Here is a 112,173-nt window from a genome sequence, read left to right as displayed (position 1 = left end):
GAAGATCGAGACGACGATCGTGGAGGTGCCGGCGGCGGTACGCACCGGGCGCTGGCGCATGCGGTAGGCGAGGACGTCGCCCATCGTGTAGCGGCCGGAGTTCCTGAGCGGCTCGGCGACCAGGAGCAGGGCCACCAGCCAGGCGACCAGGAAGCCGATGGAGTACAGGAAGCCGTCGTAGCCGAAGAGGGCGATGGCCCCGGCGATGCCGAGGAAGGACGCGGCCGACATGTAGTCGCCGGAGACGGCGAGGCCGTTCTGGAAGGCGCTGAACTGGCGGCCGCCCGCGTAGAAGTCGGCGGCGTCCTTGGTCTGGCGGCCCGCCCAGACGGTGATGAACAGCGTCGCGGCGACGAAGACCGCGAAGAGCGTGATGATCAGCGGCCGGTGCTCGCTGGCCTCGTTGGCGGCCAGCTCGGCGGCGAAAACGGACTGTGCGGGGCTCATGCGCCGCCCTCCATCCGGGACTTGATGGCCTCGGCCTTGGGGTCGAGCTTCGCGGCGGCGTGCCGCGAGTACCACCAGGCGATGAGGAACGTGGTGACGAACTGGGCGATGCCGAAGACGAACGCGACGTTGATGTTGCCGAAGAGCTTGGTGCCCATGAAGCCGCCTGCGTAGTTCGACAGCAGCACGTAGAGCAGGTACCAGGCGACGAAGGCGACGGTCAGCGGGAACGCGAAGGAGCGGAAGGAGCGGCGCAGTTCGGCGAACTCAGCGCTCTGCTGCACTTCGGAGAACTCCTCGGCGGAGGGAAGTGGGCGTTCCTCTTTCGAGGGGGGCGGTGCGTCGGTGGCCACGGAGTCTCCTCGTACGACGGACATGACGGCTTGGACCTCGGTGTTCTCGCGGGAGCCTGATCGGCTCGGACTCCCTGTCCAACGACACGGCGCCCCGTCGGGCCCGGTTCAACAGGCGCCGCACTTTCCCAAGTCACTTGTGGGAAGTCATTGCTGGCCAGCGACTTCGGGGGATAGCTTCGCCCTGCACCACTGCGTCATGTACCTGCCCGAACACCACCTGTGGCTCGGGCCGGTCTCATTTCCGGATGATGTGGAGACCCCATGACTCATCTGCGTTCCAGACGGCGGCTCGCCCCTGCCGCACCGGTCGTGCTGTCGCTGACCGCGTCGGGCTTGCCGCCGGTGGCCGCGGGGGCCGGGGACGCACTGCGCGCGGTGAAGTGACCCGCTCCGCTCGTCCCTCCCCTCTCTCTCACGAACTGGAGACCTCGCACATGTCAGTGCCCCACTCCCGTCGCCGTCGCGCCGTCGCGATCCCGGCCGGCATGGCCCTGGCCACGGCCCTCGCCTTCCTGCCCAACATCCAGGCCACCGCAGCCGAGGCCGCCCCCGCCGCCCCCGCCACCGAGGCCGCCGAGGCCGGCTCGTTCAGCTACGTCGTCAACGTCCAGCCCGGGCACGGCCCCTCGGCGCAGGTGAAGCGCGCGATATCCAAGGCCGGCGGCACGATCGTGACGTCGTACGACCGGATCGGCGTGGTCGTCGTCCACTCGGCGAACCCGGACTTCGCGAAGACCGTGCGCAAGGTGCGCGGCGTGCAGTCGGCCGGTGCCACCCGTACGGCACCGCTGCCGTCGGCCGCGACGACCGACGAGGGCGCCCCGCAGGTGCTCAGCGCGCAGGAGGTCGCCGCCGCCGAGGCCGCCGCGGGCCAGGACCCGCTGGAGTCGCTGCAGTGGGACCTGCCCGCCATCAAGGCGGACAAGGCGCACGAGAAGTCGCTGGGCAGCAAGAAGGTGACCGTCGCCGTCATCGACACCGGCGTCGACGACACCCACCCGGACATCGCCCCGAACTTCGACCGCGAGGCCTCCGTCAACTGCGTCGCGGGCAAGCCGGACACCTCCGACGGCGCCTGGCGCCCGAGCGCGTCCGAGAGCCCGCACGGCACCCACGTGGCCGGGGAGATAGCCGCCGCCAAGAACGGCGTCGGCATGACCGGCGTGGCGCCCGGCGTGAAGGTGTCCGGCATCAAGGTCGGCAACCCCGACGGCTTCTTCTACACCGAGGCCGTGGTCTGCGGCTTCATGTGGGCGGCCGAGCACGGCGTCGACGTGACCAACAACAGCTATTACACCGACCCGTGGTACTTCAACTGCAAGGACGACCCGGACCAGAAGGCGCTCGTCGAGGCCGTCTCCCGGGCCACGCGGTACGCGGAGAAGAAGGGCGCGGTCAACGTCGCCGCGGCCGGCAACGAGAACTACGACCTCTCCTCCGACGAGATCACCGACCCGTCCTCGCCGAACGACACCACGCCCGGTGACCGGACGGTCGACCCGTCGAAGTGCCTGGACATCCCGACCCAGCTGCCGGGTGTCGTGACGGTCGCGGCGACCGGTGCGAAGGGCCTCAAGTCGTCCTTCTCCAACCACGGTCTGGGCGTCATCGACATCGCCGCGCCCGGCGGCGACTCGACGGCCTACCAGACGCCGGAGCCGCCCGCCACCAGCGGACTGATCCTGGGCACGCTGCCGGGCGGCAAGTGGGGCTACATGGCCGGTACGTCGATGGCCTCGCCGCACGTCGCGGGTGTCGCCGCCCTCATCAAGTCGACGCACCCGCACGCCTCCCCGGCCATGGTCAAGGCCCTGCTGTACGCCGAGGCCGACGCCACGGCGTGCAACGACCCCTACGACATCGACGGCGACGGCAAGGTCGACGCGGTGTGCGAGGGCCCGAAGAACCGCAACGGCTTCTACGGCTGGGGCATGGCCGACGCGCTGGACGCGGTGACCTGGTAGCCGGTGCCGCGCTGACGAGCACGCGCGTGATCGGCACGCGCGCGTGAGGCGGGCCGGGCAGCCGCCCGGCCCGCTGCGGAACTTGCCCGGATCTGACGACTTGGTGAAGATCCTGGGGTGACCTCGATACGGCCCCCGTCCCGGACCACCGACACCGGACGCCACTCACGGCCCTCCGGCACCGGCCGGACGGTGGCCGTACTCGTGCTGGTGGCACTCGGCGCGCTGATACCCGTGCTCGGCCCGTCCCCCGCGCTGCACGGCACCGGGGAGGCCGAGGCACCCGGCACCGGCGGCATCGCCCTGCTGCGTACGGTGCTCTTCGCCGCGCTGAGCGTGCCGCTCGGCGAACTCTTCGTGAACCGGCTGACCCGGTCGCTGCCCGGCGCTCCCCCGGCCCGGCCGCGCAGCTGGTCGCCGTACGCGGCCGCCGCCGGTTTCGTCGCCGCGCTGGGGCTGGCCTCGGTGGTGGCCACGGGCAACCTGGTGCCGGGCTCCGCCGCCGACATCGACGTCGGCGGCCTCTACGCGACCCGCGACGGCAAGCTCGCGCTCCTGGAGGTCAACGGGTTCCTCGCGGCCTGGCTGTGCGCGACCTCGCGCCGCCCCGGACTCCAGGTCTGGCCACTGGCCGCCGTGATCGTCGCGGACGCGCTGCGCGCGCACCCCACGACCGAGTACAGCCCGCTGCTCGGCTCCGCTCTGACCCTCGTCCATCTGACGTGCGCCTCGCTGTGGGCGGGCGGCCTGCTGTACGCGCTGCGGGTGCTGCGGCGTTGGCGGGGCGCGGCGGCGGGGCCCGCCCTGCTGGGGCTCTACGCGCGCGTGGCGGCCGTTCTGCTGGCCGCCCTCACGGCGACCGGGGTGTGCAGTTCGCTGCGCCGGATGCCGGCGGGCACGATCCTGGACCAGCTCACGGACACGGCGTACGGGCGGGTCCTGCTCGCCAAGGTGCTGCTGGTGGCCGCCGTCGCCGTCCTCGCGCTGTGGGCCAGGATCCGGCTGAGCCGCGCGGCCGACCCGCTGGCCGCCTGCTCCCCCGCGCGCGCGGAGGTCGTCGGGCTGGGCGTGGTGGTCGCGGTGTCGGGGCTCCTGACGGCGCTTCCGGTGCCGATCCGCTGGTGACCTCCCGGCCGTACGGCGCGCCGGCCCGACGGCGGGTGCGCGACGGGTGCGCGACGGGTGCCGCAACGCTCCCCGGCCGCCCGGAACTTGACGGCACGGGGCACCTGCGGGACCGGAGTGTCGGTCCCGGCCCGTATCCTCATTGACCATGCTCGAAGACCGCACGACCGCAGCGCCGTCCGCCACGGCGTGGCCGGCCGCGTATCCGCAGGGGTACGCGGTCGTCGACGTGGAGACCACCGGCCTGGCCCGCGACGACCGCATCATCTCGGCGGCCGTCTACCGGCTGGACGCCCGCGGCGAGGTCGAGGACCACTGGTACACCCTGGTCAATCCGCAGCGCGATCCGGGGCCGGTGTGGATACACGGTCTGACCAACGACGTGCTCCGGGACGCGCCGCTCTTCCCGGACGTCGCCGAGGAGTTCGCGGCCCGGCTGGACGGGCGGGTCCTCGTCGCGCACAACGCGGTGTTCGACTGGCAGATGATCGCCCGCGAGTACGCGCGCGCGAAGCGCGAGGCGCCGGTGCGGCAACGGCTGTGCACCATCGCCCTGTCCAAGGCGCTGGACCTGCCGCTGCCCAATCACAAGCTGGAGTCGCTGGCCGCGCACTTCGGCGTCGTACAGCAGCGGGCGCACCACGCGCTGGACGACGCCCGGGTACTGGCGGAGGCGTTCCGGCCGAGCCTGCTGGCCGCGGCGGCGGGGGAGCTGCGGCTGCCGCTGCACGAGTGCCGGCCGCTGACCGAGTGGTCGGACCGGCCCGCGCCCCGGATCGGACAGCAGGCGGGCTACGGGAGCTACCGGCCGAACAGTTGGCGCCCTTCCCGCAAAAGGCCCGCATGCCCTTATTCCAACCCGGGCCGGTACGAAGAGGGCAAAAGACTCAAGCAGGGCATGCGGGTCGCCTTCTCGGGTGACACCTCCGTCGAGCGGGACCTGCTGGAGGACCGTGCCGTCGAGGCGGGGCTGCACATCGCGACCAGCCTGTCCCGGCTGACCAGCCTGCTGGTCACCAACGACCCGGACTCGGGCACCTCCAAGGTGGTCAAGGCCCGGCAGTTCGGCACGCCGGTGGTGGACGAGGCGGCGTTCGGGCAGCTGCTCGCGGACGTCGAGCCCGCGGACGCCGAGTCCTGAGGTGCGCGGTCCCGCCGAGCCGTACGGACGGGTGATTCCGGGCGACTCGCCCGGCGCCCGCTCGCCCGCGTTCGCGGGGACGGCCCACCCTGTGGCGCATGGCGACATGTGAAGTCTGCGGCAACAACTACGGAATGACCTTCGAGGTCCACGCCCAGGGAGCGGTGCACGTCTTCGACTGCTTCTCCTGCGCGATCCACCGGATGGCCCCCATCTGCGAGCACTGCCGGGTGCAGATCATCGGCCAGGGCGTCGAGGCCGAGGGCCACTGGTTCTGCGGCGCCCACTGCGCCCGCGCGGAGGGGAGGGCGGGGATCGTCGACAAGGTCTGAGTGCTGGGCGTGACCGCCGGGCGAAGCCGTCGTTATACCCGCGCCGCGGCATTGACGTCGGACGTGCTCCCCGCCCATGCGGGGCTGTGGCCCTCGTGGGGACCTCCCCGCGAGGGCCGATCCCGGCCAAGGTACCGTCGATGCGTGTACCGCTTCCTGTTGTCCCGCCAGTGGGTGATCCTCACGCTGGTCGCCGTGCTGCTCATCCCCACGATGATCCGGCTGGGCTTCTGGCAGATGCACCGCTACGAGGAACGCACCGCCCGGAACGACCTGGTCGCGCGCGCGCTCGGGGCGTCACCGGTCCCCGCGGAGTCGCTGACGGCACCCGGCAAGAAGATCACCACGCGTGAGCGGTACCGGACCGTCACCGCGAAGGGCCGCTTCGACACGGACCACGAGGTCGTCGTCCGCCGCCGCACCGACGCCGACGACAACATCGGCTACCACGTGCTGACCCCGTTCGTACTGGACGACGGCAAGGTCATGCTGGTCAACCGGGGCTGGATCCCTTCGGACGGCCCGAGCCAGACGGAGTTCCCCGAGATCCCCGCACCGCCTCGGGGAGAGATCACCGTCACCGGGCGGCTGATGCCCGACGAGACGACCGAGGCGAGCGGTATCAAGGATCTCGAGGGCCTGCCCGACCGGCAGGTCATGCTCATCAACAGTGAGCAGCAGGCAGAGCGCCTGGACGCCCGGGTGCTCGGCGGGTACGTCGTCCTCAAGACGCCGGAGCCGAAGAACGACACACCGGAGCCGATCGGCAAGCCCGGCGACGAGAACGCCGCGCTGAACTTCGCGTACGCGATCCAGTGGTGGCTGTTCGCCGCGGCCGTACCGGTCGGCTGGTGGTTCCTGTTGCGCCGCGAGAAGCGCGAGCGCGAGGCCGCCGAGGAGGCGGACCCGGCCCAGCCGGAACCCGCGACGGTGTAGCCGCCACGGGCGGTCCCGCAGCGCGCGCGGGCGGATCCGATTGCTCCGTCCTCCGGTCGGGAAGACGAAACCCCGTGCACCCCCACATCGAGGACTACGCGCTCATCGGCGACCAGCAGACCGCGGCCCTGGTCGGCACGGACGGCTCCGTGGACTGGCTCTGCCTGCCCCGCTTCGACTCGGCCGCCTGCTTCGCCAAACTGCTCGGCGACGAGGACAACGGCCACTGGCGCATCGCCCCGAAGGGCGCGGGACGCTGCACGCGCCGTGCCTACCGTCCGGACACCCTCGTCCTGGACACCGAGTGGGAGACCGAGGACGGTGCGGTCCGCGTCACCGACCTGATGCCCCAGCGCGACCGCGCCCCCGACCTCGTGCGCATCGTGGAGGGAGTGAGCGGCGAGGTCACCGTGCACAGCGTGCTCCGGCTGCGCTTCGACCACGGCTCGATCGTCCCGTGGGTGCGCAGGGCCGACGGGCACCGGGTGGCCGTCGCCGGGCCGGACTCGGCGTGGCTGCGCAGCGAGCCCGAGGTGCACAGCTGGGGCCAGGATTTCGGGACCCACGCGGAGTTCACCGTCGGCGCGGGCGAGAAGGTCGCCTTCGTGCTGACCTGGCATCCCTCGCACGAACCCCGGCCGCCGCTGATCGACCCGTACATCTCGCTGGAGCACAGCGTCGAGGACTGGCGCGAGTGGGCGGCGCGGTGCCGCTACGAGGGACCGCACCGGGACGCCGTGGTCCGCTCCCTGATCACGCTGAAGGCGCTCACCTACCAGCCCACCGGCGGCATCGTGGCGGCCCCGACCACCTCGCTGCCCGAGGAGCCGGGCGGGGTGCGCAACTGGGACTACCGCTTCTGCTGGCTGCGCGACTCCACGCTCACCCTGGGCGCCCTGCTGTCGGCCGGGTACCTGGAGGAGGCCGAGGCCTGGCGCGACTGGCTGCTGCGCGCGGTCGCGGGCAATCCGGAGGACCTGCAGATCATGTACGGCGTCGCGGGCGAGCGGCGGCTGCCCGAGTTCGAGCTGCCGTGGCTGTCCGGCTTCGCCGAGTCCACGCCCGTGCGCATCGGCAACGACGCGGTGAACCAGCTCCAGCTGGACGTGTACGGCGAGGTCATGGACTCCCTGTCGCTGGCCCGGCTGGCGGGGATGCGTCCCCGGCCGCAGATGTGGGAGCTGCAGTGCGCCCTGATGGAGTTCCTGGCGACGGCGTGGCGCGAGCCCGACGAGGGGCTGTGGGAGGTGCGGGGCGGGCGCCGGCAGTTCGTGCACTCGAAGGTGATGACGTGGGTGGCCCTGGACCGGGCGGTGCGCACGCTGGAGGCCCACCCCGAGCTGCGCGGAGGCGACCTCGACGGGTGGCGCGCGCTGCGCGACGAGGTGCACCGCGAGGTGTGCGAGAAGGGCTACGACCCGGTCCGCGACACCTTCACCCAGTACTACGGCTCGCGGGAGCTGGACGCCTCCCTGCTGCTCGTCCCGCGCGTGGGTTTCCTGCCGCCGGACGACCCGCGCGTCGTCGGTACGGTCGACGCGATCGGCGCGGAGCTGACCCGGGACGGCCTGGTGCGCCGTTACAGCACCGAGGGCCGCCAGGTCGACGGGCTGCCGGGTGGTGAGGGGACGTTCCTGGTGTGCTCGTTCTGGTACGCGGACGCGCTGCACGCGACCGGCCGGACGAAGGAGGCCCGGGAGCTGTTCGAGCGGCTGGTGGGGCTCGCCAACGACGTGGGGCTGCTGGCCGAGGAGTACGACCCGGTGGCCGGGCACCAGCTGGGCAACTTCCCGCAGGCCTTCAGCCACGTCGGCCTGGTGAACACGGCCCTCGCCCTCTTCGGGGACGAGGGGGCAGGATAGGGCCATGGATCTTGGACTGAAGGACCGGGTGTACGTCGTCACGGGAGCCACCCGGGGGCTGGGCAACGCCGCCGCGCGCGAGCTGGTCGCCGACGGGGCGAAGGTGGTCGTCACGGGGCGGGACGAGAAGAGCGTCGCGGAGGCGGCCTCGGCCCTGGGACCGGACGCGGTCGGGGTGGCCGCGGACAACGCCGACCCGGAGGCCGCCGGGCGGCTGATCGCGACCGCCCGTGAGCGCTTCGGCCGTTTCGACGGCGTACTGATCAGCGTGGGCGGGCCGCCGCCCGGGTTCGTCGCCGACAACACGGACGAGCAGTGGCAGGCGGCGTTCGAGTCGGTGTTCCTCGGTGCGGTGCGCCTCGCCCGGACGGCGGCGGCCGAGCTGGAGGACGGCGGGGTGATCGGCTTCGTGCTGTCGGGCTCGGTGCACGAGCCGATCCCGGGCCTGACCATCTCCAACGGCCTGCGCCCGGGCCTTGCTGGCTTCGCCAAGTCCCTCGCCGACGAGCTGGGCCCGCGCGGCATCCGCGTCGTCGGTCTGCTGCCCGGCCGTATCGACACCGACCGGGTGCGCGAGCTGGACGGCCTGTCGGCCGACCCGGAGGCGACCAGGGCGGCCGCGGAGTCCCGCATCCCGCTGCGCCGCTACGGCGCCCCGGAGGAGTTCGGCCGCGTGTCCGCGTTCCTGCTCTCCCCCGCGGCGTCGTACGTCGCGGGCGTCATGCTCCCGGTGGACGGCGGCGTGCGGCACGGGTTCTAGGGACGCCTCGCGCAGGCCGCCCTGGGCCACCCGGGGCCCCGAAACCGCGGGGGCGCCCGGGTCGGCGGTCCCGTGCGGCGTCGCGGGCGTCCGGCCGGGTCGCGGGCATCGGGCGTCGTCGCCCACCGTGAGCGGGGCGTGCGGTCGGCGGCCTCGCCGTCCGTACCCTCAGCTGACCCGCTCGGCCCCGTGCTTGACGCCCCGGAGCTGCACCTCCGCCGGGAGGGACGGCAGGTTCGCCGAGTCGCGGGCGTGGGTCAGGGCCCGGGTGGTGAGGTCGTGCAGGGCGGTGCCGGGGTCCACGTGGGGGGCCAGGAGCAGCCGGACGCGGGCCGCCGGGGCGTCACGGCGGCCGGTGAGCCGGACGCCGGTCCGTTCGACCCCGTCCACCCGGTCCGCCTCGCCGGCGAGGACGTCCTCGAGCGCCCTGCCGCGCAAGGTGGCGCCCTCGCCGTCCCCGGTGTCGACGAGGACCTCGGTGAGCCTGCGGCGGCGTACCACCGCGACCAGCCACCACAGGGCGAGCAGCAGCAGGACCGCGAGGGCGGCGATGACGACCGGCCACCACCAGCCCGCGTCCCGCCAGCGGGTTCGTTCGGCGTCGCTGAGCAGCGCGTCGTGCGGCCCCTGGTGCACCCACCAGGAGGGCGCGGGCGCGTCGAATCCCACCGCCAGTACCGCGCCGCCGAGCGCGAGCAGGACCAGGCCCGCCAGTCCGGTCAGTACACGGTTCACGGTCCTGAGCACCACGCTCACCCCTTCCGTCCGGGGCGCGCCACCCGTAGCGACACGGCGGGCGGCCGGGCCAGGCCGAGGCCGCGCACCGCGTCGTCGAGCACGCCGTCCAGATCGGCCCGTACGTCGTCCAGTTCACGGAAGTGCGACAGCGCCCGTACGCGGGCCCTGCGGCGGCGCAGCCGTACCCGCGCCGACTGCACCCCGGAGACCTCCATGGCCCGGTCGCGCAGCACCGTCGCGGCGGCGTCCCGGTGCAGCCCGGCGCGTACGTCGGGGTGCGTGCGCCGCATCGGCAGCACCCGGCGCAGGCCGGGGGTGAGCGCCAGCACGAACAGCCAGAGCCCGAGGGCCGCGGCGACTCCCGCGCCGACCAGCACCCACGTGTCGTCGACGGGCCGTTCGGCGAGCTGCCGGGCCAGGTCGCGGCGCCAGCCGAGGGCGGACCGGCCGGCGCGCACGGCGACGACGTCGTAGAGGAAGGCCCCGGCGAGGAGCAGGAGCAGGAGCGCGACGATCCCGGCGGGGACGCGGCGCGAGGACCAGAAGCGGCCGGCCCGGCCGCCGCCGGACGCGTCCGGGACGCCGGGCCCGTGCTTCTCCGGCGCCGGTGCCGCGCCCGGCTCCTCGTCGCGTTCCACGACGGGCAGGCGCTGGGTGCTGCCCTCTCCTGTCCCGGCGCCCTGCGGCTCGCTCATCGCGTCCTCCCGTGCCTCGCGCCGTACTCCGCCGCCAGGTGCAGCCGCTCCACCTGGACGGCGACCTCCGGCACCGCCATGCCCACCAACGCGCGTACCCGCTGGACGACTTGGTGACGCACCCGGCCGCAGCGGGCGCCGATGTCGCACGGGTAGTCGAGTTCCAGGTGGACGCTGACGCGGGCGGTGTCGTGGTGGACGACGACGGTGGCGTACGGGCGCGCCGCGTCCGGGTGGAGCCGGCCCAGAGCCTCGCGCGCCGCCCGGGCGGCGACCTTGGCGACGACCCGGTCGGCGATCCGGGTGGCACCGCGCTCGCCCGGCGCCACCCGGGCCAGGGGTTCGAGGAACTCGCCGGCCCCGTCGCTCACGCCGGTCACCGTCGCCGGTCGTCGCGGGTGCGGAAGAAGTCGCCGAGGTCCATGTCCCCCTCCAGGAAGCGGCCGACGACGAACCCGACGGCCCCCAGGGCCGCCACCAGCAGGAAGGCGCCGAACCCGCCGAAGTATCCGGCGAAGCCCAGTGCCATGCCGGCGATCATGCCGACCACGGCCATGCTCATGGTGCGCTCCCGTCGTTCACCGCTCGGTCCTCTTCCCGCCACGGTTCGCGTCACTTGATCCGGGGCTCCGGTTCCTCGTCCTCCTCGTCGGGCAGCTTCACGTCGCTCACCGCGATGTTGACCTCGACGACCTCGAGACCGGTCATCCGCTCCACCGCCGCGACCACGTTCTCCCGTACGTCCCGGGCCACGTCCGCGATCGACACGCCGTACTCGACGACGATCTCCAGGTCGAGGGCGGTCTGCTTCTCGCCGACCTCGGCCTTCACCCCGCGTGTCACCCCGGACTTGGTCCCGCCGGGGACCCGGTCGCGCACGGCGCCGAAGGTACGGGACATTCCGCTGCCCATCGCGTGCACACCGGCGACGTCGCGTGCCGCCATTCCGGTGATCTTCTCCACGACGCCGTCGGCGATGGTGGTCCGTCCCCGGGTGCCGGGGGCTCCGCCGCCGCGCCGAACCGTCTGGGGCTTGACCGTTCCGGGGGTGTCGATCGAGTCCTGTCCGCTCCGGTGGCTCTCCATGTCACTCATGTCCGTACGTCCCTTCCGGTCGTAGTCCTGTGACCACGTTAGGCGGGGATGCGCAGGTGCGCGCCACGGACGCGGCAGACCGGAGGAACGACGCCGGCGAACGGCTCCGGGCCTTCGCCGGGGGCACGGCTCGTGCCGTACGCGCGGCGATCCGGGCACCGTCCCGTCCGGTGGGCGCGCTGCGCGTGGCCGAGGGGCGCCCGGCGATCTGCGGATCGGGCTCGCGGACCCGGACGACGTGCACGGACCCGCCGCCACGGGCCGGGGAACCGCACCCCCTCGGGAGCGCCCCTACTCCCCGAGCCCCGCCAGGTCGCGCAGCCGGCGGCCCTGTGCGGCCCGTTCGGCGGTGCGCTGGGTCTCGTAGTCCCGCGTCCGGGCGCCCTGGAGCAGCGCCTTGGTCTCGACGACCGCGTCGCGCGGTGCGGCCAGGATCGCGGACACCAGGTCGTGCACCGTGCCGTCGAGCTGGTCCGCCGGCACGGCGAGGTTGGCCAGGCCGGTGCTCACGGCCTCCTCGGCCGCGACGAAGCGCCCGGTCGCGCAGATCTCCAGCGCGCGGGCGTATCCGACCAGGGACACCAGGGGATGCGTGCCCGTCAGGTCCGGCACCAGGCCCAGGCTGGTCTCGCGCATGGCGAACTGCACGTCGTCCGCGACGACCCGCAGGTCACAGGCGAGGGCCAGCTGGAAGCCCGCACCGATGGCGTGTCCCTGGACGGCGGCGACCGACACGAGGTCGCTGCGCCGCCACCAGGTGAACGCCTCCTGGTACTCGGCGATGGTCGCGTCCAGCTCGGCGTCGCCGCCGCGCGCGAGGTCGATGAACGACGGTTCGCCGTCGAAGCCCTCAGGCGTGAACGCCTGCCGGTCGAGCCCGGCCGAGAAGGACTTGCCCTCGGCACGCAGCACCACGGCCCGGACGGAGCCCGGCAGCAACCGGCCGGCCTCGGTCAGCGCCCGCCACAGAGCGGGGCTCTGCGCGTTGCGCTTGGCCGGGTTGGTCAGCGTCACCGTGGCGATCGCGTCGTCGACGGTGAGCCGCACGCCGTCCTGGTCGAGTGCGGGACCGGGGTCGTGGGCGGGCGAAGCCATGGGGCGCCTCCGAAAGGTGCGGTCGTCGTCCCCGCCACGCGCCGGACGCTGCGCCGTGCGACGGCAGGGCTAAGTGACTGCACAGTAACCACCCGGACGGTCGGACGACCGACCGGGTGGCCACCGTCACTTTCGAAACACCTTCGAAGTCGGGGGCCGCCCGGGACGTCAGGCCGATGTGGCCTTTTTGCCCCGGGTAGCCCCGCCACGCCCTCGGAGCGTGACGCCCGACTCGCTGAGCATGCGGTGCACAAAGCCATACGAGCGGCCGGTTTCCTCGGCCAACGCCCGGATGCTCGCACCGGCGTCGTACTTCTTCTTCAGGTCTGCCGCGAGCTTGTCGCGCGCGGCGCCGGTAACCCGGCTGCCCTTCTTCAGAGTCTCGGCCACCCGTGCCTCCTCATGGGAAGTGCGCTCTGGTCTTCTCATGATCACCCCTCCAGGCGCTCATGGCCACCCATTCGGCAAGGTCGATGAGACAAGGTTGTGACGACAGGAGCGAGTCCCCACATGCGGAATCTGCGATTCCAGAGAATCGGGCCCGTTCGGCCGAACGGGTTTTCCCGCGAAATTCCAGGTCAGAAAGGCGCCGCGGCCGGGCCCCCGGCGATGGAGGGCCCGGCCGCGAAATCGATGTAGGACACACCTCTTGATGAGGAGATCTCACGCAGATGGTGGATCACGCATCGGCCGAATGATCCATCACCAGTGGATCATCCATTCGATCAAGCCAGGGCGACGGTCACGCGAGGGCGACGGTCAGGCGAGAGCGACAAGGTCCGCGTAGTCGGCGCCCCACAGGTCCTCGACGCCGTCCGGAAGCAGAATGATCCGTTCCGGCTGGAGCGCCTCGACGGCGCCCTCGTCGTGGGTGACCAGGACGACCGCACCCTTGTAGGTGCGCAGCGCGCCGAGGATCTCCTCGCGGCTGGCCGGGTCGAGGTTGTTGGTGGGCTCGTCGAGGAGCAGCACGTTCGCCGAGGACACCACGAGGGTGGCCAGGGCGAGACGGGTCTTCTCGCCGCCGGAGAGGACACCGGCGGGCTTGTCCACGTCGTCGCCGGAGAACAGGAACGAGCCCAGCGTCTTGCGGACCTCGACCAGATCCAGGTCGGGGTTGGCCGAGCGCATGTTCTCCAGGACGGTGCGCTCGGGGTCGAGGGTCTCGTGCTCCTGCGCGTAGTAGCCGAGCTTGAGGCCGTGGCCCTCGATCACCTGGCCGGTGTCGGGCTTCTCGACGCCGCCGAGGAGGCGGAGCAGGGTGGTCTTGCCGGCGCCGTTGAGGCCGAGGATGACGACCCGGGAGCCCTTGTCGATGGCCAGGTCGACGTCGGTGAAGATCTCCAGGGAGCCGTACGACTTGGACAGGCCCTCGGCGGTCAGCGGGGTCTTGCCGCAGGGCGCGGGCTCCGGGAAGCGGAGCTTGGCGACCTTGTCGGACTGGCGGACCGCCTCCAGGCCGCTGAGCAGCTTGTCGGCGCGGCGGGCCATGTTCTGCGCGGCGACCGTCTTGGTGGCCTTGGCGCGCATCTTGTCGGCCTGCGAGTGCAGGGCGGCGGCCTTCTTCTCCGCGTTCTGGCGCTCGCGCTTGCGGCGCTTCTCGTCGGCCTCGCGCTGCTGCTGGTAGAGCTTCCAGCCCATGTTGTAGACGTCGATCTGGGAGCGGTTGGCGTCCAGGTAGAACACCTTGTTGACGACCGTCTCGACCAGGTCGGCGTCGTGGGAGATCACGAGGAAGCCGCCGCGGTAGGTCTTCAGGTAGTCGCGCAGCCAGACGATGGAGTCGGCGTCGAGGTGGTTGGTCGGCTCGTCGAGCAGCAGGGTGTCGGCGTCCGAGAACAGGATCCTGGCCAGCTCGATACGGCGGCGCTGACCGCCGGAGAGCGTGTGCAGGGGCTGGCCGAGCACCCGGTCGGGCAGGTTGAGCGCGGCGGCGATGGTGGCGGCCTCGGCCTCGGCGGAGTATCCGCCCTTGGTGAGGAACTCGGTCTCCTGGCGCTCGTACTGCCTGAGCGCCTTGTCGCGGGTGGCGCCCTGGCCGTTGGCGATGCGCTGTTCGTTCTCGCGCATCTTGCGGATCAGGACGTCCAGGCCGCGGGCGGAGAGGATGCGGTCGCGGGCGAGCACGTCGAGGTCGCCGGTGCGCGGGTCCTGCGGGAGGTAGCCGACCTCGCCGGAGCGCGTGACGGCGCCGGCGGCGGGCTGGCCCTCGCCGGCCAGGACCTTGGTGAGGGTGGTCTTGCCGGCGCCGTTGCGGCCGACCAGGCCGATGCGGTCGCCCTTGGCGACGCGGAAGGTGGCGCTCTCGATGAGGACACGGGCACCGGCGCGCAGCTCGATGCCGGAGGCGGAGATCACGGTCAGACTCCTGGGCGGGTGGTTGGCGGGGATGGGCGGCTGTGGAGGTTCCCGCCGCTCTAATGCACGAGGAGAATGGCCATGAGGGCCAGTCTAACGGGGCCGTGCAACCGCTTTTCCCCGCGAGTGGCGCCCGAGCACCGCCGGGCGTCGGCCGAGCGTCGGCCGAGCGTTGTCAGTGGCCGGTGCAAGACTGGTCGAACGAGTCAAAGCGGTCCTCGGGCCGCGGGCTCGGTCAGTCAGAACGGACCACCGGCTCACAAGGAAGTGATCGGCATGGCAGGCAACGAGGGCGCGCGCCCGAGCATCTACCCGACGCTCCGGTACACGGACGCCAAGGCGGCGATCCGGCAGCTCACCGAGGCCTTCGGCTTCACCGAACTCGCGGTGTACGAGGGCGAGGACGGCTCGGTGGCCCACGCGGAGCTGGCCCAGGGCAACGGCGCGGTCATGCTCGGCTCGAAGGGCGGGGGCGGCCGCTTCGACGAGGCGATGAAGAACGGCGGTGTCACAGGGGTGTACGTCGTGGTGGCGGACGTCGACGCCCATCACCGGCGGGCCGTGGAGCACGGCGCGGAGATCCTGATGCCCCCGACCGACCAGGACTACGGCTCGCGGGACTACATGGCCCGCGATCTGGAGGGCAACGTCTGGAGCTTCGGGACGTACGCGCCGGAGGTACGCGGGTAGCCTCCGGCGGTGCGCCCGTAGGGGACCTCCGGCTCAGCTGCCCCCGGTGTGGACCTGGAAGGCCGCCCGGCGGACGGCCTTGGCCAGCGCGGGGTCGGGATGCGCGGCGGCGAGGGCGACCAGGACCTGCACGGTGCGGGGGTGGCCGACCGCGCGGACCTCGTCGAGCAGGGCCGGGACGGTGGCCTGCACCGCCGACTCCAGGTGCCGCACGAGCAGCGGGGCCTCCCCGTGGTCGGCGACGGCCGCCGCGGTGTCGACCCACAGCCAGGTGGCCTCCGGGCGGGTGAGGACCTCGTGGGCGTCCTCGGGGTCGGCGCCGTCGTGCTCGGCCAGCCACAGCAGGGCGTACGGGCGCAGCGTCGGCTCGTCGAGGACGCCGCGCACGTCGGGCTCGGCGGGGGCGCCGACGACCCGGAGCGCGTCGAAGGCGAGGCCGCGCAGCAGGGCGTCCTCGCCGCGGGCGGCGTCGAGCAGTTCGGCGACGGCGCTGCCGACGGGGCGGGCGGCGAGCCAGGCGCGGTACTCGTCGCGGGCGGCGTTGGGGCGGAGCCGGCCGCAGCCGCGGAGCATGCCCTCGGCCGACTGCTCGATGTTGCCGGCGGGGCTCTGCGCGGCCACGCAGATCTGCTCCAGCTTGACCCAGACCGCCCAGCTGCCGAGCGGGGTGAGCGTGGCGTGTCCGTCGCCGCAGGTGAGGGCGCCGACGGAGGCGAGGGCGTGCAGGGCCCAGTCCAGGAGCGGGGCGAGCGGGGTGTCGGCGGCGGTGGCCGGGGCGGGCGGGACCGCTCCCGCGGCGCCGGGCTCCAGCTGGGGACCGTAGGGCACCTCGCAGCGTTCGGTGCGCAGTTCGGTGACGCGCTGCTCCAGCAGGTCCAGGAGCTGCGCCACGGGGACGGGGCCGGCGGACAGCTGGAGGAAGGAGAGCACCTGGGGCATCGCGGAGACGACCTCGGCGACGACCGCGGGCTCCTCCGCGGGCTCGGGGTGGGCGAGCGACCAGGCGTCGAAGAGGGCGACCCAGCCGCGCAGCACGGCGCTGTCGTCGCGGTTCCAGGCGCGCAGCCGCCAGCCGGGACGGGCGGTGTCGCCGTGCACCTCGATCAGTCCGGCGAGGCGGGCGGTGTCCCAGTCGGCGCGGACCTTGGCCACGGTGAGGCCCAGTTCGCGGGCCGCGTGGTCGGCGGTGGCGTCGGACAGGGTGGCCTTGCCGTCGGCGGTCGCGCTGCCGCGGCCGGGGCCGAGGGCGGAGTCGGCCCAGCGGGCGACGCGGGCCGCGTCGGCAAGACCGGAGCGTGCCATTCTGGCCAGCTCCGACCGGGCCGGTGTGCCTTCCGGCGGGCGCGGCGCGGGGCGGCGCGGACGCCGCTGATTCATCGCTTGGGGGGCGGCGGCCAGGGGTCGCGGGCGGACGAGTCGAAGCCTGGAGTCGCGCGGGATACGGGACGTCACGGGTGCAGTCTTCCGGTTGACGGTCCGAAAACCCAAACGGAATGCCTCGGCGGCCTCCTGGGAGGGCGGGTGCGAGGCCCGGGCACGGTGTCCGGGCACCGGATCAGGCCAGTGGTACGGCGCTAAACGGAACCGGAGCGACGCGTGCTGGGAGGGGCGCGTGACAGGGGCGTGGCGGGGTCGCGCCAGCAAGGTCGCGCCAGCGGGGTCACACCAGCGGGGTCACACCAGTGGGGTCACACCAGTGGGGTCATGAAGCGGCGCAGGGTCTCCTCGTAGTCCGCGGGGTCGGCGTTCCACATGGCGCCGTGCGGGGCGTCGCGGACGGTGTGGAGGGCCACCAGACGCGAGTGGGTGTCGGCGAGGCGGCGGGAGAAACGCCAGGGGGCCACCGTGTCGCCGGGGCCGTGGAAGATCAGGGTGGGCACGGCCGGGCGGTGCAGGCCGGCCGTGCCGGTGTCCCGGTCGGCGTGCAGCCCGGCGCGGCCCTGTGCGGCACGGACGGCGAGCGGCAGCAGCGCGCCGGGGGTGCGGCGGGCGGCGGCCAGGGCACGCAGGGTGGTCTCCCAGCTGAGCACCGGGGAGTCCAGGACGAGCCCCGCGATGCGCTCGCGCACGCCGGAGAGCGCGGCGGTGCGCAGCGCCATGGTGGCGCCGGTGGACCAGCCGAGCAGGACGACCTGGCGGGCGCCGTGGTCGAGGGCGTAGCGGACGGCCGCGTCCACGTCGCGCCACTCGGTCTCGCCGAAGTGGTGCAGGCCGTCGGGCGAGGGCGGCGCGCCGACGTCGCCGCGGTAGGCGAGGGCGAGCACCGGGACGTTCCTGCGGTGCAGGGGAGCCATCAGGTTCAGGGCGTGCTCGCGGGTGGCGGCCAGGCCGTGCACGGCGACGATCCAGGTCGGGCGGGCCCCGGGCAGGAACCAGGCCGGGAGCGGGCCGAGTTCCCCCGGGACCTCGACGTCGGCGTACTCGAGGCCGAGGGCCGTGCCCGGGTTCCCGACGTACAGGTTCGGGGTGAACCATGCCCGGTCACCGGCCTCGAGGGTGCCGTGCGTGACGCGTTCGAGGCGGCGTACGACGGTGTCGGCGCCGTGCTCGACGGTGCCGAGGACCGGGCCGAGAACCGCGTGCGACCCGTCGCCGGCGAGCCCGTACCGGCCGGGGCGCAGCGCGGCCAGGTCCCGGGTGAGGGTGATCTGCCCGGCGGCGGTGCCGTGCACGGTGAGCCGGGGCTCGGTGGGCAGGGGCCGGCCGGGGGGCGCCTTGAGCGCTGCGTCGCTGGCGAGCCGGCCGACGGCGACGCTCGCCGCTCCGGTCGCCAGAGCTGCGGTGACGGCGGCTGCCGTTGCGGTGACAGTGCGCATGGGGCCAGTCTCCTGGTGGAGTCCTCGGGCGGCCAGTGGACGCGTGACAGTGGGTGACGAGGGTGCTCGTGTCCCGTAGCCGGTACCCCCTGAGCCGCCCGGCACGCACCCTGGGCCTGTCCGGAGTTGCCGGACGGCTCAGGGGCAGGCGGGCGAGCCCGGACAGGCCCTGGCGTCAGCTTCGCTGCCCGTATCCCCGGAGGCGCTCCGTCACCTCCGCCAGCTGGTCCGGCGTCAGCAGCGACGGCGAGTGGCCCGGCACGGAGGAGGCCGTCAGCCAGAGACGGCACATCCACTCGAGCTGGGCGGTGCGGTCGTAGGCCTGGTCGAGGCAGGTGCCGTAGGTGATCGTGCCGTGGTTCCGGAGCAGGCAGCCGGTGCGGTCGGTGAGGGCGTCGAGCATGGCGCGGGCCAGTTCGTCGGTGCCGTAGGCGGCGTACGGGGCGACCCGGACGGGACCGCCGAGCGCGGCGGTCATGTAGTGCACCGGCGGGAGTTCGGGGACGAGCAGCGAGACGGCCGTCGCGTGCACGGCGTGGGTGTGGACGACGGCCCGGGCGCCGGGGTCGGCGCGGTACACGGCCAGGTGCATGGGGAGTTCGCTGGTGGGGACCAGGGTGCCGAGCACCTGGCGTCCGTCCAGGTCGACGCCGGTCACGTCGGCCGGGGTCAGCCGGTCGTAGGGCACGCCCGACGGGGTGACCAGGACCGTGTCGCCGACGCGCACCGAGACGTTGCCGGAGGTGCCGACCACCAGCCCGTCCGCCACCGTGCGCCGGGCCGTGGCGACGAGTTCCTGCCAGGCCGACTCGCAGGCCGCCTCACCGGTCGTCTTCCTGACCGGCTCACCGGCCGCGTCCGCCCGCCCGGCCCGCGAATACGTCACAGTCACCGTCTCCTTCCGGGCCGCCCGCGCGCCCCTCATGCCCGTCGTCGAACGGCCTCGCGGTGATCCTGCCAGGGACGTCTCCGGAGAGCACCGGAGCGGGCACGCAGAGGGAGGCACGGACACCGCTTCCGGTCACCGTGACGCCCTGCCCAGTTCATCTTCCGTTCACTCTGGTTACCTACGTTCGTCGCGCCAACGACCTCGAACGATTGCCTGGGTAAATGGAAAGCTTCTCGCTGATCCTCGCGATTGTGGTGGTAACCGCACTCGCGTTTGATTTCACGAACGGTTTCCACGACACCGCGAACGCGATGGCAACGACCATTTCGACCGGTGCGCTCAAGCCCAAGGTGGCGGTGGCGATGTCCGCCGTCCTCAACCTTGTAGGCGCCTTCCTCTCGGTGGAGGTCGCCAACACGATCTCCAAGGGTCTCGTCGACGAGACCGGCATCCGTCCCGAGGTCATCTTCGCCGCACTGGTCGGCGCGATCCTCTGGAACCTGCTGACCTGGCTGGTCGGGCTCCCGTCCAGTTCCTCGCACGCCCTGATGGGCGGCCTGATCGGTGCCGCCGTCGCCTCGGCCGGCATCGGCGCGGTCAACGGCGACGTGCTCGTCACCAAGGTGCTCCTGCCCGCGATCGCCGCCCCGATCGTGGCCGGCGTCGCGGCGATGCTCGCGTCCCGGATGACGTACTCGCTGGGCCGCAAGGCCGACGGCAAGGCCGCCGCGAAGGGCTACCGCGCCGGCCAGATCGCCTCCGCCGGTCTGGTCTCGCTGGCCCACGGCACCAACGACGCCCAGAAGACCATGGGCATCATCACCCTCGCCCTGATCGCCGGCGGCTCGCTCGCCCCCGACTCCGACCCGCCCGTGTGGGTCATCCTGGGTGCGGGTCTGGCCATCGCGCTCGGCACCTACCTGGGCGGCTGGCGCATCATCCGCACCATGGGCAAGGGCCTGACCGACCTCCAGCCGCAGCAGGGCTTCGCCGCCCAGACCAGCGCCGCCACGGTCATCCTGGCCTCCTCCCACCTCGGCTTCTCCCTCTCCACCACGCACTCGGTCTCCGGCGCGGTGATGGGCGCGGGCCTCGGCCGCAAGGGCGGCGTGGTCCGCTGGTCCACGGCCACCCGGATGTTCGTCGCCTGGGGCCTGACGCTGCCGGCCGCGGCCCTGGTCGCCGCGCTCGCCGAGTGGGTCTGCCGCCTCGGCGACTGGGGCACGGCCCTCGTCGCGGTGTTCCTGATCGCGTCCAGCTTCGCGATCTGGCGGATCTCCCGCCGCGAGGTCGTCGACCACACCAACGTCGTCGACGGCGACACGGTGGGCGCCGGGGAGCCCGGGTCCGTCGAGCCGTCCGAGCCGGCCGGTGTGGTCACCACGGCCATGGCCGCCGTGTCCCCGCCCCCGGCGGGCCTGACCGAGGACCTGGCGGCCACCGTCCCGGCCCCGGCCGCCACCGCCGATCCCAAGGCCCCGTCGGCCGCCACCACCGTCTGAGCCCGCGACCCGGGTACGAAGGAAGCGAACCTCCATGAGCATCGACTGGGCAGCCCTCGGCTCCGTCTTCGGCGTCAGCCTCGTGGTCACGGTGGCCCTGGTGGGCCTGTTCACCCTCGGCATCGTCGGCCTCTCCCGCCAGGAGCGGGCCGCCGCCGAGGGCGGCTCCGCGGCCCTCGCGGTCACCGGCGCGTACGCGTGCTTCGCGGCCTGCACGGCGGCGGTGGCGTACGGGATCTATCTGATCGTCGCCTGAGCGCTCTCCGAAACACCGCGCACGCCCCGGGGCGGGGCGCGGGACGGGCTCGAACCGTTCCGCGCCCCGCCTCTTCGCGTGCCGGCGCACACCCTTCGGGTGTGGGCCTTCGCACACTCCCCCGTCGCAGGTCAACGCCAGGTTGACGGGTGTTCGCGGGCCGTGGTGGACTTCCGGGGCCATCTACGGCGGCAGGAGAGGAAGCCCGGTGCGAATCCGGCGCGGTCCCGCCACTGTGACCGGGGATCAGGACCCCCGGGAGCCAGGAACTCTCACCGCCGGACTCTTCGAACCAGGGCGTGGACACCCTGAGTGAGGACATGACGCGATGCCCGGCTGCCGCCACCGCTCGACGCCCAGTACCAGGTGCTTCCCTGCCCGTGTGACCGGCTGAGCCCATGCGTGCCGGACGCGTCTTCGCGTACGGCGCCGCCGCCGGCCTCCTCGGTGACCTCCTCCTCGGCGACCCGCGCCGCGGACACCCGGTCGCCGCGTTCGGCCGTGCCGCGGGCGCCGTGGAACAGCTGCTGTGGCGGGACCACCGGGGCTGGGGCGCCCTGCACACCGTCGTGTGCGCCGGTGGCGCCGCCGCCCTCGGGCTGGCCGCCTCCCGGCTCGTGCGCCGCTCCCCCGCCGCCTCCGTCGCGCTGACCGGTGCGGCCACCTGGGCCGTGGTCGGCGGCACTTCGCTCGCCCGCGAGGCCGGTGCGATCGGCCGGGCCCTGGAGGCCGGGGACGTCGAGGCGGCACGTGCGCGGCTGCCGCACCTGTGCGGGCGGGACCCGCGGGCGCTGGACGCCGACGGGATCGCCCGGGCCGTCGTGGAGTCCGTCGCCGAGAACACCTCGGACGCGGTGGTGGGCGCGCTGGTGTGGGGCGCCGTGGCCGGAGTGCCCGGGCTGCTCGGCTTCCGGGCCGTCAACACCCTGGACGCCATGGTCGGCCACAAGTCGCCCAGGTACCGCCGCTACGGCTGGGCCTCCGCCCGCCTCGACGACCTCGCGGGCTGGCCGGGCGCCCGCCTGACCGCCGTCCTGACCACCGTGGCCGGCGGCGATCCCCGGGGCGCCGTACGGGCCTGGCGTGCGGACGCCGCACAGCACCCGAGCCCCAACGCCGGGCCCGTGGAGGCCTCCTTCGCGGGCGCCCTGGGCGTACGGCTCGGCGGGACGCTCTCCTACGGCGGGCGGGTGGAGCACCGGCCCGTCCTCAACGGCACCGCGGGACGCGCCGTACGGGCCGGTGCCGGCGACATCGACCGGGCGGTACGGCTGTCCCGGCGCGTGGGCTGGCTGGCGCTGGGCGTGTGCGCGGGCGCACGGCTGCTCGCGCGCGGGGCCGCCGGGAGCGCGCACCGGGCCGCCCGGAACAACCGGGGCGTCAGGAAGGGACGTACGTCATGAACGGTGGCCTGCTCGTCGCCGGCACCACCTCCGACGCCGGCAAGAGCGTCGTCACCGCCGGTATCTGCCGCTGGCTGGTGCGCCAGGGCGTCAACGTCGCGCCCTTCAAGGCGCAGAACATGTCGCTCAACTCCTTCGTGACCCGCGAGGGCGCCGAGATCGGGCGGGCGCAGGCCATGCAGGCCCAGGCCTGCCGCGTGGAGCCGACCGCGCACATGAACCCAGTGCTGCTCAAGCCCGGCGGGGAGCGCAGCAGCCAGGTCGTGCTGCTCGGCAGACCCGTCGGCGAGATGAGCGCCCGCGGCTACCACGGCGGGCGCCAGGAGCGGCTGCTCGGCACGGTGCTCGACTCGCTCGCCCAACTCCGTGCCTCCTACGACGCGGTGATCTGCGAGGGGGCCGGCAGCCCGGCCGAGATCAATCTGCGCCGCACCGACATCGTCAACATGGGGATCGCCCGGGGCGCCGGACTGCCCGTCCTCGTCGTCGGCGACATCGACCGCGGGGGCGTCTTCGCCTCCTTCTTCGGCACGGTGGCGCTGCTGGCACCCGAGGACCAGGCGCTGGTCGCCGGGTTCCTCGTCAACAAGTTCCGCGGCGACGTGTCGCTGCTGGAGCCCGGGTTGGACATGCTGCACGGCCTCACCGGCCGGCGGACGTACGGCGTGCTGCCCTTCCGGCACGGGCTCGGCATCGACGAGGAGGACGGGCTGAGGGTGTCGTTGCGCGGGACGGTGCGGGAGTCCGTCGTCGCCCCGCCCGTCGGTGAGGACGTGCTGCGGGTCGCCGTCTGCGCGGTCCCGCTGATGTCCAACTTCACGGACGTGGACGCGCTGGCAGCCGAGCCGGGCGTCGTGGTGCGCTTCGTGGACCGGCCGGAGGAACTGGCCGACGCCGACCTGGTGATCGTGCCGGGGACGCGCGGGACGGTCCGGGCGCTGGAGTGGCTGCGGGAGCGGGGGCTCTCGGACGCCATCGCGCGCAGGGCGGCCGAACAGCGGCCCGTGCTCGGCATCTGCGGCGGCTTCCAGCTCCTCGGCGAGCACATCGAGGACGAGGTCGAGTCGCGTGCCGGTCACGTGGACGGCCTCGGACTGCTGCCCGTGCGGGTACGGTTCGCCCGCGAGAAGACCCTCACGCGGCCGGTGGGCGAGGCCCTCGGCGAGCGCGTCGAGGGGTACGAGATCCACCACGGGGTCGCCGACGTGACCGGCGGGGACGCGTTCATCTCTGATGACGACGGACACAGCCTGGACGGCTGCCGGGTCGGCCAGACCTGGGGCACGCACTGGCACGGCTCGCTGGAGTCGGACGGATTCCGGCGGGCGTTCCTGCGCGAGGTGGCCGCCGCCGCGGGCCGCCGCTTCGTGCCGGCCCCCGGCACCTCGTTCGCCGCGCTGCGCGAGGAGCAGCTCGACCGGCTCGGCGACCTGATCGAACACCACGCGGACACCGACGCGCTGTGGCGGCTCATCGAGTCCGGCGCGCCGCAAGGACTGCCCTTCATTCCACCGGGAGCGCCCGCATGAGCACAGTGTTGTTGTTGTCGACCGCCGACACGGACCTGCTGGCGGCCCGCGCGTCGGACGCCGCCTACCGGATCGGCAACCCGACCCGGGTCGACGTCCGGGAGGAGCTGCCGGACCTGGTCGAGGGCGCGGACCTCGCCGTCGTGCGCCTGCTCGGCGGCAAGCGCGCCTGGGAGGACGGGCTCGCCGCGCTGAGGGCCGCCGGCATCCCGACCGTCCTGCTGGGCGGCGAGAGCGTGCCGGACGCGGAGCTGATGGCCGAGTCGTCGGTCCCGGCCGGGGTGGTGGCCGAGGCGCTGCGCTACCTGGTCGAGGGCGGCCCGGGCAACCTCGCCCAGCTCGCCCGGTTCCTGTCGGACACGGTGCTGCTGACCGGCGAGGGCTTCGACGAGCCGGAGAAGATGCCGGAGTACGGCGTCCACGGCTCCCGGGACGTCGTGGCCGGCCGCCCGACGGTCGGCGTGCTCTTCTACCGCGCCCACCAGCTGAGCGGCAACACCGCCTTCGTCGACACGCTGTGCGACGCGATCGAGGCGCGCGGCGCCAACGCGCTGCCGGTGTACTGCGGTTCGCTGCGCGGTGCGGACGCCGGGCTGTACGAGCTGCTGGGCCGGGCCGACGCCCTGGTCGCCACGGTCCTCGCGGCCGGCGGCACGCACGCCTCGCAGGCGTCGGCGGGCGGCGACGAGGAGGCCTGGGACATCGGCGCGCTGGCCGACCTGGACATCCCGGTGCTGCAGGGGCTCTGCCTCACCTCCTCCCGGTCCGCCTGGGAGGCCTCGGACGCCGCGCTCTCCCCCATGGACGCGGCGATGCAGGTCGCGATCCCGGAGTTCGACGGGCGCCTGGTCACCGTGCCGTTCTCCTTCAAGGAGCAGGGTCCGGACGACGTGCCGGTCTACGTCGCCGACCCCGAGCGGGCCGGGCGGGTCGCGGGGATCGCCGTACGGCACGCGGCGCTCGGGCACAAGGCGAACGCCGACAAGAAGCTCGCGCTGGTCTTCACGGCGTACCCGACCAAGCACTCCCGCGTCGGCAACGCGGTCGGCTTGGACACCCCGGCGTCGGCGGTGCGCGTCCTGGACGCGCTGCGCGAGGCGGGGTACGGGGTCAGCGGGTACCCCTCCGAGGGTGACGAGTTGATCCACCGGCTGATCGCGGCCGGCGGCCACGACGTGGAGTGGCTGACGGAGGACCAGTTGGCCGCGGCGCCCACGCGGGTGCCACTGGCCGACTACCGGGCCTGGTTCGAGAAGCTCGACCCCGAGCTGCGGGACGGCATGCGGGAGGCGTGGGGCGAGCCGCCGGGCTCGCTGTACGTGGACGGCGACGACATCGTGCTGGCCTCTCTCCAGTTCGGGAACGTCGTGGTGATGATCCAGCCGCCGCGCGGCTTCGGGGAGAACCCGATCGCGATCTACCACGACCCGGACATGCCGCCGTCGCACCACTACATGGCCGCCTACCGCTGGCTGGACAACACCTTCGGCGCCGACGCGATCGTGCACATGGGCAAGCACGGCACGATGGAGTGGCTGCCGGGCAAGGGCCTCGGCCTGAGCGCGGGCTGCGCGCCCGACGCCGTAATGGGCGAACTGCCCCTGATCTACCCGTTCATCGTCAACGACCCCGGCGAGGGCACCCAGGCCAAGCGGCGCGGCCACGCCACCGTCGTCGACCACCTCGTGCCGCCGATGGCGCGCGCGGACACCTACGGCGACCTGGCCAAGCTGGAGCAGCTGCTCGACGAGTACGCCCTCGTCTCCGACCTGGACCCGGCGAAGGCGCCGGCGGTCCGCGCGCAGATCTGGACGCTGGTCAAGGCCGCCGAGCTCCACCACGACCTCCACGTGGACGACCAGCCGGACGACGACGACTTCGACGAGTTCGTCATGCACATCGACGGCTACCTGTGCGAGATCAAGGACGTGCAGATCCGCGACGGCCTGCACATCCTCGGCGGCGGCCCGGTCGGCGAGCCGCGCGTCAACCTCGTACTGGCGGTGCTGCGCGCCTCGCAGGTGTGGGGCGGGCAGGCGAACGCGCTGCCGGGGCTGCGGGCCTCGCTGGCCGAGCACTTCGGGCTGGTGGAGAAGGAGCTGCTGGCCGAGCCGGGCGCCCCGGTGAAGGTGCCCGTGGAGCTGACGGACCTGGTGGACGGTCCGGCCCGTTCGGCGGCCGACGCGATCGACCTGCTGGAGCAGCTGTGCCGGCGGATCGCGGAGGGGATGGAGCTGCGGGCGTGGGACCCGGCGGCCGTTCCGGTGCTGGTGCGCGAGGTGCTGGGCGCCGAACTCCCCGACGCGGTCGCGGTGCTGGAATTCGCCTGCACCGAGGTCGTACCGCGGCTGGCCCGGACGACGGACGAGATCGGGCACATCCTGCGCGCCCTGGACGGCGGTTACGTCCCGGCCGGGCCCTCCGGCTCCCCGACCCGCGGCCTGGTCAACGTCCTGCCGACCGGCCGGAACTTCTACTCCGTCGACCCGAAGGCGATCCCGTCCCGGCTGAGCTGGGAGGTCGGGCAGTCGCTGGCGGACTCGCTGATCCAGCGGTACCTGAACGACACGGGTGAGTACCCGAAGTCCGTCGGCCTCACGGTGTGGGGCACGTCCGCGATGCGCACCCAGGGCGACGACATCGCGGAGATCCTGGCGCTGCTGGGGTGCCGTCCGGTGTGGGACGACGCCTCGCGCCGGGTGACGGGCTTCGAGGTGGTCCCGGTCGCGGAACTGGGCCGGCCCCGCGTCGACGTCACGGTGCGCATCTCGGGGTTCTTCCGGGACGCGTTCCCGCACGTGGTGGGGCTGATCGACGACGCGGTGCGGGCGGTGGCGGAGCTGGACGAGCCCGCCGAGTCCAACTACGTGAAGGCGCACGCCGACGAGGACACCGCCGAGCACGGCGACCGGCGCCGGGCGACCTCCCGCATCTTCGGCTCCAAGCCGGGCGCGTACGGCGCCGGTCTGCTGCCGCTGATCGACGCGCGGAACTGGCGCAGCGACGCGGACCTCGCCGAGGTGTACGCGGTGTGGGGCGGCTACGCCTACGGTCGCGGGCTGGACGGGCGGGCGGCGCGCGGGGACATGGAGACGGCGTTCCGGCGGATCGCGGTGGCGGCGAAGAACGTGGACACACGTGAGCACGACCTCGTGGACGCCGACGACTACTTCCAGTACCACGGCGGCATGGTCGCCATGGTGCGGCACCTGACGGGCGCGAGCCCCGAGGCGTACGTCGGCGACTCCGCCACCCCGGACCAGGTGAGGACGCGGACGCTGGGCGAGGAGACGCACCGGGTCTTCCGCGCGCGGGTGGTCAACCCACGCTGGATGGCGGCGATGCGGCGGCACGGCTACAAGGGCGCCTTCGAGATGGCGGCCACCGTGGACTACCTCTTCGGCTACGACGCCACGGCCGGGGTCGTGGACGACTGGATGTACGAGCGGCTCAGCGCCGAGTACGTCTTCGCCCCGGAGAACCGGGACTTCATGAAGAAGTCCAACCCCTGGGCGCTGCGCGGCATCACGGAAAGACTGCTGGAGGCCGCGGACCGGGGGCTGTGGGCGGAGCCGGACCAGGAGACCCTGGACCGGCTCCGGGCGACCTACCTCGAACTTGAGGGAGACCTGGAGGGAGACGAGTGATCGCTCCGCATATCCCCGCGGGGGCGGGGAGCACAAGAACTGCGGCCGCAGCTCCCCTTCGTCGGGCGGACCATCCCCACTTCTTCGGGGAGCAGGCATACACCATCACTGAGCGACATGTAAGTCGCACGCTCTTCCCGACTGAGTCATCCGAAGGAGTGATCACCCCGTGAGCAGGCCCTTTCCCTTCACTGCAGTCGTCGGACAAGACGACTTGCGATTGGCTCTACTCCTCAACGCAGTGAGCCCAGCGGTCGGTGGCGTCCTTGTGCGCGGCGAGAAGGGGACTGCGAAGAGCACGGCCGTGCGGGCGCTGTCGACGCTGATGCCGGAGGTGGACGTCGTCTCGGGGTGCCGCTTCTCCTGTGCACCGGCCTCTCCCGACCCCGCCTGCCCGGACGGGCCTCACGAGTCGGAGGCCTCGGGCGTCCGGCCGTCCCGGATGGTCGAGCTGCCTGTCGGTGCCTCTGAGGACCGGCTCGTCGGAGCCCTCGACATCGAACGTGCTCTTTCCCAGGGCGTGAAGAGCTTCGATCCGGGTCTTCTGGCTGAAGCACACCGCGGGATCCTGTACGTCGACGAAGTCAACCTCTTGCACGACCACTTGGTCGACCTCTTGCTCGATGCCGCTGCCATGGGCGCCTCCTACGTTGAGCGCGAAGGCGTCTCCGTGCGCCATGCCTCGAGGTTCTTGCTCGTCGGCACCATGAATCCTGAAGAGGGGGAATTGAGGCCGCAGTTGTTGGACCGGTTCGGCCTCACCGTCGAGGTCGCCGCCTCGCGCGAGCCCGACCAGCGGGTCGAGGTCGTGCGGCGCCGGCTGGCCTACGACGACGACCCGGCCGCCTTCGCCGCGCGCTGGGCCGACGAGGAGGCCGCCGTACGGGCGCGGATCGTGGCGGCGCGGCAGTTGTTGCCGTCTGTATCGCTCGGCGACAGGGCATTGCGGCAGATCGCTGCCACATGCAGTGCCTTCGAGGTGGACGGCATGCGGGCCGACATCGTGATGGCCCGGACGGCGACCGCGCTGGCGGCATGGGCCGGGCGGACGGAGGTGCTGGCGGAGGACGTACGTCAGGCTGCGTTGCTTGCCCTGCCGCATCGCCGTCGTCGTGCGCCGTTCGACGCCCCCGGGCTGGACGAGGACAAGCTCGACGAGACGCTGGAGGAGTTCGGCGGGCAGGACGAGCAGGACGGGGACGGGGGCGACGACCCGGACCCGGGGCCCGGCGGCGGTCCCGGTGGGCAGCCCGAGCCCGATGACGCGCCTCAGGGCGACGGGGACGCGGCCGCGCGGCCCGAGGCCGGGGAGGGTGGCGAGCCGCAGCCGTCCGGTTCCGGTGCCGGGGAGCAGCAGTCGGCGCGGGCCGCCGAGCCGTTCCCCACCAAGGTGCTGAGCGTGCCGGGGCTGGGCCAGGGTGCCGCAGGGCGGCGTTCGCGGGCGCGGACCGAGCACGGGCGGACCACGGGCGCCCGGCGGCCACAGGGTGCCCTGACCAAGCTGCATCTGGCCGCCACCGTACAGGCCGCCGCCCCGCACCAGCGGGTGCGGGGCCGCAGCGGGCCGGGGTTGGTGGTGCGCCGGGACGATCTGAGGCAAGCGGTGCGCGAGGGGCACGAATCCAACCTCGTGCTCTTCGTCGTCGACGCCTCCGGGTCGATGGCCGCGCGGCAGCGGATGAGCGCCGTCAAGGGTGCCGTGCTGTCGCTGCTGTTGGACGCCTACCAGCGTCGGGACAAGGTGGGGCTGGTGACCTTCCGGGGGTCGGCCGCCGATGTCGCGCTGCCGCCGACGTCGTCGGTGGACGCGGCGGCGGTCCGGCTGGAGTCGCTGCCGACCGGGGGGCGTACGCCGCTCGCGGCCGGGCTGCTACGCGCGCACGAGGTGCTGCGGGTGGAGCGGCTGCGGGATCCGGCCCGGCGGGCGCTGGTCGTGGTGGTGACGGACGGGCGGGCCACCGGTGGTCCGGAGCCCGTCGCGCTGGCGGGGCGTGCGGCGCGGCTGTTCGCCGCCGAGGGGACCGCCTCGGTCGTCGTGGACTGCGAGTCGGGGCCGGTGCGGCTCGGGCTCGCCGGGCTGCTCGCGGGTGAGCTGGGTGGTACGGCGGTGACGTTGGACGAGCTGCGGGCGGACTCGATCGCCGGCCTGGTGAAGGACGTTCGGGGCAGGAGGGCCGCGTAATGCCGCAGGGGAAGCCGAGTGTCGTACCGGACGACGGGCTGACGACCCGTCAGCGGCGCAACCGTCCGCTGGTGGTGGTGCACACGGGCATCGGGAAGGGCAAGTCCACCGCCGCCTTCGGGCTGGCGCTGCGCGCCTGGAACCAGGGGTGGCCGATCGGGGTGTTCCAGTTCGTCAAGTCGGCCAAGTGGAAGGTCGGCGAGGAGAACGCGCTGCGGGTGCTGGGGGCCAGCGGCGAAGGCGGGTCCGTCGACTGGCACAAGATGGGCGAGGGCTGGTCCTGGGTCCAGCGCGACGCCCAGATGGACAACGAGGAGAAGGCCCGCGAGGGCTGGGAGCAGGTCAAGCGGGACCTGGCCGCCGAGACGTACAAGCTGTACGTGCTGGACGAGTTCGCCTATCCGATGCACTGGGGGTGGGTCGACACCGACGAGGTGGTGTCGGTGCTGCGGGAGCGGCCGGGGACGCAGCACGTCGTGATCACCGGGCGGAACGCGCCCGGCGCCCTCGTGGACTTCGCCGATCTCGTCACCGACATGTCCAAGGTCAAGCATCCGATGGACGCGGGGCAGAAGGGGCAGAGGGGCATCGAGTGGTGAGCTCCTCCGACTCCGCCGTTCCCCGGCTGGTCGTCGCCGCGCCCTCGTCCGGGAGCGGCAAGACCACCGTCGCGACCGGGCTGATGGCCGCGCTCACGGGGCGCGGGCTCGCCGTGTCCCCGCACAAGGTCGGGCCCGACTACATCGACCCCGGCTACCACGCGCTCGCCACCGGGCGGGTGGGCCGCAACCTCGACGCGTACCTGTGCGGGCCCGAGCTGGTCGGGCCGCTGTTCCTGCACGGGGCGCGGGGGTGCGACATCGCCGTGGTCGAGGGTGTCATGGGGCTGTACGACGGGGCGGCGGGCGAGGGGGAGCTCGCGTCGACCGCGCAGGCCGCGAAGCTGTTGCGGGCGCCGGTGGTGCTGGTCGTGGACGCGTCGTCGCAGTCGCGGTCGGTGGCGGCGCTGGTGCACGGGTTCGTGTCCTGGGACCCGGAGGTGCGGATCGGGGGCGTGATCCTGAACAAGGTCGCGTCGGACCGGCACGAGGCGTTGGTGCGGGAGGCGGTGGACTCCGTCGGGGTGCCGGTCCTTGGGGTGTTGCGGCGGGCGCCGCGGGTCGACGTGCCGTCGCGGCATCTGGGGTTGGTTCCTGTTGCCGAGCGGCGTTCGCAGGCGGTGGAGGCCGTGGCGGCCATGGCGGCGCAGGTTGCCGACGGGTGTGATCTGGAGGCGTTGGTCGGGCTGGCGCGCGGGGCCGGGGCATTGGGTTGTGCGGCTTGGGACGCGGGCGAGGCCTTGGTTTCCTCGCCCCCGCCGCCCCTTCCCGTCCCGTCCCTGGGGGCTGCGCCCCCAGAGCCCCGCTTTCGGCCTGAACGGCCTCGTCCTCGAACGCCGGACGGGCTGAAGAAGCGCGTCGCCGTCGCCGGTGGAGCGGCCTTCACGTTCTCCTATGCCGAGCACTCCGAGCTGCTCGCCGCCGCCGGCGCCGAGGTCGTCACCTTCGATCCGTTGCGGGACGGGGAACTGCCCGAGGGAACCGCCGGGCTGGTGATCGGGGGCGGGTTCCCGGAGGTCTATGCCTCCGAGCTGTCCGCCAACGAGCCGCTGCGCAAGTCCGTCGCCGAGCTGGCGCTGAGCGGTGCTCCCGTCGCCGCCGAGTGTGCGGGGCTGCTGTATCTGTGCCGGGAGCTGGACGGGTTGCCGATGTGCGGGGTGCTGGACGCCGCCGCGCGGATGTCGGAGCGGTTGACCCTGGGCTACCGGGACGCCGTGGCCGTGTCCGACAGCGCGCTGGCCGGGGCGGGGACGCGGATGCGGGGGCACGAGTTCCACCGGACGGTGGTGGAGCCGGGGGCCGGGGCGGCGCCGGCGTGGGGGATGCGGACGCCCGAGCGGCGCGTCGAGGGATTCGTGGAGCGCGGTGTGCACGCGAGCTATCTGCACACGCACTGGGCGGCCGAGCCCGGTGTCGCCCGTCGGTTCGTGGAGAGGTGCCGGACGTCATGAGCAGCAGGCTGATCGGTGTGGGGGTCGGGCCCGGGGACCCCGAGCTGGTGACCGTGAAGGGGGTCAACGCGCTGCGGGACGCCGATGTCGTCGTCGTACCGGTGATGGCTGCATCCGATGGAAGAGATGGCGGGGAGCGCGGCCGCGCCGAGGCGACCGTGCTGCACTACGTGGGCGCCGAGAAGGTCGTGCGGGTCGTGTTCGCGCTGAACGAGCGCACCGACCGGGCGCGGCGCGAGGCGGCCTGGGACGCGGCCGGGGAGCGCGTGGCCGGGCTGCTGCGGGAGCATGCCGCCGTCGCCTTCGCGACCATCGGTGATCCCAACGTGTACTCGACCTTCACCTACCTCGCGCAGACCGTCGGCGCGCTCGTGCCGGGGACGGTCGTGGAGACCGTGCCCGGGATCACCGCCATGCAGGACCTCGCGGCCCGGTCGGGTGCGGTGCTGACCGAGGGGACCGAGCCGTTGACGCTGGTGCCGGTCACGGCGGGGGCCACCGTGCTGAAGGAGGCGTTGCGGGGGCCCGGCACGGTCGTCGCCTACAAGTTCGGCCGGCAGGCGGCCGAGGTGGCCGAGGCGCTGCGGGAGAACGGGCGGCTCGACGACGCCGTGTGGGGGTCGGCGCTGGGGCTGCCGGAGGAGTCCGTACGGCCTGCCGGTGAGCTGGACGGGGCGCCGTTGCCGTATCTGTCGACGCTCATCGCGCCCGCCCGGCGCGAGGGTGGGCGGGGCGGGAAGCTGTGAGCGTCCTGGGGCGCTCACTCGGCGATGCCCACCACCAGCCAGATGAACGCCGCGCCCGCGACCGTGCACAGCAGGGTCGAGCGGGCGGGGTGCTCGTGGTGGGCCTCGGGGAGGATCTCGGCCGCGGCGAGGTAGAGGAGTACGCCGCCGAAGAGGCCGAGATAGGCGCCGAGCGCGCCCTCCGGGATGGTGAAGAGGAGGGTGGAGGACGCGCCGAGCACGGGGGCGATCGCGTCGGCGACCAGCATCGCGATGGCGCGGCGGCGGGCGTTGCCGTACAGGCTGGTCAGTGTGTAGGTGTTGAAGCCGTCCGCGAAGTCGTGGGCGATCACGGCCATCGCGACCGCCGCGCCCATGCCGCCGCCGACCTGGAAGGCGGCGCCGATCGCCACGCCGTCCATCGCGCTGTGCCCGACCATCGCGGCCGCGGCCGTCAGGCCCACCTCGGGCGCGCGGTGGCCGTGCTCGTCGCCGCCGTGTGCGGCGCGGCGGGCCGCCAGCAGGCGTTCCACGAGGTGCGCGAGCAGGAATCCGGCGACGAAGAGCAGCAGGGCCGCGGGCACGCCGAACACCTCCTCGCCCGCCGCCTCCAGGGCCTCCGGCAGCAGGTCGAGGCCGACCACGCCCAGCATGAGGCCGCCGGCCAGGCCCAGGACCAGGTGGCGCCGGTCGGTCACGCGCTGTGCCGTCCAGCCGCCGGCCAGCGTCATCAGGAACGCGCCGAGCGCGACGAAGACCGCCATGGGCCCTTGGTATCCGATCACACCGCGTTCACGCGCGTGCGACAGCAGCAACCGCAGTAAATATGCGCAGGATGCACAGGAGAGGACCGAAAACGATGGATTCCGAGGCTTCCGTGGCTTCCGTGGCGTCCGTGGGTTCCACGGGTCCCGACGCCGGGGCGCGGGCCGGCAGGGTGACCTTCGTCGGTGCCGGTCCCGGCGCCGCCGACCTGCTGACGTTCCGTGCGGCGCGTGCCATCGCCGAGGCGGACGTGGTGATCTGGGCGGCGAGCCTCGTCCAGGCGGAGGTGCTCCAGCACGCGCGGGAGGGCGCCGAGGTGCTGGACTCGGCGACGATGTCCCTGGAGGACGTCGTCGCCGTCTACCGGCGGGCGCGGGAGGAAGGGCTGCGGGTGGCTCGCATCCACTCGGGCGACCCGGCGCTGTGGGGCGGCACGCAGGAGCAGCTCGACCGGTGCGCGGAGATCGGCATCGCGACCGAGGTGGTGCCCGGCGTCTCCGCGTTCTCCGCCGTCGCCGCGCTCGCGCAGCGCGAGCTGACCATCCCGGAGGTCGCGCAGTCCGTGGTCCTCACCCGGCTCGGCGGGGGCAAGACGCCGATGCCGCCCGGGGAGGAGGTCCGCGAGTTCGCGAAGCACGGCACGACCATGGCGGTCTTCCTGTCGGCGGCGCGCAGCGGCCAGCTGGTGCGGGAGCTGCTGGAGGGCGGTTATCCGACCGACACGCCGGTCGTCGTCGCCTACCAGGCCACCTGGCCGGAGGAGCTGGTCGTGCGGTGCACGATCGGGACGCTGGAGGAGACGGTCAAGGAGCACAAGCTCTGGAAGCACACCCTGTTCCTGGTCGGCCCGGCCCTCGACGCGCACGGCACCCGCTCGCACCTCTACCACCCGGGGCACTTCCACGGCTATCGCAGGGCCGACCCCGAGGCGCGCCGCGAACTGCGCTCGCGGGGTGCGAGCACGTGATCACCGTCGTCGGGATGGGCGCCTCCGGCGCGGCGCCCGCCGGGGACGTCGCCGCGGGCGCGGAACTGGTCGTCGGCGGACGGCGGCACCTGGACGCCGTACGGCTGCCGGAGGGGGCCGACACGGTCGTCCTCGGGGCGTTGGCGCCCGCCCTGGACGCGGTCGCGGAGTACGTCGCCGAGCAGCGGCCGGTGACCGTGCTGGCCTCCGGTGATCCGGGGTTCTTCGGGATCGTGCGGGCGCTGGCCGAGCGGTTCGGGCCGGAGCGGCTGGACGTGCGGCCCGGGGTCTCCTCCGTCGCCGCGGCCTTCGCGCAGGTGGGGCTGCCGTGGGACGACGCCGTGGTGGCGAGCGCGCACGGGCGGGACCTGCGGACGGCGGTGCACCTGTGCCGGGCGCACCCGAAGGTCGCCGTGCTGACCGGCCCCGGGGCGGGTCCGGCGGAGCTGGGGGCCGCGCTCGGGTCCGACGGGCGGGTGTTCGTCGTCGCCTCCGCGCTGGGCTCGGCCGGGGAGCGCGTGGAACGCGTGACGCCCGCCGAGGCCGCCGCCCGGGACTGGGGGGCGGCGGTGAGCGTGGTGCTGTGCCTGGACGAGGCGCGGGCGCTGGGGCCGGTGCGGGCGGTCGCGGGGACGCGGCCGGGGCCCGCGGGATGGGCGCTGGACGAGGCGGAGTTCGCCCACCGCGACTCCATGATCACCAAGTTCGAGGTGCGGGCGCTGGCGCTCGCCCGCCTCGGGCCGCGCCCCGGTGACCTGGTGTGGGACGTCGGCGCGGGCTCCGGGTCCGTGGCCGTGGAGTGCGCGCGGCTGGGCGCCGCCGTCACCGCCGTCGAGAAGACGCCGGACGGTGTCGGACGGGTCCGCGCCAACGCCGCCGCGCACGGCGTCGACGTGCGGGTGGTGCACGGGGCGGCGCCCGCGGTGCTGTCGGATCTGGGCGAAGACCCCGACGCCGTGTTCGTGGGCGGCGGCGGGCGCGAACTGCCCGCGATCGTCGCCGAGTGCGCGCGTCGGGCCCGGCGCGCCGTGGTCGTCGCCGTGGCCGCGCTCGACCGGGTGCCGGAGGCCCGCGAGGCGCTGCTCGGCGCCGGTCTCGAGTGCGACGGGGTGCTGCTGCAGTCGTCGCGGCTCGCGCCGCTGCCGGGGGACGTGACCCGGCTCGCGGCCACCAATCCCGTCTTCCTGCTGTGGGGCGTGAGGCCGCACAGCCGTACCGAAGGAGTTGCCCCTTGATCGGGCTCATTTCCGCCACGGCGGCGGGAGCGGCGGCGCGGGACCGGCTGGCCGCGGCGTGGCCGGAGCGCACGCGGGTGTACGAGGGTCCCGTCGCGGACGCCGTGCGGGCCGCGTTCGCCGAGTGCGAGCGGCTGGTGTGCTTCCTGGCCACGGGCGCCGTGGTCCGGCTCGTGGCGCCGTTGCTGGACGACAAGCGGACCGACCCGGGGGTGGTGTGCGTCGACGAGGGCGGGCGGTTCGCCGTGTCGTTGGTCGGCGGGCACGGCGGCGGCGCGAACGAACTGGCCCGCGCGGTGGGCGAGGTGCTGGGCGCGGAGCCGGTGGTGACGACGGCGACCGACGCCGTGGGGCTGGCCGGTCTGGACACGCTCGGGCTGCCCGCCGAGGGCGACGTCGCCGGGGTCTCGCGGGCCCTGCTGGACGGCGAGCCGGTGGCTCTGCGGGCGGCGGTGGCCTGGCCGCTGCCGCCGCTGCCGGTCGCGGCCGACGAGGCGGAGGTGGCGTACACGATCCGGGTGACGGACCGTGCGGTGGAACCGGCCGAGCGTGAGGTGGTCCTGCGTCCGCCGTCCCTGGTCGTCGGTGTCGGCGCGTCCAGGGGTGCGCCGGTGGACGAGGTGCTCGGGCTGGTGGAGGCCGCCCTGCGCGAGGCGGGGCTGTCCGCCGCGTCGGTCGCCGAGCTGGCCACCGTGGACGCCAAGGCCGGGGAGCCCGGGATCGTCGGGGCCGCCGAGCGGCTGGGCGTGCCCCTGGTGACGTATCCGGCCGGCGAGCTGGCGGGCGTCGAGGTGCCCAACCCCTCCGACGCGCCGCTCGCGGCCGTGGGCACCCCGTCGGTCGCGGAGGCGGCGGCGCTGGTGCGCGGGGGCGAACTCCTCGTGCCCAAGCGGAAGTCGGCGGCGGTGCCCGCGATGGCGACGTGCGCGGTCGTACGGCGTCCCGGGCGGGGGCGGCTCGCGGTGGTCGGGCTCGGTCCCGGCGCCCGGGACCTGATGACGCCGCGGGCGCGGGCGGAGCTGCGGCGGGCGTCGGTGCTGGTGGGGCTCGACCAGTACGTCGACCAGATCCGTGATCTGCTGCGGCCCGGCACCCGGGTGCTGGAGTCGGGGCTCGGCGCGGAGGAGGAGCGGGCCCGGACGGCGGTCGAGGAGGCGCGGCGCGGGCACGCCGTCGCGCTGATCGGCAGCGGGGACGCCGGGGTCTACGCCATGGCCTCGCCCGCGCTGGCCGAGGCGTCCGACCACATCGACGTGGTCGGCGTCCCGGGCGTGACGGCGGCACTGGCGGCCGGGGCGATCCTGGGCGCGCCGCTGGGCCACGACCACGTGTCGATCAGCCTGTCCGACCTGCACACGCCGTGGGAGGTCATCGAGCGCCGGGTGCGGGCGGCGGCCCAGGCGGACCTCGTCGTGACGTTCTACAACCCGCGCAGCCGGGGCCGCGACTGGCAGCTGCCGAAGGCGCTCGCGATCCTCGCCGAGCACCGGGAGCCGACGACTCCGGTGGGTGTCGTGCGCAACGCGTCGCGCGCCGACGAGTCGAGCCGCCTGTCCACGCTCGCCGCTCTCGACCCGGCGACCGTCGACATGATGACGGTCGTGACGGTGGGCAACACCGCGACCCGGGAGATCGCCGGGCGCATGGTGACGCCGCGCGGCTACCGCTGGCAGGAGGACCCGGCCACCCGCCGCTCCCCTGCCCCTTCTTCCCGGACCTCCGCGTCCGGGACGGCCGAATCCGAGAAACCCGAGGAGAACCTGTGACGACCCCGCCCGCCCTGCTCATCGCCGGACACGGCACCCGGGACGAGGCCGGAGCCGAGGCGTTCCGCGACTTCGTGCGCGAGCTGGGCCGACGCCACCCCGAACTGCCCGTCGCGGGCGGCTTCATCGAGCTGTCCCCGCCGCCGCTGGGCGAGGCGGTCGCCGAGCTGGTCGAGCGCGGTGTGCGCCGCTTCGCGGCGGTGCCGCTGATGCTGGTGTCCGCCGGGCACGCCAAGGGCGACATCCCCGCGGCCCTGTCCCGCGAGCAGGAGCGCCACCCCGGCATCTCCTACACGTACGGGCGCCCGCTGGGCCCGCACCCCGCGCTGCTGCGGGTGCTGGAGCGGCGGCTGGCGGCGGCCGTCGATCCCTCCTGGGACCCCGCCGAGGTGACCGTGCTGCTGGTCGGGCGCGGGTCGACCGATCCGGACGCCAACGCCGAGGTGTTCAAGGCGGCGCGGCTGCTGTGGGAGGGGCGCGGTTACGCGGCCGTGGAGACGGCGTTCGTGTCGCTGGCGAAGCCCGACGTGCCGGGCGGCCTGGACCGGTGTGCGCGGCTGGGGGCGCGGCGGGTCGTCGTGCTGCCGTACTTCCTGTTCACCGGCATCCTCCCGGACCGGGTCCGGCGGCAGACCGAGGAGTGGGCCGCCGCGCACCCGGAGACCGAGGTGCGGTCGGCGGACGTCATCGGCCCCGAGCCGGAGCTGCTCGACCTGGTGTGGGAGCGGTACGAGGAGGCGGTGAAGGGCGATCTGCGGATGAACTGCGACAGCTGCGTGTACCGGATCGCGCTGCCGGGGTTCGAGGACAAGGTGGGGCTGCCGCAGCAGCCGCACTTCCACCCCGACGACGACGGGGATCACCACCACGGGCACCATCACGGGCATGGACACGCACACTCCCACGCACACTGAGACCGGTTCCGCCGCCGGGACCGCTCCCGGCGGCCCGGACCTGCGGCACCACGGGGACGCCGAGGTGCGCGACGACGGTTCGACGCTGGTGGACCTCGCGGTGAACGTCCGCACCGGCACTCCCCCGGCCTGGCTGCGTGAGCACGTCGCCGCCTCGCTCGGCTCGCTCGCCGCCTACCCGGACGGGCGGGCCGCTCGGGCGGCGGTGGCGGCGCGGCACGGGCTGCCGGTGGAGCGGGCGCTGCTGACGGCGGGCGCGGCGGAGGCGTTCGTGCTGCTGGCGCGGGCGCTCAAGGTGCGCCGGCCGGTCGTGGTGCACCCCCAGTTCACCGAGCCCGAGGCGGCGCTGCGGGACGCGGGGCACACGGTCGACCGGGTGCTGCTGCGGGCGTCGGACGGCTTCCGGCTCGATCCTGCGGCCGTACCGGAGGACGCCGACCTGGTGGTGGTCGGCAACCCGACGAACCCGACCTCGGTGCTGCACCCGGCGGACGTGCTGGCGTCGCTGGCCCGGCCCGGGCGGACGCTGGTCGTGGACGAGGCGTTCATGGACGCGGTGCCGGGTGAGCGGGAGGCGCTGGCCGGGCGGACGGACGTGCCCGGCCTTGTCGTGCTGCGCAGCCTCACCAAGACGTGGGGGCTGGCGGGGCTGCGCATCGGGTACGTCCTGGCGGACCCGGAGACGGTCGGCGCGCTGGAGCGCGCCCAGCCGCTGTGGCCGGTGTCCACGCCCGCGCTGGCGGCGGCCGAGGCGTGTGTGGCGCCGCGGGCGCTGGCGGAGGCCGCCCACGCCGCCCACCGCATCGCCGCCGACCGGGCCCGTCTCGTCGCCGGGCTGGCGGAGTTCGCCGGTGCCGGGCTTCGGGTCGTCGGACCGGCCGAGGGCCCCTTCGTCCTGGTCCGTGTCCCGGGCGGCGCCGGCGTACGGCACCGGTTGCGCGGCCTGGGGTACGCGGTGCGGCGCGGGGACACGTTCCCGGGGCTGGGCGAGGAGTGGCTGCGTCTGGCGGTACGGGACGGGGCTACGACGGACGGCTTCCTGGGGGCGTTGGAGCGGGCGGTGACGGAACCGGCCTGAGGCGTACGTCGTACGGCCCCGGCCGGTCCCGTCGCGGTCAGCCTCGCTTGCGCCGGGCCAGCACCAGTGCTCCGCCGCCCGCCAGGACCAGGGCCGCGGCGCCGGCCGCGAGGTACGGGGTCGACGAGCTGCCGCCGGTCTCGGCCAGGTCGGCCTCGGTGCGGGCGCCCTGGGCCTTCACGTCGGCGGCCGGTTCGGCGGCGGGGTCGGCGTCCTGGCCCGCGTCCTGCTCGGCCGGGGGCTCGTCGGCCTTCGCCGGGGGCTGCCCGGCCTCGTCCGCCGGGGCGGCCGGGGACTCGCAGGTCGCCTCGGCCAGGGTGACGGTGCCGTCGACCTCGGCGACGTTCAGGTCGAGGGGGTTGACGGAGACCTTGAGTTCGAGCGCGGTGGCGGCGGCCGTGCGCGAGGTGGTCTCCTCCTTCGAGAGGTCGAGCCGTACCTCGCCGACGCCGGGCACCTTCACCTCGGTCGTGCCGCCGGTGGTCAGCGTGACCTTCTTGCCGAGGACCGTCACCGGGCCCAGCAGGTCGGCGTCGGCGACCGGCTTCTTCCCGGCCTCGCAGGTCGCCGTGGAGGTGACCTCCTGGACCTCGATCACCGACAGCAGCGGCAGGCCGGGGACGTGGAGCCTGGCGCGGGCCAGCGTGGTGGAGCCCTCGCTCTTGTCGGCGGTGGCCGTCGCCTTGGCCTCGGCGACGTCGGCGCGCAGGACGCTGAAGGGCTTTCCGCCGTCGACGCCGTCCAGCCGGGCGGTGAGCGCGGTCTTCTCGGCGCTCTCGGGTGCCTGCACCTCGTTGAGGGTGACCGCGAGCGGGACGTTCACGGTCTTGTCGAGCAGGGAGACGTCGAGCCCGGTGCGCAGGACGGTGGCGCTCGCGCGGCCGTGGTCGCCGGTCGCGTGGGCGGATCCCGCCCCGGCCAGGGTCGCGGGACCCGCGGCCAGGGCCGTGGCCGCCGCGACGGTGGCGAGACGGCGTGCGGGCATGCGGAAGGTGTTGCCGTTCAAGGTGGTGGGACCCCCAGTGAGACATGCGTGCGGGGCACGCATGAGCGACGTGCTTGGGACCCGGACAGAATCTCCCCGCGTCCGCCGAACCGTCAGCGAACCCGGGGCACTTCACCCCTTCGTGGGGTTTTGGCGAATCTATTCGAATCTTCTTCGCGTCTCCCTGCACGGGTGTTCCCCGGCATCACTCCCGTCGGCTAACCGACGACCCGCCCGTTGAGCACCACCCGGCGCGGAGCGCCCAGCACGCGCACATCCGCGCGCGGGTCCTGTTCGTACACCACCAGGTCCGCGGGTGCGCCCTCGTCCAGGCCGGGGCGGCCGAGCCAGCGCCGGGCGGCCCAGGTCGCCGCGGCGAGCGCCTCGACGGGCGGGATGCCCGCGGTGACCAGCTCCGCCACCTCGGCCCCGGCCAGTCCGTGGGCGAGGGCGCCGCCCGCGTCGGTGCCGACGAAGACCGGGATGCCGGCGTCGTAGGCGCCCCGCACCGTGTCGTAGCGGCGTTCGTGGAGCCGGCGCATGTGGGCCGACCAGCGCGGGAACCGGGTCTCGCCGCCGGCGGCCAGCGCGGGGAAGGTGGCGATGTTGACGAGCGTGGGCACGATGGCGACGCCGCGCTCGGCGAAGAGGGGGATGGTGTCGTCGGTCAGCCCCGTGGCGTGCTCGACGCAGTCGATGCCGGCCTCGACCAGGTCCCGCAGGGAGTCCTCGGCGAAGCAGTGCGCGGTGACGCGGGCGCCCAGGCGGTGGGCCTGAGCGATGGCCGCCTCGACCGCGCCGCGCGGCCAGCAGGCCGACAGGTCGCCGAGGTCGCGGTCGATCCAGTCGCCGACCAGCTTCACCCAGCCGTCACCGCGCCGGGCCTCCTGGGCGACGTAGGCGACGAGGTCCTCGGGTTCGACCTCCCAGGCGTAGTTGCGGATGTAGCGGCGGGTGCGGGCGATGTGCCGGCCGGCCCGGATGATCTTCGGGAGGTCCTCGCGGTCGTCGATCCAGCGGGTGTCGGAGGGCGAGCCCGCGTCACGGATGAGGAGGGTGCCCGCCTCCCGGTCGGTCAGCGCCTGCTTCTCGGCGACGTCCGCCGGGACGGCCCCGTGCTGGTCGAGGCCGACGTGGCAGTGCGCGTCGACCAGGCCGGGCAGCGCCCACCCCTCGACGGTGCGGACGTCGGCGGCGCCCGTGGGGCGGTCGTACGAGATCCGTCCGTCGATCACCCACAACTCGTCCCGGACCTCTTCCGGTCCGACGAGCACCCGACCCTTCACGTGCAGCACCGTGCGATCGCTCATGCCCCGCACCTTAAATGGTGCCCGCACGGGTGTCCGGGGCCGGTCACGGGCCACCGCTCCGCGCCGCCGCGCGGGCGCGCCGCTCGGTCGCGTACCCGGCCGCCACGGCGCTCGCGACGGCGGTGAGGGCGAGGACGGCGGTGGCGGGGTTGACGTAGCCGGGGACGTCGTCGCTGGTGTACTCGCCGCCGTCGGTGGTCTCGCAGACGAAGCCCAGGGGCAGGAAGGAGACCGACTGGTCGATGACGTGGAGGGCGCGCTGCTCGTACCCGGGCATGCGGCAGGGTGGCGCCGGTGCGGAGCCCGCGCCGCCGTTCGACGCCATGACGGCGCCGGTCACGTGCAGGAGCCCCCAGGCGTACGCCGCGACGGCCGCCGCACCGGCGAACGCGGCGAGGGCGTGCAGCGTCGGCCCGGCGCCCGGCCCCCGGGCGCGGCGGGCGGCGAGGACGCTCGCGCCGTGGCCGGTCAGACCGACGGCCGACACCACGGCGACCACGACGACCAGCAGGAGTACGAGGAACACGGGGCCAGTCCATCAGGTGGTGACCGCCTCGGCTGTGACGGAACCCACAATTCCGGGCGTGGGGGTGTCGCAACGGAAGCCCTCCGGCGCGAGTGCCGGCGGGTGCCATGGTTACTCTCGACTCCGTACGCGACGTACGCGCGTCCGTACGCGAGCGACGTGCCCGCGTCGCACACCTGTCATGACTGAAGAGAGCACCGCCGTGACCCATCCCTTCCTGGACCTGCCCCCGCTGACCGCCGGCCGTTTCGCCGCGATCGAGGACCGGGTCGCGCGCCTGCTCGGCACCGGGCAGGACGTGGTGGTCATGCAGGGCGAGGCGCTGCTGCCGCTGGAGGGCGCGATCCGCGCCGCCGCGGGTCCCGGCACCGTCGCGTTGAACGTCATCACGGGGCCGTACGGGCAGACCTTCGGGAACTGGCTGCGGGACTGCGGCGCGACCGTGCACGACCTCGCCGTGCCGTTCCGCACGGCCGTCTCCGCCGAGCAGGTCGGCCGCGCCCTCGCCGAGCACCCGGAGACCGACTTCGTGTCCCTGGTGCACGCCGAGGCGGCGACCGGCAACACCAACCCGGTCGCGGAGATCGGCGAGGTGGTGCGGGCCCACGGCGCGCTGTTCTACCTGGACGCGGTGGCCTCCGTGGGTGCCGAGCCGGTGCTGCCGGACGCGTGGGGCGTGGACCTGTGCGTCGTCGGCGCGCAGAAGGCGATGGGCGGCCCGGCCGGCGTGTCGGCGGTGTCGGTGAGCGAGCGGGCGTGGGCGCGGATGGCCGCGAACCCGAACGCTCCGCGGCGGTCGTACCTGTCCCTCCTCGACTGGAAGGAGCGCTGGATCGACGGCGGGCGCAAGGCGCTGCTGCACGCGCCGGCGCAGTTGGAGATGCTCGCGCTCGAGGCGTGCGTCGAGCGCATCGAGGCGGAGTGCCCCGAGACGGTGATGGCGCGGCACGCGTCCGCCGCGGCGGCCACCCGGGCCGGCGCGCTCGCGCTGGGCGGCCTGGAGCCGTACGTGCACGAGGCGAGGGACGCGGCGCCGGTCGCGACGACGCTGCGGACGCCGTCGGACGTCGACGCGTCCGCGCTGGTGGCCCGCGCCCTGGAGTCCGACCCGGCGCTGCCGCTGGCCGCGGGCGGGGGCGCGCTGGCGGGCGAGATGGTCCGGGTCAACCACTACGGCCCGGACGCGACGCGCGGGGCCGTGCAGGGCTGCCTGGCGGCACTGGGTGCCGCGCTGGCCGAGCGGGGCCTGAAGGCCGACCTGGAGGCGGCCCGGCGGGCCGTCGAGGAGGCGTGGGAGCGGCCGGCCGGAACCGGCCCTTCGGAAGGATGAATTCGAGGGAATTCCCGATGCTCACACAAGCAGAATTAAGGAATTCCACTCAGCGCAGCTTCCCGTATTCTTCTGCCCGCTTTCCTCGGGCCTAAACACAACAATTTCACGAGCCCCGATCTTCACATTTCGGGCACGTCTTGCACGGGTTACGCGATTGTGACCCGATCCACACGCCGCCCGTTTTGCGGCTTGCATCCCCTCCAAACCCCCACATAACGCCGCCGCCTCGCGCGGAAGCACGCGCCCGCGTGATAACACACTGGGCGCCCATTTGTAACCCCATCCGGCGATGCAATTTCGAATTTCCCTGGGTAAATTCAATTTGCATGACTGCCGCGCAAGCAGACCTGCAAATCGATCGTCCGAGAGTGGCCGACGGAGCCGCCCTGTGGCGGATAGCGAAGGATTCCAAGGTCCTCGACCTCAACTCCTCCTACAGCTATCTGCTCTGGTGCCGGGACTTCGCCGCCACGTCGGCCGTCGCCCGCGACGAGCGCGGTGAGCCGGTCGGCTTCGTCACCGGATACGTACGTCCGGACCGGCCGGACACCCTGCTCGTGTGGCAGGTGGCGGTGGACGAGGCGTACCGCGGGCGCCGGCTCGCCGCCTCCCTGCTCGACGGGCTGGCCGAGCGGACCGTCGCGGAACGCGGGCTGACCACCCTGGAGACCACCATCTCCCCCGACAACACCGCATCCCAGCGGCTGTTCACCTCGTTCGCCGAGCGCCGTGGCGCCCGGGTGGAGCGCGAGGTGCTGTTCGACACGGACGTGTTCCCCGACGGACCGCACGAGCCCGAGGTCCTGTACCGCATAGGCCCCCTGTCCGCCACCGGCTGACCGAACGGCCGTCCGGACGGCCCGGCACCCCGTGCCAGTCCGGCCCCACAGACTTCCCGGCGGACCGCACCGGTCCCCGGATCCGTACGACCTTCCTCTCCCACCCTCACCCCACGAGGAGCGATTCGTCGTGACCATCACCCAGCCCGACCTCAGCGTCTTCGAGACCGTCGAGTCCGAGGTGCGCAGCTACTGCCGCGGCTGGCCCACCGTCTTCGACCGTGCGGTCGGCAGCCGCATGTACGACGAGGACGGCCACGAGTACCTCGACTTCTTCGCCGGAGCGGGCTCGCTCAACTACGGGCACAACAACGCCGTCCTGAAACGCGCGCTGATCGACTACCTGGAGCGGGACGGCGTCACGCACGGGCTCGACATGTCGACGACCGCCAAGCGCCGCTTCCTGGAGACGTTCCAGAACACCATCCTGCGGCCCCGCGACCTGCCGTACAAGGTCATGTTCCCGGGTCCGACGGGCACCAACGCCGTCGAGTCCGCGCTCAAGCTGGCGCGCAAGGTGAAGGGGCGCGAGTCGATCGTGTCCTTCACCAACGCCTTCCACGGCATGTCGCTGGGCTCCCTCGCGGTGACCGGCAACGCGTTCAAGCGGGCCGGCGCCGGCGTACCGCTGGTGCACGGCACGCCCATGCCGTTCGACAACTACTTCGACGGGACCGTCGAGGACTTCATCTGGTTCGAGCGCCTGCTCGAGGACCAGGGCTCCGGCCTGAACAAGCCGGCCGCCGTGATCGTCGAGACCGTGCAGGGCGAGGGCGGCATCAACGTCGCCCGGGCCGAGTGGCTGCGCGCCCTGGCCGACCTGTGCAAGCGCCAGGACATGCTGCTCATCGTCGACGACATCCAGATGGGCTGCGGCCGTACCGGCGCCTTCTTCTCCTTCGAGGAGGCGGGCATCACGCCGGACATCGTCACCGTCTCCAAGTCGATCAGCGGCTACGGCCTGCCGATGGCGCTGACCCTGTTCAAGCCCGAGCTGGACGTGTGGGAGCCGGGCGAGCACAACGGCACCTTCCGCGGCAACAACCCGGCCTTCGTCACGGCGACCGCCACGCTGGAGGCGTACTGGGCCGACGGGTCGGCGATGGAGAAGCAGACCCGCAAGCGCGGCGAGCAGGTCGAGCAGCACATGATCGCCATCACCGAGGAGAACCTCGCCGACATCAAGGAGTACCGGGGCCGCGGCCTGGTCTGGGGCCTGGAGTTCCACGACAAGGGCCGCGCCGGCCGGGTCGCCAAGCGCGCCTTCGAGCTCGGGCTGCTCATCGAGACGTCCGGCCCCGAGAGCGAGGTCGTCAAGCTGCTGCCGGCGCTCACCATCACGCCCGACGAGCTGGACGAGGGCATGAAGACGCTCGCCCGCGCCGTGCGCGAGACGGCCTGACCGCCCGGCACCACCACTGCTTCCGGCGCCTTCGGCCCGCGCGGCCGAAGGCGCCGGGGACCATTGCACACCCTTCACCTAGGAGGCATCGCAACACCGTGATCGTCCGTTCGTTCAAGGAGTTCGAAGGCACCGACCGGCACGTCAAGAGCGCGTCCGGCACCTGGGAAAGCACCCGGATCGTCCTCGCCAAGGAGAAGGTCGGCTTCTCCGTGCACGAGACGATCCTGTACGCGGGTACGGAGACGTCGATGTGGTACGCCAACCACATCGAGGCCGTCGTCTGCACCAAGGGCGACGCCGAGTTGACCGACCGCGAGACGGGGAAGACGTACCACATCACGCCGGGCACGATGTATCTCCTCGACGGCCACGAGCGGCACACGCTCAAGGTCAAGGAGGACTTCCACTGCATCTGTGTCTTCAACCCGCCCGTCACCGGACGGGAGGATCACGACGAGAACGGCGTCTACCCGCTGCTCACCGAGGAGGTGTGAGTCACCGTGACCACGACCACGAACGTCACTGATCTCTATCCCACCCGCGGCGCCACCGAGGTGGCAACCCCCCGGCAGGACCCGGTGGTCTGGGGCTCCCCGGACACGCCCGGCCCCGTCTCGGCGGGTGACCTCCAGTCCCTGGACCGCGACGGCTTCCTCGCCATCGACCAGCTCATCGCGCCGGACGAGGTCGCCGAGTACCAGCGCGAGCTGGAGCGGCTCACCAACGACCCGGCCATCCGCGCGGACGAACGCTCGATCGTGGAGCCGCAGTCCAAGGAGATCCGGTCGGTCTTCGAGGTGCACAAGATCAGCGAGGTCTTCGCCAAGCTGGTGCGCGACGAGCGCGTGGTCGGGCGGGCCCGGCAGATCCTCGGCTCGGACGTCTACGTCCACCAGTCGCGGATCAACGTCAAGCCGGGCTTCGGGGCCAGCGGCTTCTACTGGCACTCGGACTTCGAGACCTGGCACGCCGAGGACGGCCTGCCCAACATGCGCACGATCTCGGTCTCGATCGCGCTCACCGAGAACTACGACACCAACGGCGGTCTGATGATCATGCCGGGGTCGCACAAGACGTTCCTCGGGTGCGCGGGGGCCACGCCGAAGGACAACTACAAGAAGTCCCTGCAGATGCAGGACGCGGGGACGCCGTCCGACGAGGCGCTGACGAAGATGGCCTCCGAGTACGGCATCAAGCTGTTCACCGGCAAGGCCGGCTCGGCGACCTGGTTCGACTGCAACTGCATGCACGGGTCGGGCGACAACATCACGCCGTTCCCGCGCAGCAACGTGTTCATCGTGTTCAACAGCGTGGAGAACACGGCGGTCGAGCCGTTCGCGGCACCGATCCGACGGCCGGACTTCATTGGGGCGCGGGACTTCACGCCGGTGAAGTGACCCGCATCTGATCTCGGGCAGGGGCCTTTTCGTGTGGGACGGGAGGCCCCTGCCCGATGCTGTTCCGGCCCTGGTCCGATGCCGGTGACGCCGGCTCAGCCCGCCAGCACGTCCAGCAGCCGGTCCACGTCGGCCGCGGTGTTGTACACGTGGAAGGCGGCCCGCAGGTTGCCCGCCCGGTCGGAGACCTGGACGCCGGCCTCGCCCAGCTCGCCCTGCCGGTGGCCGAGACCCGGAACGGACACGATCGCGGAGCCCGGCGCGGGCACCGGCTCGTGACCGAGCGAGCGCACCCCCGCGCGGAACCGGTCGGCGAGCCCGGTGTCGTGGGCGTGCACGGCGTCGACGCCCAGTTCCTCGATCAGGGCCAGGGAGTGCCGGGCGGCGGTGTAGGAGAACAGGGCGGGCGACTCGTCGAACCGCCGGGCGGAGTGCGCGTATTCCTCGACGGGGCCGTAGCAGCTGTCCCAGGGGCGCTCCCCGGTCGCCCACCCGGCGAACAACGGCGTCAGCCCGGCCGCCGCGCCCAGGTCCTCCGGTACGACGAGGAAGGCGACGCCGCGCGGGCAGAGCACCCACTTGTAGCCGACGGCGGTCACGAAGTCGAAGTCGTCCGCGGCCGTCGGCAGCCAGCCGGTCGCCTGGGAGACGTCGATCAGCGTCCGCGTCCCGTGCGCCCGGGCGGCGTCCCGCAGCGAGGCGAGGTCGGCGAGGCGCCCGTCGGCGGACTGCACGGAGCTGACCGCCACGAGCGCGGTGTCCGGGCCCACGGACTCGGCGAGCCGCTCCAGCGGCACGCTGCGCACCTTGAGGTCGCCGCGCCCGTACAGCGGGTTCACCAGGGAGCTGAAGTCGGCCTCAGCGGTGAGGACTTCGGCCCCCCGAGGCAGCGACGCGGCGACGAGCCCGCTGAACGTGGCGACCGACGCGCCGGTCGCGACCCGGGCGGCGGGCACCCCCATGAGGCGGGCGCAGGCGGCCCGGGACGCCTCGACGTCGGCGAACATGTCGAGCGGCTGCCCCTTTGCCGCGGACGCCGCCGCGTCCCGCATGGCGGCGAGGCTCCGGGCGGGGAGCAGTCCGGTGCTGGCGGTGTTCAGGTACGTGGTCTTCGGCGCGAACTCGGTACGGACGAGATTCTCGAAGCTCTCCATGGCACCACTGTGCGGCCCGGTGACATCCCCGTCCATTGCGTATTTCTACGCGGTTCCTCCAAGCACCGCTTATGCACGGCCCCTCACCTGGGGTTACGGCCGACCCTTCACTCCTGAGGCACCGCGCACCCGTCCGGACCGCAGGCCTCCGCGCCCCCGTCGTCGATCAGCTTCAGCGGCGCGCGCTCGCCCCACGCCTGGGTCAGTGCCTGGCTGAAGACCTCGGCGGGCTGGGCGCCCGAGACGCCGTAGGCGCGGTCGAGCACGAAGAACGGCACCCCGGTGGCCCCGAGCCGGGCGGCCTCGCGCTCGTCGGCGCGCACCTCGTCGGCGTAGGCGCCGGGGTCGGCGAGCACCGCGCGGACCTCCCCGGCGTCGAGCCCGGCACCGACGGCCAGTTCCACGAGCCGCTCGTCGTCGTCGAACACGGAGCGCTCGTCGGCGAAGTTGCCCCGGTAGAAGGCGTCGAGGAGCGCCTCGTGCCGTCCCCGTTCCTTGGCGAGGTGCAGCAGCCGGTGCATGTCGAAGGTACTGCCGTGGTCGCGGTCCCGGGTGCGGTAGTCCAGGCCCTCGGCGGCGGCCTGCGCGCCGAGGTTGTCCTCACCGGCCTGCGCCTGCGCCTCGCTCATGCCGTACTTGGCGGTGAGCATCGTGAGCACCGGCTGCACGTCGTCCTTGGCCCGCCCGGGGTCCAGTTCGAACGAGCGGTGGACCACCTCGACCCCGTCCCGGTGCGGGAAGGCCGCGAGCGCCTTCTCGAAGCGGGCCTTGCCCACGTAGCACCAGGGGCAGGCGATGTCGCTCCAGATCTCGACGCGCATGTCTCGGCTCTTCTCCAGGTCGTACGGCGGCGGAGGCCCTCTCCGCCTCGTACGTGAACGTTCAAGGAGCGGGGCGCATTCCCCCGTCAGCTGCCGTCCCGCAGGTCCGCCGGCCAGGTCGGCCGGAACTCCAGGTGGTCGTACGTCACCGTGCAGCCCTCCCCCGTCGGCGCCTGGGCCAGGAAGCCGACCAGGGCCACGCCGGTCTCCTTCTCGTCGCCCAGCGTGAAGAGCCGGACGAAGGTCCAGCGCTCCCCGTCGAGGGAGGCGTGGAAGGCGAAGGCCCGTCCGGTGCGGCTGACCCGGAACCAGACGGAGTTCCCCTCCACGGTGAAGGAGTTGCAGTCGTCGGAGTGCCCCCGGGTGACCACCGTGCAGACGGTGGCCACGTCCGGGGAGTACTCCAGGCACAGCTTGGCCCAGGCCCGCTCCCCGACGTGCACGTAGAGCACCCCGGCGTCGAAGGCACCGTTGAACCCCACGGTCACCCGGGCGATCAGCTGGAAGTCCCCGTCGGGCGCCCCCAGCAGCCGCGGCGCGTCCGACACGGACTCCAGCGACTCCCCGGTGGGCGGCACGAACCGATCCTGCCGGGGCCCGGCGACCCCGGTGAGCACGCCGTCCGCGTAGGTCCAGTCGCCTTCGGGCCCATAAGGACGGAGGGTGAAGGGCAGTTCGGGGAGTTCGGGATTCATGGCCTGATCATCGCAGGCACGGTGAACGTCTTTGAGGGGCGCGGGGCTGTACCGATGTGCGGCTCCGCCGCGTGGGTGCGGCACGACGGTGCCGCACCCCGCGAACAACCCCCACCCTCCCCGGCGTTACCGCTCGAGAACTCCGTTGAACCTCCGAGGCAGCCCCGACGGATTGCCGTCCCGCAACTCCACCGGCAGCAACGCCTCAGGCACCCCCTGATAGGCCACCGGCCGCAGCCACCGCTCGATAGCGGTACCGCCCACCGACGTGGACGTCGACGTGGTCGCCGGATAAGGCCCCCCGTGCTGCTGAGCCGCCGCCACGGCGACCCCCGTGGGCCAGCCGTTGACCAGCACCCGCCCCGCCAGCGGCGTCACCTCGGCGAGGAGCGCCGCCCCGGCACCCTCCCCCGCCACCTCCTCGACGGAGAGCTGCACGGTCGCCGTGAGGTTCCCCGGCAGCCGGGACAGCACGCCCCGCACCTCGCCCTCGTCCTGGTAGCGGGCCACCACGGTGACCGGCCCGAAGCACTCCTCCAGGAGCAGGTCGTGCTCGCCCTCCGCCGCCAGCCGCGCCGCCGGCACGGTGAGGAACCCGGCGCTGACGGTGTGCTCGCCGCCCGCGCCCGGCGTCACCGGGGAGTCCACGTCGGGCAGCGCGGCGCGCTCGGCGACGCCCGCGACGAAGTTGTCCCGCATGCGGTGGTCGAGCAGCACACCGGCGTCGGTGGCGCTGACCGCGTCGGTGAGGGACTTGACCAGGCCGTCACCGGCGTCGCCCGACGGCACGAGCACCAGGCCGGGCTTGACGCAGAACTGCCCGACGCCCAGCGTCATGGAACCGGCCAGCCCCGCGCCGATCGCCTCCGCCCGCTCCACGGCCGCCGCCTCCGTGACGACGACCGGGTTCAGCGAGCCCAGCTCGCCGTGGAAGGGGATCGGCACCGGACGCGCCGCCGCCGCGTCGAAGAGCGCGCGGCCACCGCGGACCGACCCCGTGAAGCCCGCCGCGGCGACCAGCGGGTGCTTGATCAGCTCGACGCCCGCCTCGAAGCCGTGCACCAGGCCGAGGACCCCGTCCGGGATGTCGTGGCGGGCCGCTGCCCGGCGCAGCACCTTGGCGACCAGCTCGGACAGGGCCGGGTGGTCGGGGTGGGCCTTGACGACGACCGGGCAGCCAGCCGCGAGGGCGCTGGCGGTGTCGCCGCCGGGGACGGAGAAGGCGAAGGGGAAGTTGGAGGCCGAGTAGACGGCGACGACGCCGAGCGGCACCTTGTAGCGGCGCAGGTCGGGGATGGGCGGGGCGGCCGTGTCGTCGGGGTGGTTGATGACGACGCCGAGGAACTCGCCCTCGTCGACGATGTCGGCGAAGGCCCGCAGTTGGTAGCAGGTGCGGGCGAGTTCGCCGGTGAGCCGGACCGGGCCGAGCGCGGTCTCCGCGTCGGCGACCTCGACGAGGGTGCTCTCGGCCGCCTTCAGCTCGTCGGCGGCGCTCCGCAGGAAGGCCGCGCGGACGGTGCGGTCGGCGAGGGCCTCCCGGGCGGCGTGCGCGGCGCGGACGGTGGTGTCCACCTCCTGGGCCGTGGCCTCCACGGCGACCTGTTCACGCTGCTTCCCGGTACGGGGGTCGACACTCCAGACTGCTGCTGCTGCCACCGCGGGTCCCTCCACGTGCTCTGCACAGAAGTCGTTCGATATACTGAACGCTGTCTCTACTGATGAATATGCTGTTCGAGACTATTTCCCGTCGAACGAAGGGGTCAAGGGCGATGTCGGCTGTCGAGACGGGGGGCGGAGCGCAGGTCAAGTCCGCGGTGCGGACGGTTGAGCTGCTCGAATACTTCGCCGGACGCCCCGGTATGCACTCGCTCGCGTCGGTCCAGGAGGCCGTCGGCTATCCCAAGTCCAGCCTCTACATGCTGCTGCGCACGCTGGTGGAGCTGGGCTGGGTGGAGACGGACGCCACGGGCACGCGGTACGGCATCGGCGTACGGGCGCTGCTGGTCGGCACCTCGTACATCGACGGCGACGAGGTGGTCGCGGCGGCCCGGCCGACGCTGGACCGGCTCTCGGACGACACGACGGAGACCATCCACCTCGCCCGCCTGGACGGCACGAACGTCGTCTACCTGGCCACCCGCCAGTCGCAGCACTACCTGCGGCCGTTCACCCGGGTCGGCCGTCGGCTGCCCGCGCACTCGACCTCCCTGGGCAAGGCACTGCTGAGCACGTACAGCGACGAGCAGGTGCGCAAGATGCTGCCGGAGACGCTGCCCGCGCTCACCGAGCACACCATCACCGACCGGGAGAAGCTCATCGAGGAGCTGCACCAGGTGCGCGAGCAGGGCTTCGCCGTGGACCGCGAGGAGAACACGCTGGGGCTGCGCTGCTTCGGCGTGGCGGTCCCCTACCGCACCCCCGCGCGGGACGCGATCAGCTGCTCGGTGCCGGTGGCGCGGCTGACGCCCGCGCACGAACAGATGGTGAAGGACGCGCTGTTCGACGCGCGGGACCGGCTGACACTGGCCACGCGTAGGCTCTGATCCATGCACATCGCACTGCGCGAGGTTCACGACAGCGATCTGCCCGTCTTCTTCCGGCAGATGAACGATCCGGAGGCCCTGCGCATGGCGGCCTTCACCCCGAAGGACCCGGCCGACTGGGACGCGTTCACGACCCACTGGAGGAAGATCCGCGCCTCCCGGGACGTCGTGCGGACCATCCTCGGCGACGGTGACGTCATCGGCAGCACGGCGGTGTACGGAGAGCCGGGCGAGCGCGAGGTGACGTACTGGGTCGACCGGGCGTACTGGGGACGGGGCGTGGCCACGGCCGCGTTGCGGACCTTGCTCGCCGAGGTGACGGACCGCCCGCTGTACGCGCGTGCGGCGGCCGACAACGCGGGGTCGCGGCGCGTCCTGGAGAAGTGCGGCTTCGTGACCAGCGCGCGGGCGCGGGGGTTCGCGACCGCCCGGGGCGAGGAGATCGACGAGGTCGTCCTGCACCTCGCGGAATGAGGCGTTGAGGGCGCCGTCTCCGCCGCGCGGCGGAGGCGGATCGTCGGTCCGCAGGACGCGTCGGGGGCCTGCGCGCGGGAGCGTGGACGCATGACACCGACGCCCGCCACCGCCACCGCCCGATCGGTCCCGGCCCTCCCAGCTCCGCCCACGGGCCCGGGGCCCGCCCGGGGCCGTCGGCTGCTGCGGGCGGTCGCCGTCGCGGCCTGCCTCCCGTACCTCGTGCTCAAGGCCGCCTGGATCGGCGGGAGTCGGGTCGGCATCCCGGAGGGCAGCACGCTGCTCGACCACCGGGTCGCGATGATCGTCGCCAACGGGGTCTCCGTCCTGCTGGACAGCTGTGTGATCGTGCTCGCCCTGGTGCTGACCCGGCCCTGCGGGCGCCGGGTGCCCGCGTGGTCGTTGGCGTTCCCGGTGTGGGTCGCCACCGGGCTGCTCGCGCCGATCATGGCGGGCTTCCCGCTGCAGCTCCTCGCGCGGGCGTTCACCGGCGGGGTCGCCACCGCCTCCGACCCCCGGCGGGACCCCTTCCTGCACGAGTGGGTGTTCGGGGTCGTGTACGGCGGGTTCATCGTGCAGGGTCTGGCCCTGGGCGCCCTGTTCGTGCTCTACGCCCGGGACCGCTGGGGGCGGTTGTGGCGCGGGCGGATGCGGGACCTGCCGTCCGCCGTCACCGGGAGGATCCCGAGGGCTGCCGTCGCCGTGGCCGCCGTGCTCGCGCTGTTCCCGTTCACCGTCCGGCTGGTGTGGGCCTGCGGCGGCACCGCCGGGCTCGGCGCGGGCCGGGCGGCGGACCGCACCAGTGACTTCTACGTCCTCGAGGGCCTGTACGTCGCCTTCCTCGTCCTGGCCGTCGCCGGCGGGGTGGTGCTGGCGTTCCGCCGCGCACGTGTCCTGCCGGTCGCCGTGCCGCTCGCCACGGCCTGGGTCTGCTCCGGTGCCGTGGCCTGCTGGGGCGGCTGGATGCTCCTCGCCTCGCTGCTCGGTCCCGGCGAACCCGCCGACCGCCCGACACGGTTGGTGATCCTCACCTACGCTGCCCAGATGACCGTCGGCCTCCTGCTCGCCTCAGTCGGCGCCCACTTGCTCACCCGGCGGTCGGCCGCCGACCGCACCCGGCCGTGACCGCGCTCGCCCTGTTGCTGTTCGGGCGGCGGGCGCGCCTCAGGTGGATCCACCTGGTCCTCGGCGGCGCGCTCGCCATGCCGTACGTCCTCGTCGGCTCGGTCGTCGTCGGCCCGGTCGCCGGGGGCGCGAACGTCTTCGGCTCGCTCCAGCTCCAACTTGCCTCGTTCGCCCTCGGGTTGCCGCTGGCCGCCGTAACCTCGCTCTTCCCCTTGACCCGTCCCCTGGAGTCCGGGGTGGTGCGGTGGCTGTGCGGCGTCGAGGCCGACCGGCTCGCGTACGATCCCGCCCGGACGAAGGGCGAGAAGGGGCGCACGGCGGCCTGGTTCACGCTGCACCTGGGGGCCGGCGGGATCGTCGCGGGGATGTCGCTGGCGGTGCCGCCGTTCGCGGCCGTGCTGATCGCCCTGCCCTTCGTGTCTGCGCTGCGCGACGATCGGATGGGGCTGCCCGGCCTCTTCCACCACGCCTGGGCGCTCGTCCTCTCGCCGCTCGCGGGCGCCGCCATGCTCGTCGCGCTCGCCGGCTGCGCCGCCGCCTGCGGCACGCTGCTGGCCCGCTGGGCGCCCGCCCTGCTCGGCCCCTCCGCCGAGGACCGGGTCGCGGCGGCCGAGGCACGCGCCGCCGACCTCGCCGTCCGCAACCGGCTCGCGCGCGAACTGCACGACTCCGTCGGCCACGCCCTGAGCGCGGTCACCCTCCAGGCGAGCGCCGCCCGCCGACTGCTGGACACCGACCCGGACTTCGTCCGCGAGGCGCTCGCCGCGATCGAGGACACCACGCGTCGTACGGTCGGTGAACTCGACGCCGTACTGGGCGTGCTGCGCGACGGCGACGCGACCGGTGACGCCTGGGGCACCGCGCCCGCGCCCACGCTCGCCACCGACCTCGACGACCTGCTGCGCCGCACCCGCGCGGGCGGACTGCGGGTGGACGCCACCGTCGCCGCCGACCCGCGGGCGCTCCCGGCACCGGTCTCCCGCGAGGCGTACCGCATCGTGCAGGAGGGGCTGAGCAACGCGCTCAGACACGCGGGTGAGAAGGTCACCGTGGCGCTGCGCGTCGAGGTGCTGGACGGTCACCTGCGGATCACCGTCGAGAACCCGTTCGGTACGGCGGCCCCCGCACCGCGCCCCGGCGGCGGCCACGGCCTGCGCGGCATCGCCGACCGGGCCCGGCTGCTGGGCGGCTCGGCCGAGGCGGGCCCCGAGGGGCCGGTGTGGCGCCTCCGCGTCCGACTGCCACTGGAGGCGACCGCGTGACCCACCCGCCGATCCGGATCGTCGTCGCCGACGACGAGCGCATGGTCCGTACCGCCCTGCGGGCCATCCTTGCCGCCGAACCGGATCTGGAGGTCGCCGGTGAGGCGGCCACCGGTGCCGAGGCCGTCTCCGTCGTGCGCGAGGTCCGGCCGGACGTGGTGCTGATGGACGTCCGCATGCCCGGGGTCGACGGCATCCGCGCCACCGAGCAGATCCTCGCCACGCTCCCCGAGCCGCCCCGGGTCGTCGTCGTGACCACCTTCGAGAACGACTCGTACGTCTACGACGCCCTGCGCGCCGGCGCCGCCGGTTTCCTGCTCAAGCGCGCCGACGCCGACACCCTCGTCGGGGCGGTACGGCTGGTGGCGCACAGCGACACGCTGCTGTTCCCGGCGGCGGTGCGGACGCTGGCGGCCGAGCACGCGCGCGCGAACCCCGCCCCGCCGGCCTGGGTGGCGCGGCTCACCGAACGCGAGGGCGAGGTGCTGCGCCTGATGGCGACCGGGCTGACCAACGCGGAGATCGCGGGGCGGCTGGGGGTGGGTCCGGCCACGGCGAAGACCCATGTGGCGTCGGTGCTGGCGAAGACCGGCGCCCGGGACCGCACCCAGGCGGTGATCCGGGCCTACGAGGCGGGCTTCATGAACGGGCGATGAGAAGCATGAGAAAGATGAGAAATCGGGGCACACGGGAACGACCGCCGCCCGCCCGTTCGTCCTGTCAGCGGGATGAACGGGATGAACAAGACGATCAGGCGCGCCTCGGTCTTCACGCTGCTCCTGGTGTTCGCTCTGCTGGTCAGGGTGACCTGGGTGCAGTTCTACGAGGGCCGGGCGCTCGCGGACAGCAAGGACAACCGGCGGAACGCGATTCAGACGTACGCGGAGCCGCTCGGGAACATCATCGTGGCCGGCCGGTCGGTCACCGGCTCGGCGCCGACGGAGGGCGGCGACCTCGCCTACAAACGCACGTACGAGGACGGGAAGCTGTACGCGGCGGTGACGGGCTATGCCTCGCAGGCGTACGCGCCGACCCAGCTGGAGGGCATCTACCAGGACGTGCTCAACGGCACCGACCCGCGGCTGAAGACCGTGATGGACACGGTCACCGGCACCCGGGCCGAGCCGGGCAACGTGGTGACGACGATCGACCCGGACGTGCAGAAGGCCGGGCTCGATGCGCTGGGCGACAAGAAGGGCGCCGCCGTCGCGATCGACCCGAAGACGGGCAGGATCCTGTCCGTCGTGTCGACCCCCTCGTACGACCCGACGTCGCTGACCGACGCCAACACCGCCGGTGAGGCCTGGGAGAAGCTCACCAGCGACCCGGACAAGCCGCTGACCAACCGCGCGCTGCGCCAGCCGCTGCCCCCGGGCTCGACGTTCAAGCTGGTCGTGGCGGCCGCCGCGCTGGAGAACGGGCTGTACGGCTCGGTGGACGAGAAGACCGACAGCCCGGACCCGTACACCCTGCCGGACACCACGACGGACCTGACCAACGAGAACCCGAACGCCCCCTGCGAGAACGCCACCATCCGGACCGCGCTGCAGTACTCGTGCAACAACGTCTTCGCGAAGATGGCCGTCGACCTCGGCCAGGACGAGCTGCGCGCCACGGCCGAGAAGTTCGGCTTCAACGACGAGACGCAGGACGTGCCGGTACGGGCCTACACCAGCGCCTATCCGAAGGACATGAACCGGTCGTCGACGGCCCTGACGGGCATCGGCCAGTTCGACGTGACGGCGACCCCGCTGCAGATGGCGATGGTCTCCGCGGCCCTGGCCAACGGCGGCGAGCTGGTCTCCCCGCACATGGTGTCGCAGGTCACCGACAGCGGCGGCGACGTCCTGGAGGACCACACCGACGCGGACTCGAAGCGGATCGTCAGCTCCTCCACCGCCGAGCAGCTGCAGTCGGCCATGCGGACCGTCGTCGAGGAGGGCACGGGCTCGAACGCGCAGATCTCCGGAGCGACGGTGGGCGGCAAGACGGGCACGGCCCAGCACGGCGAGAACAACAGCAAGACGCCGTACGCCTGGTTCACCTCGTACGCCAAGTCCGACACGTCGGACAAGGAGGTCGCGGTGGCGGTCATCGTCGAGCAGTCCGACGCGGCCCGCAGCGAGGTCAGCGGCAACGGCCTGGCGGCCCCGGTGGCCAGGGCGATGATGGAGGCGGCGCTCAAGGGCTGACCTTCCGGGGGCCGTTCGGGTTCGGTCTGCCGTACGGTGTTCGACACCCGGGAAGCCGCTGCGAGGAGAGTCCGCCCGTGAGGACAGTCGTCGACGACGCCGCCTCCGCGGAGTTCCACGCCTTCTTCGAGCGCCACTACGCCGAACTGGCCCGGCTCGCATACCTGCTGACGGGCGAGCCGGACGCCGCCGACGACCTCGCGGCGGACGCCCTGCTGGCCCTGTGGCACCGCTGGGACCGGGTCCGCGCGGCCGACCACCCGGTGGCGTACGCGCGCGGGGTCGTCGCCAACCTCGCCCGCACCCGCGTCCGGGCCGCCGTGCGCGAGCGCCGACGCGTCGCCCTGTTCTGGTCGCAGCGCGAAGAGCGGACGGAGAACCCCGACGTCGCGGGCGTGGTGGACGTGCAGGAGGCGCTGCGCCGGCTGCCGTTCCGCAAGCGGGCGTGCGTGGTGCTCCGGCACGCGTTCGACCTCTCGGAGAAGGACACGGCGCTCGCCCTGGGCGTCTCGGTGGGTACGGTCAACAGCCAGACGTCGAAGGCGGTGGCCGAACTCCAGCGGCTGCTCGGCACCCGGGCCGCTCCCCGTGCTCCCCAGCAGGTGCGCGCGGCGATCGCGCACAGCGGTGAGGCCGCGGGAGGAACCCGATGACCGGACCGCGGCGGGACGTGGACGACGGACTGCGCGCCCGGCTGCACGAGGCGGCCGGGGCGCACCGGCCCGACCGGGCCCGGATGCTGGCCCGGGTCGAACGCGGCATGACGGCCGGGGGCCGCGGGCCGGCCCGCCCGCCGCTGCCGGGCTGGGTACGGGTGGCCGGTGCGACGGCGGCCGTGGCGGGCGTCCTGGTGGCCGGCGGCTACACCGTCGCCCCGGCGGTGCGCGACGACGCTCCCGCGCAGCGCTCGGTCGCCACCTCGCCCGGGCCGCGTGAGCCCGGCCCGCTGCGGTCGAGCGGCGTGGTGGACCCGCACAGCAACGAGTTCTGGGCGCAGAGCAACATCACTCTGGAAACGAGCGCTCCCCTGACCGCGCTCACCGTGGAACTGCGGGTCGCGCAGACGGGCTCGGTGACCTCCACCGGGGCCTGGCGGTCGCTTCCGGAGGAGGACTTCACGTTCGCGGTCGACGAGCGGGACGGCTTCCTGCGCTACCGGTGGAGGCTCAAGCCGGGCCGCACGGTGCCGGCGGGCGAGTGGGTCTTCGCCGGCCAGTACAACCACGAGCGGGGCGGCCGGGACGCGGGCGGCGACCGCTACTCGGCGACGGCCACCGCCGCGTCCGGCCGCGTCTCGGTGGAGGGCGGCTTCGCCGCCAGCGGCTGAGTGGGCGGCCCGCTACTCGACGAAGTACGTCGGGTTGGGCAGCTTGTACGTGCGGTCCGCGTAGCCGCCCTGGAGGTCGGAGTACTGGTCGCCGAAGTTGGCGACGATGTCGTACCCGAGGTCCCGCTCGATGTGCCGGCGGGTGCCCGCCTTGTACTGCACGGTGGTGCACGTCCAGGTGCCCGGGGTGGCGCAGTGGGCCAGGTAGGACGGCGGGTTCGCCTTGTCCTTCAGGAAGATGTGCGCGGTGTCGAGGTTCACGTCGGCGCCGACCTTCTTCAGGTTCTCGACGGCGGCGGCGCGCTGCGCCTCGCTCAGACCGGAGTTGTAGAAGACCTCGACGCCGCGCTTCTCGGCGTACCGGGCGAGCTGGGGGCTGCCGGGGACGGCCGGGCGGTCGGCGCGGTCGACGTAGGCGGCCCAGGTGGCGCCGTCGTAGCCGTAGTTGTTCTTCTTCTCGTAGTCGAGGCTGAGCAGCAGCGTGTCGTCGATGTCGAAGACGACGGCGGGCTTGGTGTGCTTGTGGTGCGCCGCGCGGGCCGCCCGGTCGATCTGCTTCTTGGCGGAGGCGTCGACGCGGGCCAGGTCGGCGGCGTAGGGGCTGTCCGGGGAGGCCTGGTAGACGCCGTCGGCGTCGAGCGTGGTGCCGTAGTAGGCGTCGATGTCCTTGGCCAGTACCCCGATGTTGTACGGCTCGTGGGTGGAGTTGGCCGTCGACTGGTCGGCGGTGGCGGCGCCCGTGCCGTACAGGACGGCACCGGCGACGGCACAGGCGGCGGTGACGCTCGCGATGCGCAGTGGTTTATGCATGACACAGGTTTCTACGCGCGTCACCCGGGTGAGCGCGAGACCCGTGGCCGGATTCGCGCCCCCGTATCTGGCAAAGATCGCGTCAAGCAGGTCAAGTACCGGCCGTGGCGGCTCGGTCGGCCCGCTCAACGCCGCCCGTCGTACGGCTGCCTGTCGTTCGGCCGCCTGTCGTACGGCCGCCAGTCGTACGGCCGCCAGTCGCCGAGGTACGCCTCCCGGGTGTGTGCCGCAGCTTCGGCCCGGGTGAGCTGGGGCCGGTTCTCCGGGACGCCGATCGCGGCGCCGGGACCGCTGTTGCGGTACTCGCGGAACCTCTGCTCCTGCCAGGGGTGGGCGTCCCGCATGTCGGCGTACGGCGCCACCGCGTCGACGCCCGCGCCGAGGTGGGTCTCGCGCACGGTGAGCATCGGGCGGGCGGTGGTGTCGGAGCTGGGCACCCAGGGGCGGGCCAGCTTGTAGTAGCCGTCGGGGGCCTCGCTGCTGACGCGGCCGCGGATCACCAGGTAGCCGCGCGGGTTGGCGCCCGCCGTGGACGGCGCGAACACGAAGCCGTACGGGGCGGCGTCGAGGTCGGTGCGGACCAGGGTGCGGAAGTGGCAGTGCTCGTACACGGCGGTCGCCCGGCCGAAGACGAAGTCGACGTCGCCCTCGACGTAGCAGCGCTCGTAGTACTGGCGGGCGAAGAGGCCGAGGTCGCGGGAATCGGCGTAGAGGGTGTCCTGGTGGCCGAGGAAGCGGCAGTCGTGGAAGGCGGACCGGTCCCCCATGACCTTGACGGCGACCGCCTGGGTGCCGGTCCAGTCGGGCTGGTCGGCGCGCAGCCAGTCGTTGGCGAAGGTGAGGGCGTGGGCGGTGAAGCCGTCGGCGCGCACGGTGGTGGTGGCCGAACCGCTGGTGCCGTAGGTGCCGGAGCCGTCCGGCTTGGGGGTGCCGGCCGCGTTGTCGTGGACGATGACGACGTCGCGCGGGTCCCCGGAGGCACCGATCCAGGTCGCCCCGGTGCGCCCGGCGTCGACGGCGACCGTCTCGCGGTAGGTGCCGGGGGCGAGGACCAGCGTCCAGCCGTCACCCTCGGCGGCGTCGACGGCTGCCTGGACGGAGGTGAAGTCGCCGCGGCCGTGCGGGTCGACGTACAGGGTCTTGGGGGTACGGCGGGCGGCCGGTGAGCCGTACCGGCCGAAGGGGCGCGGGCGCGGGTGCGGCCGGGTGCCGGCGACGGCGGGGCCGGCCGCCACGAGCCCGGGGCCGAGGCCGAGGGCGGCGCCCGCGCCGGCGGTCGTCAGGAGGAAGCCTCTGCGGGACGGGGCGGGTCGGTGCATGCGGGTGCTCCTTCGGGGACGGACGGGACGGGCGGGGTGGGCCGGGGCGGTGCGGGCGCCCCGGCCCGGTTCGTGGACGGCTGTCAGCGCAGGCGGCCGGCGCCCGCGCCGTGGTCGACGACGGAGGGGACCGCCCGGGACGGGAGGACCTTGGTGCGCAGCGAGGGCGTCCAGCCCGCGCCGGAGCGGAGGGTGGCGTCCGGGTTCTCTGCGTTGTGCGCGGCGATCAGGTCGACGGTGCGGCCGTTGACGCGGTTGTGCGCGGCGCTGAGCGGCGAGTCGTTCCAGCGCTTGAGCACCTTGGCGGGGCTGACGCCGCGCGGCAGGGTGAAGGCGTTGTGCTCGGCGACGAGGGCGGACTCCTTGCCGACGCCGAAGCTGTAGGCGTAGTCGTCCGAGGCCACGAAGTGGTTGTTGTAGACGTCGACCTGGCCGAAGCGGACGCGGGGCGCGCGCTCGACGAGGTTCTTGAACAGGTTGTGGTGGAAGGTCGCCTTCAGGTGGCCGCGGTCCACGGCGGCGGTGGACTCGCTGTCGCTGTTGCCGATCAGGACGGTCTTGTCGTGCTCGGTGAAGACGTTCCAGGACGCGGTGACGTAGTCGGCGCCCTTCACGATGTCCAGCTGGCCGTCGTGCTGCTGGTAGAGCATGCCGAAGTAGGTGGGCGCCGCGCTGTCGGGGTGCTCGCCGTCGGTGAAGGTGTTGTGGTCCAGCCACACGTGCGTCGACCCGTACACGACGGCGCTGTCGTACTCGGAGTTCCAGTTGCCCTGGTCCCCGTCGGTCGGGTCCCACTGCGGGAAGCAGTCGACGGGGCTCTCGAAGGTGAGGTTGCGGACGATGACGTTGTCCACGTCCTTGATCTGGAGGCTGGCGCCCTTGAGCGCGGCGCCCCGGCCGACGCCGATGATGGTGGTGTCGGAGGGGACGTTCGCCTTGATGGACCGGTCCTGCTGTGCGGCGGAGGCGCGGCGCAGGCCCTCGGGGCTGTCGTCGGGCTCGGCGCTCAGGTCGGTCTCCATGCCCCAGTTCTCGGGGGAGTACTTCTCCAGGTAGGCGTCGAAGTCGTAGCCGGGCGCGGCGAAGGCCTCACAGCCCTCCGATACGGCGTCGACGGTGCCCTTGACCTTGATGATCCTGGGCGCGGTGCCGTCGGCGGCGAGGGCGGCCTTGAACTCGGCCCAGGTGGAGACGGTGTACACGTGCTCCGCGTCGGCGGCGGCCCCGCCGGTGGTGCCGGCGCCGTGGGAGGCCCAGCCGTCGTTCGCGGGCAGCGTCTGCCGGGCGGTGTCCGCGGGGTGGTGGCGGCCGGGGCGGGCCTCGGCCGTGGCGGCGGTCAGGCTCAGCACGAGGGCGGTGCAGCCGACGAGTGCGGCGGTTCTGCTCATGGCATGCCCATGCCATCCATAGGTGCTCATGGTGCTGTTCTCCCTGGTTCTCGGGATGGTGTGGAGTGTTGTGCGGTGGCCGGTTCCGGCCAGTTGATCCAGGACGCGGGGATCTCCTCGTCCAACGGGCGGCCCGCAGCCCGCGACGAGCCACGGACCACCCGCGGCGAAACCCGGAGCCGACCGCCTAACCCATCTGCTCCGTCCACTCGGCCTGCGCCTCATTCAGCTTCTCGGCCAGCCCGTCCAGAAAGTCCTTCGCGCTCATGTCACCCAGCAGCACCTTCTGGAACCCCGGCTCACTCTCCGACTTGGACACCGTGTTCCAGTCCGGCAGGTAGTACGGCAGCTGGACGATGGTCGTCGACCCGTCGTTCAGCGCCTGCGCCGCCAGCTTCGTCGGCTCGGCCTTCTGGATCCACGCGTCGTTCGCCGCCTCGGTGTTGGACGGCACCTGCCCGGCGGACTCGTTGAACTTCGAGTTCTGCTCCTTCGAGGTGGCGAACTCGATGAACTTCCAGGCGGCCTCCTTGTTCTTCGAGCTCTTGAACATGCCGAGCCCGTCGACCGGGTTGGACACCTGGACCCGCCTGCCCGAGGCGCCGACCGGCTGCGGGATGCCGCGGAACTTGTCGACGCCGAGCGCCTTCACGTGGTCCTGGTAGGAGCCCAGGTTGTGGTTGAGCATGCCGATGGTGCCGGTGTCCCACTGGGCAACCATCTTGGCGAAGTCGTTGTTGACGTCGGCGGCCGGCGTGACCTTCTTGTACAGCGCCGCGTACTTCTCCAGCGCCTCGACGTTCTTCGGGTCGTTGACGGTGGTCTTCTTCTTGTCGGCGTCCCAGAACGAGGTGATCCCGGACTGCCCGTACATCGCGTCGAACGCCTGGGCGATGGAGCCGGAGCCGCCGCGGATGGTGTACCCGAACTCGTTCTTGCCCGCGTCGGTCAGCTTCTCGGCGGCGGCATAGAACTTGTCCCACGTCGTCGGCGCGTCCAGCCCGGCCTTCTCGAACAGGTCGGTGCGGTAGTAGAGGACGCCGTTGTTGGCGGAGGTCGGCATCGAGTACAGGGTGCCGTCGCCGCCGCCGGCGGCCTTCAGGGACTCGACCATGTCCTTGTTGAGCTTGTCGCTCAGGGAGGACTTGGTGAGCCGGTCGTCCAGCGGCTCCAGGGCGCCCTGGGCCGAGAAGCCCGCGAGCATCGACGCCGTCACGCCGCCGACGTCCGGCAGGCCGCCGCCCTGGATGGCGGTGTCGACCTTGGACTGGTACTCGGTGGCGGCGATGCCGACGTACTCCACGTCGATGTCCGGGTTCGCCTTCTCGAAGTCGGCGATGATCTCCTTCCAGACGGCCGTACGGATACCGCCGTTGTTGTCCCAGAAGACGATCTTCCCCTTGCCGCTGCCCTCGGCACCCTTGTCGCCGCCCGCTCCGCTGCCGTCGTCACCGCAGGCGGTGACGGTCAGCGCGAGCACGGCCCCCAGGGCGACGGCGGCGGACGTGCGGCGCCTGGCTGTGCCTCTGTCTCTGCTGCTGAGCATGCTGATCCTCATCGGTCGGCTCTCTTCTTCTGGATCCAACAAAGCGGTGGAACGACAACGTGGGGGTTCAGGACGGGGTTGGGGTACGTCCCGACGGGCCGGCGAGTGGTCCCGGGGGTCACGGGCTCACCGCCTTGCGTACGAGGGCCGCGGCGCCGTCGGCGTCGAGGCGGCCGTCGGCGACGAGGGTGACGATCCGGCGGACCAGGGTGTCGCCGGGGGCGACGGTCACCCGGTCGTCGTGGGCCAGCGAGGAACCGACGCCCGGGTACTCCTCGGTGCGCACGAACCACGGGTCGCGCCGGGTGCGTTCGGTGGCGCCGGCGAACACCAGCGACCAGGACTCCCCGCTCAGGGCGAGCCAGTCGGCGCTCCTGCCGTGCACCTCGCGCTCGCCCTCGCGGTCGGCGGTGAAGACCCTGGGCGCCGCACCCTCCTTGCGGGCGCGCCAGAAGAAGCCGCCGTAGGCCGCGCCGGGACGCCCGTTGGTGGCGGGGCTGCCGATGGTGAGCGGGTCCGGGGTGGTGTTGGTGAGGGAGAAGGTGAAGTCCAGCGCCCAGGCGGTGGCGGTGAGTTCGGTGGCCGCGACCGTGCGGCGCTCGCGCAGCAGCTCGGTGCCGGCGGCGACCCAGCGCAGCTCCTCGACGAAACCGTCGGGGTCGCGGAGCTGGAAGGAGGTGTGCCGCTGGGTGCCGTGGTTGTCCAGCTCGGTCGGTCCCCGGTCGCGGACGTAGGTGCGCCCGCCCCAGAAGTTGTGGCCCTCGACGTCGGGAACGGCGACACCGACGCCGAGGTGATGGAGGTGGTCGGCAGGGCTGAACTCGGTCACGGCCGTGCCGGCCAGGGTGGTGACGGGGTGCAGGTAGGGGCGCGGGGAGAGCCGGTACGGCAGCTCGGGCCGGGTGACGTACCGGGCGACGGGACGGCCCGCCACGCGCAGCACCGGGGAGTCGTTGCCGGTCATCGCGTACTCACCCCGTATCGCGGGTGCTCGGTGCGCGGCGCCCAGGGCGCGCCCAGTTCTGAGTAGAGGGAGAGGGTGTCGGCGGCGGCGGCCACGAGGCTGTCGATGCCGGGGACCACGCGGCGCCTCTCACCGGGGAGGCGGCGCCAGGCGGCGGCGGGCAGCGGTTCCGGGTCGGGCGCCCGGCGGATCGCCTCGACGACCCGCATGAAGGCGCCCGTCTCGTCCGGGGGCACCAGCAGGGGGGCGCCGGTGGTGAGGTGGTCGACCAGGTTCTCCAGCAGGTCGGTGCGGCCGTGCTGGAACTCCTCGGGGCCGTGTCCGCCGCGCTGGAGCAGGACGCGGTCCTGCTTGTACCAGAAGGTGATGCGGCCGCTGGAGCCGTGCACCAGGACGTACGGCTCGTCGGCCCGCTCCGCGCACAGGGTGGCGGCGACGGTGACGCGGTGCCCGCGTGCGGTGCCGATCCGTACGCAGGAGGTGTCGTCGGCCTCGATGTCGTTGGCGTGACTCAGCTCGGTCTCGATGCCGGTGACGTCCTCGGCGCGGGCCGTGCCGCCGAGCGCGAGGGCGGTGGCGACGGCGTGCGCCAGCGGGTTGGTCAGCGCGCCGTCGATGACGTCGGCGCCGTTCAGCCGCCGCTTGCCCGACCAGGGCGCCCGGCGGAAGTAGGCCTCGTCGCGCACCCACGCGCCGGCCCCGCCGATGCCCACGACCTCACCGATGGCACCCTCGGCGACCAGCTCCCGTATGGCGGGCACCGCGTGCGAGCCCAGCGACTGGAACCCGATCTGGCAGGCGACCCCGGCCTCGGCGACCCCGTCGGCCATCCGGCGGAACTCGGCGTACGACGGCGCCGGGGGTTTCTCCAGGAGCAGGTGCACCCCCCGCCGGGCTGCGGCCAGGGCAAGATCGGTGTGGGTGGGGATCGGCGTGCAGATCACGGCGATCCGGGCGCCGGTGGAGTCGAGCAGCGCACCGAAGTCGGCGGACTGCTCGGGGAGTTCTCCCCCGGCCTCCTCCTCGGTCAGCGGTGTCAGCTCACAGAGGCCGGCCAGCCGGACCAGTCCCGCCCGCTCCAGGCGGCGGATGTTGGCGACGTGCCAGCGGCCGTGGCCTCGGGCGCCGGCGAGGACGACGGGAACCCGGTTCATCCCTTCACCGCCCCCGCGCTGAAGCCGGTGATCAGCCACTTCTGGATGAAGGCGAAGACGATCACGACGGGGACGGCGGCGACGATGCCGCCGGCGGCGAGCGCGCCGAGGTCGACGCTGTCCGCGCTCATCAGGGAGTTGAGGCCGACCGGGATGGTCTGCTTGCTCTGGTTGTTGAGGAACATCAGGGCGAACAGGAAGTGGTTCCAGGAGTGCACGAAGGCGAAGGAACCCACCGCGATCAGACCCGGCCGCAGCAGCGGCAGCACCACGATCCGGAAGGCCCGGAAGCGTCCGCAGCCGTCGACCCAGGCGGCCTCCTCCAGGGAGTACGGCACGTTCTTGATGAAGTTGCTGATCAGGATGATCGACAGCGGCAGCTGGAAGACCGTCTCGGCGATGATGACGCTGCCCAGCGAGTTGATCATCTGCAGTTCGGCGAAGATCTCGAACAGCGGCACCAGGAGCAGCGCGCCGGGCACGAACTGGGAGCAGAGCAGGGCGAGCATGAAGCCCCGCTTGATCCTGAAGTCGAACCGGGCGAGGGCGTAGCCGCCGGCCAGGGCGACGAGCGTGGTCATCACCAGGGTCGCGAGACCGACGTACACGCTGTTGGTGAAGTAGGTGCCGAAGCCGCGGTCGGTCCACACCTTCTCGAAGTGCTCGGTGGTCATCGGCCAGGGCACGAGCGAGGTCGAGCCGGCCGGGCGCACCGCGAAGAGCAGGATCCAGTAGAACGGGATCAGCGTGAAGACCAGGTAGATCCCGAGCGGCAGGTAGATCTGCCGGCGGGGCACCTCGTCCCAGGCGGGTCGGCGCTTCTTCGCCGGCCGCGGCGGTTCGAGGTCGGTCCGCGCGGGGGCGGGGGCGGGCGCGGTGGCCTCCTTGGTGATCACTTGTTCTCGCCTCCGAACTTGCTCAGCCGCAGGTAGACGATCGAGCAGAAGAGCAGGATCACGAACGCGACCGTGGTGAGGGCCGACGCGTAGCCGAAGTCGTGGGCGTCGACGCTGGTGTTGGCGATGTACAGGGGCAACGTCGTGGTCTCGCCCGCGGGTCCGCCGCCGGTCAGGGTGTAGAGCAGGTCGACGTTGTTGAACTCCCACACCGCGCGCAGCAGCGTGGACAGGATGATGGCGTCCTTCAGGTGCGGCAGCGTGATGTGCCAGAACTGCTTGAGCCTGCTCGCCCCGTCCACCTCGGCGGCCTCGTACAGGTCCTTGGAGACGGACTGGAGGTCGGCGAGGATGAGGATCGCGAAGAAGGGCACGCCGCGCCAGAGGTCGGCGACCACCGCCGCGGAGAAGACGGTCGAGGTGTCCGACAGCCAGCTGGTGCCGTAGGTGCCGATGCCCATGTCGGCGAGGTAACGGGTGACGCCGGTCTGGGAGTTGTAGAGCAGCACCCAGATCGCGGAGGTCAGCACGCCGGAGACGGCCCACGGGGAGAAGACCAGGGCCCGCCCGACGCCCCGGCCCACGAAGGTCTGGTTGACGATGAGCGCCAGCGCCAGACCGAAGAGCAGCTGCAGTCCGACCTCGACGAAGACCCACTTGGCGCTGAAGACGAGGGTGTCCCGAAAGACCGGGTCCTCGGTGAAGATCTTGACGAAGTTGTCGAAGCCCGCGAAGCCGTTCCGCCACGGCTTGGTGGGGTTGTACTCCTGGAGGCTGTAGTAGAAGACGCTGATGACCGGGTAGGCGATGAAGCCCAGCATCAGCAGGGCGGCCGGTCCGATCAGCAGGTACGGGAGCCTGCGCGGCGTGGCCGAGGCACGGCGCCGCCGGGGTGGCGCGGGCGGTTTCGCCACGGCTGCGGCTTGGGCCATGACAGTTCTCCGTTCTAGTACGTCTACTGCGGCTGCGTCGTGCGGGCGTTCGCGGAGCGCGAGGGGAAGGGCGGGAAGGGCGGGAAGGGCGGGAAGCGCTTTCTCCATGGGCAGGGGTGTGCGGGGGTCCCGCCGTCGGCGGGCTCAGCCTGCGTAGGGGTCCCGCACCTTGCCGGGGCGAGCCAGGAACTCGAAGTCGCAGCCGGTGTCGGCCTGGGTGATCTGTTCGTTGTAGAGCGCGCCGTAGCCCCGTTCGTAGCGGGCGGGCGGTGGTGTCCAGGCGGCCCTGCGGCGCGCCAGCTCCTCGTCGTCCACGCCCAGGTGCAGGGTGCGGGCTTCGACGTCGAGAGTGATCGGGTCGCCGGTGCGCACCAGGGCGAGCGGTCCGCCGACGTACGACTCGGGGGCCACGTGCAGCACGCACGCGCCGTAACTGGTGCCGCTCATCCGGGCGTCGGAGATCCGGACCATGTCCCGCACGCCCTGCTTGAGCAGGTGGTCGGGGATGGGCAGCATGCCGTACTCGGGCATGCCCGGCCCGCCCTTGGGCCCGGCGTTGCGGAGCACCAGCACGCTGTCGGCGGTGATGCCCAGGTCCGGGTCGTTGATGGTGCGCTGCATGGTCCGGTAGTCGTCGAAGACGACGGCGGGACCGGTGTGCTTGAGCAGGTGCGGCTCGGCGGCGATGTGCTTGATGACCGCCCCGTCCGGGCAGAGGTTGCCGCGGAGCACGGCGACACCTCCCTCGCTCGCGACGGGGTTGTCGCGGGTCCTGATGACGTCGTCGTGGTGGACGAGGGCGCCGGCCAGCTGCTCGCGCAGGGTGTCGTGCGAGACCGTGGGCCGGTCCAGGTGGAGCAGGTCGGTGATACGGGAGAGGAAGCCGGGCAGGCCGCCGGCGAAGTGGAAGTCCTCCATCAGGTGGGTCTGTCCGCCGGGGCGGACGTTGGCCAGCACCGGGACGGTGCGGGCGATGCGGTCGAAGTCGTCGAGGGTGAGGGTGACGCCCGCCCGGCCCGCCATGGCGATCAGGTGGATCACGGCGTTGGTGGAGCCGCCGAGGCCGAGCACGGTGGTGACGGCGTCCGCGAAGGCGTCGGCGGTGAGGATGTCGCTCAGCTTCCGGTCCCGGTGGACCAGTTCGACGATCCGCAGCCCTGCCGCGGCGGCCATCCGGTCGTGCCCGGAGTCGACGGCCGGGATGCTGGAGGCGCCCGGGACGGTGACGCCGAGGGCCTCGGCGGCGGCGGTCAGCGTGGAGGCGGTGCCCATGGTCATGCAGTGGCCCGGCGAACGGGCCAGGCCGCTCTCCAGCTCCTGCATCTCGCAGTCGCCGATGAGACCGGCCCGCTTGTCGTCCCAGTACTTCCACATGTCGGTGCCGGAGCCGAGGGTCTCGCCGCGCCAGTGCCCGGGGAGCATGGGCCCGGCGGGCACGAAGACGGCGGGCAGGTCGACGCTGGCGGCGCCCATGAGCAGCGCGGGCGTGGACTTGTCGCAGCCGCCCATCAGCACGGCGCCGTCGACCGGGTAGGAGCGCAGCAGCTCCTCGGTCTCCATGGCGAGGAGGTTGCGGTAGAGCATCGGGGTCGGCTTCTGGAAGGTCTCGCTCAGCGTGGAGACCGGGAATTCGAGGGGGAAGCCGCCCGCCTGCCACACGCCCCGCTTGACCGCCTGGGCGCGGTCGCGCAGGTGGACGTGGCAGGGGTTGATGTCGGACCAGGTGTTGAGGATGGCGATGACGGGCTTGCCGAGGTGCTCCTCGGGCAGGTAGCCGAGCTGGCGGGTGCGGGCGCGGTGGCTGAAGGAGCGCAGCCCCGACGAGACGCCGCTGCCGTACCACTGGTGGCTGCGGAGCTGGTCGGGCGACTTCCGGTCGGTCATATCGACCACCCCGCGGCGATGGCGGCGACCTCGGCGCGCTCGCTCTCGGGCAGCGGCTTGCTCGGCGGGCGGACCTCCCGGCGGCACAGGCCCAGCGAGGCGAGGGCCTCCTTGACCACCGTGACGTTGTTGGCGGAGCCGTTGGCGGCGCGCAGTTCCTCGAAGCGGCGGATCTGCTCCCAGACCTTCATGGCGCCCGGATAGTCGCCGGATCGAAGCGCTTCGATCATGTTCAGCGAAACGGCCGGGGCGACGTTCACGAGCCCCGAGGTGAAGCCGGTGGCGCCCGCGGAGAAGTACGAGGGGGCGTACGGCTCGGCGAGCCCGGCGACCCAGACGAAGCGGTCGAGGCCGGCGTCGCGGGCGAACGCGGCGAACTTGGCGGCGTCGGGGACGGCGTACTTCACGCCGATCACGTTGGGGCAGGCGTCGGCGAGGTCGGCGAGGCGGGCGCCGGTGAGCCGGTCGTTGCGGATGTAGGGCACGACGCCCAGTTCCGGCACGGCCTCGGCGATGGCGCGGTGGTAGTCGACCCAGCCGCCCTGGGAGACGTAGGGGTGGACGGGCTGGTGGACCATCACCATGGAGGCGCCCAGCTCGCGGGCGTGCCGGGCGGAGGCGACCGCGGTCGGCACGTCGTGGCCGACGCCGACCAGGATGTCGGCGCGCTCGCCGGCCTCCTCGATCGTCAGCTCGGTGACGAGGCGGCGTTCGGCGGGATCGAGGGCGTAGAACTCGCCGGTGTTGCCGTTGGGGGTGAGGGTCGTGATGTCACCGTCGAGGAGACGACGCAGCAGGGCCCGGTAGGTGGCGGGGTCGACGGAGCCGTCCGCGGCGAACGGGGTCACCGGGATCGCCACCACGTCGGCCAGGGCCGTCCGCTGGGTCTCGAACGTCGCTGTCATGCCTGACCGTCCTCTTCCTGGGCCGCGGTCCCCGCTTCGGGGAAGGCCCGCTCGACGAACGACGCGATGTGCGCGTGCAGGGCGCGGGCCGCGCCGTCCGCGTCACCGGCGAGGGCGAGGCGCAGGATCTCCTGGTGCTCGCCGGCCTCCCGTTCCCAGGAGGGGTCGGCGGCCCAGGCGACCGCGGAGACGAGGGCCGCCTGGTCGCGGACCTCGTCGAGCATCCGGCCGAGCAGCGGGTTGCCGCACGGCACGTACAGGGCGCGGTGGAACTCACGGTTGGCCAGCGACCGTTCGGCCGTGTCCGTGGCCCGGTCGGCCTGGGTGAGCGCGTCCCGGGCGGCGTCCAGGGAGGCTCCGCGGCGCACGGCGCGCCTGAGGGCCTCGGGTTCCAGGAGGAGCCGGACGTCGTAGACCTCGCGCGCCATGTCCGCGTCCACCATGCGCACCGTGACGCCCTTGTACTGGCTCATCACGACCAGTCCGGTACCGGCCAGCGTCTTGAGCGCCTCGCGCACCGGTGTCTTGGACACTCCGAACTGTGCGGCGAGGTCGGTCTCGACCAGGGCCTGGCCGGGCGTCAGCCGGCCGGTGAGGATGCGGCGTTTGATCTCTTCCAGCACGTACTGCGTGCGGGAGGGGATCGGCGTGGGCACAGAGGTCATGCGCGCCTCTCGGGATCTCGCGTCGGATGCGCGGACCTCGGACGTCCGCTCTCTGAACCGAGCTCGGACATCAGATCTCGCGTATCGCGTCTCATATATGACGTACGGAGTACGACGCGTTGAAGGTAGGAGGGGCGCTGGGGCGCGTCAATGCTTCTGACGAAGAAAGGTTGGCGGGTTGCCGCTCGGGGCGGCCGCCGTGTCGCTCGGGTGCGCGTTCGCCTTCGCGATGCGGAGTGAGGGCCGGACCTGCCGGGCGCCTGGCTACGCCTCACGGACGGCGATGGGCGGCGCCACGGACCTGGTGCGGGCGCGCGGCCCGGCTCGGGCTCGGTCGTCCCAAGCCACGGCCGGCTTCTGCTTCTCCTTCGCGTGCGACTGCAACGCGGTGAACACCGGTGCGGGGGAACGCGACTGCCGTTCCCCCGCACCAGCCGCACTGTGTGAGGGCCGCGGCCCGCGTCAGCGCAGGGCGACGATCAGGGCGTCGCTGGGCGAGCACCAGGCCTGGCGGGCCTCGGCGAAGCCGACGGCGCGGAGGGTGTCCGTGTGCCACACGGAGGTGGTCGGCCGGTCGCGCCGTACCGCGGCGGCGTCGGAGGTCCTGCGCGGGTCGCCGAGCCGGGCGAAGCGCTCGGCCGCCGCTTCCGCGAGGGCGGGGGACTCCGCGGCCTCGGTCCACCAGCCCGCCCAGTCCTGGGCCCCGGCCGCCTGCTCGCGCTCCTTGCGGGCGACCTGGAAGGCGTGCGCCGCGGCGTTGATGCGGGGTGCGGACTCGTCGACCATGTGGTCGGCGTTGAGGAAGACGCCACCCTCGCGGACCACCCCGGCCAGGTCGCCGTACAGCTTCCGCAGCGGCTCGGTGTCCAGCCAGTGCAGCGCCGTCGCGGTCACCACGGCGTCGTAGGAGCGGTGCGGGAGCGCCTCGGTCCACGCCGGGTCCGTCAGGTCCGCCGTGACGAACGCGGCGCGGTCCTCCCCGGCGAAGTGGCCGCGGGCGATCGTCAGCAGCACCGGGTCGATGTCCACTCCGGTGGTCCGGGCGCCGGGGAAGCGCTTCAGTACCCGGTCGCTGATGCTTCCGGTGCCGCACGCGAGGTCCAGCACCACCGGCTCGGGTCCGGCGACGGCTTCCACCATGTCCAGCATCACCCGGAAGCGCTCCTCGCGGTCGGGCATGTACCACTCCTGCTGACGGTCCCAGCTGGTCTGCCAGGACTGCCAGTCGGTAGTGGGGACAGGGGGGTTCGGGGTGGTCCTCGTGGTCGGGGTGGTCGGGGTGGTCGTCGTGGTTTCCGGCATGGGTGCCTCTCGTGACGCTGGTCGGTTCGCTGGTGTCGGTCGGGTCGGGGGCGGGGTACGGCGGGTCATACGGCGCCGGGTGCGGCGGGGGCGGCCGTGGCGGGGGCGAGGTGTTCGGCGCGCAGGAGCAGGCGGGTGGCCTCGGCGCGCGGTGCGGTGAGTACGTCGGCGCAGGCGCCCTTCTCCACGACCCGGCCGCCGTCCAGGACCAGCAGCCGGTCCGCGACCGCCCGCAACAGGCTCAGGTCGTGGCCGATCCACACCACCGCGGTGCCCGACTCGTGGCGCAGCCGGTCCACTTCGGCCACCACCAGTTCCGTGGCGGTGGCGTCCAGGGCGGTGGTGATCTCGTCACAGACCAGGACGTCTGGTCCGGCCAGTACGGCGCGGGCGACGGCGGCGCGCTGCAGTTCGCCCCCGGACAGCGCCTCGGGGCGACGGCGTGCGGTCTCCTCGGCGACGCCGAGCCGCGCGAGCAGCTCGGCCGCGCCGGCGATCGCCTCGGCGGGGGCCAGGGCGCGCAGGCGTACGGCGGTGCGGGCGACCTGGTCGAGCACGGTGCGGTGCTCGTCGAAGGAGCCGCGCACCTCCTGCCACACGTACTGCACCCGGCGCTTGGACGTGCGGTCGCGGTGGCGCAGCACCGGCAGGGGGACGCCGTCCAGGAGCAACCGCCCGTCGTGGCGCTCGTGGAGCCCGGCCAGGCATCGGGCCAGCGTCGTCTTGCCGCTGCCCGAACGCCCGGCGACGGCCAGGCAGTCACCCGGGCCGACGGCCAGCGACACGCCGCTCAGCACCTCACCGCGCCGTCCCGGCCGCAACCAGGCGGACAATTCCTCCGCGACCAGGAGACCGGGCCGGCCGGCCGGGGCGGCGGGCGCCACGGAGGGCCCGGTGGCGGCGGGCCGGGCCGGCACGACCTGCCCGGCGCTGACACCGCCACCGCCCACCGCCGCCGACCGGCCGGGAGCCCCGGGCCGACCGAACGCCGCCCCCTCGGCATCCGCCCCCTCGGCACCCGCGCCCGGACCGGCGCCCACCGCAGGCGTGCCAGGGCCGACGCGCACGACGGACCGGCCCGCCACCATGCCTTCGGCACCCGATTCGGGAACACCGGGCGCCACGGACCCGCCGGGGAGCGCGGGCACGGACGACGGCGTCCTCCCGGCATCGGCGAGCCCCTTGGCATCCGCGAGTCCTGCGGCTTCGGCGGGCCCTTCGGCTTCGGCGGGCCCTTCGGCATCCGCAAGCCCTGCGGCACCAGCGAGCCCCTCGGCATCCGCAAGCCCTGCGGGGTCCGCAGACCCCGCGGGGTCCGGGGCCTCCCGGTGGCCCCGGACCCGAGCGGTACCAGGGTCCGGGACCGTACCGGATTCCGGTGCCGTCGCCGTCGCCGTGGGGCGGGACAGCACCTCGTCGGCGGACCCGACGGCCGTGACGCGGCCCGACTCCAGCACGACCACGTGGTCGGCCAGGGCGCGCACCATGGCGTGGTCGTGGCTGAGGAGCAGGATCGCGATGCCGGTCCCCGCGAGGTCGGCGAGTTCGCGGGTGAGGCCCATCCGGGTCACCGTGTCCAGGCCGGTGCCGGGCTCGTCGAGCACCAGGGCACGCGGGCCGCAGGCCAGCACCTGCGCGAGGGCGACCCGTTGCCGCTGCCCGCCGGAGAACTGGTGCGGGAAGCGCCGCAGTACGTCCCGGGTGTCCGGGAGCTGCGCCAGCCGCAGCGCTTCGGCGGCGCCCGCCCGTGCCTCCGCCCGTCGGCTCCCGCCGCCCGGCGTCCGGCGGCCGCCGTCGGTCCCCGCCCGGCCGTGCAGCCGGGACAGCTCCCGCAGGACCGCGCCCGTCCGGCGGGCCGGGTTCAGGGCGCTGCCCGGATGCTGCGGCATGTAGGCGACGGTCGAGCCGCGCACCGCCGCCGCCCGCGCGGTGACACCCCGCTCGTCCACCACTGCGGTGCCCGCGACCCGTACCGAGCCCCGCAGCCGTACACCCGGCTGGGCCTCCCCGAGGAGCGCCAGCGCGGTGGTGGTCTTGCCGCTCCCGGACGGTCCGACCAGCGCGGTGATGTGGCCCGGAAGAACCTCCAGGTCCACTCCGTGCAGCAGGACGGCGGAGTCCGTGACCGCCGTCAGCCCGTTCACCTCGATCACCGGCTTCACCGCGCGGCCTCCGTCCCCGTCCCCGTCCCCGTACGCACTCCGGCGGGCTCCCTCCCCTTCCCGGCCACCCGCGCCGGGGCCGCCGGGGCGCTCGGCGTGCCGCCGTGACCCCTGCGTTTGATCAGGCCGTCCGAGAGCAGGTTCAGGCCGACGGTGAACATGACGAGCATCGCCGCGGGGGCGCACACCGCCCACGGCTGGACCAGCAGCGCCTCGCGGCTGCCCGCGATGGTCACGCCCCAGTCCGGGGAGGTCGGTTCGAGGCCGAGGCCGAGGAAGTTCGCCGCGGCGACCGTGAAGACCGCGGTGCCGACCCGGGTGCCGGCGTCCGCGGCGGCGACCGGCAGGACCGCGCGGCCGACGTACCCGAAGACGATCCGGGGCCAGGACTCGCCCTGCAGCCGCATCGCCTCGACGACCGGCCCGCTGGCGGCGTCGAGGGCGGCGGCGCGGACGAGGCGGGCGACGGCCGGGACGCCGATCGCGGCAACCGCGAGCGTGATCGCGACCGCGCTGCCGTGCCTGACCATGCCGACCACGCTGATGACCAGCAGCGACGGTACCGGCAGGACGACTTCGACCGGCCGCAGCAGGAGTTCGTCGGCCCAGCGGTGCCGGGTGACGGCCGCGGCGAGGCCGAGGGTGCCGCCGACGACGTAGGCGAGTGCCACCGCGCAGCAGGCGACACCGAGCGCGCTGGGTCCGCCGCGCAGCAGCAGGGTGAGCACGTCCCGGCCCATGCCGTCGGTGCCGAGCGGGTGGCCGTCTCCGAGGACGTAGGGCGCGCCGTCGGGCGAGGCGATCGCGGGCGCGAAGAACGGCCCGGCGACGGCGACGGCCACCGGGACGGTGAACAGCAGGACCGCGAGGACCGTCAGGAGCGAGGGGCGGCGGCGCGGGGCCGTCATCGCAGCACCTCCGTGCGGGGCGCGAGCCGGTGGGAGACGAGGTCGGCGGCGAGGTTGAGGGCCAGGCCGATGGTGGCGAGCAGGAGGGTGAGGGCCTGCACGGTGGGGATGTCGCGGCTCTGCACGGCGTCGATCAGCGCGGTGGCGGTGCCGGGGACGGCGAAGACGGCCTCCACGACCAGGACGCCGCCGAGCAACTGGTCGCCGGTGCGGGCCAGTTCCTGGGCGCCGGGCACGGCGGCGCCCGGCAGCACATGGCGCAGTACGAGCCGGCCGCGCGGCACGCCGAGCCGTCTGGCCTGGACGGTGTACCCGGCGTGCACTGCGGTGACGGTGCCGGCGCGTATCTGCCGGGAGAGCAGGCACACGGTGCGGGCCAGCAGCACGGCCACCGGCAGGACGAGGAGCGTGGGCCGCTCCAGCAGGTCCCCGGCGTCCGTGCCCAGCCAGGTGGACGGCAGCCAGCCGAGTCGCAGTGACACCACGGCGACGAGGGTGAGCGCGAGGACGAAGTCCGGTACGGAGTTCAGGGCGAGGGTGAGCCCGGACAGCGCCCGGTCCGTGCGACTGCCCTCGCGCAGCCCCATGAGCAGTCCGAGGCCGACCGCGAGCGGCACGAGGATCACGATGGTGACCGCGGCGAGCGTCAGCGTGGCGCCCAGCGAGCCCGACACGATGGAGCCGACCGGTTCGCCCCCGACGAGCGAGGTGCCCGGGTCGCCGGTGAGCATGGCCCCGGCCCAGGTGGCGAAGCGCTCGGCGATCGGCCGGTCGAGGCCCATCCGGTGGCGCAGCTCCGTCACCTGGGCCGGGTCGATGGCCAGTTCGTTGAACTGGACCTCGGCCGCGTCGCCGGGCAGGACCGAGGTCAGGACGAAGACGAGGACGGCGAGCACCGCGAGTTGACACAGGGCGAGCAGCAGCCGCCTGGTGGCGTATCGGAGCATGTCAGGCCAGCCAGACGGTGTCGAAGCGGGCCCAGTCGACCGTGTTGGGCGGCGCGGACGCCACCCCGTGCAGCCTGCCGGACACGGCGTTCAGCCAGTCGGGGTGCCCCCACAGCAGGAGCCCGCCCTTGTCGTGCACGGTGCGCTGGAGTTCGCCGTACAGGCGGGTGCGTTCGGCGGTGTCGACGACGGCCTGCGCGCGGTGGAACTCCGCGTCGAACTCGGGGCGCTTCCAGGCGCTGGCGTTCTTGGGGCCGGTGGCGGTCAGCCGGTCGCCGATGTAGCTGGGGATGGGCATGGCGCCGCACCGGTGGCTGCCGAGCAGCCCGGTGGTGAGCTGGTCGGTGTAGTAGCTCTCGGGCGGCCCGGTGCTGACGTCGATCCGCAGCCCCGCCTCGGCGGCCTGCTCGGCGAACAGGTGCGCGGCGTCGGTGAATCCGTCGGCGGCGGTGGAGGTGTAGAAGGAGATCCGTTTGTTGAGGGTGCCGGTGGCGCGCAGCAGGCGGCGGGCCTCGTCCACGTCGCGTTCGCGCTGCGGGACGTGCTCGGGGTAGTACGTGTAGCCCTTGCCGTACATGTCGTTGCCGAGGGTGCCGCGCGCGCCGAGGACGACCTCGACGAGCCGTTCGCGGTCGGCGAGGAGTTTGAGGGCCAGCGCGGCCCGCGGATCGTCGAAGGGCGGGCGGTCGGTCTTCATGGCGATGCCCTCGGCGCCGCTGCGTGGCGTGGACACGATCCGCACCCGCGGGTTGGCCTCGACGACGCGCGCGAAGGTGGGCGACATCTCGTGCGCGTAGTCCACTTCGCCCGCCTGTACGGCGCTGGCCCGTGCCTCGGTCTCCGCGGACAGGATCCGTATCTCGTCCGGGTAGGGCGCGCCGTCCCAGTGGTCGTCGAACCTGCGGGCGGTGAAGGAGCGGCCGGCGTGGAAGGAGGCGAACCGGAACGGTCCGGTGCCCACCGGCCGGGACGGGTCGCGGTAGCCGTGCCGGACGACGGAGGTGCCGCTGGTCGCGAGCAGCGTGGGGAGTTCGGCGTGCGGCCGCTTCAGTACCAGTTCCACCGTGTCGGAGCCGATGCCGCGCGACTTCTTCAGGTCGACGACCGAGAGCGAGCCGCGCGCCACCCGGTCCGCCGCGCCGGGATCGAGAATGCGGGCCAGCGTGTACAGCACGTCGTCGGCGTCGAGCCGGTGACCGTCGTGGAAGACGGCGCGCCGCAGCCGGAACCGCCACACCGTGCCGTTCTCGCGGGACTCCCAGCCGCGCGCGAGCCTCGGTACGGGGCGCAGCCTGGCGTCCAGGTCGAGGAGCCGGTCGAAGACCTGCTTGTGCCGGGCGATGTCCACGAACTGCCGCTGCGCGTGCGGGTCCATGGTCTCCTTCGCCCCCGCTCCCGGGAACACCGCCCGTACGGTGCCGCCGCGCCGGGGAGGGGCGTCGTCGTCCCCGGCGGACGCGGCGGCCCGGCACGAGGTCAGCAGCGCCGCACCGGCGGCCCCGCCCAGGCCGAGGACGGCCCGCCGGGAGAGGGGGGCGGGCAGCGCTGAGGACAACTCGGGGGCTCCTCTTCGTCTTCGTCTCGAGTATTGCACCGATCATGCTATTGCAAACAATGCGCGAAAGGGAGACGGGTCCCGCCCGCCGGACCCGAGCGCGAAACGAGGCACATGCCCGATGCCGACCCCACCCCCTTAGATCCACGATGGCCAGGCATGACGACGCTTCCGACGAAACGAACCGGGTCCGTCCCCCCGGTGCTCCGGGACCGCGACGCGGCCCTGTACCTCGCCGGGGTGGTGGTGTCCGGCTTCGGCACCTCGGCCCTGTGGCTGGCGTCCGGCGTGTGGGTGAAGGACCTCACCGGCTCGGACGGACTCGCGGCCCTGTGCATGCTCGCGATGTGGGCGCCGACGCTCGTGGGCCCGGCCCTGGGCACCCTGGCGGACCGCGTCCGCCGCAAGCCGCTCCTGATCGCCACCAGCCTGCTGATGTCCTGCCTGCTGCTCGCGCTCTTCGCCGTCGACTCACGGGGCACGCTGTGGCTGCTCTTCGCGGTGCTCTTCGTGTACGGCGCGGCGGGCGTCGTCCACGACGCGGCCGAGTCGGCGCTCGTCGCCGCGGCCGTCGACCCGAGGCTGCTCGGCGACTTCAACGGCCTGCGGATGACCGCGAACGAGGGCATGAAGCTGGTGGCACCGCTCGCCGGGGCGGGCCTGTACGCGGCGTACGGCGGACCGAGCGTGGCGCTGCTGGACGCGGTGACGTTCGTGCTGGCCACTGCCGTCTACGCCGCTTTGCGCGTACGGGAGACACCACCGGAGCGCCCTGCGACGAACTGGCGCCGGCAGACGTCCGAGGGCGCCCGGTACCTGTGGGGCCACCCCGGGCTGCGCCCGCTCGTCCTCGCGGGCGGCGTCACGATGCTGTGCGCGGGCGTGAACGGCGCCACGGCCTACGCCGTCGTCGACGCCCTCGGCCACTCCCCCGCGTACGCCGGTGCGCTGTACGCCGTCCAGGGCGCCGGGTCGGTGGTCGTGGGCCTGCTCGCCGGCCCGGCCCTCCGCCGCCTGGGCGGACGCCGCTTCGCGGCCACCGGAATCGCCCTGCTCGCGGTGGCGGTGACGGTGCGGGCGGCACCGTACGACGCGGTGGCCCTGACCTCGAGCGCGGCGATCGGCGCGGGACTGCCCACGGTGCTGATCGCCGCCCTGACCGCCGTCCAGCACGAGACGCCGGGGCCGCTCATCGGCCGGGTCACGGCGACGGCCAACTCCCTGGTCTTCACCCCGAACGTGCTCGGCCTGGCCGCGGGCGCGGCCCTGGTGGAACTGACCGACCTGCGCCTGCTGCTCCCGGCCGTTGGCGCGGTACTGCTGGCGACGGCAACGGCGACGGCATCGCGGGCGCCGTAGCACTTCGCGCCCCTACGCCGTACGGGCCGACCACGCCGCCGGCGACAGGTATCCGAGGCACGCTCCGGTATCGGCGCCCGGTCGTACGGGTGGTCGGTACTCTCACGGGCATGGGGCTGGACATCACCGTGATGATTGCCGACTGGTCATGGCTGGGTGAGATTCCGCCCGGGGAGAGACTCTTGCGGTTGCGGGAGGCTTGGTACGCCGACGAGAGCGGGCTGTGGGACCACGACGCGCCGGTGGTCGAAGGCGACTGGATACGGCCACGAGGGCCCGGCAACTCCATCTTCGCCGTTTACGAGTTCCGGGGAACCCTCGGTTCGTTCAAGGCGCACTTCTGGGCCGGAGAGGTGTGGGAGTCCGTACGCGACCATGCCGGCCCGCTGGTGCGGGCCAGGTTGGACACCTTGCTGCTCGCGCTGATCCGGGGAGGGCTGGACGGTGCTGCGGACCACGTGGATCAGGGCTTCTTCGGCGACGACCCCGCCGTCACCCATGGCGTGCTGCTCGCGAGGTTGCCGGACAGCGTGCGGGAACTGGCGGCGACGTGGGAGGAGGTACGGCCCTGGCTCGACGGGTTGCGCGGGGCGTTCGACGAGCATGCCGCCGTGTCCGAGGGCTGGGTCCGCGACTTCGACGAGTTCACCGACCTGCTGGAGGACTGGGGACGCGTCCTTTCCGAAGCCGCCCGGCGGGGCTGGGGACTCGTGGGGCTGAGCGGGTAGGGCGCGACCGGTCGCCTCGCGCGACGTGGTCACGCCGGATCGCCGCGTACGGCTCGCCCTTCGACAGCGCGGCCCACCCGAACCGCTCCGCACCGACGATGCCCGACCGCCCCGCCGACGCTCACCCCGCCCAGAGCCCCGCCCGCACCGCCTCCAGGTCCCCGTCCGACGCCAACCCCGCGTGGTACAGCCGCAGTTCCGTCGCGCCCAGGTCGCGGGCGCGGGCGGCGTCGGTGGCGAGGGTGTGCGGGCTGCCGCCCATGCCGGAGACGATGGTGAGGTTGGCGGCGAGCACGGCACCGGCCCGGTCCTGCTCGGCGAACGGCGTCAGCGGGCCCGCGCCGCCCGTGCAGGGAACGACGACGCCGTCCGCGACGGAGAGGATGTGCGCGGGGTCGACGCCGGCGTTGGCGCCGCAGTGGTAGGAGACCGGGTCGGCGTGCAGCAGGATCCGGAAGCCGTCGGGCGCGGCGGCGCGGACCTCCGAGACCGCCGCCTCCTGGAGCGTGCGGGCCCGGTCGTCCCGCCACGCGCGCGTGGCGTTCGCCGCCGCCGCGCCGAGGAGCTTCTCGATGCCCGACCAGCCCCCGTCCGAGGGCACCGTCCCCCGCCACACCGGCTCCAGCGCGGTGCGTACGGCGGCGGCGAGTTCGTCGGCGTCGAGGCCCTGACCGCCGTATCCCGCGCGGCAGTCGGGGCAGAAGCACAGCGACATCAGGTACTGCCCGGCGTCCCCGAGTGCCACTCCGCCGGTCTTGTCGTGGGCGTGCAGGTGGGCGAGGCCGTACCAGCCGAGGGACTCCAGCTCCGTGCCGCGTGCCCCGGGCCGTACCGCAGCCTCGGCGGCCAGGTCGGTGAGGTACGCGCGCGTGGCCGGCTGCGCGATGCAGGGTGCCCAGGGGTAGCGGTCGCCGTAGGCGTTGACGACGGAGGTGTGCGGGTGCTCCGCGCCGAGGCGGGAGTTGTGGGCGAGGACGACCCAGGTGTGCACCTCCAGGCCCGCGTCCGCGAGGGCGGTGGCGGCCTCGCCGTACGCGTCACCGGGCGCCCAGTCGCCCGACTCGTACGGGTGCAGGTCGCGGCCCTCCCAGCGGGCGGTGTCCGGCGGGTAGAGGACGGCGGCGTGCTCGGCGGTGACGACGCGGTGGCGCGGGTGGCGCGGGGTGAGGGCGCGGGTGGAGTGGTAGGCGGCGGCCAGCGTCACCTGCGCCACGCCGAGGTCCGCGACGCGCGCGGGGGCTTCCGGGTCGCCGTTGACGTCCCAGGGGTAGACGAACGCCGACGCCTTCACCGGGCCTCCTCCGCGTCGGCCTGCGCGTCTGTCTTCGTGTCGGCCTGCGCGTCTGTCTCCGCGTCTGTCGGCGCGTCCAGCAGCGCCTGACCCCGCTCGATGATCTGCGCGAGCTGCTTCACGTGGTCCTCGGACGGCTCCTGCAGCGGCGTCCGCACCTCCCCCACGTCCAGGCCGCGCAGCCGTACGCCCGCCTTGACCAGGGCGACGGCGTATCCGCGGCCCTGGGCGCGCAGTTCGACGAACGGCCGGTAGAAGCCGTCCAGCAGACGGTGCGCCGTGGCCTCGTCCCCGGTGCGCAGCGCCCGGTGGAAGGCGAGGGCGATCTCGGGGGCGAAGCAGAACACGGCGGACGAGTAGAGGGTGACGCCGAGCGCGCGGTAGGCGAGCTGGGTCTGCTCGGCGGTCGGCAGTCCGTTGAAGTACAGGAACTCCTCGCCGGGCAGCTCCGTGCGCACCGCGCTGACGGTCCGCTGCACGAGGTCGAGGTCGCCGAGCCCGTCCTTGAGGCCGACGATGCCGTCCGTGCGGGCCAGTTCGACGACGCTCGAAGGGGTGAACACGGCGTTGTCGCGCTGGTAGACGATCACGGGCAGCGAGGTCGCGGCGGCCACCTCCCGGTAGTGCCGCACCAGTCCCTCCTGCCCGGCGAGCACCAGGTAGGGCGGCATGGCGAGCAGCCCGTCGGCCCCGGCCTCCTCGGCGAGGCGGGCGTAGCGCACGGCGAGGGCGGTGCCGTAGCCCGCGCCCGCCAGCACGGGCACCCGGCCCGCGCTCTCCTCGACGGCCGCGCGGACACAGGCCGCGAACTCCTCGGGCGTCAGGGCGTGGAACTCGCCGGTGCCGCAGCAGGCGAACACGGCGGCGGCACCCGCCTCGACCCCGCGGCGCACATGGGTGCGGTAGACGTCGAGGTCGAGTCCGCCGTCGGGTCCGTACGCCGTGACGGGGAAGAACAGCGGCCCGCTGGGCGCGGTGAGCCGGACGGCGAGAGGGGCTGAGGTCACGGGAGCTCCCCATTCCATGTCTATGACCTGCGTCTACATTTCTGAACACGGCCACGCTAAGCCGCCCCGCGAACACCGTCAAGCAGGAGCCCTCTTGACGCGTGACCACCCGTTCCTTAGCGTGTCCACGCATATGAACACCAGGCACGCACTCGTACAACCGCCCGCCGTACGACTGCCCGCCGTACGACTGCCGCCGCTTCAGGAGACCTAGGAGTCCCGGGATGCCCGCTCCCCGCACCGTCCTGCTCACCGGCGCCGCCGGCGGCCTCGGCACCCTGATGCGGGAACTGCTCCCCGACCACGGCTACGAACTGCGCCTGCTCGACCTGCGCCCGATCGAGGGCGAGCCGGACGCCATCGTCGCCGACCTCGCCGACCGGGACGCGCTGCGCGAGGCGGTCCGGGGCGTCGACGCGATCATCCACCTCGCGGGCATCTCCCTGGAAGCCTCTTTCGAGAAGATCCTCGCGGCGAACATCGAGGGCACCTACAACCTGTACGAGGCAGCCCGCGAGGAGGGCGTCCGCCGCATCGTCTTCGCCTCCTCCAACCACGCCGTCGGCTACACCCCGCGCCCGCAGGGCGACGACCCCCTCATCCCCGTCGACACGCCCCGCCGCCCGGACACCTTCTACGGCCTGTCCAAGTGCTTCGGCGAGGACCTCGCCCAGCTCTACTGGGACAAGCACGGCATCGAGACCGTCTCCGTCCGCATCGGCTCCTGCTTCCCGGAGCCGACCAGCGTGCGCATGCTCTCGGTGTGGATGAGCCCCGCGGACGGCGCCCGCCTCTTCCACGCGGCCCTCACCGCCGAGAACGTCGGGCACACCGTCGTCCACGGCTCCTCCGCCAACACCCGCCTGTGGTGGGACCTGACCTCCGCGCGGGCGCTCGGTTACGAACCGCAGGACGACTCCGAGCCGTACGCCGAGAAGCTCGTCGCCGAGCAGGGCGAACTCGACCCGGACGATCCCGCGCACGCGCGCCTGGGCGGCCACTTCGTGACCGACCCCCCGATCTGGCCGTACTGACCGGAAGACGACCCCACAAGAAGCGGACGGGCACCGAACGGGCCCGTCCGCTTCCGCATACGGGCATCCGCGCTGCCCGTTCTCACCCCGCCCCGCGCTGCGCCCCAGGTCCGCGACGGGCACCCGGCAACGCAAACGGGCACACCCGGGCAGTATCGGATCCGCAACAGGCCTGGTCAGTGCCGCGCGGCCGCTGTAGAACTTCCCCCAAGGGCCACACGGGCCCGAACGGGCAACCACACGGCGACGAGGCGGTGAGGCAGGTGTTCGGCATGAACACACGGACGACGGAAGAACGTCGGCACGAGATCGTGCGGGTCGCCCGCGCCACCGGCTCGGTCGACGTCACCGCGCTCGCCGCCGAACTGGGCGTCGCCAAGGAGACCGTACGACGGGACCTGCGCGCCCTGGAGGACCACGGCCTGGTCCGCCGCACCCACGGCGGCGCCTACCCGGTGGAGAGCGCCGGGTTCGAGACGACTCTCGCCTTCCGCGCCACCAGCCACGTGCCCGAGAAGCGCCGGATCGCGTCCGCCTCCGTCGAACTGCTCGGCGACGCGGAGACGGTCTTCATCGACGAGGGCTTCACCCCCCAGCTCATCGCCGAGGCCCTCCCCCGCGACCGGCCGCTGACCGTGGTCACCGCGTCCCTGCCGGTGGCCGGCGCGCTGGCCGAGGCCGGCGACACCTCCGTCCTGCTGCTCGGCGGCCGGGTCCGCTCGGGCACCCTGGCCACCGTCGACCACTGGACGACGAAGATGCTGGCCGGCTTCGTCATCGACCTGGCGTACATCGGCGCCAACGGCATCTCCCGCGAGCACGGCCTCACCACCCCCGACCCCGCGGTCAGCGAGGTCAAGGCGCAGGCCATCCGGGCCGCCCGCCGCACGGTGTTCGCCGGCGCGCACACCAAGTTCGGGGCGGTGAGCTTCTGCCGGTTCGCGGAGGTCGGCGCCCTGGAGGCCATCGTCACCAGCACGCTGCTGCCCTCGGCCGAGGCCCACCGCTACTCACTCCTCGGCCCACAGGTCATCCGCGTCTGAGAACAGTCACATCCAGTCCCCGCACGGCACACCCGCACCTCCCACTGTCCCTTACTTCCCTGTACCTCCCCATACGTTCAGGAGCGATCCATGCGAACCCAGAGCCGACGGAGGCCGCGAGCCACGCTCGCCATGGCCGCCGCAGGGACGCTGCTCGCCCCGCTGCTCACCGGCTGCTGGGTCGGGGCGGGCGGCGCCGGATCCGGCGGCAACGCCATCAACGTCCTGATGGTGAACAACCCGCAGATGGTCGAGCTGCAGAAGCTCACCGCGGACCACTTCACGAAGGACACCGGCATCAAGGTGAACTTCACCGTCCTGCCGGAGAACGACGTCCGCGACAAGATCAGCCAGGACTTCGCCAACCAGGCCGGCCAGTACGACGTCGCCACCCTCTCCAACTACGAGATACCGATCTACGCCCGCAACGACTGGCTGCACGAGATGGACACCTACGTCGCGAAGGACCCGGGCTACGGCGAGGAGGACATCCTCGGCCCGATGCGCGAGTCCCTGACCGGCGACGACGGCAAGCTCTACGGGCAGCCCTTCTACGGCGAGTCGTCGTTCCTGATGTACCGCAAGGACCTGTTCGCCGAGGCGGGCCTGACCATGCCCGAGCACCCCACCTGGTCCCAGGTGGCCGGCTTCGCCGAGAAGCTCGACGGGGCCGAGCCCGGAATGAAGGGCATCTGCCTGCGGGGACTGCCCGGCTGGGGCGAGATCATGGCGCCGCTGACGACGGTCGTGAACACCTTCGGCGGCACCTGGTTCGACAAGGACTGGCAGGCCCGGCTCGACTCCCCGGAGTGGAAGAAGGCGACGAAGTTCTATGTCGACCTCGTCCGCGAGCACGGCGAGTCCGGCGCCGCGCAGTCCGGTTTCGCCGAGTGCCTGAACAACATGACCCAGGGCAAGGTCGCCATGTGGTACGACGCCACCTCCGCGGCCGGCTCCCTGGACGCCGCCAAGTCCCCGGTCAAGGGCAAGATCGGCTACGCGCCCGCCCCGGTGGAGAAGACGGACTCCTCCGGCTGGCTCTACACCTGGGCCTGGGGCATCCAGAAGGCCTCCCGCAACTCCGACAAGGCCTGGAAGTTCGTCTCCTGGGCGTCCAGCAAGGAGTACGAGCAGCTGGTCGGCGACGAGATCGGCTGGTCCAACGTCCCGGCCGGCAAGCGCGCCTCGACGTACGAGAACCCGGCCTACGTCAAGGAGGCCGCCGCCTTCCAGGAGATGACCAGGAAGGCCATCGAGGGCGCCAAGCCCAAGAACCCCGGCCTGCAGCCGCGGCCCGCGCCCGGCATCCAGTTCGTCGGCATCCCGGAGTTCACCGACCTCGGTACCAAGGTCTCGCAGGAGATCAGCGCGGCCATCGCCGGACGCCAGTCCGTCGAGGAGGCCCTGAAGAAGTCCCAGCAGCTCGCCGAGCAGATCTCCGAGGAGTACGAGGGACGATGACCGCCACGACAACGGCCCCCTCGGCCGCACCCGACCACACCCGCCCCGCCGTCCGCCCGCCCTCCGGCCGGCTGCGCGCCTGGGCCACCCGCGCCCCTCTCCTCCCCGCCCTGGTCTTCATGATCGTGGTCACCCAGCTGCCCTTCGTGGCAACGCTGGTGATCTCGTTCTTCGACTGGAACGCCCTCTACCCGGACGCCCGCAGCTTCACCGGCTTCGCCAACTACGGCGACGTCCTCAGCAACCCCGCCCTGCGCAAGTCGGTGTGGACGACGATCCTGCTGACGGTGGCGGTCGTCCTGGTCAGCCTGGTCCTCGGCCTGGCCCTCGCGCTGCTCCTCGACCGGAGGTTCAAGGGCCGCGGCGTGGTCCGCACCCTCCTGATCGCCCCGTTCCTCGTGGTCCCGGTGGCGGCCGCCCTGCTGTGGAAGCACGTCCTCTACAACCCCGAATACGGCCTGCTCAACGGCCTGTTGCACTACGTCGGCGGACCACAGCCGGACTGGATCTCCAACACTCCGCTGCTCGCGGTCGAGCTGTCCCTGGTGTGGCAGTGGACACCGTTCATGATGCTCATCCTGCTGGCCGGCCTGCAGAGCCGGGACCAGCAGCAGATCGAGGCCGCCCGGGTGGACGGCGCGGGCGACTGGCAGATCTTCGTCCACCTCACCCTCCCCCACCTGCGCCGCTACCTCGAACTCGGCGCCCTGCTCGGCTCGATCTACATCGTCCAGAACTTCGACGCCGTCTTCACCATCACGTCCGGCGGCCTGGGCACGGCCAACCTGCCCTACACCGTCTACCAGAGCTTCTACCAGGCCCACGAGAACGGCCTCGCCTCGGCCGCGGGCGTCCTGGTCGTCATCGGCTCGATCATCATCGCCACCTTCGCGCTGCGCGTGGTGTCGTCCCTGTTCCGCGAGGAGGTCGGCCGCGCATGACCGCCACCGCCGTACGCCCCGTCGTCACCGACACCAAGCCCGCACACCCCCGCCGCAGGGCAGGCGCCGGCCTGGGCCTGGTGGCCTGGCTGGTCGGCATCGTCTTCTTCCTGCCCATCGCCTGGATGGCGCTGACCTCCTTCCACTCGGAGTCGGACGCGGCCACCAACCCGCCGTCGTTCGCCGCGTCCCTGACGCTGGACGGCTACCGCGAGTTCTTCGGCGCGGGGGGCGGCGCCAGCCCCTGGCCCGCCCTGATCAACTCGGCGGTGGCGTCGATCGCCTCGACCCTCTTCGTCCTGGTCCTGGCCCTGCCCGCCGCCTACGCCCTGTCCATCCGCCCGGTGAAGAAGTGGACGGACGTCCTGTTCTTCTTCCTCTCCACCAAGATGCTGCCGGTGGTGGCCGGCCTGCTGCCGATCTACCTCTTCGCCAAGAACACCGACATGCTGGACAACATCTGGCTGCTGGTCATCCTCTACACCTCCATGAACCTGCCGATCGCGGTCTGGATGATGCAGTCCTTCCTGGCCGAGGTCCCGGTCGCGATCATCGAGGCGGCGAGGGTGGACGGCGCCAAACTGCCCACGATCCTGGTCCGGGTCGTGGCCCCCATCGCCCTCCCGGGCATCGCCGCCACGTCGTTGATCTGCTTCATCTTCAGCTGGAACGAACTGCTCTTCGCCCGGGTGCTGACGGGCGTGGTCGCCGAGACCGCCCCCGTCTTCCTGACCGGCTTCATCACCAGCCAGGGCCTCTTCCTGGCCAAGGTGTGCGCCGCGTCGCTCGTCATCTCCCTGCCGGTGCTCGCCGCGGGGTTCGCCGCCCAGGACAAACTGGTCCAGGGCCTGTCGTTGGGAGCCGTGAAATGAAGGCCGCCGTCATCGAGTCCGTGGGCCGCGCCGTCGTCACCGAGGTCCCGGACCCGACGCCAGGGCCGCGCGAGGTCGTCGTCGAGGTCGCCGCCTGCGGCCTGTGCGGCACCGACCTGCACATCCTGCAGGGCGAGTTCGCGCCCAAGCTCCCGATCGTGCCGGGCCACGAGTTCGCCGGCGAGGTGGTCGGCGTCGGCGCCCAGGTCACCGAGGTGGCGGTGGGCGACCAGGTGGCCGTCGACCCGTCCCTCTACTGCTACGAGTGCCGCTACTGCCGTACCGGCCACAACAACCTCTGCGAGCGCTGGGCGGCCATCGGCGTGACGACGGCGGGCGGCGCGGCACAGTACGCGGTCGCGCCGGTCGCGAACTGCGTGAAGCTCCCCGAGCACGTCCGCACCCAGGACGCGGCCCTGATCGAACCGCTCTCCTGCGCCGTCCGCGGCTACGACGTCCTCCAGTCCCGCCTCGGCGCCCACGTCCTGATCTACGGCTCCGGCACGATGGGCCTGATGATGCTGGAGCTGGCCAAGCGCACCGGCGCGGCCAGCGTCGACATGGTGGACCTCAACCCGGCCCGCCTGGAGACCGCCCGCGGCCTCGGAGTCTCGGCGTCGGCCGCGACCCCCGACGAGCTGGACCGCCCCCAGGGCTGGGACCTGGTCATCGACGCCACCGGCAACGCGGCGGCGATCCAGGACGGCCTGGACCGGGTCGCCAAGGCCGGCACGTTCCTCCAGTTCGGCGTCGCCGACTACGCGACGCGCGTGCAGATCGACCCGTACCGCATCTACAACCAGGAGATCACCATCACCGGCTCGATGGCGGTCCTCCACAGCTACGAACGCGCGGCGGAGCTGTTCGCGAACGGTGTCCTCGACCCGGACGTCTTCATCAGCGACCGCATCGAACTGGACCGCTACCCGCAGGCACTGGAGCAGTTCGCGGCGGGCGTGGGCCGCAAGATCGTGGTGGTGCCGTAACTGTTGTGCTCTTCCAGCCCGTCCGGCGTTTGAGGACGAGGCCGTTCAGGCCGAAAGGGGGTCTGGGTCGCAGCCCCCAGGGACGGGAAGGGAAGGGGCGGCGGGGGCGAAAACCCTGAGAACGCCGCCCCCACCGCCCCCGACCCGATTGGCCCCCGGGTAAGGGAACGGTAAAACGCCCTCGCTCGTTCACCCGGCATGACAGCTATGACCCCCGGCTCGAACATCCCCCTCTCCGCCGCCCGCGTGACGGTGGACGTCGCCGCGCCCGTGCGGCTCGACGTATCGGGCCTGCTGCTCACCGCCGACGGCAAGGTGCGCTCCGACGACGACTTCATCTTCTACAACCAGCCCACCGGCCAGGGCGTGACCTACCGCTCCGGCGGCGGCAGCGCCCCGGACGCGATCACGGTCGACACCTCCGCCGTACCGCCGGGCATCGAGAAGATCGTCGTCACCGCCAGCCCGGACGCCGCCGGCCAGACCTTCCAGGGCATCGAGCCGACCGCCACGATCCGCAACGCGGACGACAACTCCGTGCTCGCCACCTTCACGCCCCCGCAGCTCGGCACCGAGACCGCCCTGGTGATCGTCGAGGTCTACCTGCGCAACGGCGCCTGGAAAGCCCGCGCGGTGGGCCAGGGCTACGCCAACGGCCTGGCCGGCATCGCGACGGACTTCGGCGTCACGGTGGAGGAACCGGCGGCACCGGCCCAGCCGGCGACCCCGCCGCAGCCCCAGGCGGTCACGCCGCCGCCCCCGCCCGCCGCCGCGCCCACGATGCCCGCCGCACCGCCTGCCCCGCCCGCCGCACCGCCTGCCCCTGCCCCTGCCCCGGGCACCGGCAAGATCAACCTCGACAAGGGCCGGGTCAGCCTCCAGAAGAACCAGACCGTGTCCCTCGTCAAGGGCGGCCGGCCGATGCTCTCCCAGGTCAAGATGGGCCTCGGCTGGGAGCCGGCGTACCGCGGCAAGGACATCGACCTGGACGCGTCGGTCATCGCCTACGGCCCGCAGCGCAACCACATCGACAGCTGCTACTTCGGCAAGCTCTCGATCGTCAACGGCGCGATCAAGCACTCCGGCGACAACCTCACCGGTGAGGGCGGCGGAGACGACGAGGTGATCGTCGTCGACCTCGGCCGGCTCCCGCAGGAGGTCAGCGGCCTGGTCTTCACGGTGAACTCCTTCTCGGGCCAGAAGTTCACGGAGGTCGCCAAGGCCTACTGCCGCCTGCTGGACGCCGCCACCGGCGAGGAGCTGGTCCGCTTCGACCTCACCAGTGCCGAGCCGCAGACCGGCGTGATGATGGCGAAGCTGATCCGCCAGTACTCCGGCGAGTGGGAGATGACCGCCATGGGCGACTTCGTCAAGTCCCGCACGGTCCGCGGCATGGTGAAGCCGGCCGCGCAGGCGCTGTAGACGACCGGACACCGACCCGAGGGGGCCGCCCGTCCTGCCGGGCGGCCCCTACGACCTCGCCAGTCCCTCCATGAGCAGCGCCAGGTACCGCCGTACGGCCGTCCCGTCCACCTCGTCGGCCGCCTCGGCCGCCGTCACCACCCCGTGCAGCAGCCGCAGCACCTCGACGGGCTCGACGTCCCGCCGCAGCGCACCGGCCTCCTGCGCGGCCCGCACCAGCCGGGTCGCCGCGCCGCGCACACAGTCGCCGCACGCGGGGCCGCCGCCCGTGACGGCCGTACCCAGCAGCGCCTTCAGCCCGCGCACCTGGAGCATCCCGACGGCCAGCTCGTCGAGCCACGCCAGGAGCGCCGCGCCCGGCGGCCGCGCGGCCGCGATCACGTCGGCACGGGCCGCGATCGCCTCGAGGCGCTCCAGGTAGGCGGCCTCCAGCAGCGCCTGCCGCGTCGGGAAGTGCCGGTAGAGGGTGCCGACACCCACCCCCGCGCGCCGGGCGATGTCGTCCAGGGAGGCGCCCTCACCGTGCTCGGCGAACGCCTCCGCCGCCACCGCCAGCAGCCGCTCACGGTTACGACGGGCATCCGCCCGCATGGGCCTGACCTGCGCCATTCCCGTCTCCTGCCCGGCGGTATCCTTCCGTCCAGCCTATCCGAGACAGCCACCGCAGCCGTCGCCACCTGTCGAGCCTTGTGGTCGAAGAGGCTCAGGAATCCTCCGACGCTCCCGTCACCAGGCCGTTCACGATGAACAGGGAGGCGGGCCCCACGCCAAGGCTGAAGACGCGATTCCTGCCGGCCGGCTCGACGCTGGTGACTCTGTCCAAAGCGACGCCCTCGTCGTATCCGTGCATGTCACTTCGAGCGGGCTCGACATGTCCAACCGCATGCGCGATCCCTTCCAACCTGGTCGCCTTGTACCCGATACGAAGGCACAGTAGGTGCGCAAGACGCACCACCGCCGTGGCGCGAGAGACGTCAATGATGTGAATCGGGCGCCGTCCGACGAGGCGGTGGCCGTTGACCCAACGTGCAGCCTCGGAGCGCCTCTCGAACACACGGTGTCTACTGGTGATGCCCAGCCGAAGGAGTGCATCGGCGACCTGCCTGGCCAGCACTGGTGAGACGGTGGCATACTCGACCGAACCATGAATGGTGCCCTTGGGATTGCGCCTTTCACGCACATGGCCGTCCGTGTCGATCAGCCCGGAGAGACACCCGATCCAGAAGTCGCGGCTGTACGGCCCATCAGGGAGGTGCTTCTCCGCACAGCCCTGACCCCACACACCGAAACTCCGAAGGCATTGAGTCAGAGGATTGTGCCGCCCCGAAAGGTACGGGAACCTCAGACGCACAATGCTTCCCGAGGGGATTTCACGCACACCGCACCCGTACTCCGCGGCCAGCGTACGCATGAACGACACCGCACCGTCTGCGGGATCACCATGGAATTCGGGCGTACAGGACGTCATTCCACCATCGCCGAGCATGGCACCCACGAAGTAGCCCTCGTCCGAGTTTCCCTGCCTCCCGAAACGTCCGGCCGTCAATGCGAGCGGGATCCGGTCGCCCGGAACAAGGGCGTCTGACCGCTTCCACTCCCATGCCTGGCGGCCCCTTCGGCGTTGTGTCACCCACTCCTGGCCAGGGGCCACCTGCACGACACGTCCGGACACGAACCGGATGTTCAGCGTCTCTTCCAACTCCCCGGAGGTGATGGAGCTGGGCTCGACCGGCACCACTTCGCCGACGGAGTGGTCACGACAACCCTGATGCGGGCCGTAGCGTACTGGCCTCGTGTCCCATGCCTTGTCGTAGGACAACACGGGCAGTCGGCGCTCAACCACCTCCTCAAGGGTTCTCACGGAACCGTCCGGCAACCACACCGGCGCTTCTCCGGCCACCCCTTGCCGCCTCGCCCGTTCCATCGCCTCTCCCCTTGCCGAGCGTCCGTGCACACGACACAGGAACGCTATTTCGACAAGGGGAGATGATGTGTCCCAACCTGAACGGACCACTCGTCCGGGGGATAGAGCGTGTTAACGACGTTGCCGCTTCCAGGGCCCCGTAATCGCCAGCATGATGCCCGGCGTCTGGATGTTGGCGTAGAGGGTCCGGCCGTCGGGCGAGAAGGTGACGCCGGTGAACTCGCTGTATTCGGGGTCGTCCTCGGTGCCCAGGTTCAGTTCGTTGCGGGCGATGGGGTAGGTGCGCCCGCTGTCGGTGGCGCCGAACAGGTGCTGGACGCCCTCGCCGTCCTCGGCGATGACCAGGCCGCCGTACGGGGAGACGGTGATGTTGTCGGGGCCGTCGAAGGCGCCGTCGGCGGACGGGTCGGCGTTGACGCCGAGCAGGACCTTCAGCGTCAGGGTGCGGCGCTTGGGGTCGTAGAACCAGACCTGGCCGTCGTGCGGGCGGCCGGGGCTCTCGTCACGGGCGTAGGAGGAGACGATGTAAGTGCCGCCGTCGGCCCACCACATGCCCTCCAGCTTGCGCGCGCGGGTGACCTCACCGGCGGCGAACTGCTTGCGCACGGAGGTGGTCTTCGCATCCCGGTCGGGGACGTCGACCCAGTCGACGCCGTAGACGGTGCCGGTCTTCGTGGCGCGGGAGAGGTCGTCGACGAACTTGCCGCCGGAGTCGAAGCACTTGAAGGCCTGGAGGACCCCGGCATCGTCAGCGAGGGCGCGCAGCCGGCCGCGGCCGTGCCTGAAGTGCTCGGGCGGCGTCCAGCGGTAGAGCAGACCGTTGGGGCCGGAGGCGTCCTCGGTGAGGTAGGCGTGGCCGCGCTTGGGATCGATGACGACGGCCTCGTGCGCGTAGCGGCCGAGCGCCTTGATCGGCTTGGGGTCGCGGTTGGCGCGGCGGTCCTCGGGGTCGACCTCGAAGACGTAGCCGTGGTCCTTGGTCATGCCGTTCTTGCCGGCCTTGTCCTCGGTCTCCTCGCAGGTCAGCCAGGTGCCCCACGGGGTGCTGCCGCCCGCGCAGTTGGTGGCGGTGCCGGCGATGCCGACCCACTCGGCGACGTGGCCGCCGCGGCGGACCTCGACGACCGTGCAGCCACCGGCCGCGGCCGGGTCGTAGACGAGGCCCTCGGTGAGCGGCACGGGGTGCGGCCAGTCGTCGCGGTGGCCGCCGAGTTCGTGGTTGTTGACGAGGAGGGTGGTACCGCGCGGGCCGTCGAAGGTGGCGGTCCCGTCGTGGTTGGACGGGGTGTACTCGCCGGTCTCCAGCTTGGTCCGGCCGGAGTAGGTGATGATCTCGTAGCGGAAGCCGGCGGGCAGGGCGAGGATGCCGTCCGGGTCGGGAATCAGCGGCCCGTAGCCGACCCCGCCGTGGTCGTGGTGCCCGTCGTGCCCGTGACCGTGCTCCTCCCCCACGCTGTCGGTGTCCGTGGACGCGAGGGCGTTCGGGGCGGTGGCGAGGGCGCCGACGCTGCCCGCCAGCACGACCCCGGCGCCGGTGAGCGCGGATCGGCCGGCAAAGTCTCTGCGGGTGAGCGACATGGTGTCTCCTGTGACGGTGGGCGGGCCGTGGAGGGTGGCGGACCTCGGTCCGGCGTCACGGTTCCGCCCGTGCCTGAACAGAAGTCCCGCCGGTTCCTGAACGGAAGTTGAACTGGCGAAGACGCCTCCCGCCCGCGGACCGATCGGCTCCCGCTTGCGGACCTGCCGCGCTCCCCGCCCGCCGACCGATCTGCTCGCGCTTGCGGACCGGCCGCGCTCCCCGCCCGCCGACCGACCGCGTTGCCCGCTTGCGGGCCGGCATCGCGCCCCGGCCGCCGCACCCCACTGCCACCTCCGACCGCAGGCCCCCTGCCGCTCTCGGCCGCAGACCAGCCGTCTCCTCTCGGTCGCAGACCAGCCGTCTCCTCTCGGCCGCAGGCCAGCCGTCTCCTCTCGGCCGCACAGGCCGACCATCGCGCCCCGGCCGCCGCACCCCACCGCCATCTCCGACCGCGGGCCCCCGCCACTCCCGACCGCAGGCCGCTGCCTTCCCCGGCCCGTCGGTCGGCGCGGTCGGCGGGGCTCCCGCCCTGCTCCGTCGGCCGACGCGGTCGCCGGGGCTCCCCGCCCTGCTCCGTCCGTCAGCCGCCCTGCTGGGAGCGTGCCTTGAACGCCGCCTTGCGGGCCTCCTTGGCGATCTTCTTGTCGGGGTGCAGCCGTCCCATCGCCTCCAGGACCTCCGGCGTGGCGGGGTGCTCGACCCGCCAGACCGTGTCGAAGAACCCGCTGTGCTGGCGGGCGAGGCCCTCGACCAGGGCGCGCAGTTCCTCGGAGTTGCCCTCGGCGGCGAGTTGTGCGGCGACGGTGTCGATGGTCAGCCAGAAGACCATCTCCTGCGGCGGGGCCGGCACGTCCCGGGCGCCGTGCTCGGTGAGCCACACCCGGGCCAGGCCGCCCAGTTCGGCGTCGTCGAGGACCTCCCGCAGCGCGGGCTCGGCCTCCGCGCCGACGAGGGAGAGCGCCTGCTGGCAGCGCAGCCGGCGCAGGGGCGCGCCGGTGTCGGAGCCGCGGGCCGCCGCCAGCAGTTCGCGGGCGGCGTCGAGCGGGCTTCGCCCGGCCAGCCACAGCTCCGTCTCGGCGTGGGCGGCGGCCGGCGGGAAGGGGGCTGTGCCGTCGAGCAGCGCGTCGGCGCCCTTGTCGGCGAGGTCGCCGACGGCGGGGGCATCGAAGCCGGCGTCCAGGAGCCGGGCGCGCAGTCCGTACAGCCCGAGCGGGGTGAGCCGCACCATGCCGTAGCGGGTGACGTCGGCCTCGTCGACGGGGGTGGCGGGCTCCTCGTCGGCGTCGGCCATGAGCGCCTCGTCGACCGGCTGGTACTCGACGAGGCCGACCGGTTCGAGCAGCCGGAACTGGTCGTCCAGGCGCATCATCGCGTCCGACACCTGCTCGAGGACCTCGTTGCTGGGCTCGCCCATGTCGCTGGGCACGATCACGGAGGCGGCCAGCGCGGGCAGCGGCACCGGGGCGTCGCCGGGGCCTTCCTCGCCGACGGTCAGCAGGTAGAGGTTGCCGAGCACGCCGTCGAGGAACTCGGACTCGGCGTCGGGGTCCCAGTCGAGGGAGGAGAGGTCGACCTCACCGCCCTCGGCCATCGCGTCGACCAGGTCGTCGAGGTCGGGCACGCTCGCGTCGGCGAGGACCGCCTCCAGGGCGGTGAGCCAGACGCCGAGCACGTCCTGGGGGGAGCCGGTGAGCAGGGCGAGGTCCTCGCCCGTGGCCACGGTGCCCGCCTCCTCGTCGGTGATCTCGACGAGCCCGGTGTCCACGGCGATCCGCCAGGCCTCGCTCGCGTAGGCGGCGGCGTCGTCCCCGCTCAGTCCGAGCTGCTCGGCCGCCGCGGGCAACTGTTCCTCGACGAGTCCGCCCCCGGCGTCGACGCGGGTGCCGGGACCGGCCCAGCGGGCCAGCCGCGCGGCCCGGGCGAGCACCGGCGCGGACAGCGCGTCGCGGGCCAGCTCCGCTTCGGGGCGCAGCCGTGCGGGCGGCAGGGTGGAGCTGTCTGACATCGGAAGTTTCTCCTCGCGCGCCTCTCGACCGCCGTACGGCCGCATCCGGGCTGCGTCCGGCACTGCTCTCCGGACCGCGTACGGCTCAACGGCTCAGCCTAGACGGGTTTCGCCCCATGCCGCCCGGTTCATCTCCCCGACGGGTGGTGTACATGGCCGAAACCTTGACAACTGACGTGGCCAGGCAGGAGATTGACGCGCGTAGAAAGCGGGGGGAGGACCGGCGGACAAGCGTCCGCTCAGGTCCCACGGGCAGCTGCCGTCCCTCCCGCCCCACCCTCGTCCCGGCGCCACGTCACATCCCCGGAGGGATCCGTTGGCCAGCAAGTCCTCGGCGCGCCTCGCCGCGCTCACCGTCGCCGCCGTCTGCTCGGCGGCGTCCACCGTCGTCCTCACCGTGCCCGCGCACGCCGGTTCCGCCCCGGCCGACCCCGTGCGCGTCCACGACATCCAGGGCACCACCAGGCTGTCCCCGTACGCCGGCAAGCAAGTCACGGACGTGGCCGGAATCGTCACCGGTGTCCGCGGTTACGGCTCGTCCAAGGGCTTCTGGATCCAGGACCCGCGGCCGGACGCCGACCCGGCCACCAGCGAGGGCGTCTTCGTCTTCACGAGCACGGTCCCCCAGGTCGCCGTCGGTGACGCGGTCACCGTCTCCGGCACGGTCTCGGAGTACGTGCCCGGCGGTACCTCCTCGGGGAACCAGTCGCTGACCGAGATCACCCGCCCGACGGTCACCGTCGTCTCGAGCGGCAACGCGCTCCCGGCAGCGACGACCGTCTCCGCCCGCTCCGTGCCGCGCGCGTACGCCCCCGAGGGCGACGGGAGCGCGAACGGGTCGGTCAACGCCCTGCCGCTGAAGCCCGCGAAGTACGCCCTGGACTACTACGAGTCCCTGGAGGGCATGAACGTCCGGGTCTCCGACACCCGCGTGGTCGGCGCCTCGGACCCGTACACCGAGCTGTGGGTCACGGTGAACCCCCGGGAGAACGCCAACCGCCGCGGCGGCACGGTCTACGGCTCCTACGACGACCAGAACACCGGCCGGCTGCAGATCCAGTCGCTGGGCAAGCCGGCCGACTTCCCCGCCGCCGACGTGGGCGACACGCTCGCCGGCACCACCGCCGGTCCGCTGGACTACAACCAGTACGGCGGCTACACGCTGGTCGCGAGCGAGATCGGCACCCTGGAGCGGGGCGGCACGGAGCGCGAGTCGACGCGCCGTCAGAGCGCGCGCGAACTGGCGGTGGCGACGTACAACGTGGAGAACCTCGACCCGTCGGACGGCACCTTCGCCGCGCACGCCGACGCGATCGTGCACCACCTGAAGTCGCCCGACATCGTGTCCCTGGAGGAGATCCAGGACGACAACGGCGCCACGGACGACGGCACGGTGACGGCCGAGGCGACGGTCGGCAAGCTGATCGACGCGATCGTCGCGGCCGGCGGCCCGCGCTACGACTGGCGCGGCATCGACCCGGTCGACAAGGCGGACGGCGGCGAGCCCGGCGGCAACATCCGCCAGGCGTTCCTGTTCAACCCGGAGCGGGTCTCCTTCACCGACCGGGCGGGCGGTGACGCCACCACGGCGACCGGCGTGCGGAAGGTGCGCGGCAAGGCGGCGCTGACCCTCTCCCCCGGGCGGGTCGACCCGGCGGACCCGGCCTGGGAGGACAGCCGCAAGCCGCTGGCGGGCGAGTTCGTCTTCCGCGGCCGGACGGTCTTCGTCATCGCCAACCACTTCAACTCCAAGGGCGGCGACCAGGGTCTGGCGGCGCAGTACCAGCCGCCGTCGCGCAGCTCGGAGACCCAGCGCCACGCCCAGGCGAAGGTGGTGAACACCTTCGTCAAGGAGATCCTGGCCACCCAGAAGAACGCGGACGTCGTCGCCCTCGGCGACATCAACGACTTCGAGTTCTCGCAGACCGCCCGCATCCTGGAGGACGACGGCGCCCTGTGGTCGGCGGTGAAGTCGCTGCCGAGGAGCGAGCGTTACTCGTACGTGTACCAGGGCAACAGCCAGGTCCTGGACCAGATCCTGGTCAGCCCATCGGTCCGCCGCGGCCACCTGTCCTACGACAGCGTGCACGTCAACGCCGAGTTCCACGACCAGATCAGCGACCACGACCCGCAGGTGCTGCGGTTCCGTCCGTAACCGGTCCGCGGTGGAAGAAGGGGGCCAGGACGTCGGGGCGGAGGAGCTGGGGACGGGCGTCGGTGCGGCGAGTCGTGCCGGCCTCCGGTGATCGGTGGTCGTCGGGTGCACGGTGCACGGTGAGTGCACCCACCACCCTCCGACCTCGGCCAAAGTTGAGGTCAAGTCCCTTCCGGCACCGGCTGGATGTACGTGGCGAGGGGCCCCGTCCGGAGCCCCTCGCCACACCGCGTTCCCGGCGGCGCTCTCAGCAGTGCCCGTGGTGACGGCGCCGCACGAGGCTCGCCGCGACCACCACGCCCGCCGCCGCCCCGGCGACCAGCACGGCGCGCGGATGCCCGAGCCCCGCGTGCACCGCGCCCCGCGCCCGTCCCGGCGGCGCGTGCCGCTCCGCGGTGTTCCGGGCCCGGTCCGCCTTGTCGTGCGCGGTGTGACCGGCCCGGCCCGCCTTGTCCTGTACGGCGTGCCCGGCGTGCGCGGCGGAGCTGCGCAGTTGCACGCTCATGGCGCCGGCCTTGTCCTTCAGGTCGGCGGCACGGGCCTTGGCGCGGCCCTTCACGTCGGCCTTGCCCGCCAGTTCCTCGACGGTGTCGCCGAGCTGTCCGCGGGTCTGTTCGATCTGCTGCCGCAGCTCGTCGGGGCCCTTGGCCCCGCCGACCGGCTGCGCGGTGGAGCCGCTCCTCGTACCGTCCCGGCTCGTCGCGTCGGTCATCGATGTGCCCTTTCCCTGATCTGGTCCACGTCGGCCCTGACGCTGCCGAGGGTCTCCTCGGGCTTGGGTGGCACGGCCCGGCGGAGCTGGGCGCGACCGGTCATGGCCAGGACGCCGGCGATCACGAAGAGCGCCGCCGTCACGATGAGCGCCGCGGCCCAGACGGGCAGTACCAGCGAGAGCGCGGCGGCGGCCGTGCCGGCCAGGGCGAACAGGCCCACGTAGGCGATGGCGCCCGCGGCACCGAGCATCCCGCCGCCGCGCCCGGCACGTTTGCCCTTCTCGGCCAGTTCCATCTTGGCGAGGGCCACTTCCTGCCGCACGAGCCGCGAGAGCTGTTCGGTGGCCTGCCCGACGAGTTCGCCCACGGAGTGCTGCTCGTCGCGCACCGGCCTGGTGTGCATGGTTCCGGTCACGGTGTTCCCGCCTCCTCTCGGTTCGGAGCACCCCGGGTACCCCGGCCCGAGCGGCACTACCCGCACCCGCACCGCACCCGCCCACCGATTGAAGTACCACTTACAGATATCTCGTAGGAGAATTAAGTGGAGCTACACCATCAGGTTGCCGACACTACTTCCATGACGACAGACGAAGACCGCCGCGCCCCCTTCCGCCGCACCCTGTGCGCCATGGTCACGCCCTTCACCGAGTCCGGCACGCTCGACCTCGACGGTGCCCGGCGCCTTGCCGACCGGCTGGTCTCGCGGGGCTGCGACGGCCTCGTGCTGTCCGGCACCACGGGCGAGTCGTCGACCACCACGGACGCCGAGAAGGCGGCACTGGTGACGGCGGTCCGGGAGGCCGTCGGGGACCGTGCGGCGCTCGTCGCCGGGGTCGGTACCGCGGACACCCGGCACACCGTGGAACTGGCCCTGGCCGCCGAGAAGGCCGGCGCGGACGGACTGCTGGTGGTCGCGCCGTACTACAGCAGGCCCCCGCAGGACGCCCTGGAGGAGCACTTCCGCGAGGTCGCCGACGCGAGCGGCCTGCCGGTGATGCTCTACGACATCCCGGGCCGCACCGGCACCCGCATCGAACCCGACACCCTGGTCCGCCTGGCCGAGCACCCGCGGATCGTCGCCGTCAAGGACTGCTCGTACGACCTCCTCGGCACCCAGAAGGTGCTGTCCCGCACCGGCCTGGCGTACTACGCGGGCTGTGACGAACAGGTCCTCGCCCTGTACGCGATCGGCGCGGCCGGCTGTGTCAGCACCGTCGCCAATGTCGTGCCGGGCCTGTTCCGGACCGTCCTGGACGCCTTCGACGCGGGCGACACCGCGCGGGCCGCGCTGCTCCAGCGACGGGCGGTCCCGCTCATCGAGTCGATGATGGCGGCCGGCCTGCCCGGCACGGTCACCGCGAAGGCGCTCCTCGGCACGCTGGGCCTGCCGGCGGGCCCGGTCCGCGCACCGTTGCGGCCCGCGGCCCCGGAGACCACGGCCGGTCTGCTGGCGGCCTACGAGGAACTGACCGCCGGCGCCGGTCAGTTCCAGGCGTAGCCGTCGCCGAGCAGCAGGGTGTGCTCCAGTACGTCCTCCGCCGGGTCGTCGATCTGCCCGACGTGGACGTTGAGGAGGCCCACGCGGGGGCCGTTGTGCGAACCGGTCGTCGTCTCGTCGGCGTGCGCGGTCCCCGCGGCCCCCACCGGCAGCCAGCACACCAGCACCGCGGCGCCCGCCCCGGCCAGCCGACGCGCCACGGCCCCCACCCGCTCGTTCGTCATCCCAGGCCCCTCGTTTCGTCGGATCGACGTCTGATCGGACTCCGCGTCCACCCGTTCATCCGCCAAGACCACCGGTAAGTCACGGGCAGTCATCCGTACGTGCGGGTTACGGTTGCCCGCGATGAGCAGAAGACGCTACGTGGCGCGGGGCGTCCCGGGCGGATACCGCATATGGGACAGCAAGGGCCGCCGCTGGTGGGGCGACCTCTACGAACTGTGCCCCGACGACCTCCTGACCGAGCTGAACGGCGCGGCCGACCAGGCCCGCATCACCGCCCTGCTGAAGCGGTACCGGGCCCTGAAACGGTGAGCGCCGTAGGCTGAGCCCCGCAGCTGACCGACAGGGCGACAGGAGGCGGCCGAGGTGCCGGAGAAGACGCCGACCGAGCCGGCCGGGCCGACGGTGGCCGAGGTGATGGCCGAGCTGGCCGGGCTCGAGGACCCGAAGGTCCGGGCCGTGAACGAGAAGCACGGCGACGACCACGGGGCGAACCTCACCAAGCTGCGCGCACTCGCGAAGCGCCTGAAGACACAGCCGGAACTGGCGCGCCGGCTCTGGGCGACGGACGACACCGCCGCACGGTTGCTGGGCATCCTGGTCTGCCGCCCGAAGTCCTACGACCGCGACGAGCTGGACACCATGCTGCGCGAGGCCCGCACCCCCAAGGTGCACGACTGGCTCGTCACCTACGTGGTGAAGAAGAACCCGCACGCCGAGGAACTGCGCGTGGCCTGGACCGCCGATCCGGACCCCGTGGTCGCGAGTGCCGGCTGGGCACTGACCACCGAACGCGTGGCGAAGAAGCCGGCGGGTCTGGACCTCGCGGGCCTGCTGGACACCGTCGAGTCCGAGATGAAGGACGCCCCGGACCGCCTGCAGTGGGCGATGAACCACTGCCTGGCCCAGATCGGCATCGACCACCCCGAACACCGCACCCGCGCCATCGCCGTCGGCGAGCGCCTCGGAGTCCTGAAGGACTACCCCACTCCCCCGGGCTGCACCTCCCCGTACGCCCCCGTCTGGATCACGGAGATCGTCCGCCGGCAACAGGAGAAGGCCGCCCCCACGGGCACCTGAGCGCCCTCCCCGCGACAGACGGAAAGGGCGCTCGGCGAACCTGCGTCGGCTTCGACTCAGTTGTGGCTGTGCAGGACCTCGTTCAGGCCGCCCCAGACCGCGTTGTTCGGGCGGGCCTCGACCGTGCCGGTGACCGAGTTGCGGCGGAAGAGGATGTTGGAGGCGCCGGAGAGTTCGCGGGCCTTGACGACCTGGCCGTCGGGCATCGTGACGCGGGTGCCCGCGGTGACGTAGAGGCCGGCCTCGACCACGCACTCGTCACCGAGCGCGATGCCGACGCCCGCCTCGGCGCCGACCAGGCAGCGCTCGCCGATGGTGATGCGGACGTTGCCGCCGCCGGAGAGGGTGCCCATGGTGGAGGCGCCGCCGCCGATGTCGGAGCCGTCGCCGACGACGACGCCCGCGGAGATGCGGCCCTCGACCATCGAGGTGCCGAGCGTGCCGGCGTTGAAGTTGACGAAGCCCTCGTGCATGACCGTGGTGCCCTCGGAGAGGTGCGCGCCGAGGCGGACGCGGTCGGCGTCGGCGATGCGGACGCCCTTGGGGGCGACGTAGTCCGTCATGCGGGGGAACTTGTCGATCGAGGTGACCTGGAGGTGCAGGCCCTCGGCGCGGGCGTTGAGGCGGACCTTCTCGAGGTCGTCGACGGCGACGGGGCCGAGCGAGGTCCAGGCGACGTTGGCGAGGTGGGCGAAGATGCCGTCCAGGCTCTGGCCGTGCGGCTTGACCAGGCGGTGGGAGAGCAGGTGCAGACGCAGGTAGACGTCGTGCGTGTCGACCGGCTTCTCGTCCAGCGAGGAGATGACCGTGCGGACCGCGACCACCTCGACGCCGCGGCGGGCGTCCGGACCGACCGCGGCGGTGGCGCCGCCGCCCAGGAGTTCGGCGGCCTGTTCGGCGGTGAGGCGCTCGGTGCCGGACGGGCCCGGCTCCGCGGACAGTTCGGGGGCCGGGAACCAGGTGTCGAGGACGGTGCCGTCGGCGGCGATCGTGGCGAGGCCGGCGGCCACGGCGCCGGTGGTGCGGGGAGCAGTCGTGTCGGTCATGAGGGCAACCTAACCGGCGGTCGCCGGTGGAAGCGAGCCGGGACCCCGGCCGTCTCGGGTGCCGGGCGCGGGGACCAGCCGGGCCAGCACCTCCCGCGCGTACTCCTCGTTGTACGGCGTGTCCGTGAGCAGCACCTGGAGGCAGATGCCGTCCAGTACGGCGACCAGGGCGCGGGCCGTGGTGGGGTCCGTGCGGGCGGCGAGCAGGGCGCCCACGCCCTCGGCCCACTCGGCGGCGACCGGGCGCAGCGCGGGGCGGCGCAGGGCGGCGAGGTACAGCTCGTACTCCAGCTCCACGCCGGTGCGGTCGCCGCCGAGCCATTCGCCGAGGACGCGGGCCAGTTCGGCGGGCAGGTCGGCCTCGGGGTCGGAGAGGGCCGGGTGGGCGGCTACGACCTTGGCGAAGCCCTCGTTGGCCTGGCGCAGGGCGGCGACCATGAGGTCGTCGAGGGTGGCGAAGTGGTACGTCGTGGAGCCGAGCGGCACGTCCGCCTCGGCGGCGACGGTGCGGTGGCTGAGGCCGGCGATGCCCGCACGTCCGACGACCCTGATCGCGGCGTCGATGAGGCGCTGGCGGCGCTCCGGGTCGTGGCGGCGGGGCATCAGTGGGCTCCGCCCAGGTTGAGGACGACGACGCCGATGATGATCAGCGCGATGCCGGCGGCCTTGGTCGCCGTCATCCCCTCGCCCATGAAGGCCATCCCGATGGCGGCGATGGCGGCCGTGCCCACCCCGGCCCAGATCGCGTAGGCGGTGCCCATGGAGAGGACCTTCAGGGTCTGGGCGAGCAGCGAGAAGGAGAGCAGGTACCCGAGCGCCGTCAGCAGGGAGGGCACCAGCCTGCTGAAGCCCTCGCTGTACTTCATGGCGGTGGTGCCGGCGACCTCGGCGGCGATGGCTCCGGCCAGGAGCAGATATCCCATGTGTACGAGCGTACATAACGAGGGTGGGCGCGGACACGGGAACGGCGACACCCGAGGGGTGCCGCCGTTCTCCGAAGCGGTGCTGCCGGTGGGTCTCAGACGTTGAACCCGAGCGCGCGCAGCTGCTCGCGGCCGTCGTCCGTGATCTTGTCGGGGCCCCACGGCGGCATCCAGACCCAGTTGATGCGCAGCTCGCTGACCAGACCGTCGGTGGCGGACTTGGCCTGGTCCTCGATCACGTCGGTCAGCGGACAGGCCGCCGAGGTCAGGGTCATGTCGATGGTGGCGATGTTCGCGTCGTCGACGTGGATGCCGTAGATCAGGCCGAGGTTGACGACGTCGATGCCCAGCTCGGGGTCCACGACGTCCATCAGGGCCTCGCGGAGTTCCTCCTCCGAGGCCGGCTTCATCTCGAGGGTCTCGCTCATGCCGTCGTCTCCTTCTCGGCGTCGGCGCCGTCCAGTGCCTGGGCCGTCGCGTCCTTCCAGGCCATCCAGCTCAGCAGGGCGCACTTGACCCGGGCCGGGTACTTCGAGACCCCGGCGAACGCGACCGCGTCCTCCAGGACCTCCTCCATGGCGTCGTCCGGCTCGACCTTGCCCTTGGACTGCATCAGATCCAGGAAGGTCTCCTGGATCCGCTGCGCCTGGGCCAGATCCTTGCCGACCAGCAGGTCGTTCAGCACGGAGGCGCTGGCCTGGCTGATGGAGCAGCCCTGCCCCTCGTAGCTGACGTCGCTGATCGTCGTGCCGTCGTACTTCACGCGGAGCGTGATCTCGTCCCCGCAGGTGGGGTTGACGTGGTGGACCTCGGCGTCGCCATCCCGCAAGCCCCGTCCGTGCGGGTTCTTGTAGTGGTCCAGGATGACTTCCTGGTACATGGAGTCCAGCTTCATGCTCTTCGCTCGTCCCGTCAGCCGAAGAAGTTCCGTACGTGCTCCAGGCCGTCGACCAGTGCGTCGATCTCGGCCGGCGTGGAGTACAGATAGAACGACGCTCGTGTGGTCGCAGGAATTCCGTAGCGCAGGCAGACGGGGCGGGCGCAGTGGTGGCCGACCCGGACCGCGATGCCCTGCTCGTCGAGGACCTGGCCCACGTCGTGCGGGTGGATGTCCCCCAGCGTGAAGGAGATCGCCGCGCCGCGCTCCTCGGCCGTGGTGGGGCCGATGATGCGCAGGTCCGGGACCTCGAGCAGGCGCTTGACGGCGTACTCGGTCAGCGCGTGCTCGTGGGCGAGGATCCTGTCCATGCCGATCGAGTTCAAGTAGTCGATCGCCGCGCCCAGACCGACCGCTCCCGCGATGGGGGGCGTGCCCGCCTCGAACTTGTGCGGGGCCGGGGCGTAGGTGGAGGAGTGCATCGAGACGGTCTCGATCATCTCGCCGCCGCCGAGGAACGGCGGGAGGTCCTCAAGGAGCTCCTGGCGCCCCCACAGCACGCCGATGCCGGTCGGGCCGCACATCTTGTGGCCGGTGAAGGCCACGAAGTCGGCCTGGAGGGCCTGTACGTCCAGTGGCATGTGCGGCGCGGCCTGGGAGGCGTCGACGCACACGAGCGCGCCGACCTCCTGGGCGCGGCGCACGATCGCCTCGACCGGGTTCTGGGTGCCCAGGATGTTGGAGACCAGCACGAAGGAGACGATCTTCGTCTTCTCGGTGATGACCTCGTCGATGTTGGACAGGTCCAGGCGGCCGTCGTCGGTGAGACCGAACCAGCGGAGCTTCGCGCCGGTGCGCTGCGCCAGCAGCTGCCACGGCACGATGTTGGAGTGGTGCTCCATCTCCGTGATGACGATCTCGGTCTCGTGGTCCACGCGGTAGGGCTCGTCGGCCCAGCCCAGCATGTTCGCGACGAGGTTGAGGGACTCCGAGGCGTTCTTGGTGAAGATCACCTCGTCGCGCGAGGGCGCGTTGATGAACTCCGCGACCTTGTCACGCGCGCCCTCGTACAGCGCCGTGGCCTCCTCGGCGAGGACGTGCACGCCGCGGTGGACGTTGGCGTTGTAGCGCTCGTAGTACTCGCTGAGCGCGTCCAGCACCTGCCGCGGCTTCTGGCTGGTCGCCGCGTTGTCCAGGTACACGAGCTTGTGCCCGTCGTGGACCTGGCGGTCCAGGATGGGGAAGTCCTTGCGGATCGCCTCGGTGTCGAGGAGGCCCGGCAGCTGTGTCACTCGGATGCGCCGCCCTTCGTGTATGCCTCGTAGCCCTCGGCCTCCAGCTTGTCGGCCAGCTCGGCGCCGCCGGACTCGGCGATGCGGCCGTTGGCGAAGACGTGGACGTGGTCGGGCTTGATGTAGCGCAGGATGCGCGTGTAGTGCGTGATCAGCAGGGTGCCGACCTCGCCGGTCTCGCGGACGCGGTTGACGCCCTCGGAGACGACGCGCAGGGCGTCGACGTCCAGGCCGGAGTCGGTCTCGTCGAGGACCGCGATCTTCGGCTTGAGCAGCTCGAGCTGGAGGATCTCGTGGCGCTTCTTCTCACCGCCGGAGAAGCCCTCGTTGACGTTGCGCTCGGCGAAGGCGGGGTCCATGTTGAGGCGCTCCATGGCCTCCTTGACCTCCTTGACCCAGTGCCGCAGCTTGGGGGCCTCGCCGCGGACGGCGGTGGCGGAGGTGCGCAGGAAGTTGGAGACGGAGACGCCGGGGACCTCGACCGGGTACTGCATGGCGAGGAAGAGGCCGGCGCGGGCACGCTCGTCGACGGACATCTCCAGGACGTCCTCGCCGTCGAGGGTGACGGTGCCGCCGGTGATCGTGTACTTGGGGTGACCGGCCAGCGAGTAGGCGAGGGTCGACTTGCCGGAGCCGTTGGGGCCCATGATGGCGTGCGTCTCGCCCTGCTTCACGGTGAGGTCGACGCCCTTGAGGATCTCCTTCGTGGCGTTGTCGGCCTCGACGGTGACGTGCAGGTCTCGGATTTCAAGCGTTGCCATGGGTGCCTCAGGACTCCTGGGTGAGGGAGACGAGCACGTCGTCCCCTTCGATCTTTACGGGGTATACGGGGACGGGGCGCGTCGCCGGAAGACTGTCGGGCTTGCCGGAACGGAGGTCGAAGCGCGAGCCGTGCAGCCAGCACTCGATGTGGCAGTCGTCGACCTCGCCCTCGGACAGGGAGACGTTCGCGTGCGAGCAGATGTCGTTGATCGCGAAGACCTCGCCCTCGGTCCGCACGACGGAGATCGGCGTGCCGTCGAGTTCCACCCGCTTCGGGGTGTCCTCCTCCAGCTCGTCCGCTCCACAGACGCGTACGAAGGTCATGCGACCGACGCCTCCAGCTCCTCCGCGATCTTGGTGAGCAGGCGCTCCTGGATGTCCGCGACGCCGATCTGCTGGACCAGCTCGGCGAAGAAGCCGTGGACCACCAGGCGGCGGGCGTCGAGCTCGGGGATGCCGCGCGCCATCAGGTAGAAGAGCTGCTCGTCGTCGAAGCGGCCGGTGGCGGAGGCGTGACCGGCACCGACGATCTCGCCGGTCTCGATCTCCAGGTTCGGCACCGAATCGACCCGCGCGCCGTCGGTGAGGACGAGGTTGCGGTTCATCTCGTAGGTGTCGGTGCCCTCGGCCGCGGCCTCGATGAGCACGTCGCCGATCCAGACCGCGTGCGCGTCGTCGCCCTGGAGCGCGCCCTTGTAGACGACGTTGGACTTGCAGTGCGGGACGTTGTGGTCGACCAGGAGGCGGTGCTCCTGGTGCTGGCCGGCGTCGGTGAAGTACAGGCCGAACAGCTCGGCCTCGCCGCCGGGGCCGGCGTAGGCCACGCGCGGGTGCAGCCGGACCAGGTCGCCGCCGAAGGTGACGACGAAGGACTTGAAGGTCGCGTCGCGGCCGACGAGTGCGTTGTGCTGGCCGACGTGCACGGCCTTGTCGTCCCAGTCCTGGACGGAGACGACGGTCAGCTTGGCGCCGTCGCCCAGGACGTAGTCGACGTTGGCGGCGAGCACCGCGTCACCGGTGTGGTCGATGACGACCACGGCCTCGGCGAAGGCGCCCAGCTCCACGACCTGGTGGGCGTAGGCGGTGCCGCCCTCGCCGTGCACGGCGATGCGGATCGGCTCGGTGAGGACCGTCTCCTTGGGGACGGTGATCACGCCGGCCTTCTCGAACGCCGAGTAGGCCTGGGCGGCGACCCGGTCCACGGGGGTGCCGGCCCGGCCGATGCGCGCGTCGTCGCGGCCGACGGTCTCGACGACGACGCCCTCGGGCGCGTCGATGTCGACCTTCACGCCGTCGCCGGTGGCGACGGCGGTGCCGTCGTGCAGCCCGCGCAGCCGCTCCAGCGGGGTGAACCGCCACTCCTCCTCGCGGCCGTGGGGGACCGGGAAGTCCGCCACGTCGAAGGACGCGGGTGCGCTCATGCGCGTGGCGACGGTCGACTCGGCGGCCACCGCGATCTGGCCCGCGGTGGTGGACCCCACGGGGATGTTCTGAGCCTCAGCCATGGCTGTCGGTCTGCTCTCTTCCTACGTTCCTGAATCTGGTGACTGCTGTGGGGGCGGCGGTCAGCCGACCGCGCCCTCCATCTGCAGCTCGATCAGCCGGTTGAGCTCGAGGGCGTACTCCATGGGCAGCTCCTTGGCGATCGGCTCGACGAAGCCGCGCACGATCATCGCCATCGCCTCGAACTCGCTCAGACCGCGGCTCATCAGGTAGAAGAGCTGGTCCTCGGAGACCTTGGAGACGGTCGCCTCGTGGCCCATGGACACGTCGTCCTCGCGGACGTCCACGTAGGGGTACGTGTCGGAGCGGGAGATGGTGTCGACGAGCAGCGCGTCGCACAGCACGTTCGACTTGGAGCCGTGGGCGCCCTCGCCGATCTCGACGAGGCCGCGGTAGGAGGTGCGGCCGCCGCCGCGCGCCACGGACTTCGACACGATGTTGGAGGAGGTGTTCGGCGCCATGTGGACCATCTTGGAGCCGGCGTCCTGGTGCTGGCCCTCGCCCGCGAAGGCGATGGACAGGGTCTCGCCCTTGGCGTGCTCGCCCATCAGGTAGACGGCCGGGTACTTCATCGTCACTTTGGAGCCGATGTTGCCGTCGATCCACTCCATGGTCGCGCCCTCGTACGCCACGGCGCGCTTGGTGACCAGGTTGTAGACGTTGTTCGACCAGTTCTGGATGGTCGTGTAGCGGCAGCGGGCGTTCTTCTTGACGATGATCTCGACGACCGCGGAGTGCAGCGAGTCCGACTTGTAGATCGGCGCGGTGCAGCCCTCGACGTAGTGCACGTAGGCACCCTCGTCGACGATGATCAGGGTCCGCTCGAACTGGCCCATGTTCTCCGTGTTGATACGGAAGTAGGCCTGGAGCGGGATCTCGACGTGCACGCCCTTCGGCACGTAGATGAAGGAGCCGCCGGACCACACGGCGCTGTTCAGCGACGCGAACTTGTTGTCACCGACGGGGATGACGGTGCCGAAGTACTCCTTGAAGAGCTCCGGGTGCTCCTTGAGGGCCGTGTCGGTGTCCAGGAAGATGACGCCCTGCTCCTCCAGGTCCTCGCGGATCTGGTGGTAGACGACCTCGGACTCGTACTGCGCGGCGACACCGGCGACCAGGCGCTGCTTCTCCGCCTCGGGGATGCCGAGCTTGTCGTACGTGTTCTTGATGTCCTCGGGCAGGTCCTCCCAGGACTCCGCCTGCTTCTCCGTGGAGCGCACGAAGTACTTGATGTTGTCGAAGTCGATCCCCGACAGGTCCGAGCCCCAGTTCGGCATCGGCTTCTTCTCGAAGAGGCGCAGGCCCTTGAGGCGGAGCTTGGTCATCCACTCCGGCTCGTTCTTCTTCGCGGAGATGTCGCGGACGACGTCCTCGTTGATGCCGCGCTTGGCAGAGGCGCCGGCCGTGTCGGAGTCGGCCCAGCCGTATTCGTACTTGCCCAGGCCCTCGAGCTCAGGGTGAGCAGTCTCCGTGGGGAGAGTCATGCGGGGTTCCTCCCGGCCGTGCTTGCAGATGCGTGAGCGGTGTTCTTGGGCGCGCGCGCCGTGGGTGGCGCGTGCGAAGTCTTCGGAATGAACGTGGTGCAGACGCCGTCGCCGTGCGCGATGGTCGCGAGCCGCTGTACATGCGTACCGAGCAGCTCGGCGAAAAATTCCGTCTCCGCCTCGCACAGCTGCGGAAACTGCTCCGCGACGTGGGCGACCGGGCAGTGGTGCTGGCACAGCTGCTCGCCCTGCTGGGGGTGGGGCGCGCTCCGCGCGGTAGCAGCGTACCCGTCCTTGGTCAGGGCCCTGGCCAGCGCTTCCGCGCGTTTTTCGGCGGGGACGGACTCGACGGCCTTGCGGTACGCGGCCGACTGGGTGGCGATCCTGGCGCGGGCGAAGGCGGCGATCGCCTGCTCCCCGCCCTCCTGCTCGGCGATCCAGCGCAGGGCGTCGGCGGCCAGCTTGTCGTACGACTGGTCGAAGGCGTCCCGGCCGCAGTCGGTGAGCGCGAAGACCTTGGCGGGCCGCCCGCGCGTGCGCGCGCCGTAGACCCGCTGCTCGCGGGCCTCGACCACGTCGTCGGCGACCAGGGCGTCGAGGTGACGCCGGACGGCGGCCTGGGTCAGGCCCAGGCGTCCGGCGAGCTCGGCGACGGTCGACGGCCCGTGGTCCAGGATGGAGCGCGCGACGCGGTTGCGGGTGGACCGCTCACCGGTCGCGAGTTCCTCCTGCGGAACCTCACCGACGTTTTTCACAACGCCATTGTTGCGTAATTCCTCCGGGGCGGGCAAGCCGCGTCCGGATCATCGGACGGTGCCCTGCGTCACTTAGGCATACCTAAGGTGACCTGCGGAAACGATCTTTGATCGATCAGCCGCGGGGCAATCCACTGGCGTCCGCACCCGCCTTCCGGGACACTCCCCCGCATGCCCACACCCCCTCCGACCGGCCCACTCGTCACCCGCGGCACGCTCGCCGCCGGGCTGCGCCAACTGGGTGTGCGGACCGGCGACACCCTCCTCGTGCACTCCTCCCTCAGCTCGCTCGGCTGGGTCTGCGGAGGTCCCGTCGCGGTCGTCCAGGCGCTCCTCGACGTCCTCGGTCCGAGCGGCACCCTGGTGGTCCCGACCCAGACCGGCGACCTCTCGGACCCGGCCCTGTGGACCAGCCCGCCGGTGCCCGAGGAGTGGTGGGAGACCGTGCGCGCGGCCACGCCCGCCTACGACCCCCTGATCACGCCCTCACGCGGTGTCGGGGTGGTCCCGGAGACGGTGCGCACCTGGCCCGGCGCCCGGCGCAGCGCCCATCCGCAGACCTCCTTCGCGGCCCTCGGCGCCCGCGCCGCCGAGGTGGTCTCGGGCCACGCGACCGACTGCCGGCTCGGCGAGCGGAGCCCGCTGGCCACGCTGGAACGGCTGGCCGCCCGGGTCCTGCTGCTCGGCGCGGGCTACGACGCGTGCACCGCCTTCCACCTCGCCGAGTACCGGATCCCTGCCCCGCTGGTGGAGGTGGGGCGGCCGGGGCCGGTGGGGTGGGAGCGGGTGACCGAGGTGTCGATCACCTCGGAGAGCTTCGACGAACTGGGCCACGACTTCGAACGGGACCGGCCCGTCCTGCGCGGCAGGGTCGGCGCGGCCGACGCACGCCTGTTCCCCCTGCCGGACGCGGTCGCCTACGCCGAGCGGTGGCTGCCCCTGCACCGCCCCCGCGAGTGAGTCCGGTCCCGGGTGCCGGGAGGTTTTCCACACCCCCGCGCCCGGCCGGTCGTCCGCCTACCTAGACTCGTGACCCATGCGAAGTGAGCCCGTGGTCCAGGTCCAGGCCCTGGTGAAGCGGTACGGCACGAAGACCGCGGTGAACGGCCTAGACCTGGTGGCCCGCACGGGCGTCACCGCAGTGCTCGGCCCCAACGGGGCGGGCAAGACGACCACGGTCGAGACCTGTGAGGGATACCGCAGACCGGACTCCGGGACGGTGCGTGTCCTGGGCCTGGACCCGGTCCGGCAGGGCGCCGAGCTGCGCCCGCGGATCGGCGTGATGCTCCAGTCCGGCGGCGTCTACTCCGGCGCCCGCGCGGACGAGATGCTGCGCCACGTGGCGAAGCTGCACGCCCACCCGCTGGACGTCGACGCGCTGATCGAGCGGCTCGGGCTGGGCTCGTGCGGCCGCACCACGTACCGCAGGCTCTCGGGCGGGCAGCAGCAGCGGCTCGCCCTCGCGATGGCCGTGGTGGGCCGCCCGGAGCTGGTGTTCCTCGACGAACCGACCGCCGGCCTCGACCCGCAGGCCCGCCGCGCCACCTGGGACCTCGTACGGGACCTGCGCGGCGACGGAGTCTCGGTGATCCTCACCACGCACCACATGGACGAGGCCGAGCAGCTGGCCGACGACGTCGCCATCGTCGACGCCGGACGGGTCGTCGCCCAGGGCTCCCCGGAGGAGCTGTGCCGCGGCGGCGCCGAGAACACCCTGCGGTTCACGGGCCGGCCGGGACTGGACGTCGCGTCCCTGCTCAAGGCGCTGCCCCCGGACTCCTCGGCCGCCGAGCTGACCCCGGGCTCCTACCGGGTGAACGGCAAGGTCGACCCGCAGCTGCTCGCGACGGTGACCTCCTGGTGCGCCCAGCACGGGGTGATGCCGGACCGCATCTCGGTGGAGCGGCACACGTTGGAGGACGTTTTTCTGGAGCTGACGGGCAAGGAGTTGCGCTCATGACGTCGGTCAGCACCGAGGACGGCCGGGGGCCCGGGGGTCGCCCCCCGGGAAGACACAGCCTGGAGCTGACGGGCAAGGAGCTGCGCTCATGACGTCGGTCAGCACCGAGGACGGCCGGGGGCCCGGGGGTCGCCCCCCGGGAAGACACAGCCTGGAGCTGACGGGCAAGGAGCTGCGCTCATGACGTCGGTCAGCACCGAGGACGGCC

At 72.6% G+C, this 112,173-nt stretch carries 108 protein-coding genes and 1 riboswitch (1 of these 109 running past the window's edge); of the genes, 51 read left to right on the top strand and 57 right to left on the bottom strand.

The features are described 5' to 3' along the window. Together ABS735_RS08650 and ABS735_RS08645 are read right to left on the bottom strand one after the other, a co-directional pair. Window positions 1-447, bottom strand: the 5' end (the start) of a protein-coding gene (locus ABS735_RS08650; RefSeq protein WP_373902286.1) for a solute symporter family protein. It extends 1,188 nt beyond the left edge of the window; only the first 447 of its 1,635 coding nucleotides appear in the window; the start codon lies at window positions 445-447; its stop codon lies off the left edge, out of view. Further along, window positions 444-800 (bottom strand): DUF485 domain-containing protein, encoded by a 357-nt coding sequence (locus tag ABS735_RS08645; protein ID WP_282086480.1) that lies wholly within the window; start codon window positions 798-800, stop codon window positions 444-446. The genes ABS735_RS08650 and ABS735_RS08645 overlap by 4 nt, the downstream gene beginning before the upstream one ends. Window positions 801-1,064: 264 nt before the next feature. On the opposite strand from ABS735_RS08645, the gene ABS735_RS08640 reads away from it, so the two are divergent. From ABS735_RS08640 to ABS735_RS08605, 8 genes are all read left to right on the top strand, one after another. Continuing rightward, window positions 1,065-1,187 carry a hypothetical protein gene (locus tag ABS735_RS08640; RefSeq protein ID WP_373902285.1) on the top strand — a complete coding sequence of 41 codons (123 nt, stop codon included), beginning with the start codon at window positions 1,065-1,067 and terminating at the stop codon, window positions 1,185-1,187. Window positions 1,188-1,237: 50 nt separating this feature from the next. Beyond that, on the top strand, window positions 1,238-2,767 hold the full coding sequence (locus ABS735_RS08635; RefSeq protein WP_373902284.1) for a S8 family peptidase: 1,530 nt from the start codon (window positions 1,238-1,240) through the stop codon (window positions 2,765-2,767). 117 nt (window positions 2,768-2,884) lie between these two features. After that, entirely contained in the window at window positions 2,885-3,892 is a 1,008-nt protein-coding gene (locus ABS735_RS08630; protein WP_373902282.1) for a CopD family protein, read from the top strand. A gap of 148 nt (window positions 3,893-4,040) precedes the next feature. Continuing rightward, window positions 4,041-5,033, top strand: coding sequence for a DEDDh family exonuclease (locus ABS735_RS08625; protein ID WP_373902281.1), 993 nt, complete (start codon window positions 4,041-4,043; stop codon window positions 5,031-5,033). Window positions 5,034-5,131: 98 nt separating this feature from the next. Continuing rightward, window positions 5,132-5,365 carry a hypothetical protein gene (locus ABS735_RS08620; protein ID WP_337303826.1) on the top strand — a complete coding sequence of 78 codons (234 nt, stop codon included), beginning with the start codon at window positions 5,132-5,134 and terminating at the stop codon, window positions 5,363-5,365. Between the two features lie 144 nt (window positions 5,366-5,509). Then, complete coding sequence (locus ABS735_RS08615) at window positions 5,510-6,301, top strand: SURF1 family cytochrome oxidase biogenesis protein (protein WP_373902280.1); 792 nt, start codon at window positions 5,510-5,512, stop codon at window positions 6,299-6,301. A gap of 74 nt (window positions 6,302-6,375) precedes the next feature. After that, complete coding sequence (locus ABS735_RS08610) at window positions 6,376-8,163, top strand: glycoside hydrolase family 15 protein (protein ID WP_373902278.1); 1,788 nt, start codon at window positions 6,376-6,378, stop codon at window positions 8,161-8,163. 4 nt (window positions 8,164-8,167) lie between these two features. Continuing rightward, window positions 8,168-8,923, top strand: a complete 756-nt coding sequence (locus ABS735_RS08605; protein WP_373902277.1) for an SDR family oxidoreductase — start codon at window positions 8,168-8,170, stop codon at window positions 8,921-8,923. A 168-nt stretch (window positions 8,924-9,091) separates the two neighbouring features. Here the strand turns inward: ABS735_RS08605 and amaP are convergent, their stop codons facing one another. The 8 genes from amaP to ABS735_RS08565 all read right to left on the bottom strand — a co-directional run bounded on the left by amaP (window position 9,092) and on the right by ABS735_RS08565 (window position 14,904). After that, a complete protein-coding gene (amaP, locus tag ABS735_RS08600) occupies window positions 9,092-9,679 on the bottom strand; it encodes an alkaline shock response membrane anchor protein AmaP (RefSeq protein ID WP_373902276.1) in 588 nt (195 codons plus the stop codon). Next, on the bottom strand, window positions 9,676-10,356 hold the full coding sequence (locus ABS735_RS08595) for a DUF6286 domain-containing protein (protein ID WP_373902274.1): 681 nt from the start codon (window positions 10,354-10,356) through the stop codon (window positions 9,676-9,678). Before ABS735_RS08595 ends, amaP begins: the two co-directional genes overlap by 4 nt. After that, entirely contained in the window at window positions 10,353-10,736 is a 384-nt protein-coding gene (locus tag ABS735_RS08590) for a hypothetical protein (protein WP_373902273.1), read from the bottom strand. Before ABS735_RS08590 ends, ABS735_RS08595 begins: the two co-directional genes overlap by 4 nt. Next, a complete protein-coding gene (locus ABS735_RS08585) occupies window positions 10,733-10,918 on the bottom strand; it encodes a hypothetical protein (protein ID WP_104635968.1) in 186 nt (61 codons plus the stop codon). Before ABS735_RS08585 ends, ABS735_RS08590 begins: the two co-directional genes overlap by 4 nt. Before the next feature lie 50 nt (window positions 10,919-10,968). Continuing rightward, a complete protein-coding gene (locus tag ABS735_RS08580; RefSeq protein ID WP_373902272.1) occupies window positions 10,969-11,451 on the bottom strand; it encodes an Asp23/Gls24 family envelope stress response protein in 483 nt (160 codons plus the stop codon). 291 nt (window positions 11,452-11,742) lie between these two features. Further along, window positions 11,743-12,546: an enoyl-CoA hydratase/isomerase family protein gene (locus ABS735_RS08575; RefSeq protein WP_373902271.1), complete on the bottom strand. Its 804-nt coding sequence runs from the start codon at window positions 12,544-12,546 to the stop codon at window positions 11,743-11,745. Between the two features lie 168 nt (window positions 12,547-12,714). Continuing rightward, entirely contained in the window at window positions 12,715-12,936 is a 222-nt protein-coding gene (locus ABS735_RS08570) for a helix-turn-helix domain-containing protein (RefSeq protein ID WP_003976983.1), read from the bottom strand. 369 nt (window positions 12,937-13,305) lie between these two features. Continuing rightward, window positions 13,306-14,904 carry an ABC-F family ATP-binding cassette domain-containing protein gene (locus tag ABS735_RS08565; protein WP_373902270.1) on the bottom strand — a complete coding sequence of 533 codons (1,599 nt, stop codon included), beginning with the start codon at window positions 14,902-14,904 and terminating at the stop codon, window positions 13,306-13,308. 276 nt (window positions 14,905-15,180) lie between these two features. Between ABS735_RS08565 and ABS735_RS08560 the strand changes: the two genes are divergently transcribed. Further along, window positions 15,181-15,594, top strand: coding sequence for a VOC family protein (locus tag ABS735_RS08560; protein WP_373902269.1), 414 nt, complete (start codon window positions 15,181-15,183; stop codon window positions 15,592-15,594). Window positions 15,595-15,627: 33 nt separating this feature from the next. Here the strand turns inward: ABS735_RS08560 and ABS735_RS08555 are convergent, their stop codons facing one another. From ABS735_RS08555 to ABS735_RS08545, 3 genes are all read right to left on the bottom strand, one after another. Then, a complete protein-coding gene (locus ABS735_RS08555) occupies window positions 15,628-17,046 on the bottom strand; it encodes a hypothetical protein (protein WP_373902268.1) in 1,419 nt (472 codons plus the stop codon). A gap of 236 nt (window positions 17,047-17,282) precedes the next feature. Then, window positions 17,283-18,410, bottom strand: a complete 1,128-nt coding sequence (locus ABS735_RS08550; protein WP_373902267.1) for an alpha/beta hydrolase — start codon at window positions 18,408-18,410, stop codon at window positions 17,283-17,285. A gap of 175 nt (window positions 18,411-18,585) precedes the next feature. After that, the gene (locus ABS735_RS08545; protein ID WP_373902266.1) at window positions 18,586-19,296 is read right to left on the bottom strand and encodes a class II aldolase/adducin family protein; all 711 of its coding nucleotides are present in this window, start codon (window positions 19,294-19,296) and stop codon (window positions 18,586-18,588) included. Window positions 19,297-19,520: 224 nt separating this feature from the next. Between ABS735_RS08545 and pitH the strand changes: the two genes are divergently transcribed. The 9 genes from pitH (at window position 19,521) to cobI (ending at window position 32,614) form a co-directional block, all read left to right on the top strand. Further along, a complete protein-coding gene (gene pitH / locus ABS735_RS08540) occupies window positions 19,521-20,801 on the top strand; it encodes a low-affinity phosphate transporter PitH (protein WP_373902265.1) in 1,281 nt (426 codons plus the stop codon). A gap of 34 nt (window positions 20,802-20,835) precedes the next feature. After that, window positions 20,836-21,057, top strand: coding sequence for a hypothetical protein (locus tag ABS735_RS08535; protein ID WP_059301864.1), 222 nt, complete (start codon window positions 20,836-20,838; stop codon window positions 21,055-21,057). A 149-nt stretch (window positions 21,058-21,206) separates the two neighbouring features. Further along, a riboswitch (cobalamin riboswitch) is annotated at window positions 21,207-21,348 on the top strand. A gap of 107 nt (window positions 21,349-21,455) precedes the next feature. Beyond that, a complete protein-coding gene (locus ABS735_RS08530; RefSeq protein ID WP_373902264.1) occupies window positions 21,456-22,460 on the top strand; it encodes a cobalamin biosynthesis protein in 1,005 nt (334 codons plus the stop codon). Beyond that, the gene (locus tag ABS735_RS08525) at window positions 22,457-23,989 is read left to right on the top strand and encodes a cobyric acid synthase (protein WP_373902263.1); all 1,533 of its coding nucleotides are present in this window, start codon (window positions 22,457-22,459) and stop codon (window positions 23,987-23,989) included. Before ABS735_RS08530 ends, ABS735_RS08525 begins: the two co-directional genes overlap by 4 nt. After that, a complete protein-coding gene (cobN, locus tag ABS735_RS08520) occupies window positions 23,986-27,636 on the top strand; it encodes a cobaltochelatase subunit CobN (RefSeq protein WP_373902262.1) in 3,651 nt (1,216 codons plus the stop codon). The genes ABS735_RS08525 and cobN overlap by 4 nt, the downstream gene beginning before the upstream one ends. Before the next feature lie 169 nt (window positions 27,637-27,805). Beyond that, window positions 27,806-29,818, top strand: a complete 2,013-nt coding sequence (locus tag ABS735_RS08515; protein WP_373902261.1) for a putative cobaltochelatase — start codon at window positions 27,806-27,808, stop codon at window positions 29,816-29,818. After that, the gene (gene cobO, locus ABS735_RS08510; protein WP_373902260.1) at window positions 29,818-30,417 is read left to right on the top strand and encodes a cob(I)yrinic acid a,c-diamide adenosyltransferase; all 600 of its coding nucleotides are present in this window, start codon (window positions 29,818-29,820) and stop codon (window positions 30,415-30,417) included. Before ABS735_RS08515 ends, cobO begins: the two co-directional genes overlap by 1 nt. After that, window positions 30,411-31,868, top strand: coding sequence for a cobyrinic acid a,c-diamide synthase CobB (locus ABS735_RS08505; RefSeq protein WP_373902259.1), 1,458 nt, complete (start codon window positions 30,411-30,413; stop codon window positions 31,866-31,868). The genes cobO and ABS735_RS08505 overlap by 7 nt, the downstream gene beginning before the upstream one ends. Then, window positions 31,865-32,614 carry a precorrin-2 C(20)-methyltransferase gene (gene cobI / locus ABS735_RS08500; protein ID WP_373902258.1) on the top strand — a complete coding sequence of 250 codons (750 nt, stop codon included), beginning with the start codon at window positions 31,865-31,867 and terminating at the stop codon, window positions 32,612-32,614. Before ABS735_RS08505 ends, cobI begins: the two co-directional genes overlap by 4 nt. Window positions 32,615-32,628: 14 nt before the next feature. On the opposite strand, the gene ABS735_RS08495 is transcribed toward cobI, so the two are convergent. After that, entirely contained in the window at window positions 32,629-33,357 is a 729-nt protein-coding gene (locus ABS735_RS08495; RefSeq protein ID WP_373902257.1) for a ZIP family metal transporter, read from the bottom strand. A gap of 95 nt (window positions 33,358-33,452) precedes the next feature. Here ABS735_RS08495 and cobM point away from each other — a divergent pair, with 95 nt between their 5' ends. The 5 genes from cobM to cobC are packed head-to-tail and all read left to right on the top strand — an operon-like array spanning window position 33,453 to window position 39,318. After that, a complete protein-coding gene (gene cobM / locus ABS735_RS08490) occupies window positions 33,453-34,325 on the top strand; it encodes a precorrin-4 C(11)-methyltransferase (RefSeq protein WP_373902256.1) in 873 nt (290 codons plus the stop codon). Continuing rightward, a complete protein-coding gene (gene cbiE, locus ABS735_RS08485) occupies window positions 34,322-35,560 on the top strand; it encodes a precorrin-6y C5,15-methyltransferase (decarboxylating) subunit CbiE (RefSeq protein WP_373902255.1) in 1,239 nt (412 codons plus the stop codon). Before cobM ends, cbiE begins: the two co-directional genes overlap by 4 nt. Beyond that, entirely contained in the window at window positions 35,557-37,326 is a 1,770-nt protein-coding gene (cobJ, locus tag ABS735_RS08480) for a precorrin-3B C(17)-methyltransferase (protein WP_373902254.1), read from the top strand. The genes cbiE and cobJ overlap by 4 nt, the downstream gene beginning before the upstream one ends. Beyond that, on the top strand, window positions 37,323-38,240 hold the full coding sequence (locus tag ABS735_RS08475; RefSeq protein WP_373902253.1) for a sirohydrochlorin chelatase: 918 nt from the start codon (window positions 37,323-37,325) through the stop codon (window positions 38,238-38,240). The genes cobJ and ABS735_RS08475 overlap by 4 nt, the downstream gene beginning before the upstream one ends. After that, the gene (cobC, locus tag ABS735_RS08470) at window positions 38,212-39,318 is read left to right on the top strand and encodes an Rv2231c family histidinol phosphate aminotransferase CobC (protein WP_373902252.1); all 1,107 of its coding nucleotides are present in this window, start codon (window positions 38,212-38,214) and stop codon (window positions 39,316-39,318) included. Before ABS735_RS08475 ends, cobC begins: the two co-directional genes overlap by 29 nt. 37 nt (window positions 39,319-39,355) lie before the next feature. On the opposite strand, the gene ABS735_RS08465 is transcribed toward cobC, so the two are convergent. The 3 genes from ABS735_RS08465 to ABS735_RS08455 all read right to left on the bottom strand — a co-directional run bounded on the left by ABS735_RS08465 (window position 39,356) and on the right by ABS735_RS08455 (window position 42,139). Further along, window positions 39,356-40,324, bottom strand: coding sequence for an SCO1860 family LAETG-anchored protein (locus ABS735_RS08465; protein WP_373902251.1), 969 nt, complete (start codon window positions 40,322-40,324; stop codon window positions 39,356-39,358). Between the two features lie 197 nt (window positions 40,325-40,521). Continuing rightward, entirely contained in the window at window positions 40,522-41,613 is a 1,092-nt protein-coding gene (locus ABS735_RS08460; protein ID WP_373902250.1) for an amidohydrolase family protein, read from the bottom strand. A gap of 43 nt (window positions 41,614-41,656) precedes the next feature. Next, window positions 41,657-42,139 carry a hypothetical protein gene (locus ABS735_RS08455; protein WP_373902249.1) on the bottom strand — a complete coding sequence of 161 codons (483 nt, stop codon included), beginning with the start codon at window positions 42,137-42,139 and terminating at the stop codon, window positions 41,657-41,659. 181 nt (window positions 42,140-42,320) lie between these two features. Here ABS735_RS08455 and ABS735_RS08450 point away from each other — a divergent pair, with 181 nt between their 5' ends. The 5 genes from ABS735_RS08450 to thpD all read left to right on the top strand — a co-directional run bounded on the left by ABS735_RS08450 (window position 42,321) and on the right by thpD (window position 47,113). After that, a complete protein-coding gene (locus ABS735_RS08450; RefSeq protein ID WP_373902248.1) occupies window positions 42,321-43,469 on the top strand; it encodes a pyridoxal-phosphate-dependent aminotransferase family protein in 1,149 nt (382 codons plus the stop codon). A 329-nt stretch (window positions 43,470-43,798) separates the two neighbouring features. Then, window positions 43,799-44,311, top strand: a complete 513-nt coding sequence (gene ectA, locus ABS735_RS08445; protein WP_373902246.1) for a diaminobutyrate acetyltransferase — start codon at window positions 43,799-43,801, stop codon at window positions 44,309-44,311. Window positions 44,312-44,441: 130 nt separating this feature from the next. Continuing rightward, window positions 44,442-45,713: a diaminobutyrate--2-oxoglutarate transaminase gene (gene ectB, locus ABS735_RS08440; RefSeq protein ID WP_373902245.1), complete on the top strand. Its 1,272-nt coding sequence runs from the start codon at window positions 44,442-44,444 to the stop codon at window positions 45,711-45,713. A gap of 98 nt (window positions 45,714-45,811) precedes the next feature. Further along, complete coding sequence (locus tag ABS735_RS08435; protein WP_003976954.1) at window positions 45,812-46,210, top strand: ectoine synthase; 399 nt, start codon at window positions 45,812-45,814, stop codon at window positions 46,208-46,210. Between the two features lie 6 nt (window positions 46,211-46,216). Beyond that, window positions 46,217-47,113 carry an ectoine hydroxylase gene (gene thpD / locus ABS735_RS08430; RefSeq protein ID WP_373902244.1) on the top strand — a complete coding sequence of 299 codons (897 nt, stop codon included), beginning with the start codon at window positions 46,217-46,219 and terminating at the stop codon, window positions 47,111-47,113. A gap of 95 nt (window positions 47,114-47,208) precedes the next feature. On the opposite strand, the gene ABS735_RS08425 is transcribed toward thpD, so the two are convergent. The 4 genes from ABS735_RS08425 to ABS735_RS08410 all read right to left on the bottom strand — a co-directional run bounded on the left by ABS735_RS08425 (window position 47,209) and on the right by ABS735_RS08410 (window position 51,439). Then, on the bottom strand, window positions 47,209-48,303 hold the full coding sequence (locus tag ABS735_RS08425; protein WP_373902243.1) for an aminotransferase class V-fold PLP-dependent enzyme: 1,095 nt from the start codon (window positions 48,301-48,303) through the stop codon (window positions 47,209-47,211). Between the two features lie 71 nt (window positions 48,304-48,374). After that, on the bottom strand, window positions 48,375-49,088 hold the full coding sequence (locus ABS735_RS08420) for a DsbA family oxidoreductase (RefSeq protein ID WP_373902241.1): 714 nt from the start codon (window positions 49,086-49,088) through the stop codon (window positions 48,375-48,377). An 86-nt stretch (window positions 49,089-49,174) separates the two neighbouring features. After that, the gene (locus ABS735_RS08415; protein ID WP_373902239.1) at window positions 49,175-49,783 is read right to left on the bottom strand and encodes a DUF1349 domain-containing protein; all 609 of its coding nucleotides are present in this window, start codon (window positions 49,781-49,783) and stop codon (window positions 49,175-49,177) included. Window positions 49,784-49,909: 126 nt separating this feature from the next. Then, entirely contained in the window at window positions 49,910-51,439 is a 1,530-nt protein-coding gene (locus ABS735_RS08410; protein ID WP_373902238.1) for an aldehyde dehydrogenase (NADP(+)), read from the bottom strand. A 113-nt stretch (window positions 51,440-51,552) separates the two neighbouring features. On the opposite strand from ABS735_RS08410, the gene ABS735_RS08405 reads away from it, so the two are divergent. From ABS735_RS08405 to ABS735_RS08370, 8 genes are all read left to right on the top strand, one after another. Next, window positions 51,553-52,326 carry an IclR family transcriptional regulator gene (locus tag ABS735_RS08405; protein ID WP_052841850.1) on the top strand — a complete coding sequence of 258 codons (774 nt, stop codon included), beginning with the start codon at window positions 51,553-51,555 and terminating at the stop codon, window positions 52,324-52,326. Window positions 52,327-52,329: 3 nt separating this feature from the next. Beyond that, the gene (locus tag ABS735_RS08400) at window positions 52,330-52,800 is read left to right on the top strand and encodes a GNAT family N-acetyltransferase (RefSeq protein ID WP_373902237.1); all 471 of its coding nucleotides are present in this window, start codon (window positions 52,330-52,332) and stop codon (window positions 52,798-52,800) included. Between the two features lie 90 nt (window positions 52,801-52,890). Continuing rightward, the gene (locus tag ABS735_RS08395; RefSeq protein ID WP_373902236.1) at window positions 52,891-53,925 is read left to right on the top strand and encodes a hypothetical protein; all 1,035 of its coding nucleotides are present in this window, start codon (window positions 52,891-52,893) and stop codon (window positions 53,923-53,925) included. Next, complete coding sequence (locus tag ABS735_RS08390) at window positions 53,922-55,187, top strand: sensor histidine kinase (protein ID WP_373902235.1); 1,266 nt, start codon at window positions 53,922-53,924, stop codon at window positions 55,185-55,187. Before ABS735_RS08395 ends, ABS735_RS08390 begins: the two co-directional genes overlap by 4 nt. Continuing rightward, complete coding sequence (locus ABS735_RS08385; RefSeq protein WP_373902234.1) at window positions 55,184-55,843, top strand: response regulator transcription factor; 660 nt, start codon at window positions 55,184-55,186, stop codon at window positions 55,841-55,843. Before ABS735_RS08390 ends, ABS735_RS08385 begins: the two co-directional genes overlap by 4 nt. Before the next feature lie 81 nt (window positions 55,844-55,924). After that, the gene (locus ABS735_RS08380; RefSeq protein WP_373902233.1) at window positions 55,925-57,379 is read left to right on the top strand and encodes a peptidoglycan D,D-transpeptidase FtsI family protein; all 1,455 of its coding nucleotides are present in this window, start codon (window positions 55,925-55,927) and stop codon (window positions 57,377-57,379) included. 77 nt (window positions 57,380-57,456) lie between these two features. Beyond that, complete coding sequence (locus ABS735_RS08375; RefSeq protein ID WP_373902232.1) at window positions 57,457-58,032, top strand: SigE family RNA polymerase sigma factor; 576 nt, start codon at window positions 57,457-57,459, stop codon at window positions 58,030-58,032. Further along, window positions 58,029-58,706, top strand: coding sequence for a hypothetical protein (locus tag ABS735_RS08370; RefSeq protein WP_373902231.1), 678 nt, complete (start codon window positions 58,029-58,031; stop codon window positions 58,704-58,706). The genes ABS735_RS08375 and ABS735_RS08370 overlap by 4 nt, the downstream gene beginning before the upstream one ends. A 12-nt stretch (window positions 58,707-58,718) precedes the next feature. Here ABS735_RS08370 and ABS735_RS08365 read toward each other — a convergent pair whose 3' ends face one another. The 16 genes from ABS735_RS08365 to ABS735_RS08290 all read right to left on the bottom strand — a co-directional run bounded on the left by ABS735_RS08365 (window position 58,719) and on the right by ABS735_RS08290 (window position 78,043). Then, window positions 58,719-59,516 carry an HAD family acid phosphatase gene (locus ABS735_RS08365; protein ID WP_373902230.1) on the bottom strand — a complete coding sequence of 266 codons (798 nt, stop codon included), beginning with the start codon at window positions 59,514-59,516 and terminating at the stop codon, window positions 58,719-58,721. A 125-nt stretch (window positions 59,517-59,641) separates the two neighbouring features. After that, entirely contained in the window at window positions 59,642-60,835 is a 1,194-nt protein-coding gene (locus ABS735_RS08360) for a pectinesterase family protein (protein WP_373902229.1), read from the bottom strand. A gap of 83 nt (window positions 60,836-60,918) precedes the next feature. Next, window positions 60,919-62,253, bottom strand: coding sequence for a pectate lyase family protein (locus tag ABS735_RS08355; protein ID WP_373902228.1), 1,335 nt, complete (start codon window positions 62,251-62,253; stop codon window positions 60,919-60,921). 157 nt (window positions 62,254-62,410) lie between these two features. Further along, a complete protein-coding gene (locus tag ABS735_RS08350; protein WP_373902227.1) occupies window positions 62,411-63,781 on the bottom strand; it encodes an ABC transporter substrate-binding protein in 1,371 nt (456 codons plus the stop codon). Between the two features lie 106 nt (window positions 63,782-63,887). Continuing rightward, window positions 63,888-64,733: a DUF6807 domain-containing protein gene (locus ABS735_RS08345; protein ID WP_373902226.1), complete on the bottom strand. Its 846-nt coding sequence runs from the start codon at window positions 64,731-64,733 to the stop codon at window positions 63,888-63,890. Next, a complete protein-coding gene (locus ABS735_RS08340; protein WP_373902225.1) occupies window positions 64,730-65,887 on the bottom strand; it encodes a Gfo/Idh/MocA family protein in 1,158 nt (385 codons plus the stop codon). Before ABS735_RS08340 ends, ABS735_RS08345 begins: the two co-directional genes overlap by 4 nt. Then, window positions 65,884-66,783 carry a carbohydrate ABC transporter permease gene (locus ABS735_RS08335; RefSeq protein ID WP_373902224.1) on the bottom strand — a complete coding sequence of 300 codons (900 nt, stop codon included), beginning with the start codon at window positions 66,781-66,783 and terminating at the stop codon, window positions 65,884-65,886. The genes ABS735_RS08340 and ABS735_RS08335 overlap by 4 nt, the downstream gene beginning before the upstream one ends. Continuing rightward, a complete protein-coding gene (locus ABS735_RS08330; protein ID WP_373902222.1) occupies window positions 66,780-67,715 on the bottom strand; it encodes a carbohydrate ABC transporter permease in 936 nt (311 codons plus the stop codon). The genes ABS735_RS08335 and ABS735_RS08330 overlap by 4 nt, the downstream gene beginning before the upstream one ends. Window positions 67,716-67,859: 144 nt before the next feature. After that, the gene (gene araD, locus ABS735_RS08325; RefSeq protein ID WP_373902221.1) at window positions 67,860-69,599 is read right to left on the bottom strand and encodes an L-arabinonate dehydratase; all 1,740 of its coding nucleotides are present in this window, start codon (window positions 69,597-69,599) and stop codon (window positions 67,860-67,862) included. Further along, window positions 69,596-70,504, bottom strand: a complete 909-nt coding sequence (locus tag ABS735_RS08320; protein ID WP_373902220.1) for a dihydrodipicolinate synthase family protein — start codon at window positions 70,502-70,504, stop codon at window positions 69,596-69,598. The genes araD and ABS735_RS08320 overlap by 4 nt, the downstream gene beginning before the upstream one ends. After that, the gene (locus ABS735_RS08315; RefSeq protein ID WP_127893774.1) at window positions 70,501-71,169 is read right to left on the bottom strand and encodes a GntR family transcriptional regulator; all 669 of its coding nucleotides are present in this window, start codon (window positions 71,167-71,169) and stop codon (window positions 70,501-70,503) included. The genes ABS735_RS08320 and ABS735_RS08315 overlap by 4 nt, the downstream gene beginning before the upstream one ends. 462 nt (window positions 71,170-71,631) lie before the next feature. Further along, window positions 71,632-72,348 carry a class I SAM-dependent methyltransferase gene (locus ABS735_RS08310; RefSeq protein ID WP_373902335.1) on the bottom strand — a complete coding sequence of 239 codons (717 nt, stop codon included), beginning with the start codon at window positions 72,346-72,348 and terminating at the stop codon, window positions 71,632-71,634. Window positions 72,349-72,536: 188 nt separating this feature from the next. Then, window positions 72,537-74,633, bottom strand: coding sequence for an ABC transporter ATP-binding protein (locus tag ABS735_RS08305; protein WP_373902219.1), 2,097 nt, complete (start codon window positions 74,631-74,633; stop codon window positions 72,537-72,539). Further along, on the bottom strand, window positions 74,630-75,541 hold the full coding sequence (locus ABS735_RS08300; protein ID WP_373902218.1) for an ABC transporter permease: 912 nt from the start codon (window positions 75,539-75,541) through the stop codon (window positions 74,630-74,632). Before ABS735_RS08300 ends, ABS735_RS08305 begins: the two co-directional genes overlap by 4 nt. Then, window positions 75,538-76,488: an ABC transporter permease gene (locus ABS735_RS08295; RefSeq protein ID WP_373902217.1), complete on the bottom strand. Its 951-nt coding sequence runs from the start codon at window positions 76,486-76,488 to the stop codon at window positions 75,538-75,540. The genes ABS735_RS08300 and ABS735_RS08295 overlap by 4 nt, the downstream gene beginning before the upstream one ends. Window position 76,489: 1 nt before the next feature. Next, window positions 76,490-78,043: an ABC transporter substrate-binding protein gene (locus ABS735_RS08290; RefSeq protein ID WP_373902216.1), complete on the bottom strand. Its 1,554-nt coding sequence runs from the start codon at window positions 78,041-78,043 to the stop codon at window positions 76,490-76,492. Between the two features lie 159 nt (window positions 78,044-78,202). On the opposite strand from ABS735_RS08290, the gene ABS735_RS08285 reads away from it, so the two are divergent. Together ABS735_RS08285 and ABS735_RS08280 are read left to right on the top strand one after the other, a co-directional pair. Then, window positions 78,203-79,402, top strand: a complete 1,200-nt coding sequence (locus ABS735_RS08285) for an MFS transporter (protein WP_373902215.1) — start codon at window positions 78,203-78,205, stop codon at window positions 79,400-79,402. 110 nt (window positions 79,403-79,512) lie between these two features. Beyond that, window positions 79,513-80,130 carry a hypothetical protein gene (locus tag ABS735_RS08280; RefSeq protein WP_373902214.1) on the top strand — a complete coding sequence of 206 codons (618 nt, stop codon included), beginning with the start codon at window positions 79,513-79,515 and terminating at the stop codon, window positions 80,128-80,130. Between the two features lie 121 nt (window positions 80,131-80,251). On the opposite strand, the gene ABS735_RS08275 is transcribed toward ABS735_RS08280, so the two are convergent. Next, window positions 80,252-81,421 carry a hypothetical protein gene (locus ABS735_RS08275; protein WP_373902213.1) on the bottom strand — a complete coding sequence of 390 codons (1,170 nt, stop codon included), beginning with the start codon at window positions 81,419-81,421 and terminating at the stop codon, window positions 80,252-80,254. Further along, window positions 81,418-82,428: a 5-dehydro-4-deoxyglucarate dehydratase gene (locus tag ABS735_RS08270; RefSeq protein ID WP_373902212.1), complete on the bottom strand. Its 1,011-nt coding sequence runs from the start codon at window positions 82,426-82,428 to the stop codon at window positions 81,418-81,420. The genes ABS735_RS08275 and ABS735_RS08270 overlap by 4 nt, the downstream gene beginning before the upstream one ends. 224 nt (window positions 82,429-82,652) lie before the next feature. Here ABS735_RS08270 and ABS735_RS08265 point away from each other — a divergent pair, with 224 nt between their 5' ends. From ABS735_RS08265 to ABS735_RS08235, 7 genes are all read left to right on the top strand, one after another. Continuing rightward, a complete protein-coding gene (locus tag ABS735_RS08265) occupies window positions 82,653-83,462 on the top strand; it encodes an NAD-dependent epimerase/dehydratase family protein (protein WP_373902211.1) in 810 nt (269 codons plus the stop codon). A 272-nt stretch (window positions 83,463-83,734) separates the two neighbouring features. Continuing rightward, a complete protein-coding gene (locus tag ABS735_RS08260; RefSeq protein WP_373902210.1) occupies window positions 83,735-84,505 on the top strand; it encodes a DeoR/GlpR family DNA-binding transcription regulator in 771 nt (256 codons plus the stop codon). 90 nt (window positions 84,506-84,595) lie between these two features. Beyond that, window positions 84,596-85,966, top strand: coding sequence for an ABC transporter substrate-binding protein (locus ABS735_RS08255; protein WP_373902209.1), 1,371 nt, complete (start codon window positions 84,596-84,598; stop codon window positions 85,964-85,966). Continuing rightward, window positions 85,963-86,907, top strand: coding sequence for a carbohydrate ABC transporter permease (locus ABS735_RS08250; protein WP_373902208.1), 945 nt, complete (start codon window positions 85,963-85,965; stop codon window positions 86,905-86,907). Before ABS735_RS08255 ends, ABS735_RS08250 begins: the two co-directional genes overlap by 4 nt. Beyond that, complete coding sequence (locus tag ABS735_RS08245; RefSeq protein WP_373902207.1) at window positions 86,904-87,779, top strand: carbohydrate ABC transporter permease; 876 nt, start codon at window positions 86,904-86,906, stop codon at window positions 87,777-87,779. The genes ABS735_RS08250 and ABS735_RS08245 overlap by 4 nt, the downstream gene beginning before the upstream one ends. Further along, on the top strand, window positions 87,776-88,765 hold the full coding sequence (locus ABS735_RS08240; protein WP_373902206.1) for a zinc-dependent alcohol dehydrogenase family protein: 990 nt from the start codon (window positions 87,776-87,778) through the stop codon (window positions 88,763-88,765). Before ABS735_RS08245 ends, ABS735_RS08240 begins: the two co-directional genes overlap by 4 nt. Window positions 88,766-88,972: 207 nt before the next feature. Then, the gene (locus ABS735_RS08235) at window positions 88,973-90,187 is read left to right on the top strand and encodes a TerD family protein (protein WP_373902334.1); all 1,215 of its coding nucleotides are present in this window, start codon (window positions 88,973-88,975) and stop codon (window positions 90,185-90,187) included. 48 nt (window positions 90,188-90,235) lie between these two features. Here the strand turns inward: ABS735_RS08235 and ABS735_RS08230 are convergent, their stop codons facing one another. From ABS735_RS08230 to ABS735_RS08215, 4 genes are all read right to left on the bottom strand, one after another. Further along, window positions 90,236-90,796, bottom strand: coding sequence for a TetR/AcrR family transcriptional regulator (locus ABS735_RS08230; RefSeq protein ID WP_373902205.1), 561 nt, complete (start codon window positions 90,794-90,796; stop codon window positions 90,236-90,238). 94 nt (window positions 90,797-90,890) lie between these two features. After that, entirely contained in the window at window positions 90,891-92,111 is a 1,221-nt protein-coding gene (locus ABS735_RS08225) for an LAGLIDADG family homing endonuclease (RefSeq protein ID WP_373902204.1), read from the bottom strand. Between the two features lie 111 nt (window positions 92,112-92,222). Continuing rightward, complete coding sequence (locus tag ABS735_RS08220; protein ID WP_373902203.1) at window positions 92,223-93,689, bottom strand: PhoX family protein; 1,467 nt, start codon at window positions 93,687-93,689, stop codon at window positions 92,223-92,225. Between the two features lie 581 nt (window positions 93,690-94,270). After that, window positions 94,271-95,695, bottom strand: coding sequence for a hypothetical protein (locus tag ABS735_RS08215; protein ID WP_373902202.1), 1,425 nt, complete (start codon window positions 95,693-95,695; stop codon window positions 94,271-94,273). A gap of 316 nt (window positions 95,696-96,011) precedes the next feature. Between ABS735_RS08215 and ABS735_RS08210 the strand changes: the two genes are divergently transcribed. After that, window positions 96,012-97,850, top strand: coding sequence for an endonuclease/exonuclease/phosphatase family protein (locus ABS735_RS08210; RefSeq protein WP_373902201.1), 1,839 nt, complete (start codon window positions 96,012-96,014; stop codon window positions 97,848-97,850). 247 nt (window positions 97,851-98,097) lie between these two features. On the opposite strand, the gene ABS735_RS08205 is transcribed toward ABS735_RS08210, so the two are convergent. Together ABS735_RS08205 and ABS735_RS08200 are read right to left on the bottom strand one after the other, a co-directional pair. After that, window positions 98,098-98,562 (bottom strand): DUF3618 domain-containing protein, encoded by a 465-nt coding sequence (locus ABS735_RS08205; RefSeq protein WP_373902200.1) that lies wholly within the window; start codon window positions 98,560-98,562, stop codon window positions 98,098-98,100. After that, entirely contained in the window at window positions 98,559-98,978 is a 420-nt protein-coding gene (locus ABS735_RS08200) for a phage holin family protein (RefSeq protein ID WP_226030390.1), read from the bottom strand. Before ABS735_RS08200 ends, ABS735_RS08205 begins: the two co-directional genes overlap by 4 nt. Before the next feature lie 162 nt (window positions 98,979-99,140). Here ABS735_RS08200 and dapA point away from each other — a divergent pair, with 162 nt between their 5' ends. Next, a complete protein-coding gene (gene dapA / locus ABS735_RS08195) occupies window positions 99,141-100,061 on the top strand; it encodes a 4-hydroxy-tetrahydrodipicolinate synthase (protein WP_373902199.1) in 921 nt (306 codons plus the stop codon). On the opposite strand, the gene ABS735_RS08190 is transcribed toward dapA, so the two are convergent. Next, complete coding sequence (locus tag ABS735_RS08190) at window positions 100,046-100,285, bottom strand: hypothetical protein (RefSeq protein ID WP_373902198.1); 240 nt, start codon at window positions 100,283-100,285, stop codon at window positions 100,046-100,048. The genes dapA and ABS735_RS08190 overlap by 16 nt on opposite strands. 121 nt (window positions 100,286-100,406) lie before the next feature. Between ABS735_RS08190 and ABS735_RS08185 the strand changes: the two genes are divergently transcribed. Together ABS735_RS08185 and ABS735_RS08180 are read left to right on the top strand one after the other, a co-directional pair. Continuing rightward, a complete protein-coding gene (locus ABS735_RS08185; protein ID WP_373902197.1) occupies window positions 100,407-100,595 on the top strand; it encodes a hypothetical protein in 189 nt (62 codons plus the stop codon). 105 nt (window positions 100,596-100,700) lie between these two features. Then, window positions 100,701-101,363 (top strand): DNA alkylation repair protein, encoded by a 663-nt coding sequence (locus ABS735_RS08180; RefSeq protein ID WP_373902333.1) that lies wholly within the window; start codon window positions 100,701-100,703, stop codon window positions 101,361-101,363. A gap of 56 nt (window positions 101,364-101,419) precedes the next feature. On the opposite strand, the gene dapD is transcribed toward ABS735_RS08180, so the two are convergent. From dapD to ABS735_RS08125, 11 genes are all read right to left on the bottom strand, one after another. Beyond that, a complete protein-coding gene (gene dapD / locus ABS735_RS08175; protein WP_373902196.1) occupies window positions 101,420-102,409 on the bottom strand; it encodes a 2,3,4,5-tetrahydropyridine-2,6-dicarboxylate N-succinyltransferase in 990 nt (329 codons plus the stop codon). A 9-nt stretch (window positions 102,410-102,418) separates the two neighbouring features. Then, the gene (locus ABS735_RS08170; protein ID WP_373902195.1) at window positions 102,419-103,012 is read right to left on the bottom strand and encodes a TetR/AcrR family transcriptional regulator; all 594 of its coding nucleotides are present in this window, start codon (window positions 103,010-103,012) and stop codon (window positions 102,419-102,421) included. Continuing rightward, a complete protein-coding gene (locus ABS735_RS08165) occupies window positions 103,012-103,332 on the bottom strand; it encodes a DMT family transporter (protein WP_373902194.1) in 321 nt (106 codons plus the stop codon). Before ABS735_RS08165 ends, ABS735_RS08170 begins: the two co-directional genes overlap by 1 nt. Before the next feature lie 95 nt (window positions 103,333-103,427). Beyond that, entirely contained in the window at window positions 103,428-103,760 is a 333-nt protein-coding gene (locus ABS735_RS08160) for a metal-sulfur cluster assembly factor (protein ID WP_059301801.1), read from the bottom strand. Then, on the bottom strand, window positions 103,757-104,227 hold the full coding sequence (sufU, locus tag ABS735_RS08155) for a Fe-S cluster assembly sulfur transfer protein SufU (protein WP_373902193.1): 471 nt from the start codon (window positions 104,225-104,227) through the stop codon (window positions 103,757-103,759). The genes ABS735_RS08160 and sufU overlap by 4 nt, the downstream gene beginning before the upstream one ends. A gap of 17 nt (window positions 104,228-104,244) precedes the next feature. Next, window positions 104,245-105,501, bottom strand: coding sequence for a cysteine desulfurase (locus ABS735_RS08150; RefSeq protein WP_373902192.1), 1,257 nt, complete (start codon window positions 105,499-105,501; stop codon window positions 104,245-104,247). Continuing rightward, entirely contained in the window at window positions 105,498-106,262 is a 765-nt protein-coding gene (sufC, locus tag ABS735_RS08145) for a Fe-S cluster assembly ATPase SufC (protein WP_373902191.1), read from the bottom strand. The genes ABS735_RS08150 and sufC overlap by 4 nt, the downstream gene beginning before the upstream one ends. Before the next feature lie 7 nt (window positions 106,263-106,269). Further along, on the bottom strand, window positions 106,270-106,587 hold the full coding sequence (locus ABS735_RS08140; protein ID WP_052841896.1) for a non-heme iron oxygenase ferredoxin subunit: 318 nt from the start codon (window positions 106,585-106,587) through the stop codon (window positions 106,270-106,272). Then, window positions 106,584-107,768 (bottom strand): Fe-S cluster assembly protein SufD, encoded by a 1,185-nt coding sequence (gene sufD, locus ABS735_RS08135; protein WP_373902190.1) that lies wholly within the window; start codon window positions 107,766-107,768, stop codon window positions 106,584-106,586. Before sufD ends, ABS735_RS08140 begins: the two co-directional genes overlap by 4 nt. A 60-nt stretch (window positions 107,769-107,828) precedes the next feature. Further along, a complete protein-coding gene (gene sufB / locus ABS735_RS08130) occupies window positions 107,829-109,250 on the bottom strand; it encodes a Fe-S cluster assembly protein SufB (protein ID WP_003976894.1) in 1,422 nt (473 codons plus the stop codon). Continuing rightward, entirely contained in the window at window positions 109,247-110,005 is a 759-nt protein-coding gene (locus tag ABS735_RS08125; RefSeq protein ID WP_373902189.1) for a helix-turn-helix transcriptional regulator, read from the bottom strand. Before ABS735_RS08125 ends, sufB begins: the two co-directional genes overlap by 4 nt. 171 nt (window positions 110,006-110,176) lie before the next feature. On the opposite strand from ABS735_RS08125, the gene ABS735_RS08120 reads away from it, so the two are divergent. Next, on the top strand, window positions 110,177-110,965 hold the full coding sequence (locus ABS735_RS08120) for an AAC(3) family N-acetyltransferase (RefSeq protein ID WP_373902188.1): 789 nt from the start codon (window positions 110,177-110,179) through the stop codon (window positions 110,963-110,965). A gap of 76 nt (window positions 110,966-111,041) precedes the next feature. Continuing rightward, the gene (locus ABS735_RS08115; protein WP_373902187.1) at window positions 111,042-111,965 is read left to right on the top strand and encodes an ABC transporter ATP-binding protein; all 924 of its coding nucleotides are present in this window, start codon (window positions 111,042-111,044) and stop codon (window positions 111,963-111,965) included. Window positions 111,966-112,173 lie beyond the last annotated feature (208 nt).

The sequence above is a fragment of the Streptomyces sp. MMCC 100 genome (assembly GCF_041538145.2).
Lineage (GTDB): Bacteria > Actinomycetota > Actinomycetes > Streptomycetales > Streptomycetaceae > Streptomyces.
Note: the sequence above shows the minus strand (reverse complement) of the source record. Positions and strands in the feature narration are given on the sequence as shown.

What these genes read in the sequence shown, in the direction of transcription:
- ABS735_RS08640 (WP_373902285.1), top strand. Translation starts at nt 1,065, where the DNA reads ATGACTCATCTGCGTTCCAGACGGCGGCTCGCCCCTGCCGCACCGGTC.
- ABS735_RS08635 (WP_373902284.1), top strand. Translation starts at nt 1,238, where the DNA reads ATGTCAGTGCCCCACTCCCGTCGCCGTCGCGCCGTCGCGATCCCGGCC.
- ABS735_RS08625 (WP_373902281.1), top strand. Translation starts at nt 4,041, where the DNA reads ATGCTCGAAGACCGCACGACCGCAGCGCCGTCCGCCACGGCGTGGCCG.
- ABS735_RS08620 (WP_337303826.1), top strand. Translation starts at nt 5,132, where the DNA reads ATGGCGACATGTGAAGTCTGCGGCAACAACTACGGAATGACCTTCGAG.
- ABS735_RS08605 (WP_373902277.1), top strand. Translation starts at nt 8,168, where the DNA reads ATGGATCTTGGACTGAAGGACCGGGTGTACGTCGTCACGGGAGCCACC.
- ABS735_RS08595 (WP_373902274.1), bottom strand. Translation starts at nt 10,356, where the DNA reads ATGAGCGAGCCGCAGGGCGCCGGGACAGGAGAGGGCAGCACCCAGCGC.
- ABS735_RS08585 (WP_104635968.1), bottom strand. Translation starts at nt 10,918, where the DNA reads ATGAGCATGGCCGTGGTCGGCATGATCGCCGGCATGGCACTGGGCTTC.
- ABS735_RS08580 (WP_373902272.1), bottom strand. Translation starts at nt 11,451, where the DNA reads ATGAGTGACATGGAGAGCCACCGGAGCGGACAGGACTCGATCGACACC.
- ABS735_RS08575 (WP_373902271.1), bottom strand. Translation starts at nt 12,546, where the DNA reads ATGGCTTCGCCCGCCCACGACCCCGGTCCCGCACTCGACCAGGACGGC.
- ABS735_RS08560 (WP_373902269.1), top strand. Translation starts at nt 15,181, where the DNA reads ATGGCAGGCAACGAGGGCGCGCGCCCGAGCATCTACCCGACGCTCCGG.
- ABS735_RS08550 (WP_373902267.1), bottom strand. Translation starts at nt 18,410, where the DNA reads ATGCGCACTGTCACCGCAACGGCAGCCGCCGTCACCGCAGCTCTGGCG.
- pitH (WP_373902265.1), top strand. Translation starts at nt 19,521, where the DNA reads ATGGAAAGCTTCTCGCTGATCCTCGCGATTGTGGTGGTAACCGCACTC.
- ABS735_RS08535 (WP_059301864.1), top strand. Translation starts at nt 20,836, where the DNA reads ATGAGCATCGACTGGGCAGCCCTCGGCTCCGTCTTCGGCGTCAGCCTC.
- ABS735_RS08530 (WP_373902264.1), top strand. Translation starts at nt 21,456, where the DNA reads ATGCGTGCCGGACGCGTCTTCGCGTACGGCGCCGCCGCCGGCCTCCTC.
- ABS735_RS08525 (WP_373902263.1), top strand. Translation starts at nt 22,457, where the DNA reads ATGAACGGTGGCCTGCTCGTCGCCGGCACCACCTCCGACGCCGGCAAG.
- cobN (WP_373902262.1), top strand. Translation starts at nt 23,986, where the DNA reads ATGAGCACAGTGTTGTTGTTGTCGACCGCCGACACGGACCTGCTGGCG.
- cobO (WP_373902260.1), top strand. Translation starts at nt 29,818, where the DNA reads ATGCCGCAGGGGAAGCCGAGTGTCGTACCGGACGACGGGCTGACGACC.
- cobI (WP_373902258.1), top strand. Translation starts at nt 31,865, where the DNA reads ATGAGCAGCAGGCTGATCGGTGTGGGGGTCGGGCCCGGGGACCCCGAG.
- ABS735_RS08495 (WP_373902257.1), bottom strand. Translation starts at nt 33,357, where the DNA reads ATGGCGGTCTTCGTCGCGCTCGGCGCGTTCCTGATGACGCTGGCCGGC.
- cobM (WP_373902256.1), top strand. Translation starts at nt 33,453, where the DNA reads ATGGATTCCGAGGCTTCCGTGGCTTCCGTGGCGTCCGTGGGTTCCACG.
- cobC (WP_373902252.1), top strand. Translation starts at nt 38,212, where the DNA reads ATGGACACGCACACTCCCACGCACACTGAGACCGGTTCCGCCGCCGGG.
- ABS735_RS08460 (WP_373902250.1), bottom strand. Translation starts at nt 41,613, where the DNA reads ATGAGCGATCGCACGGTGCTGCACGTGAAGGGTCGGGTGCTCGTCGGA.
- ABS735_RS08450 (WP_373902248.1), top strand. Translation starts at nt 42,321, where the DNA reads ATGACTGAAGAGAGCACCGCCGTGACCCATCCCTTCCTGGACCTGCCC.
- ectA (WP_373902246.1), top strand. Translation starts at nt 43,799, where the DNA reads ATGACTGCCGCGCAAGCAGACCTGCAAATCGATCGTCCGAGAGTGGCC.
- ABS735_RS08425 (WP_373902243.1), bottom strand. Translation starts at nt 48,303, where the DNA reads ATGGACGGGGATGTCACCGGGCCGCACAGTGGTGCCATGGAGAGCTTC.
- ABS735_RS08420 (WP_373902241.1), bottom strand. Translation starts at nt 49,088, where the DNA reads ATGCGCGTCGAGATCTGGAGCGACATCGCCTGCCCCTGGTGCTACGTG.
- ABS735_RS08415 (WP_373902239.1), bottom strand. Translation starts at nt 49,783, where the DNA reads ATGAATCCCGAACTCCCCGAACTGCCCTTCACCCTCCGTCCTTATGGG.
- ABS735_RS08405 (WP_052841850.1), top strand. Translation starts at nt 51,553, where the DNA reads ATGTCGGCTGTCGAGACGGGGGGCGGAGCGCAGGTCAAGTCCGCGGTG.
- ABS735_RS08400 (WP_373902237.1), top strand. Translation starts at nt 52,330, where the DNA reads ATGCACATCGCACTGCGCGAGGTTCACGACAGCGATCTGCCCGTCTTC.
- ABS735_RS08395 (WP_373902236.1), top strand. Translation starts at nt 52,891, where the DNA reads ATGACACCGACGCCCGCCACCGCCACCGCCCGATCGGTCCCGGCCCTC.
- ABS735_RS08380 (WP_373902233.1), top strand. Translation starts at nt 55,925, where the DNA reads ATGAACAAGACGATCAGGCGCGCCTCGGTCTTCACGCTGCTCCTGGTG.
- ABS735_RS08370 (WP_373902231.1), top strand. Translation starts at nt 58,029, where the DNA reads ATGACCGGACCGCGGCGGGACGTGGACGACGGACTGCGCGCCCGGCTG.
- ABS735_RS08365 (WP_373902230.1), bottom strand. Translation starts at nt 59,516, where the DNA reads ATGCATAAACCACTGCGCATCGCGAGCGTCACCGCCGCCTGTGCCGTC.
- ABS735_RS08360 (WP_373902229.1), bottom strand. Translation starts at nt 60,835, where the DNA reads ATGCACCGACCCGCCCCGTCCCGCAGAGGCTTCCTCCTGACGACCGCC.
- ABS735_RS08355 (WP_373902228.1), bottom strand. Translation starts at nt 62,253, where the DNA reads ATGAGCACCTATGGATGGCATGGGCATGCCATGAGCAGAACCGCCGCA.
- ABS735_RS08350 (WP_373902227.1), bottom strand. Translation starts at nt 63,781, where the DNA reads ATGAGGATCAGCATGCTCAGCAGCAGAGACAGAGGCACAGCCAGGCGC.
- ABS735_RS08345 (WP_373902226.1), bottom strand. Translation starts at nt 64,733, where the DNA reads ATGACCGGCAACGACTCCCCGGTGCTGCGCGTGGCGGGCCGTCCCGTC.
- ABS735_RS08340 (WP_373902225.1), bottom strand. Translation starts at nt 65,887, where the DNA reads ATGAACCGGGTTCCCGTCGTCCTCGCCGGCGCCCGAGGCCACGGCCGC.
- ABS735_RS08330 (WP_373902222.1), bottom strand. Translation starts at nt 67,715, where the DNA reads ATGGCCCAAGCCGCAGCCGTGGCGAAACCGCCCGCGCCACCCCGGCGG.
- araD (WP_373902221.1), bottom strand. Translation starts at nt 69,599, where the DNA reads ATGACCGACCGGAAGTCGCCCGACCAGCTCCGCAGCCACCAGTGGTAC.
- ABS735_RS08320 (WP_373902220.1), bottom strand. Translation starts at nt 70,504, where the DNA reads ATGACAGCGACGTTCGAGACCCAGCGGACGGCCCTGGCCGACGTGGTG.
- ABS735_RS08315 (WP_127893774.1), bottom strand. Translation starts at nt 71,169, where the DNA reads ATGACCTCTGTGCCCACGCCGATCCCCTCCCGCACGCAGTACGTGCTG.
- ABS735_RS08310 (WP_373902335.1), bottom strand. Translation starts at nt 72,348, where the DNA reads ATGCCCGACCGCGAGGAGCGCTTCCGGGTGATGCTGGACATGGTGGAA.
- ABS735_RS08300 (WP_373902218.1), bottom strand. Translation starts at nt 75,541, where the DNA reads ATGACGGCCCCGCGCCGCCGCCCCTCGCTCCTGACGGTCCTCGCGGTC.
- ABS735_RS08295 (WP_373902217.1), bottom strand. Translation starts at nt 76,488, where the DNA reads ATGCTCCGATACGCCACCAGGCGGCTGCTGCTCGCCCTGTGTCAACTC.
- ABS735_RS08285 (WP_373902215.1), top strand. Translation starts at nt 78,203, where the DNA reads ATGACGACGCTTCCGACGAAACGAACCGGGTCCGTCCCCCCGGTGCTC.
- ABS735_RS08280 (WP_373902214.1), top strand. Translation starts at nt 79,513, where the DNA reads ATGGGGCTGGACATCACCGTGATGATTGCCGACTGGTCATGGCTGGGT.
- ABS735_RS08265 (WP_373902211.1), top strand. Translation starts at nt 82,653, where the DNA reads ATGCCCGCTCCCCGCACCGTCCTGCTCACCGGCGCCGCCGGCGGCCTC.
- ABS735_RS08260 (WP_373902210.1), top strand. Translation starts at nt 83,735, where the DNA reads ATGAACACACGGACGACGGAAGAACGTCGGCACGAGATCGTGCGGGTC.
- ABS735_RS08255 (WP_373902209.1), top strand. Translation starts at nt 84,596, where the DNA reads ATGCGAACCCAGAGCCGACGGAGGCCGCGAGCCACGCTCGCCATGGCC.
- ABS735_RS08250 (WP_373902208.1), top strand. Translation starts at nt 85,963, where the DNA reads ATGACCGCCACGACAACGGCCCCCTCGGCCGCACCCGACCACACCCGC.
- ABS735_RS08245 (WP_373902207.1), top strand. Translation starts at nt 86,904, where the DNA reads ATGACCGCCACCGCCGTACGCCCCGTCGTCACCGACACCAAGCCCGCA.
- ABS735_RS08240 (WP_373902206.1), top strand. Translation starts at nt 87,776, where the DNA reads ATGAAGGCCGCCGTCATCGAGTCCGTGGGCCGCGCCGTCGTCACCGAG.
- ABS735_RS08235 (WP_373902334.1), top strand. Translation starts at nt 88,973, where the DNA reads ATGACCCCCGGCTCGAACATCCCCCTCTCCGCCGCCCGCGTGACGGTG.
- ABS735_RS08230 (WP_373902205.1), bottom strand. Translation starts at nt 90,796, where the DNA reads ATGGCGCAGGTCAGGCCCATGCGGGCGGATGCCCGTCGTAACCGTGAG.
- ABS735_RS08225 (WP_373902204.1), bottom strand. Translation starts at nt 92,111, where the DNA reads ATGGAACGGGCGAGGCGGCAAGGGGTGGCCGGAGAAGCGCCGGTGTGG.
- ABS735_RS08220 (WP_373902203.1), bottom strand. Translation starts at nt 93,689, where the DNA reads ATGTCGCTCACCCGCAGAGACTTTGCCGGCCGATCCGCGCTCACCGGC.
- ABS735_RS08215 (WP_373902202.1), bottom strand. Translation starts at nt 95,695, where the DNA reads ATGTCAGACAGCTCCACCCTGCCGCCCGCACGGCTGCGCCCCGAAGCG.
- ABS735_RS08205 (WP_373902200.1), bottom strand. Translation starts at nt 98,562, where the DNA reads ATGACCGACGCGACGAGCCGGGACGGTACGAGGAGCGGCTCCACCGCG.
- dapA (WP_373902199.1), top strand. Translation starts at nt 99,141, where the DNA reads ATGACGACAGACGAAGACCGCCGCGCCCCCTTCCGCCGCACCCTGTGC.
- ABS735_RS08190 (WP_373902198.1), bottom strand. Translation starts at nt 100,285, where the DNA reads ATGACGAACGAGCGGGTGGGGGCCGTGGCGCGTCGGCTGGCCGGGGCG.
- ABS735_RS08185 (WP_373902197.1), top strand. Translation starts at nt 100,407, where the DNA reads ATGAGCAGAAGACGCTACGTGGCGCGGGGCGTCCCGGGCGGATACCGC.
- ABS735_RS08180 (WP_373902333.1), top strand. Translation starts at nt 100,701, where the DNA reads ATGGCCGAGCTGGCCGGGCTCGAGGACCCGAAGGTCCGGGCCGTGAAC.
- dapD (WP_373902196.1), bottom strand. Translation starts at nt 102,409, where the DNA reads ATGACCGACACGACTGCTCCCCGCACCACCGGCGCCGTGGCCGCCGGC.
- ABS735_RS08170 (WP_373902195.1), bottom strand. Translation starts at nt 103,012, where the DNA reads ATGCCCCGCCGCCACGACCCGGAGCGCCGCCAGCGCCTCATCGACGCC.
- ABS735_RS08165 (WP_373902194.1), bottom strand. Translation starts at nt 103,332, where the DNA reads ATGGGATATCTGCTCCTGGCCGGAGCCATCGCCGCCGAGGTCGCCGGC.
- ABS735_RS08160 (WP_059301801.1), bottom strand. Translation starts at nt 103,760, where the DNA reads ATGAGCGAGACCCTCGAGATGAAGCCGGCCTCGGAGGAGGAACTCCGC.
- sufU (WP_373902193.1), bottom strand. Translation starts at nt 104,227, where the DNA reads ATGAAGCTGGACTCCATGTACCAGGAAGTCATCCTGGACCACTACAAG.
- sufC (WP_373902191.1), bottom strand. Translation starts at nt 106,262, where the DNA reads ATGGCAACGCTTGAAATCCGAGACCTGCACGTCACCGTCGAGGCCGAC.
- ABS735_RS08140 (WP_052841896.1), bottom strand. Translation starts at nt 106,587, where the DNA reads ATGACCTTCGTACGCGTCTGTGGAGCGGACGAGCTGGAGGAGGACACC.
- sufD (WP_373902190.1), bottom strand. Translation starts at nt 107,768, where the DNA reads ATGGCTGAGGCTCAGAACATCCCCGTGGGGTCCACCACCGCGGGCCAG.
- sufB (WP_003976894.1), bottom strand. Translation starts at nt 109,250, where the DNA reads ATGACTCTCCCCACGGAGACTGCTCACCCTGAGCTCGAGGGCCTGGGC.
- ABS735_RS08120 (WP_373902188.1), top strand. Translation starts at nt 110,177, where the DNA reads ATGCCCACACCCCCTCCGACCGGCCCACTCGTCACCCGCGGCACGCTC.
- ABS735_RS08115 (WP_373902187.1), top strand. Translation starts at nt 111,042, where the DNA reads ATGCGAAGTGAGCCCGTGGTCCAGGTCCAGGCCCTGGTGAAGCGGTAC.